This window comes from Rickettsiales bacterium Ac37b, assembly GCA_000746585.2.
Taxonomy (GTDB): domain Bacteria; phylum Pseudomonadota; class Alphaproteobacteria; order Rickettsiales; family Arcanibacteraceae; genus Ac37b.
In genome coordinates this window covers 980,414-1,095,756 of sequence record CP009217.2, presented here as the reverse complement: position 1 = coordinate 1,095,756, position 115,343 = coordinate 980,414, and the positions used below count along the sequence as shown (strand labels likewise).

Sequence of the window (115,343 nt, the reverse complement as noted above, 5' to 3'; positions counted from 1 at the left end):
TTTTTTGCTCATCATGATAACAGGCTATAGCGGCTACAGATTTACCATTTTCAAAAAATTTGCGTACCGTAGAACCAGGAGGCAAATCACCAGATGCAAACACAACTATATTTTGCCCTTCATATTTTAATAATATTTCTTGAAGCGTAGTAATCATAGAAGAGCGTACATCATATATTTTTATTACTTTTTTTTCTCCAGTTAAACTACGAGAATACAAAATACTAATGAATTCTTCTAAATTATCTTTCAATTTATCATAGTTAAATTCAAAAAAAGATAAGCTATTTTGAAAATTTTTATTTAAAAATTTTGATATTATACTGTTTACACGCTCAGTAACCAATCCTCCATCTGGACCATAAACTAAAAATGCCTTGATATGTGAAGGTATATTATTTATAAATTCGATAATATTACTTTGAGAAATTTTCATATTAATAAAAATGTAATAAATTTTTTAATGATTCAATATATATTGAATATATGATTTTGGAGAATGCTATAATAATTTTAATATAAAAACAAGATCTATACTTGACATCCTATAATTTGAACCATAGTATCTCTCATTATTTTATATTCGTTTACTTTCTCACTGAATGAAGTATACGCACCCTTAGCTCAGCTGGATAGAGCATTTGACTACGAATCAAAAGGTCGGGCGTTCGAATCGCTCAGGGTGCACCATAAAATACAGGGGTTATAGGAATTAATACTAATATTGTTATTACATAAAGTGACCAATAAGTGACCATTGACAAATAAATTTTTGAGAGTTATTTCTAGAAAATGATTATCTAAATGAAATGTTTGAATCTATTATTTGTTTTATTTTTTCTTAGGATCATGCACTAAAACAGAAATGATTTCTTTTAACAAAAACAAAAAAATATTATCTCGTAATCCAGAAAATTTATCTGAAACAAGACATATTCCTACTGTCAAAAAACCCTATATTCTTTTGCAATATCCTTTAGATCCAGAGCATGAAACTTATTGTTCTCAAGGAAATGCTAATTTAGAAGGGAGCCATTCGCATGATAATATATTATATGCAATAGATTTCTTAACCCCTCCGAATAAAGAAGCTGGTATAATCCGTTCTGCTCATGAAGGGACAGCTTATGTGTACGATAAATGCGAATTTCGGAAGAATGATTATAATAGTTTATAATCTAGATGGATGTGGTAACGGTTATGGAAATCATGTTAGAATCTTACATCCAGATGGATATTTAACTATATATGCCCATCTTTCATATATAACTATCAAAGATAAATCTTATGTTAAAATAGCAGATAAAATAGGTATTGAAGGTGTTTCAGGAAATGCTGGAAAACGACACCTACATTTTGGTTTACATTTACCTGAAAATATTCAACAAATTGCACAAGAACCTGGTTATACTGGTATATCCATACCTTTTGATATGAGACTAATTATTAATGAGAAAGTTCAAATATTATCTTCTACCGATATAATATGTAGTAATAATTTATCTACTCCTTTATTAAAAGGTGTAAAATAGTCTTAAATCTGATTAGCAATTTTTTCCAAAATAAAGTTAATCATTGTAATTATAAGTTGTGAAGTTGCAAGTCTCATTTTATTGCTATCCTCTTCTTTATATTCCATAATATCTACTCCTCGTATGATATTATTATTTAAAATATAATTTAGCATAATCCAAAATTTGGATAAACTTATCCCTGTAGCAACAGGGAAACCAGTACTAGGCATCAGGGCTGTTTGCAAAACATCCACGTCTATAGATAAATAGATCTTTTTATTTTTCGGTAATTTAGCAAAAATTTCATCTTCAGACAAAACATGTAACTCATAGTCTGTAATTAATTTAGTGGTATTATTCAAATAGGAAATTACTTCTTCTGCTTGATCTGGATGAGAAGCAGTTTGATAGGCATGTACATCAAGATGATATATTTCTAATCGAGGAACATCTTGAATTAACCATGAAACAAAATTTGCATGACTAATTTTACTTAATTTTTTAGGTTTACCTTCTATAAATTCACCATTTAAATGCATATCAAGATGACTATCAAACTGTACGAGACATAATTCTTGATTTTGTTCTTTCTCTTTTATGGCCTTAACTACCGAATACGTAAAAGAATGATCTCCGGCAATTACAACAGGAATTATCAGTTTAAACTTACTTTATTCGTCTTCTACTGTATTATCATCTTTCCAGCCTGCAGCACGATCAGGGGCGGCAATGCTTTCTTCCCAAGTTTTTGGGTCTTTAATATTGATTTCAGTCACTTCACCTTGGGTGGTTACTTTTATTGACATTCCACTGTCGGTTTTTTCTTTGGGGATGAACTCTCCCGTCGAGACTAGATCTTCTTCTTTAAGACTACTTATTCCATAATTATCGTTTATAGGTTCCAAAAAAGAAATTCCATATTTCCATTCTCCAGTATTATAATTTTGGCTCATACCATCTATATAACCTTTCTTACCAATATATTGTGGTTTTCGATGATTCATTATTTCAATAATTTCATTAAAATCAAATTTACTCTTTCTTGATATTATTCTGAGTCTTTCATCTATTTCTTCTTGAGATAAAAATTCTCCTGTTGATTCAAGGTCTTCCTCTAATTTTTCTTGTACAGCATCAAAGCCATCAAATAATATGCTATATTCCCATATTCCATTCCAGTAAAATTGGCGTATATTAGTTATAAAACCTAGACGTCCATCTAAAACATTTACTGGACATTTTTTTACTTTTACAATTTCCCATTTTTTAAACTTATTTGGTTCTTTATTTATTTCTTCCATTTCTATACCTTATCTATGTGTTATTTTTCCATCTAGCGAAACATTTATATGTTTTCCATCTCGTGAGGCCCAGCCAAACATTTGCCTACCTTTATCTGATAATTGAACATCCCATTCAAATTTTTGTCCTTTGGTACGAGATGGCCCTGAAACCCATATATTACCATATTTATCTTTAAATCCTTTACCATTAGGACCTCTATCGGGATCATTAGGATTCCAATCATCACGAGGAATAAACCTTACTTTTCCCTCGCGTGGTAATTGTTCAGCTTTTAACCTACTTGTTTGAGTATATTCATATTTCTCAGTTTTAGATGGCCCTTTCGCTGATTCTTGCGTTGATGGTACCTCTTTTTTCTGGACAAAGCTAGCTCTTTCTTCCTCTCGCAGGGGGTAAGTTTTTTTCTCTGCTTTTTTATACCATCCACCAAACGATGTAGCCGGGGGAGAGCTTCTACCTCCGTTTTCTTCATTATCAGAGCCACTACCGCTGCTATTCCCTCCCCCGGAGCTTCTTCCTTTACTAGAATTAGCGCTACCTCCTGCTTTAGAGCTTCCTGCAGTACCATACCAATTACTACCTCCTCCTCTAGAGCTTCCTCCAAACCTTCCTGAAGCTTCGCTTGATGCTCTATTATTTAATCCACTAAAGCTGTACTTATTCTTGTTTCCATCATGGCCTGCTGATTCTTTCTTAGCTTGCGCATCTCTTTGTGCTTGAACCTGCTCTTCAGCTTTCCTTCTCTCCCAATCTCTTGCTCTATCTGCCGCTTGTTTTCTTTGGAAAAAAGCTGGATTATTCTCTCCGCTAACACTCCCCTCTCTGCTATTTGCTGCTCGAACTCTTGCTAGTTCTACACTACTAGTTGTTTGCGTATTTTTACCAAAGGCATTATTCATCATTTGGCTATATCTTGGATCCGTTTTCTCCACTGCTTTGATTCTTGGCAGTATCAATACTCCTCCATACGCAAGCCTCTCTTCATCATGCCTCACATTCGCTGGAACCTTTAAACATACTCTGCTTAAATCAGGCGCGTATTTCTTCTCTCTTCCATACCCTACCTGAAGAAATTCCTGTTCAAGTTGTGTTAATTCTAAAATCTTTTCTTTAATTTGCTTTTCTATTTTTGTTTGAGCATGTTTTATTTCTTCAATCTGTTCTAAAAATTGCTCTTTGATATTTCGATAATTATTATTTGCAAGTTCTTTTAGCAGTCCTGACATATCACCATAAAGAAAATCTTTGATTAAAGTGAAAACTCCAAAACCTAAGTCAGGTGAATATGCTTCATATAATGCATTAAACCACCCTTTTCTTTTACTTTCTGAGAGCTGAGTTGCTATATCTACCCTAATTTTGGTAGTTATCTCATTCCACTCATTACTTGGAAAGCGCCACCAGAAAATCCAGCCTCGTTCGCTAATAATCTTATTTTTTGTTTCTTTATACCATTCCTGATAATGCTTTTCTACTTCAGGTGAGTCAGTTCTAAAGTACAAAGATCCCATTTTATCCCGTATCTTGTTTAGAGAGTCATATACTTCATCCTGTATACGTTACCTTGGATAATAAATTCTGCCATCTTACAACTTCTTGCTCTTGTTCTTCATTAAGAATTATATCACTTTTCTTTCTCCCATACAGCACATCTTCTAATCTACTGATGAAATTTTGAGTTTGTTTTCTCGAATCAACTAATGCTTCTTTTAATTTAAGTATAGATTCTTTATTTCCTTTTCTTACATTCCCAAGTATGTTTATTGCTGCACATATTTTACTAAATTCTCTTAATTGGCCAAACACCGGCAAATATTCAGCAAATCTATCGTAGTGGAGAGTGAATAATGAAGCAAACATATATTCGGGTGAGAAATGATGATCAATTTTAGCAGCTCTAGCTAAATCAACGGTTATTGCCCATAATATTTGCGCATTATAATCTATAGTCAATTAAGTTGAGAATAGCATAGAGAAGCCATAATCAATAGCATCGCTAAGGTTATTAAAATTAGTAATGATAGGTTTGATTTTAGCTTTTAAATGAGCCCAATATTTTTCAATTGGGTTGAGATCAGGAGAGTAAGGTGGTAAGAATAAAAGTTTACAGCCTATATCTTCTATTAAATTCCTAGTTCTAGCTGACTTATGGAACGTTGCATTATCAAGTATTACAACTTGACCAAATCTTAGTTCGGGCACCAAACACTGACTAACCCACTCGTTAAAAACTTCTGTATTACATGTGCCCTTGAAACACATTGGCGCAATAATTTTCTTCCCAACCTTACCTGCAATAAAGCTTTCTCGATCATGTTTTTTACCTGAGATATCACCATAAACTTTACTTCCTCTGAGACTGTATCCCCAAGAATAGTACAAATAGCTATCAATTCCACTCTCATCAATATAAACTATATCTTCCGCTTTATAGTTTGCGATAGCTGCCAAAAATAATTGCCGTTTTGCTTCATCCCGTTCACGATAGAGTGTGGTCTTTTTTTTCGTGTGATCCCCAAAGTCTTGAATGCCAAACAGATAGCAGCTGTAGACACATTAAAAACCTTTGCAAAATCAGATAATAGCCAATTGCTGTTTTTAGACACCTCGTTTAATAATTTGATTGGATCAAGCTTCTTCCATGGCTTAGCTGCTCGTGTGGCTGCTAAATTCCCGGATTTCGATCTCGATAACCATCTATAAATTGTTCTTTCACCTATGCCAAAAATTCTTGCAGCTTCTTCTCTGGTATAACCTTTATTAACATAGTGAATTACTTTTTTACGTAAATCTAAGGAATATGCCATTGCTTCTACTGTTTTGGGTTTATGAGCTTTTTAATATATCATATATCATGTCTTTATCAACTTAATTTACTATACTTTTACTTTCTGATTTTTATCTAATGGAAATTTGTTGATACCACTCAAGAAATCATCAGTTAATTCTTTACTTAAAGATAATAAATTCATTTCATCATTTTCAAATGAATAAATCTTTCTTTCATTTTGAACATAAATTAAACTAGGTAAATTAAGCTTTAATTTCTTTGCTTCTTCTAAATTGGTTACAACATAATGCTGCCAGCCCTCTTCCTTTTCATCTTGATCAACTAGATTACCTTCTTTATCTAAGACCATCTTATGTTTTTTTACAACCATTCTAACGTGATCAAGCGATATTCTTTGGATATCATCTGATTTATCTTGAGTTCCTATGGCAGTTGGTATTTCTTCTGCTTCAATCCAAAAACGATGAATAGAATTAGAATTCTTAGAATTCTTAGCTTTATTAAAATCATATATGATATTCTTTAATTCCTCAGGCATATGCCCTATTAGTTGCTCGATTGAACGAATCTGGTAGGGATATCTACCTTGTACTTCCTGTCCCATTGTTAAAAATTTGAGGATATAATCCGCCATTAAAGAAGTATGTAAAAATTGGGTTTGATATAATGAATGTGGCTTAAAATACACTTCATTAAAGGGATGATATCGCATATCAGGATCAGCAGGATCCAAACTGAAAGAAATATAGCTTATCTTTCTCTCTAGCATTTCATTTAAATCATGAATAGTAAATAGCTTCTCATATAAAGGATCAGATGTTTTCCATTCCTTAAGTTGAAAATTTATTTCTCCTGTTGTATGGTTGATTTCTACTCCTTCTAAGCTACTATATTTTTTAACTCTTGGATCTTCTATAAGAGGCAGGGATGCATTTGGTTTCATCCATCCTTCAGAATCTTGGTCTACCATTATCCAGGGGCTATCAATATTTTTATCAAGATCTGCAAAAGTCCAATTATCTTTTGCCAGTAATTCTTGCATGAGATCTAAGCGCAGAATTTGCTCTTGTATAGGGTTATGCTCTTCTTCATACCAGCCTTTTAGTGAAGCTTCATATGCTTGATATAGCATAACAATATGAGTATGTCCGCTTAAAGATTCTTTTTTAAAAAATCTTTCTATTTCAGTTCCTGAATCTTTTTTGTCCAATTTCAGAGTTTTTTTATACGACTTAAAAGCTTTTTTATCCATCTGAAGTAGTTTTTCTTTAGCAGTGAGATCTCTATTGGTGTATACTTTATGTGCCATATGGGTTTTTTGCAGTATTTTCAAAGCTGATATTAAGTCATTAATTGTCTCAAGTTCACTTACTTTCTCAGATTTTATATATTCTACTAGCCCTATTAAATTTTTATTTGGTAATAATTTAGGTTTATTAATCCCTATATTGTGAAATTTGCTCAACAAAGATTCTTTTAGTGTAGGTTGTTCTTTAAGGATATCTTGTCTGTTTTTTACTATCTGCTCATACTCTATGAGGTCAGATTTTATATATTCTATCAATTCTGTTAAATTTTTATTTTGTGATATTTTGGGTTGATCAATTCCTATATTGTAAAGGTTGATCAAGAGAAATTCTTTTAATGCAGGATTTGCTTCAAGAAAATCAGGTTTATTTTTTATGATCTCTTCATAATCTTCTATCAATCCTATTAATGCTACTAAATCCGGTCTATAGTTTAATAAATCTTCAAATAATGTTTTTAACTTTAGTAATTTTTCGTTCTCTATATATAATATAAATTTCTCACTATTGAATGACTTTTCTTGAATATCCTTTATTTTATGGTGTAAGAACTTCCTCATCAAAATAAGAGAGTCTGTACCATCTTGAAAGAAAGAAATATTTGACTGTGGTAATTCAAATAAAGGATATATATCGGCAATTTTTAAGCATTTGGCTTGTAGATGAGGTATCATTTCACTTAATGATTCATTTTTGAACTTAAATGAAGCAATTGCTTTAAGTGACTGGATAAGTGTATAAAGTTCAACATTCGGAGTAGTATAGCTGCTAATATAAATAGCTGTTAAATACATCTCAAGTGCCAGTTGTTCATCTGCCATTTGTTCTTCGGGAGGGATATCTTTAGCATTTGCTGCTCTTTGGAAATATATTCCAGCTTGAAGTAATGTATTGACCGTAATCTGTCGGCTCGATCTATCTATGAGTGCCATAGTTAAGTCAGCTAACATATAGGCTGATTCTCTATAGCTAGTTGCAGAACTAGTTGCCTCTTTTTCGTTTAAAGTTTTTTCTGTTTTATATAAAAGATTCATATAGCGAATAAGCCTTCCTAATTCTGTAGGAGCGTTTTTTGATACTTTGGCTTTAAAGTGATTTAACATTCTTTTGGTTTCTTCTTGGCCATCAAATACTTTACGATCTCTTTGGATAGAATTAAATTCTTGCCAGTATAAATTTAGTGAATAGGCAAAAAGATGACGAAAATACTTATTTTCTAGAAGATCAGTCAGAAGAACTATTGCGTGGTCTGAAGTTTTGGTATAATCAGTGATCTTTTTGATGGAAATTAGAAGGCTATCTGAATTTATAGAATTCTTTTCTGCCATATCCATAATATCATATATTCCTTCATATAAAGCTATTTCAGGATAGTATGACTTGTTATCTTGTAGTTTTTTAATTCCTGATTCAAAATATTTTAGAAGTCTTACTAAATTACTTCCGTAATACTCTCCTTGTAAAAAACAAATAAAAATTTTTATTATATCTTGTACGTTTATTTTAGAATTTAAAGGCTTAAACAGTATAACATTTTGACCTAAAATAGTTTCATCATGAATAAAAGCGAAAAGACTTTCTTTACCGTTATATAAGTCTAAGGTAATTTTAGAAAATAATAGAGTGGTATTAATTTTTGTTAATTGATTTTGCTTATATTTTTCAACAAGATTATGGCGTTTTGTTTTAAGTTGTTCTGAATATGGAATCCTATTAGTATCAATACGTTCAGCATTAATTGGTTGATCTTTAACATCTAGATCATTTTCCTACTCTTGAACAAGTTCAGGAGAAAATTTCCAGTCCTCATATGCACGTTGAAATTCTTTAAATTTTTCTAAATCCCCTCCTTTATCAGGGTGCATAAATAATAATTGTTTTTTATATTGTTTGGAAATTTCTTCAGGCGGAGTATCCTTACTTATCCCAAGAATTTTATATATGTTATTTTTCATTTTTTAATTTCTTCTACAAAATATTAAGAATTTTATATATAAATAGAAAATTTTAATTTTTATTATATAAATTTAAATTTAAAAGACAAGTTTAATATTTAATAAGAATTAACATTTGCGAAATAAAAGTTAAAATTTACAGCTGTACTTTCTTCCTAAATAGATTAAATTTTTCCTCTTAAAACCATGGAAATCTGCAGCACATACACTAATAAACTGAACTAGAGGAGATTTTCTTTATCTCCTAAGAAACAATATTTACTTTCAGTTCGTTTTTACTAATTCAAAGCCTAATGCTTTAGCCTTTTTCTCAAGGTTCCATACCACTCTTTCAGCGTAATGTTTCATAATAATCCATTCCTTTTTCAGTATAACTTTGACTATATTTAAATAATTTAAAACATTTGAGTCAGCTAGAAATTTTAACAATTCAATGAGAGAATAACTTTCAAAGTGCTACTCATTCATAACTATTTCCTTTCATTAAATTCTCCCTATCAGTGTTAATTTTTAATTCTATTATTAATAATTGCTCTTTTAAAAATTCATCATGCTTACCTATAATATTTTCGAGCTCTGAAGTGAGTTTTGCTAGTAATAACGAAACATACTTATACTGTCTTTCAGATGCCGTATGATTATACAAAGCTGTAACCCTAAAGAAATTACGTCTTAAAATGTTATAATTTTCTGTCAATTCTAATAGATAGATCTTGATATTGTTATTAATCTGCTCACATCTTACTAACGTATGATCAAGTAACTTAATGAATCCCCCTATTTTAGAATCTTGCTGTTCTATCCAAAATGTATTTTTTTCTAAAAAAAAACAGTTTTCACGTATTTTATTATTAAAATAAAGAAAGACTTGATATAGAGACACCATAAATCTTATTTATGAAACCAATAAATAAGGATATCCGAAGAAGACAGTACCCTTATCTATTATAATTGAACTCTAATATAAGATTTATAAGAATGGAGAATATTGCGGTCTAATTTGTATTTCCACTGGACAACTGCTACCAGGAAAAAGTATAACAAAATTTACTGCTTGGGCTACATCAGCAGGTAATATCATATTTTCCGGATTAAGTTTTAATCTCTCATCTCTATCATATTGAAATGTATTTACATACCCTGGGCAAATTGTTGAAACTTTTATGCCATATGACTTTACCTCATCATATAAGGCATGAGCAAATCCTAATAATCCACTTTTGCTAGCAGTATAAGCTGCGCTCATTGCAACAGGGTTGCGAGCTACTAACGAAGATATATAAATTATGGCATTTTTATTAGCTTTATTAGAACTATTTTGAATAATATAAGGTAAAACTAGTCTCGTAATGGTGATAGGAGAGCGCAAATTAATATCGATCATTTTTTCCATACCATAATCATCATGAGCCAAATCTTTGATAAAGTTACGATAATGTATTCCATGGTTATTTATTAGGGTAGTTATGCTACCATATTCTTTGATAACTTGATCTACCATTATTTCTATATCTGTTTGCTTAGCCAGATCTATTGCAATTACCATATTTTTATTAGAGCTATTAGCTTGAGAGCATAAATTCGCTGTTTCTTCTAATGACTGTTTATCTCTTCCAACCAATGCTAAATTGCAGTAAAATTTAGAGAGTTCTAAAGCAATTTCTCTCCCTATTCCTCTACTAGCACCTGTAAGTATAATTACATTTTTCATTTATTTTTTGTCCCTATTTTTATATTTTATATTTAAAATTATATCTTTTATGATTATATTATTAGTAAAGTAGTTTACAATGATTTATTATTTCTATTCATTTGGAGCAACTATGAGTTTAAATAATAACAAGTTTGTTATTATATCAGGATTAATTGGTAATAGCTTAAAATATTACGATTTTGCTATATTCTCAGTTTTCGTAACTATCTTAATACCCAGTTTTTTTTCCATCTTCAATTGCTGAACATTATACCTTGATTACTTTTAATATTTACATTTTAGGAATAGCCTTTAGGTTTTTTGGAGGACTTTTATTTGGATATATTGGAGATAAGTACGGTAGAAAAACTTCTCTAATTATTTCTTTGTTTGCTACTGGAATTAGTACTGCTTTACTTGGAGTATTGCCCGATAATTCTGTTTGGGGAATATATGCTACCGGAATATTTTGTTTAATTAGGATAATCCAAGGACTATCTATAGGAGGAGAAGTCCCAAATGCTGCTATATTCATTATTGAACATCTGAGTAATCACAAGAAAGGAGTGTGGTATCACAGTTGCAACTGCTGCTTTCGGTACTTTTTTAGCTTTAATTATAGGTTACCATCACAAAAATTATTTCCTAATTCCAGTTTATCATGGAGAATCCCTTTTATTTTAGGAGGATTTGTAGCTGTAGTAGGATTATACTTGCGGCTTAAAGTACAAGAAACTCCTATATTTCTAAGCTTACAAAAGGATAAGCTCATAGAAAAACTACCAATTAAGAATCTTCTTCGGTATAACTATAAAAATGTTATATTAGCAACTTCTGTTAGTACCGTTACTTGTGTTATGTCTTATACAATTACTGGGTATTTTAATATTTTTTTTCAAAAAATATTATTACTTTCTTCTCATTTAGCAATGTCTTATAGCTTATTTTGTTCTTTCTTCTTTATTATGTCATTAATAATAATGGGGTATATTTGTGATAAAATTACTTATAAAGTATTATTTAAAAGAGCTTGTTATTGGATTATTATCCTAGTATTACCTGTTTTTTATTGTATATCTTCTAAATCTATATATCTCACCTTATCAAGTTTAGCTCTATTTAGCATTATGGCAGCTTCAGTATGTTCCTGCATTTATTCTTATATTTTCAATTTATATGCTCCAAGCGAAAGGTGTACAGGAATTTCATTTAGCCTTAATTTAGGAAATTCAATAGTAGCTACTGTTTCTATAATAATCTCAAAATATCTAAATAAAATATCTTTCAATTATGCTCAAGCTTTATATATTATTTCAGTAATTACTTTATATTTAGTAATTTCTTCATACATTAATAATAAAAAAATGGTTAGACGCAAACAACATGAATAAAAATTACAACATTAATTATAAAGAATGTGGAAACCGAATAAAGCAAGCTCGAATTCTAGCAGGTTTTGTCAATAAAAAAGATTTCTGCCTAAGATATAATATTAGTATTAATACCTTACAGTCATGGGAATTGGGAAGAACACCTCTTACTAAAAAAGGAGCTCGAAGGATATGTGAAGCTTTATTATCAGATGGCTTTTATTGCTCAATAGAATGGCTATTATATGGAGTTGGTCATCCTCCAAGCGTTCAAAATATTGTTAGTAATATGATTCATGAGCTTTTTGATGACATTGATTTACAACAAAAAATTAATATAGAAGATGAAATGTCCTTATTCAAAGAAAAGGAATGTTTTAAAAGCCTTCATCCTAAGGCCATTATAATGGTAATCACGGATGATGGTATGGAGCCCTTTTATAAAATCGGAGATTATGTGGCAGGAATTCCTTTAGATGACTCAATGATAAATATTAAACTACATAATAAACATTGTATTATAAGAACCCATGATGATATTTTACTTGTTAGGTCTATTCAATCTACTAATAAAGATGGCATATATAATATTTGTACTTTGAATCCTGCTACTACAGTGTTTCCTGTCTTCATCAACGAAGTAAAATTATCAGAAATAGCTCCTATTATTTGGTATAGAAAAATTTATAAAAATGTTTTTAGTTAACAGTAGTAGTAATTGTTGGATTTATTAACTTAACATCAAATTTTACTGGATTCGAATTAAATGCAGCTTTTCTCAATTTTAATATGCATTTATAAAACGTATCTAAATTTTCTATTACCACTTTAGAAATATCATACTTTCTTTCATCAGAAGCCCATCCTACCAATTCTTTTACTCCTCCTATTTGAGTTGATATGGTAATTCCATTAAATAATTGATGATCTTCTCTCATTAACATTATATCTTTTTCTATTCTATTTGACCCTTTACATAAGTTCCACGGTACTAAATTAGATTTATTACTTTTACAAAGTTTTAGAATAGGGCATTTTTCACCCGTCAAGAGGAATTTTCTATCTTTCTGTATGTTCCATATAATTAACTTGCTCTGATTCAATAGAAATTCTAAAACCAAGCCCCTTTATGATAGACAGTGCTGTATCAAATTTAGGGGTAGTTTTACCAGAAAAAATCTTATATAAATTTGCCTATTTAACTTACTTTGAGTAGCTAACTTACTAATCCCGCCTTGAGCTTCTGCTACCAATCTAAGAGTATGCAAGAAAGCTTTTGTATCTCCATCATTTTCATATTCTTCGATAGCAAGTTCCAAAAATGATTTTGCTTCTTCTGGATCTTTCAGCTTCTCATACATATATGAGTCAAATTTTTGATACTTAATCATTTTTGTTCTCCTTAATTTCTACCACCTTAAATTTTGACTCCGAAACAACTATCTCACAACCTAAAGATATTTGCCTTAAAGTTTGTGTTTTAGGTGTAATAGAAGTGATAAAAGAAGAATAACAATTAAAACATATTATATTAATTAAAGGGCATAAAGGGATTTTAAATTCTTATTGATACCAACGAAGTAAATATATTAAAATTTTTCATTGCAAGTCTTAATTTAATATGTCATTTTATTATTAACAGGTCAATGAATTTGGATAAGAAACATATGTTAGGAAAGTAGAAACCAATATAAGCCGCTACCTCTTCAATTCAAATTTTAAGATTATATCCAGAACTTAAAACTAATAATAATCTATGTTAGATACAATAAAAGAAAATATTCTGCTTCCCATTAGAGCTTTTCAGTTACGTTATTTACCTATAATAATTCTTTATTTCTGTTATGGCTTTTCAAGCTTTACTAGTATCGCCCAAATGTTTTGGGTTAAAGATAAGTTATCTATTTCTGCAATAGAACTTGTAGAGCTATCATTTTGGGTAAGTTCCCCCTGGACTGTAAAAATTTTATTTTCTCAAATTATTGATAATATATCAATAATGGGTAATAGAAGACAATCATACATATATATCGGAGCATTCTGTAATTTGCTGGGCTCTAGCATACTCATTGCTTTAGCCAACGATTATGACCTAACATACTTAGGTTCTGTATATCATCAATTATTATTAAGCGGAATATTAGTTTCCACTGGTTTTATGATACAGGATTTAGTAGCAGATACTTTATGTGCTGAACTAGTTAATCATAATGCTTCTTTTGAAGAGAAAAAATACGAAATAGGTATTATACAAATGTTAGGTAGAATCAGCTTAATGTTTGCTATATTACTAGCTACAATTATTGGAGGCTATATAGCAAGTAATTATAATTACTCCGATATTACATGGCTAACTTTGCTTTTACCTATAATAAGTGTTACCTCATCTTGTTTTTTAAATAAAAATATCATTCAAAGCGAAGGCATATTTAATTTCAAAATTTCTATAATAGGCATTATAATAGTAGTTATAAGCTTATTCTTTGGTATGTTAAAAATACCTTATAATCAGGAAATAGTGTTTTGTTTCAATTTAATACTCATAATATTTTTGTTTAAAATTATTTGCACTCATCAAGATAATCAAACGTTTAGAGAAATTACTTTAATTGGAATAATGTTATTTGCTGCTAGAATTGATCCCCAGACAGGAGTAGGTATTGAATGGTGGATGATTGATGAATTAAAATTTGATCCTATATTTTTTGGAGTTTTACGACAAATTAGTTTTTTATTAGGATTAATAGGAACTTGGCTCCTCTCAGGATATTTACTAAAGAAAGATATTAGCATAATAATAGTAGTTTTAGTCTTAATTAATGCAATTCTATTTTTGCCATATATTGGCATGTCATACGGATTACATAACTGGACTTTAAGACACTTTGGATTTGGCGCTAAAACTATTGCCGTAGTTGATACCTTTATAGATGGCCCCTTCACTGCTATTATTATGGTACCTATTCTTGCATTATCAACACTTTATGCACCAAAATACAATAAACCCACTTGGTTTGCTATAGCAGCTTGCTGGCTAAACTTAGCTTTATCAAGTAGTACACTGATTGGCAAATATTTAAATAAATTTTTTATAATTGAAAGAGGAGAATACAGTCAAGTGAGTAATTTACTTATAGCAAAACTTATAATAGGCGTTACTATACCACTATGTACAGTATGGATTTGTAGTATACTTAGAAGCAAAAATAAAGTTATTCTTAATCCTTTACCTACCTAAACTCAGCCTAATTAATTATAAATTTTACCTTCATTTTTAATCTCTATAATATAATAAATATCTTTACGTTTTTTCTTTACTTCCTTTAAAAAAATTATTATATAACTAATTCGTAATAAATATATTGTTAAAAATATAGTAATAACTTTTTTGAAATTATAAAAAAAATATACAATAAATGAAACTAGGATAATAGATTAAAAAATGCCTATCTCTTCAATCACTAATAAAATCTATAATTATATATCATGGCCTCCTATTACTATAGGTAGGAAAATGTATGATGTTATTAAAAACGTGGATAAATCTGGCACATTTTTAAAGCATCTTGTATTACGAATGATTATATCTTCAGCCTCAAATTATATTTTATATACTATTCAGAAGGATATAATGAAAGGTTTTGGTAAGTTAGATAACTATGTTTTTAATTCGCTAGGCCAAGAAAATGTAAAAGAAGAGGACTTTGAAAATTTTAAAGAGCAAGCTATTGATATTTTATACCCTATCTTAAAATATATAAGCATAAGCTTAATAGTTTCTACATATGAAACAATTTATAATACTAGAATGGCAAAAAAACTTAAACAGCTTTTTAATGAAAAAGTTTTCAATGAAAATCAGGTTGGTATTAAATTAAGTAATTCTGAAGAAACCGCAGAAATAGTCAGAAATTTACCAGAAGATGTAGACATAATAGCAAAAGAAGGGTTAAGTTTAGTTAGAAGTGCTACAAATAGTTTTCAAAAAGCTGCTCTATCATTTATGCCTTTATATAGATTATCAAATAATATTAATATTTTAGGAATAAAATTACCTGATTTATTACTTGTATCTTTTGTTTTTTCGGGAGCTAAACAATTCGTTTCATCATTTATTACAAATTTAACTACATCCTACAGTAATCAATATACTATGGAAAATGCCAAAAAAAATACCACCATATCCCATGACTTTTCTAACGTTAAACCAATTTTTACTGCCAATGCACAAAGCGCTGTTGCAGAAAAACATAAAAATTTATTAGATAAATTGGATACTTTAGAAATGAAATTAAGTATAATAACTTCGGTTAATAACATTTGGTTATCTTCAACTTCTTATGCTAATAGTATATTTAAATATGTAATTATGGGTTATAAGGTATTTACTGGCGCAATTCAAAGTGATGAAATTTATACAGGATATTCTTATTTTAATGATATAGACGAATTATTCTCCTGGCCAGATGACAATCAAGCCCAAATTAGAAATCTAGAACCACGATTAGATAGATTAAAAACATTTTTAAATAAAGAAAAAGAAATTTTAAATTCCCCTCAAAAAATAGAATATAACAGAGGAAAGTACTTAGCTTTAAATAATTTATCATTATCTACAACAGATAGAAATTTTTTTACTATTAATAATATGGTTTTTAAGACCCAAGAAAGATATGTCTTTTCTGGTCCTTCAGGCAGCGGAAAATCATCTTTAATAGCCAAAATTAATGGTATAATTCATGATGGAATTAATGCGAAAGGGATAATTTCTCAACCGAATCAAAAAAGAATTATGCTAACGCAAGATGATTATTTTCCAGCTCATAGCAATATCATTGATGTTTTATGTTTACCTAATAAAGCTCCTACCCATAACGTAAAACGAGAACAATTAAAAACCCAAGCCCAAAAATTATTAACAACCCTAAATTTTGGGCGCGATATTGATTTAGAAGAAACAAAAACTAATTGGGGAGCAGAACTCAGTGGTGGGCAAAAAAAGAAACTTAAGCTAGTTTCTGCTATTTTACAAAAACCAGATTTATTACTGCTTGATGAAGTGTTTGTTGGGCTTGACGAAAATTCTGTTAAAAATATACAAAGAATTATTAATGACGAATTACCCAATACCACTATTATTAGTGTTGATCACCATCCGGATAAAAGTAAGGATTTTTATACCTCACATTACAGTATTAAAAATGGTAAAGTTTATCATGTAGCAGGAGCTAAGATAGATAATACGCTAGAAGAAATAGATAATGAACCAGTAACCCCTAGAGAATACACAGATCTTATACAGCGTAGACCAACATTTTCTTCATACAATAGTGATAACAAGAGTTACGCAAATGTAAGATAATCAAGACTATACATAAAATTCTAAGGTATATATAGGTAAAATTTTTAGTAATATAAGCAAATTAGAGGTACAGAATCTAGAGAACCGTTCTAATATAGCAAAGGCAATTTAAAATAATACGAATCGTAGAAATGCTATTGTAGGCAACGGACACAACAAAGTAATATTTAAATTGCCACAACTATTATCTAGGTTATGTGCATTTAATTTAGTAAAACTTTTATTTTTAAAGAATTTTGAGTAAAAATTATATCTATTTTGCCCTTCCACTAGGTTTGTCTTTAGTATTTTTTTCTTTGCTAAAGTTACGAATATTCTTAGGTTCTTTGCCCATATCTTTATTGAGATCCATAACTTCTTTTATATTTCTTTTTTTGAATTCTTCTTTTAATTCTGCGACTATTAAATTATATTTTTTAGACGTATTATCTGGTGTATCTATATACCAAATACTACCTTCTTTACTTGTTTTTTTAGCTTTTACTGGAGTAAGCAATTTTTTGACCTAATGAAAATAATTCTTCTGAAGATAAATCTTTAATTTGATCATAAGAATTTTTAGCTATAAAAAGAGCAGCATCTCTAGCTAACCGTTCTTCTCCTATTATATTTAAACCATCGGATTTTTTTGAGTAAGACATTTGATAGGCATCTTTACTATTGATTCTGCTGCTTAACATACCAGCATATATATTAGCAAATATTCCTAACGACTGCATATTTAATTCAGAATGAGGGAAATCTGAAAAATATCTCCTGAGAGTAGCAGTATCACTCATACCAAAAGCAATATCTTGTTTATGGTCTTTAGCTCTAACAATTTTAGTTCCAAAAGGCTTTCTATATTGAGATTTTTGAGGAGGATCCATAGTTTTAATTGCATTATTTTCTATGAAAGCTTTAATAACGGCAGAATATATTGGCTGTATTTCTTTCTTTGGCACTACACTAATAGCATCTTTCCATGTTTGAAGATCAAATTTTTTATTATATATAGAAGCCATAAATACCTACCTATTACATTAATAATGTATATAAGGATAAATCAAAATACTAAACAAAAGTTTAATTTTTTAATGACAATAGTAGTTATTTATTAAAAAATTATAATTTTAGCGTAATTTACTATATTTCATAATTAATCTAAAGAATAATGGTACAAAAAACGTTGCTATAAATGTAGATACAAGCATACCACCTATAATACCTGTGCTAATCGAATGCCTACTTGCTGCACCGGCACCTGAACTAAAAAATAATGGTACACATCCCAAAATAAAAGCTAAAGAGGTCATAACGATTGGACGAAATCTTAATTTTGCGGCTATTCGCGCAGCTTCATGTATTGTTTTACCTTTTTGCGTTTCTAATACAGCAAACTCTATAATTAGAATAGCGTTTTTTGCAGCGAGTCCTATTAAGGTTAACAATCCCACCTGAAAATATACATCATTTGCAAGACCTCGGAGTAGCTGAAATATTATAGCACCCAAAACTGCAAAAGGTAGAGATGATATAACAGCAAAAGGTAAGGTCCATCTTTCGTATAAAGCCGCTAAAATTAAAAATATGGCAATAATTCCAAATGCTAAGGCAATATTACCTGTATTACTTGTCATTTCTTCTTGATATGCAGATCCTGACCATCCTATTGCAAAATCTGAAGACAATATTTCTGTAGCTGTTTCATTGATCGCCTTTATAGCTTGTCCTGAACTATATCCAGGAGCAGGATTTCCCATAATTTTTGCAGCTGGGAAAATATTATATCTAGTAATGGTATCGGCTTGTAATTGTAATTCTACCTTCAGCAATGAGCTTAAGGGAACCATATTACCTATATTAGAACGTACAAATACATCTTTTAGATTATCTATAGTTTCCCGATATTTACTTTCTGATTGTAAATAAACGTTATATGCACGACCATATAATAAGAAATCATTAACATAGTAAGTACCAAATGTAGATTGCATAGTTGAAAATACATCCGATACATTAACATCCAAAGCTTTAGCCTTAGTTCTATCTAATATAATATTATAGGCAGGAGTATTTGCAGAAAACATGCTTTGCATCCACAATATTTCTGGCCTTTTTTGAATAGCTTGAGTTAATTTCGTCGCAGCTTGCTGTAATAACAACGCATAATCATTATTATCCCCTTTGTACTGTATATAAAATTCAAATCCTCCAGTAGTACTCATCCCTGTAATAGGAAGAGGGTTAAAAATGGATATAACTGAATCTTTTACTTGTTTACCTATTACTGTAAATTTTTGTGCTAAAGTAAAGGAATCTTCCTTTTCACCTGCACGTTGATCCCAAGTTTTTAGGCGAATAAATGCTGCACTCGCACTAGTTTTTTCCCATACCTCCTAATAAATCTAGCCCCACTAAACCTATAATATCTTGAATTGTTGATTCCTTTTTCAAAAGTTCTAGAAAATCTTGCATAACTTTATCAGAATTTTTTAAAGCAGTACCTGGCATCATATTTTGTGCCACAATCAGATAACCTTGGTCTTCGTCAGGTACAAGACCTGTAGGTAATACTCTGAACGTAATAATTGCTCCTGCAATTGCTAAACCAAATAATATTAGACCAAGTGCCGCTCTGATGAGTAGAAAATCAACAATTTGCGTAAATTTTTGGGTTAGTTTATCAAAAGTAGTATTAAACCATACAAAAAATTTACTAGTTTGCGTTTCATGATCTTTAATAAAATGCGCACATAATGATGGAGTTAAAACTAATGCTACCGTACCAGATAAAACTACAGAAATAATCATAGTAACAGCAAACTGCTGATAAATTAATCCTGAAATCCCACCTATAAATGCTACTGGTAAAAATACAGAAGAAAGAATTAATACGATTGCAATTACAGGTCCGCTTACTTCTTCCATAGCTTTAATTGCAGCTTCTTTAGGACCAAGTTTTTCTTCTCTCATAATACGTTCTACATTCTCAAGTACTATAATAGCATCATCAACTACTATACCAATAGCCAAAATTAACCCAAATAAGGTAAGTAAATTGATTGAAAAACCTAATAAATACATACCCGCAAAAGTACCTATTAGAGATATAGGAACAGCAAGTAGAGGTATAATAGTTGCCCTTACATTCTGCAAAAATAAATATACAACTATTAAAACTAATATAATAGCTTCAACAAATGTTTTAATCACTTCTTTTATAGATACATTTACAAACACAGTAGTATCAAAAGGTATAGAATATGATAAGCCATCAGGAAAACTTTTGGACAATTCTGCCATTGCCTTGCTAATATCCTGTATTACACTAAGAGCATTAGCATTAGTATCCAGATAAATACCAAGCATTACTGCAGGATTTGAATTTAACGTAGATAGAAAATTATAATTTTGTGCACCTAATTCTATTCTTGCTACATCCTTTAACAGTAAATGTCCTCCATCTGGGTTATTTTTAATAATTATGTTTTCAAATTCTTTTTCTGTAGAAAATCTACCCTGAGTTAAAGCAAGATAGGTAAAATTCCTGGGATTTTCCATTGGTTCATCGGCAAACTTACCTAATGCAAATTGTGAATTTTGTTCTGTTATTGCAGATTTTATATCACTTACTGCTAACTTATATTGGGCCATTTTATCTGGTTTTAGCCATACACGCATGGCATAGTTTGATGCCCCAAATAAAGAAGCATTGCCTACTCCCTCAATTCTTTTAAGATTATCTAATACGTTAAGCACAGCATAATTACTAATAAACAATGTATCTAAACTTTTATCAGGTGAAAATAAAGCAATAACACCAAGCAATGTCCCAGAAGCACGATTTACAGTTAAACCATTTTGTCTTACTTCTGCTGGTAATTTTGGTAACACTGCTTGCACGCGGTTATTTACATCTATTTCAGCTTGCGCAGGATCTGTACCTATTGCAAAAGTAATTGTAATACTTAACTGTCCGCTACTAGAACTGGTAGAGATTAAATATAGCATATTTTCTACACCATTAATTTGCTCCTCTAAAGGAGCAGCAACAGTGGTTGCAATTACTTCAGGAGATGCTCCTAAATATGTTGTAGAAACAGTAACTGTAGTAGGTAAGATATTAGGATATTGGGCAATAGGTAACGCATGCATTGAGATTAATCCTGCAAGCACAATCATAATTGAAATCACTGCTGCAAAAACTGGCCTATTAATAAAAAAACGTGAAATCATAATTAGCTCTCTAGAGATTTGGAGATAGTATCAGCGATTTTGACCTCTTGTCCAGGTTTTAACTTTATTATATCTTCAACAACCACCTTATCACCTGCTTTTAAACCATTGAGTACTAATCTACCTTTGTTAATTATCATCCCTAAAGTTACAGGTTTAATAGCAATTTTTGCGTTTTCAACTATATATACACTAGTACCACCTGGCGTATAAATAATAGCTTTTTCAGGTATAACAATAGCATTTTGATAATTTAAGCCTTTAACTTGAACACGCACATATTGATTTGACATTAATTTTTGATCTGGGTTTTTTATTGTTACCCTAGACATCACTGAAGCTGTATTCTCGCTTAAGCTATTATCGGTAAAATCTATTACACCTTCCTCTGCTAATATAGTGTCATCCTCAAGTTTAATCGCTGCTCTAAGTAATTTATCACTTGGTATAGACGCTTTTTTATTTTCTATTAACTGCCGAATGTTATTATATTCATTCTCAGGATAAGAAAAATTTACATATACAACATCATTTTGTACGATTGTTGTTAACAAACTACCATTATCAATGAGATTGCCTTCAGAATATACAGCATCCGATGTAATACCTGTTATGGGAGCCTTAACATTGGTATAATCTAAGTTAATTTTAGCTGTTTTTAACTTTTCTTGAGCACCCTTAACTCGACTTTTTGCTTGTTCATAGTCTGAAATAGATTGATCTCTAGCTCCTGCTGAAATTACACCTTTTTTAAATAAAATACCAGTTCTGTTAAATTCCTTTTCTTCTTGTACTAATACGCTCTTTGCAGAACTTACTTCTGCTTCTGCTGCTTTATAAGCAGCTATAAAAGATTTGGGATCTATGGTAAATAATATATCTTTCTCTTGAACTCTTAACCCTTCTTGATAATTTGTTTTTAGCAATATACCACTAACCTGAGCACGTACTTCAACTTCTTTTATACCCGCTACTCTTCCAGGATATTCGAAACTTAACGGTATATTTTCTGATATAACATTATGTATTTGTACACTAGGTATATTACTCTGTGATTTAGCTTTGCTATTACGACTTAACATTTGCAATAATATTAAGGTTATAATTATTATTACAATTATTATTATCCATTTACTGAATCTACGATTTAGAATCATATTTTTCTCTTTTTATTATTTCTTACAGTTTAATTCAAGAATATAAACATTTAATTAAAACATAATATTTTTCTGTACTAAAATCTTAACCATTTTTAATTAAAATATTATCATAACTATTAGTAAATTAAGTTGATAACAGTACCAAGAACGAGGTACAAAATAAGTACATGATTAAGCAACGCTGGGGCGTATTAGAGCTTAATTTACTACTACTTATGTAGCGTTTAAGGCTATCTTATATATTAAATCAGAAACTTGCCTTAAAAATAATTCCCACTTATTACCTAGATCTACAACTATATAAGTTGCATTATCAGGAATTAATATATTAGTATTATTTACATAGCTTTCACCTGGCTCTAATAATTTATGTTTTATTTTTACTTTTTGATAAGCCACATTATTTTTTTTATCATCAAAAACTGTTACACGCACTAAAGGCATATAAATTTCTATATCATTGGTATTTTTAATTACATAGCTAATACTATATTGTTCTTGTTCTTCTTTTACTACAACATTATCTATGATCAAGCCGTTAGATGGATATAAACCTGCGGCTATATACATAGAAGATGCACTTGGAACATATTCAATAATCTTGTGATTATAAAATAATCCCGACATTAACAATAATAATATCAACAACATCACTGGTACAATTTTTAAGACTGGCGAGACTTTAGGCTGCATTAAAGCAGGAACAGAAGTAATACCTTCTATTGGCTTTTCCACATCTTCAGATGGATCAGACTGAATAATTTCTGTTTCTTTACTACTTAATTCTTTAAGTTGTTCTTCATTTAGAATTGCCATCCATATATGACTGCATTTTAAGCATTTAACCTTTCTGCCATTAATTCCTATAGATTCAACTTCAACTAAATAGCTTGTATTACATTTGTTACAAGTAATAATCATCAAATATCTCTAGTTTTTTTATAATAAAAATTATAATATTCAGCCATAATAATTTATAAGGAAATAACATGACTGACAACAATACATACAATGATTTATTAGAAAGGTCAAAGAAACTCATTGAAGAATTATGGGAAAATAGACAACAAATTTTTAATAGTGATCAAAAAAAAACCATAGATTATATATTATCTCTGCTTAATAACGGTAAAATAAGGGTTGCAGAGAAAAAAGAGAAGTGGTATGTAAATACTTGGGTAAAAAAAGCTATTTTATTATCATTTGCAATTAATAATTCTCAATTAATTAATAGTGGCTCTAAAATATTGAATCAAGAATATAACTGGTTTGATAAAATACCGCTTAAATTTTACAATTGGCAGGAAGAAGATTTTAAAACTGCTAATATAAGAGCGGTTCCAGGATCAATGGTAAGGCATCCTGCCTATATTGCAGAAAATGTAGTATTAATGCCTTGCTTTGTAAACGTAGGCGCATATATAGATAGCGGTACTATGGTAGATACATGGTCGACTATTGGAAGCTGCGCTCAAATAGGAAAGAACTGTCATATTTCCGGAGGAGTTGGCATTGGTGGGGTATTAGAACCATTACAATCTAACCCCGTTATTATAGAAGATAATTGTTTTATAGGGGCTCGCAGTGAAATAGCTGAAGGTGTAATAGTAGAAGAAGGAGCTGTAATTTCAATGGGGGTTTATATAGGAGCGTCTACCAAAATTATTGATAGAACTACTGGTGAAATTTTCCAAGGACGTGTTCCAGCCTATTCGGTAGTAGTGCCAGGAACTTTACCTAATAATAATGCTATGCCAAATGGTTTTCCTTCCCCTGCCTTATATTGCGCAGTAATTGTAAAAAGGGTTGATTCTACTACACGTTCTAAAACTGCAATCAATGAGTTGCTACGCTACTAAGGAGGTAAAAAAATGATTATTGATCCAATAAAATTAAGCTGTGATTTAATAAATTGCCCTAGTATAACACCAATTGATGCTGGTGCTATTGACCTACTTATAGAGATTTTAACAAATCTTGGTTTTAAATGTAATAAATTACCATTTGAAGGTGTAGTAAATTTATATGCACGCCTTGGCACTAACCAACCTAATTTTTGTTTTGCAGGCCATACCGACGTAGTTCCCCCTGGCGATGAATCTTTATGGACATATAATCCTTTTCAAGCTCATATTCAGAATAATTACTTATATGGACGTGGTGCTGTAGATATGAAGCCTGCTATAGCTTGTTTTATAAGCGCAGTAAGCATTCTACTTCAAGAAGTTAAAACAAATTTTTCTGGCTCTATAAGCCTTATGATTACGGGTGATGAAGAAGGAATAGCTATAAATGGTACTAGGAAAATACTACAATGGTTACAAGAACAAAATGAAACTATAGATGCATGTTTAGTAGGTGAACCTACTAATCCAAACTATATAGGCGAAATGATTAAAATTGGCAGAAGAGGTAGTATATCTTTTAGCTTAACGGTGAATGGCATACAAGGCCATGTAGCTTATCCACATTTAGCTGACAATCCCATACATACTTTGGTAAAAATTTTAAATAAATTACATTTAACTACTCTTGATAAGGGCAACGAGTTTTTTGATCCCTCCCATTTAGAAATCACGTCTATTGATGTAGATAATAACGCAAAAAATGTAATACCTGCCAAAGCAGTAAGCCAATTTAATATTAGATTTAATAATTTACACACTGGAAACTCATTGATTTTCTGGGTTAAATCCATTTGTGAAGAATTTACAGATAATTTTCAATTAGATGCCTATGAATCTGCATCTCCTTTTATTTTTACTGAAAATCCTTTAAAGAATATTTTAATTAATGCTATTCAAACCACCACGAATCATCACCCTATATTAAGCACAACTGGCGGCACATCTGATGCCAGATTTATTAAAGATATTTGTCCGGTAATAGAATTTGGCTTAATCAATAAAACGGCACATAAAATTGATGAACATGTTTCAATAGAAGATATAAATACTCTTACTCAAATTTATTATTTAACTTTAAAAAATTATTTTAATATAATTTAAGCACCCTCAAGTAATTTGCATTAAAGCAAATTACAAACTCATTATGGAAATCCATTTATGTTCGCCTAGCACGAGATATCTATTGGATGAGCATAACTATTTCCCTTAAATTTTAATTAAAAAATAAAAATTTTTGAAAAAAATTAGAAAAAGGTACTTCCATGAATATAAATTTTTAAATACTATGATAATTATCAGTAATCGTTTAAAGAATAGGCCAGTACTTAAGGAGTAATGTCCTTAAGGAGAATTTACGAGGGATAATGATTAAAAAAATTAATATTAACTGTAGCCAAAAATGCAGTTATAATTTTTTTACGTTAGTCCTGAGTTTATAGGGCCCTAAAAATCTTTAAATGTAATAAGCTGGCAAAAATATTTAGACGATTATTGATACTTTAAGTTTAAATATAAAAAATAAAAAAAGAAAAATAAAAGAGGATAAAATGATAAAACTAATAATAAGAACCAATATGTGCATATTATGAAATAAAATATATTTTTTGCTGTAAAAAATATAAAATATTATACTATAGCTATTATTTCATATCTTTGGCTAAATTAATATATTTAGCATAATAAGCAGCAATTGAAGCGATCATAGCCCATATGATTAATACAAATGCTACGTGTAATAAATTATGCGTATATTTCCATAGCACTAAACTAATAGCTGGAGTAACTCCTCCTATTTGCCCACCAATAGCATAAGTTAATGAGATAATAAGATAACGGTTTTTAGTATCACATAGGCTTTGAGCCCAGGCATGAAATGGCCCAATAAACCATGCACTTAATATTGCAAATATAATTTTCATTATAATGACATAATATAATTCATTATAACTTAGTAATAATAATAAAGGATAGGTAAGTAAAGCTGTGGCAATTGCTGCAAAACTCATGGATTTTTTATAGGATATCTTATCGCTAATAAAGCCAGAAACAGGTAATAAAGTCATATATAAAAGAGTAGTGCCTACATTTACATTCATAATAGTACTGGTACTGATACTAGTTATTAGCGGTACAAACGCATTCATTAAAATAGAAGGCAAAGTATATAAAGTACCAAAAAAGCCTGATACTACTATCATGGCAAGCAAAGTAGGATAATATTTGGCAATAACTTTAACAACAGAAATAGGTTTATGTTTTATTGCTTTAGATTCTATAAATTCTGGCGTTTCGTGAGCAAATAATCTAATATATACGCCTATTAATCCTGTAATCCATGCCGCAATATAAGGCCACCTCCAATATTCTGGGAAATAAGAAACCACTGCACTAACTATTGCTGCAATTAATATTCCAAGCACCGTATAAGCACAATAAACTCCACTTATCCATCCTCTATGTGCCGAACCAGAATGTTCTAAAACATATATTGCTCCACCATTATATTCACCACCTGAAAAAAAACCTTGTATAAACCTACACATGGTAAATAAAATAGGTGCCCAAATACCAATATCATTATAAGTAGGTAATAAACCAATAATACCTGTAATAATAGCTGTACCTAATAAAGAAAGAATCAGGGCTTTTCTTCTACCATGTTGATCACCATAACGTCCTAAAACTATTGCTCCAATTGGCCTAGAGATAATATTTATTGGATAAAAAGCATAGGAAATAATTAAAGCGTTTAACATATTAATTTCCGGTAAAAAGACTGAGATTAAAATAGGAGCCATAAAGCCATAGAGAGAAGTATCATAATGCTCTAGAGCAGTACCAAACATTGCCACTATATATGGTCTATTTTTCTGTCTAACTTCATTCTTTTTTTGCATATGGTTTTCTTTATTAATAACTATAAAAATTTAAATAATATTCCATTTTTACATTTTGTACATATATTATTTATGGATATATATTTGACTTACGATGAAATTGCCAGTAAATTCTTATTATTAATTATATTTATTTAAATATGGATTAGAATGAATATTTTAGTTAGAGTTATATTATTAATTACCTTGATGTGTAATAGTTTTACAAATGTGCAAGCAAACAACATTGATGAAACTGCTCCAAAAGCTGTAGAGCCTGAATTTTCTTCATTAGAACCTTTGCATCAATTAGCTATTCCAATCTCTACTCAGCCTTTTTATGAGAAAATTTTAAAATTCTCCGAATATTTTATCGGTAAGCCTTATGATTATACTTTGGGAGAAAAATTAATTAGCTGGGATCAGCATCGCAATCAGCTGGCATTACTCAACCTCGACACCTTTGATTGTATTAGTTATGTTGAAATGGTATTAGCCCTTTCTGAAATAGATCCTGTTCCGTATGATAATAAATTATTTATCACTATGCTTACCAATAATTTAATGCAGTTAATGTTTAGTTCAAAAGATACAAATTATTGTACTCGTAATCATTTTATGGATACTGAATGGCTGAAATCTAATGCTAATATTATTGGCATTAATGCCTTTGCCAACCTTGCCTATACAAAACATAAAATTGCTTTAATTGATAAAGCAGGTTTATTAAATACTCAGCTACATAACTATGCTAAAAAATATATTCCTCAAAATCAGCATATAAATTTTTTCAATAAATATCAAAAACCTTTAGAAATTATGGAACCTATAAACTCTGCCATAAGTTACATTACGTTTTCAGATTTTCTAACTCATGAAAAAACTTTAACAAAAAAACTAGGGAATAAAATTTATCTTTTTGTGATGATTATGGATAATCCTAAAATGCTTGAGCTTACAAAATCAGAACACAATATAGCTCATGTAGGTTTTGCTTTTATCCGTGATAATAAAATTTATTTAAGGCATGCAACTTCCATAGGGAATCAAGCCGTTGAAGAACAGCTGCTATCGGCTATAGCTGTATCTAAACAAAAGAGTAACATATTTCCAGGATTTACTTTATTTGAGATAAAAAACTCTAATCAAAACAATTGATCTTTCGAAGTGAGAAAGTCAGATGCATGTGAAATTAGCTATTTTTACTATAAGAGCAAATCTTAATTTACTAGAGTTTTAATCAAGGCTACTTTAGGAATAATGAATAATATTGTTATCAAAGTTCTATAAGGAAATTTCTAACATCTGATTATTATTCTACTTTAAAAATTAATAAATATATAATATCTATTAGTTATATTTATACTTGTTAAGTATATTATAAAGGAAAGTTTAAAGATGCTATATAATTATATATTTATTACATTTATACCAATCAGGACCTCCTCTTCTAGTCCATTTTGGTCTTTTTTTATCTGCATCCCACTTGGCTCCTAAATATTTTCTATAAGCTAAGTGTGTATTTTCTATATTCCTAAAATCTACACCTAGCAACTGTGATTGGGTGCAATTAACGAAAGACGTCGCTTGTCCAATGGGAAGATTTTCAGCATATTTTAATAAATATATAAGCAATGATGAGGTTTTATGTGTTTTATTAAAGCGATATGTATATTCTGCGCATAAAGCTTCTAAATGCTTATATAACCACATCCAATTTGATCTATTTAACGATACCCATATTGTACAAGGATGTTTGATATGGGTTGGTTTATAAAGTTCATTATGTTTTATATTACTGTTAATAAATATGGCCGTAGATAGTAACTGTGCTGATTCTAGAATCATCTTGATAAGCCGTCTATCATCTAAGTTATGCGCGCATAATTTAGGACATAGATCTGTAGCAAAAATATTCATTCCTACTCACTACTTAACAATTTATGTCCTATTTTTTTTTAAATATTATCTCCATCTTCTAATAATCTACATCTATATTTTACTAAAATTCCGCCGGAGATAATAAAGCCTCAGACCTTTTAACAGCTACAATTAACATAGATAAATCGATATGATCTTGACTAATTAAATCATTAATAAAGTTATCATATAATTCTATTTGTACTTCATTTTTCTGGGACCATTGTTTAATAGGGTCTGATTTATTATTGGTCATAAATTCTATCACCAAACTTGTTAACCTTCTTTGTCTATCGTATAAATCATCTTTAAGAGATTTCAGAGACAACCTACCCCAATAGCTTTCGGTATCAATTTTATCTATGCATGCTCTTAACCAATCAAAGTTTACTCTAGCACCAATTTCAAAATAAATCTTTCCTACTTCTGTTACAGTAAGCGCATTCTTAGCAGCAACACTAACAATATCATAAGCCGAAGACAGCACACTAATACATGCAATTTTATGAGCAAGCTCTTGAGTAATATTCATATTTTTAAATTGTGATAATTTGCTACTAAAGCGTTTCTTTACTTTACCCGCTAAAGATACCTCAAGATGCAACATCAAATCCTTAATCATAGGCTTTAAATACGCTACTAATTCTGCAATATTTAAAGCATGCATGAAATTACGTAATAACCAAAATACACATCTTGAAATCATTTTATTAATTTCTGTAAATAGTATTGTTCTATCAGCAATCTTAATATTATTATCTAATGTACTTAACTCTTCCCATATAGCGCGTAAGTCAAACGCATCTACTGTAATAACATATGCGCGTGCTATATCGCTTCCTTTTGCCGCCGTATCATCTGCTACAAAATGGTAAAATGAAGCACCCATTCTATTTACCAAGCTATTAGCTATCATCGTTGCTATAATTTCTTGACGCAATCTATGATTTGCTATCTCTTCTTTATATTGCTGACTCATTGTTTTAGGAAAATAGGCTAAAAGAAAATCAGCAAAATATTGATCTTCTGCAATATCCGTAAAGATTAGTTCATTATATATAGTAAATTTACTATATGATACTAAGACTGATATTTCAGGTCTAGTTAAACCTTGTTTTGCATTATCACGTCTTGTTAATTCTTGCTTTGAAGGTAAAAATTCGACTGAACGATTTAATACTTTCTTTGCCTCTAATGCAGTAATTAACCTTATATGATTAGATAAAAGAGCATGACCATGCTGTTCAATCATACTAATAATCTGTGTTTGCAATATATTATCACGTAATACTAAATGCGCAATTTCATCTGTCATTTGAGCAAGCATTTTGTCACGTTTTTCTTTTGTAAGCTTACCTTTGATTAATGATTCTTGTAAGGCAATTTTAATATTCACTTCATGGTCAGAGCAATCAACCCCAGCCGAATTATCAATATAATCTGTATTAATTTTTCCACCATTTAAGGCATATTCTATACGTCCACGTTGAGTACAACCTAAATTTCCTCCTTCAGCTACTGCCCTACAATGCAATTCTTTGCCATCCACACGTACACTATCATTCGTTTTATCACCCACCTGCTCATTTACTTCTTCTGATGATTTAACATAGGTCCCTATCCCACCATTCCATAATAAATCTACCTTTGCTGTAAGTAATATTCTTATCAGTTGATCAGGGGTAACTTCATCCTTATTAATATTAAAATAATCTTTGATTTCCTTTGTCAATTTAATAGTCTTAGCCTTACGATCAAAAATCCCTCCTCCTTGAGAAATAAGCTTCGTATCATAATCATTCCAGTTTGAACCAGCTAAATCAAATAGCCTCTTACGTTCCTTAAAACTAATCTTACTATCAGGTTTAGGATCTATAAACATATAAGCATGATTAAAAGCAGCAACTAACAAAATATTATCTGATAAAAGCATACCATTACCAAATACGTCTCCTGACATATCCCCTATACCAACTACTGTAAATTCTTGCTTATTTACATCTATACCAATTTCCTGAAAATGCCTAATTACAGAAATCCAAGTACCTCGTGCTGTAATAGCCATTTTTTTATGATCATAGCCTGCAGAACCACCAGAAGCAAAGGCATCTCCTAACCAAAAATTATATTCAGCTGCAACAGAATTAGCTATATCCGAAAAAGTTGCTGTACCTTTATCAGCAGCCACCACTAGATATGGATCGTCTCCATCATACCTAATTACATTCATCGGAGTTTGTATAACACCTTGCACTATATTATCAGTTACATCCAATAATCCACGTAAAAATATTTTATAACATTCTTGACCTTCTTTCAAATACTCGGTGCGCCCGAGCAAAGCTATGGATTTCTTGACTACAAACCCACCTTTTGCGCCTACTGGTACAATAATGGCGTTTTTAGTCATTTGGGCTTTCATAAGGCCTAAAACTTCGGTACGGAAATCCTCGCTACGATCAGACCAGCGTATTCCTCCTCTTGAAACTTTTCCACCTCTTAAATGTATAGCTTCTACTTTATTAGAACAATACACAAAAATTTCTGCATAAGGTACAGGTAAAGGCAATCCAGGAATTTCTGAAGAATTCAATTTAAATGAAACATATTCCTTATATTGACCATCTTCTTGCTTTTGGAAATAATTTGTTCTCAGAATAGCTTTAATTATATCTAACACTTTCCTTAGTACAAAATCTTCTATATTACTAACAATTGTACTAAGTTTATCATCTATCTCTTGTAAGGATTGCTTAATTTGTTTTTCTCTTGAACCTTTAAGCCTTGGATCAAATCTACTATAAAATAGTTTTACCATCAATTTACATAACTGAGGATTACGCGTTAGTATATCATTAACATATTCTTCGCTATAACTAAATCCAGTTTGCCTTATATACTTACATATAGCTCTCACTAACATAACTTGTCTGTATGATAAATTTGCTCTTAAGATAAGCTTATTTAGAGAATCATTTTGTACTTTGTTTAACCATATAGCAGATAAAGCTTCTTCTATATATTGCTTAGCCTGAGCAGGTTCTTCTAATACATATTCTTTAATTTCTGAGATAACTTGAGTTTCGTATCCTGCAATTGTAAGGCGGAAATTATGTATCCACATTGGATTTTCTAATCTATTATATGTACTAATTGCAAATAAATCTTCGTCAATAGTCCTAAATCCCATGTTCTCAAGAATAGGTATAATTTCCGATAACGGAACTTTATTATGACTAGAAAAAATTTTTAAATTTATAATATTATTCTCTGCTTCTTTCTCAGGTAGTAAAAAATTAAAGGTTATTTCATTGCCTTTTTGAACTGCTTCTAAAAATTCTATGTCATTAATAACAACACTATTACTAAAGCGCTCTTGATAATCTATAGGGAAAGCATGCTTATAACTTGAAAACAAAGCCTCACCTTTACTTTCACCATAATATTTAACTAACGATACATGTAATTTATCATCCCATAAACTTACTAACGACTTTAATTTATTCTCTATAACTTCCAGCTGATCATATACTTTATCAGAATTTACTTTTAACTGTACATAAAGGCAAGAAATAGGCAAATTGGCAATTGGCATGTAGCTACTTGATACAAGCTCCCCTATATCTAATTCCAAAATTTTGATAATTTTTTCTCCCACATCGTAACTAAATCTTTCACGCGGTATAAAAATCATACAGGTTGTAAAAGCAACACTATTATTTTGGCATATAAATAATTTCAATTTTGGCCGCACTAAAAGATGATATATACCCATTACTAATTCAAATAAATTTTCTTGTTTGACCTGTAATAACTCTTCACGTGGTAATGCTTCAAGTATTGAAACTATTTCTTTACCGCTATAGCTAGCTGAAGCGAATCCTGAAGTATTTTTAATAAACTCTATTTTTTTACGCATCAGTGGTATAATGTTAACACTTTGATAAAATAAAACTGAGGTAAATAATCCAACGAAATTTCTAATAAACAGAGTATCTTTTTGACGATAATAAATACACACTAAATCCATATTAGCATGACGATGTACTGGAGATATAGTGTTTATTTTGCTTATATAAACACCACAATTTTCTGCCTTTTTAGGAATAGCAGACACCTCTTGCATAATAGATTTCTTAAGTTTTGCATGATTTTTAACAATACCTAAAGTATTTTCTTCATTGTCTGCAGATAATTTATTTACAACTTTATACTCATTATATCCAAGAAAAGTAAAATTATTATTTTTTAGCCAGTTTAAAAACGCTATTTCTTCTTGATTATAATCTGATGTACCAAAATCCTGTAATGACTTTAAAGATAAATCTAGATTTTGCACCATATTCTGCCAATCTAGGACTGCTAGCCTTACACTATCTAATACAGATTTTAAATCTGCTTCAATCTGTTCTGCTAATTTCTTACTACTTATATAGGTACAATGTATGTAAATTACTGACTCTAAATATGTATCTTTTACTTTTTCATTGCGCCCAAAAAGATCTGTAATTATACCTTTTTTATCACGTTTTACCCTTATAACTGGATGAGTAATTTCATATATTTTAAAACCTTTTCTTGCTAACTCTTCCTTTACCGAATCTACCAAAAATGGCATATCATCATTTACAATTTTTATAGAACTATATTTAAGCTTTTTGTTATTATTATTTTTACTATTAATAGCTGCATCAATACTTAATTTAATTTCGCCAGGATGACGCTTTTGAATAAATTCAAATACCTGTTCTGCAATTTCTGCAAATTGCTTATAATTAACATCGTGGCTATCGCCATTTTCTAAGGGAAAATGCAGATACAAATTCTCTATAAATGTCTTTAATAATTCTGACTGATCTGCCTGTTTTACTTCTTTAAGTATATTTTCAATAAATAGTTTTTCTTGAAATACTCTATATGACCCTGGTTTCCCCATCAACAGACTCCCTTTCTATTTTTTTATTTACATTATATTATAATGACAAAAAGTAAACTACTAGTTAAATTATTATCAATTCGATTATTGATTTATTTATTAATTTAATTTTATTATAATATAAACTATTATTACACTACAAAACAAATTATTACAACTATACTTATTATTCTTTACTAATAACAATACAACAGATAAAAATACCTATATGGCAAGGCATAATAAGAACTTTATTAAAATACACAACTAAAATTTTATTAATATTTATGAATACTATTTTTGCTCTTTCTACAGCTCCTGGTAAATCAGGTATTGCTATTATTAGAATCTCAGGCAGAGAGGCACTCTCTGCTGTGCATTACTTTGGATATGAAAAAAAACTTACACCACGTTATGCCACCTTAACAAAATTATATAACCCATATACTAAAGCAGTCATTGACGAAGCTTTGATTACATATTTTCCTGGACCTAATAGTTTTACCGGTGAAGATATCATAGAGCTAAATATACATGGCAGTAGAGCAGTCATTAAATCTATTATGGAATTATTATCCACTTTACCAAATATGACTTTAGCTGGTCCTGGAGAATTTTCTTTACGTAGCTTCTTAAATGGTAAGATGGATTTAACGCAAATAGATGGTCTTCGAGATTTAATAGATGCAGAAACTAGTTTGCAGCAAAAACAAGCTTTACAGCAAATGAATGGTGTTTTAGAAAAATTATATAATAAATGGCGTACCTTGATTATAGAAGCATTAAGCCTGATTGAATCATATATAGATTTTCCTGATGAAGAGCTACCAACACATATAATGAATGATTTAAATAATCTAATTATAAATCTCATACAAGATATTTCAGCACATTTAAATGATAATCATCGAGGAGAAAAATTACGTGCTGGATTAAATATCGCTATTATAGGCGCGCCCAATGTTGGTAAATCTAGTTTACTTAATCTTCTTGCTAAACGAGAAGTCGCAATCGTATCGCATATAGCAGGAACAACTAGGGATGTTATTGAAGTCCAATTAGATATAGCTGGTTATCCCATGACTATAGCTGATACTGCCGGACTTAGAGATAGTAATGATATCATCGAAAATGAGGGTATTAATCGTGCTAGATCTTGTGCTGAAGCAGCCGATATTAAAATCGCTCTTTTTGATGTAAATACACTACCCTATCTAGATCCTTTTACTCTTAATTTAATAGACGATAATACCATTTGCATATTCAATAAAATTGATTTATGTAATAATAATTTTGGTAATCTACCTTCTATTTTTTCAGCAGAAACCTTACCCTTATCAGTATCACAAAACATTGGAATTAATGAATTATTAAAAATATTAGAAACAAAAGCGTTTAATATATTAACACCTTCGGCTGATGCTGTAATAACCCATACTAGATATAGAGATGCCCTTCATAAATGCTTATATTATCTAAGAGCTTTTAATTTGGATAAACCTATCGAGCTAGCAGCAGAAGATTTAAGAATAGCAGCTACTGAACTTGGAAAAATCACTGGTAAAATCAGTGTTGATGAAATTTTGGATCAAGTTTTTAGTAAGTTTTGTATAGGGAAATAGATATATAGTGAATTAATTTGAATTAGGCGCAGGAGTGAGGAGTCAAAGCCTACTAATAGCTAGGTGAGAGACGAATAACGCCCCACCTAATTCAAATTAAAAAACTATAGGACAAAAAAATTGTAATATAGACATATATAAGAATATATAATATTTATTTATGCACATCAATGCCATAATTTTTAAAATTGCATTCCCAAATTGAAGAGTGCTTCATGAGCCTGGAAGGATTTACTAAATTCACCACTATATCTTCCTCCAACAGAAACACCATTTTTCTTATTGAGTTCTATCTCAACTGATGGAGAGATTTGATGCTCAGCTTTGCTATAATTGTTACTACTATAGCTAGCAGTTTGTTCTTTAAAGCCTGATTTAATTTTGTTATGTTTTTTAGAGCGAGTTTTATTTATATAACTAAGTTTGCCTTTAATATTTAATTCTTCTTCTGAACTTAGTTTTATAGCTTTACGTAACTTGATACCCAGTTCATTTGTGAATAGATGATTTTGCCCAGACTTAACTCGCATATCAAGCGCGTTTGCTCCTTTTTCGGTATAGCCATTTTCAAAAATTATACTATATTCAGTCGCTGCAAAAGGCGTGATTTGGTAATTACAATCTGTTTTAATATTATATCCTAGCTCTACTCTTGGGCTAACCTCATAAGATCTATGTTTACTTGTTGCATAAGCAGTGGCTAATGTTGGTATATTAATCTGCCTATTTAAATGATGATTATTATACGCTGTTAGTAAAGATCCATTAAGATAACTATTATTTATAGTTTTACTACCATAAATAGTTGCAAAAGTGCCTTTAATTTTATTATCATTACCTCCATGACTATTATGATCAAACATAGCCTGATAATAACCAAGAGATATACCTCCTATCACTGAACTGGAAAGTTTTTGATCATAACCAATAATCATTCCACCAATTTTTGCTTTATATCCCCTACCCTTTTTAGAAGTATCTTGCCTAATAAACTGCGCAAATGGTGAGGCCCATACAGCATGTTTTTCAGAGTTTAACCAGTTATTATTGAGATTAGAAGAAATATTATTGATCAAACTAGCCTTAGTGGATGATAAAAGATCCTTTTTATTATGATCAGTAGCCATAAGGTTTGAGTGAGCGTTAAAATTAGTATCATGAGAACTAATGATATCTAAACGAGCGCTAGTAATGCCCTGAATAAGTTGGTTCATATCTTGATTAACATAATTAGCAGTTAAATTGCGATTAGGAGACATACTTTTAACAGCATTATCTCGTTCATCGATAGGTAATTTATCTAAAACATCAAGTATTTTAATAAAATCAGGACTCATATTGGTTAAAGAATTGATATAGTCAACTAAACTATTAGCATGTTTAATAGTAAGGGAAGGAGGAATATCAGGGATATGAGGGATATCTTTTTTGACAATAGTTAATAACACCTGGTTAGGCGTGTAAGTTATAGGAGCTTCATAAGGTCCTGTAATGTTTAAGGTATAATTAGCAAACTCTCCATTAATGCCATTATCAGCTGTTAAAAGTTGATATTCAGCACCATTAGTGTACGATCCAATTGCAGCATTCACCACAAGGTTGTTAGCTGTAATGTCAGCTGTGCCATTGACTAAGAGCTGAGAATAATCAATACCAGCAACGGGACTTGCGCTTGGAGCAATATAGCTTTCAAGAGAAGCGCCGGGAGCTGTAGTATAATTGCCAGTTACGGTGATGATGCCAGGAGAAGCACCAGGTGCTACAATACCATTATTAATAAGGTTGCTTAAAATAGCTCCTGTGCCCTTTAGTTTTGCACTATTTCCAACGGTGACAGGGGCATTAATATTACTGTTATTTAGAACTATAGTGCCTTGCTGGATATCCAGAGCAGGAGTGGTAATAGCGCTATTATTAAATAATACTTCACCTAAGCCTGTGGTGACAATATTACCTACGCTAGAAATATTGCCGGTAATGCTATTATTACCTTGTATAGTTAAAGGTACGTTGTTACCTAAAGTAATATTAGCATTAACTGTTGCATTATTTAATTTAAAAGAACCTTGCTGTATGTTAACTGTATTAGCAGTCACACTATTAGAATCAAAAGCTAATTCACCTGGATTAGTTTTTGATATTTGACCAGTTCCTGTGACATCAGTATTTAAGGTATTAGCCCCTAGAAACCCTAGAGTAGTACCTGTTGCCATAGTAACGGGTGAATTTAAAGTAGCGCTATTAGATAGATTTACTCTACCTTGCTGAATATTTAAGTTTGCAGCATTTACAGTAATACCAATAAAATTTAAAGACTCAATACCTTCTTTAATTATAGTACCAGTACCTAAAATATTATTATTAATGGCACGTGGTCCTAGAATTCGGAGCGTACCGTTAGATGTAATATTTCCTGCAATAGTAAAAGTAGCACTTGATCTTAAGTAAAAAGTTGAGGTATTATCAATTTCCATTGAACTGGCAGTGATACTGCTTCCATTATTTGCAGTTAAAGTTGCTCCATCTATTACAGAAAGTTTGCCATCTGAGGTGAGAGGTGTGCCAGAAGTGATATCATTTATTGGCTGTATTTGTAAATGATAGCCACTAAGTAATGTTAAATTTTGGTTAAGGGGTAATGTACCAAGTACTGCAGTACCTGGAGCTGTCCAGCTATTTGGATCAAATAGTACAACGATGCGGCGATTAGCAGAATCCGCTACATATATTGTTCCATGATTAGTTAGACGCATAGCTTGGGGAGCAGAAAATTGATTTTTTCCAGCGCCTGACTGGCCAAACTGATTAAGAAAGGTCATGCTAGAAGAATCAAAGGTGCGAAGAGAGTCATCATACTCTAATACATATCATGAGCATTATCTACAGCTAGATCTCTAGGTCGTGAAAGATACACAGAAGGAATGCTTGAAACATCAAATTTATTTAAAAAGTTCGCATTTTCATCAAAAGTTTGTATATTATTAAGAAAATAGTCTGCTACATATAATTGGCTATTTCCAAAGGTAAGAGACATAGGGCTATAAAACTCCCCGTTAGCAGTACCGAAGCCACCAAACTGCGAAAAATATGTACCATCATCATTAAAAATTTGCACACGTGGATTATTGTTATTTCCTACATCAGATACGAAAAATTTATTATTAACGGTATCCATCGTAATACCATAATGATCCATAAACTGTCCATCCCCATCTCCAAAAGAACCAAATTGCGCGGAATAAGTTCCATCAGGATTGAAAATTTGTACACGATGGTTAAAGTTATCGCTTATATACAATAAACCAGTAGAAGGCGATCTAAAAATACTAATGGGTAAATTAAATTCTCCGTTACCATTACCTGGAGAACCAAATTTACTTGAAAATGTAGTATCTGGATTAAAAATTTGTACATCATTCCTATTTCCATCAACTACGTAAATTTCTCCTGTAGGAAGAGTAGTGATTCCTGTTGGATTATCAAACTGTCCATCCCCTGTGCCTTGAGAACCAAAACTAGTAGTCCATATAGGAGCCGCAAAAGTTGGTTGTGTAATAAATAATGCTAAAATTGGATAAAATAGCCATTTAAGATATGTCATTACTGCTATCATATAAGAGTTATAATTATAATTCTAACTATTAAAATGTAATAACGTAAAAAAATAGTAAATGTATAATTAAATAAGTAATAATTTTTTCTAAATTTCAAGATTCAAAACTAGATTAAATTTCTGATCATAAATAGCAACTACAAAATTGAATTTCCAATATCAATTCCGATAAAATTTTGATAAGATGCCATATAAATACCTCAGGGTTATATATTTAGATTATAAGCGGTTATACCCTTGCACATACTACATTTTTATAAAACTTGCTTTCCTGATACCATAGGGGGAGCACAGAAAGTTATTGATGAGCTTGCAACTAATACTACAGCTACGGGTTTACAGAATACGGTACTTGCATTAAGTACCAAATCTGAAGTTACATCTCATATTATAAACGGTTATCAAGTATGCCTTATACCGCAATGTTTTGAAATTGCGTCTACTCCCTTTTCTTGGCAAGTACTCAAATATTTTAAAGAATTTGTACAAAAAGCAGATATCATACATTACCATTTTCCTTGGCCATTTGCTGATATGGTACATTTATTGGCTAATACTAAAAAACCTACTGTCTTAACCTATCATTCTGATATTGTTAAACAACAATATCTATACAAATTGTATCAACCTTTAATGTACTACTTTCTTAAAAAAGTTGATAAAATAGTAGCAACCTCACCAAATTATGTGCAATCTAGTAAAGTGCTATCTTCATTTATAGATAAAACAACCGTAATACCTCTTGGACTTGATAAGAAACACTATCCTATTCCAACTAAAGAAACTATTGAATATTGGAAAGGTAGATTTCCAAATAGATTTTTTCTATTTACGGGAGTATTAAGATATTATAAAGGACTCAATTTCTTAATTGAAGCAGCTAAATATGTTAAGGCACCCATATTAATAGTAGGCTCTGGTAAAATAGAAAACGATCTAAAATCTTTATCTAATACTTTAGGAATAAGTAATGTATATTTCTTAGGTCAATTATCAGAAGAAGATAAAACTGCTTTACTCACACTCTGTTATGCCTTCATCTTTCCTTCACACCTACGATCAGAAGCTTTTGGATTATCACTTTTAGAAGCAGCTATGTTTGGCAAACCTATGATTTCATGCGAAATTGGAACGGGTACTAGTTACATTAATCATATAAATCATACAGGATATGTTATAGCTCCTGCCGATTCTTTAGCACTTGCCCATGCAATGCAATTTTTTCTAGATCATCCAGATCAAGTAGAACTTATGGGAAAAAATGCTTTTAACAGGTATAATACCCTCTTTACAGCAGAAAAAATGTCTATGGAATATATAAAACTTTATAAAAAATTACTTTCTATAACCTAAGCAATTTTAATTTTACCACCTTAATTCTAAGAAGCACGTTTAATCATCATATTGATAATCCCTACACAACCATAAAACAAGGGAGTACTACATATTGTAAAAAATAATTTCCAGCTATAGCTATTGAATATAAGTAGAAACATCTGTTCTCTAGGTAAAATTCCAAAAATAGTCATAAATATTATAACAATACAAGTATCTATCAAAAGCGAAATTGCTGTACTAAGATTGTTTCTTAACCATAAATATTTATTTCTAGTTTTATTACGTACCCATAAATATATAATTACATCTACAGTTTGAGAAACATAACACGCAATTATAGAGCCAACAAATGCAATAGCATAAAATCCAAACATATTATGAAATGCTTGATCATTAATTTTAGACCAATTCGTTGCTGGTAATAAATCCATAACCATTATGATTAATGCTACTAATACATTTATTACAAGACCTATTCTTACACAAAAATTAGCTTTTTCCTTTCCAAAAAATTCTGCTATCAAATCTGTAATTAAAAAAGTAAGCGGATATAAGATTGCTCCAACAGATAATTGAAAATTATAAAAAGGCAGATTAAGTACCACAAACTTCTGGTATGTGAGATTTCCGACTACAATTAACACACTAAAAAGACTACATAAGCCTACATAAATTTTTTCCGTAATAGTCATATTTTATCCAAAAATTTTACTTATTTTAATTTAAAAAACTAACGTTTTGTATTTGACTTAGTATTACATTGTGCTAGTCTGATATATACTACTTATACAACTTATAATTTATATTATATAGTTTTTTCAATTTATCTACAGAAGTAATATACCAACCTCAAAATAATGGAGATAGATCATGACTAATAATAAAAAAAATTATAACTTATCTGAAGCTGCTGCTAAATTACGGGACAAAAACAGTTCCTCTCAAGAGCGACATGATGCTGCTGTAGCAATGGGGAAAGAAGGTGGACACCATAGCCATGGTGGTGGACGCAAACCTAAAGACGATGCCCAAGATTAATTTAAATGGAGGATAGTATACTCATTTCTATCCTCCTTTTATTACTATTTCTATTTATATTCTAATTATACGTATACCAAAAATTTCTTATATTTTCAGCGCGTGAATGTGTTTTTAGATTGTTGTATTGACAACTATTGTATAATCAACTATATTAGTAATATGAAAAAAGCATTACACCCAAGCAACTTAGAAGGTCATTTAGGATATTGGTTAAGATGTCTTTCAAATTTTGTTTCTGAAAGCTTTGCCAAAAAACTTTCTATGCATAATATTTCTGTAGCACAATGGGTATTACTTAGAATACTATACGATAATAGTGGGATTACTTTAAATAATATATCACAGCTAATTGGTATAGATAAAAGCTCTGCTTCACGTATGGTAGAACGTCTTGTGCAACGAAAATTAATACATCGTACTGCGGGTGAAGATCGCCGTTCTATAGGATTAACTCTAACTAATACGGCAGAAAAATTAATACCACAGCTCGCAAAACTTGCTGATGATAATGATAAAGTTTTTTTCAAAAATTTGACTTCTAAGCAACGTAAAGATTTTCTCTTAATAATCAAACAATTACTTAAAGATAATGGCTGGACATCAACAACTCATGGTAATACACGTATTAAATAAAGGAAGATAATATGGATATTTCAATTATTAATGACTGCAAATCACTTTCTCTTATGGGAAAAATTTCTTTCCCTGAAACAATTATAAAATTAACCAACAGCGGTGTAGAACGCTATATTATAGATTTAGTAGGTTTGAATGCCCTTTATTATGGTATTAATGGTGAAACTTACTTAAGCACAATTGAATATGCTACACAAACAGTATCTACAGATTTTAATACGCCCATCATTAAAAATACTATAGCTGATATTCAACAACACAAAATTAACTATATCACCTTTCTTAATTGTATCATTAAAGCTGGGTGTTGCCATTATGAAGTGTTTCTTAAGGGAAAGAAAGTAATTTATTTTGGACGCGATGGTAGTCACCATATCGAGCCTTTTATATCTTAGGTATTATTTTCAATAGAAATAGAAGCGCCTAGACAGTGGCTGGCGGAGAGAGAGGGATTCGAACCCTCGGTACGATTTTATTCGTACTACGGTTTAGCAAACCGCTGCCTTAGACCTCTCGGCCACCTCTCCAAAATACCAGACTACTGATATAGCAGCATATCGAAAACATGCCAAGCTTTTTTATTAAATTAATATAATTTTTATTGCAAAACGTATTTTACTGTAGATCAAGTAACAAAAATAATATATTATTGTTTGATATAATGATTTAATAATAAAATGTTAATTTTTTGTAAATTTTCCATATTTATTAAATATTATTAAGTTATAATTTAGTAAAAACACCTTCTACATAGCTTAAAAAAAGCTTGCATACAAAGTTATTGCTATAATAGAATGGTTAGTCTAAATTACACTGTCATTCTTAATTTGTATAATAAATTACTCTAGGTGTGAATGTGTTCAAAAGAGGCAATCGATCTATTTTAGCAAGGATTGTAATAATCTTTAGCTTACTCTCTATAATATTTGTCACCGCTGTCATAATATATCAGGAAAATGAACACTATTCTGCAAAAGTACATGCAACTAAAGATAATGCTGAAATTTTGGCGAATGTAATAACCAATTACGTTGAAGCAAGCTTACTTTTTGTTGATGCTTATCTCAAAAAATTCGCTGATTACCATGCTCAAAATAATAGTGATACTATACAAGATTTAGAATTACAAAAATTTTATTCACAGCGCCTTGATGGAGAAATTCCCTATTGCTCTGCCATAATTATTACTGATGGACAAGGTATTATCAAAGATATTTATGGTAAATCTCAAGAATTAAATAATTTTTTTAATATAGGAGAACCGTTAAAATTCTCTCATGATATTTCATATTTTCTAGAAAATACTGATACTAAACCTGCAGTAAGTACCTTTTGCAGTGATGATGGAGAAACTCAATTTATTTTATTAAGTAGAAAAATATATAATAACGGCGTATTTAGTGGCATTGTTACAGCAATTATTGACAGTAACTATCTTAATACGTTTTTTACTGCCATAGATTCTACTAATTCAACTGAAATGATTTTATTATCAACAAGTAATAATAATGTTCTTTTTAAAAGTCGTGATATAAAGAAAGACCTGAATATTATTAAGTTTTCACAACATCCTGAAAGGCTAAGTAAAATCAATTCCCTTACTTCACATCAGGTATTTACTGATGAATTATCAATGAATGATTCTTTATATGTGTTTTCATTTAAACATTTTCATTTTTTACCTATAAGTGTAGCCCTAATTACTCTTGAAGATAATATGTTCCAACATTGGATGGCCAATATAAGTAGCATATTTTTTCTATTACTCGCTATTATTATAGCTAGTATTGCTTATTTTGTTGCTCTAACTGTTATTAGAAAAATAGAGCTTACAGAAAGAATGGAACGCTTAGGTATAATGTCACGCTGGAACAAAGTTATATTTATTGCTAAAACTGTGCATCAAATAAAATCTCCAATTAATGCCATACAAGGTTTTATTGATATATTACAAGCAGAATATTTTGGCCCTCTTACTCCTGGTCAATATAAAAGAGTTGAAGATATTAAAATATGTAATAATCATATTGCAAATACGATTGACCACTTAACTCGTCTATTTAATCAAGAAGAAGACTTCAATGTGCTAGTCGAAACAGAAGAAAAACTATACCACATTATTGAAAATGTAATAAATATTTCTGAAAGAATAGCCGCGTTTAAAGATATAGAAATTACATATAATTTTTCTAGTAGCTCTACTGTTATTAAAGTGGACAAATTTAAAATGGAACAAATTATTTTCAATTTAATTAAAATATCTATAGATTATGCAACTACTTCTAGCAAACTCATTATCCAAGAAAGTTTCAATGATGACTCAGATTTAGGCCTTGCTATTTATAGCAAAGGTTCTCCATTTGAAGATGATAATACTTCTCAAATATTATCTTTCTCCGAAAATCTTAACCATATAGACAATCTTGAAGAAAATGATGTTATACTATTACTTGCACACTCATTCACTGAATTACATGGTGGAAAATTAAATTTGCATAGTCACGATAACGTCAATATAATTGAATTAATTTTACCAGCATATAGAGTAATGACATAATGTCTAAAAATATCGAGCCTATTATTATTAAAAAATACTCTAATAGACGTTTATATAACACCCAAATCAGTGACTATATTACTCTTGATGATCTACATCAACTTATTAAAAACAAGCAAGAATTCATAGTTCAAGACGCTAAAACAGGCGAAGATTTAACTCATTTTACTTTAACCCAATTAATTTTGGATCGTGAATTAAAAGGTAATACTAACATACTTCCCATAAGCTTTTTAAAGCAAATTTTAGCCCTTTATGACGATAATTTACATAAAATATTACCATATTATTTAGAAAGTAGCATGCAATTATTCGTACAAAATCAGGATCATTTTCGTCAATATATGAATAAATACCTTACCAATACCATGGAGAGTTTTTTTCCACTATCATTACTGGAAACCATGACTAAAAATAATTTACAAATTTTTACAGATGGTTTTCAAAGACTTTTTTCTGATAAAAAGGGTAAAGAGCATGACACTAAATAATATCGAAGCACATAAATCCGCAGCAACTGCCTGGTTTAAGCAACTACGTGATTTAATATGCCAAGAACTTGAAGCTATAGAACAAGAATTATCAGGCCAAGGCAGCGAATTACTTGCAGGAAAATTCTTAAGAGAAACATGGAATAGACCTGGGGGGGGTGGGGGCGAAAAATCATTATTACACGGTAGAGTCTTTGAAAAAGCAGGTGTAAATATATCTACTGTTCATGGAGAATTTTCGGAAAAATTTCGTCATGAAATACCTGGTGCTGAAGAAAATCCAAATTTCTGGGCAAGTGGTATTTCATTAGTTATACACCCTTATTCACCGCTTGTACCTGCAATTCATTTAAATACCAGATTTATTGTTACAACTAAACATTGGTTTGGCGGTGGCGTAGATCTTACACCTGCCATAGAAAATAGCAATGATACTGCCCGGTTTCATCAAGATGTGAAGGATATGTGCGATAAGCATAACTTAAATTACTACCCCCAATTTAAAAAACAGTGTGATGAATATTTTTTCTTACCTCATAGAAAAGAAGCAAGAGGTATAGGTGGTATATTTTATGATTACCTTAATACTAACAATTGGAATAATGATTTTGCTTTTACCCAAGATGTAGGCAAAGCTTTTCTTGAGATATATCCTAAATTAGTTAGAGAGCACATGAATCAATCTTGGACTTTAGAGCAAAGGGAACGTTTATTGGTAAAACGTGGACGTTATGTAGAATTTAACTTATTGTATGATCGTGGAACAAAATTTGGACTTATGACTGATGGCAATACAGAAGCTATTTTGATGTCATTACCCCCAATAGTAAAATGGCCTTAATTAATGATAAAGCTATCTTAATATACTAGATGACTTACCTTACTCAATACTTCTTTTAAATTTAGATAGTTTTTCCCATCTCCTAAGGAGATGGGAATGGTAGATATAATTATTTATAGTAAATTAAGTTGTATTTGGGACAAGAAGCGATAGAATGAAACCTATAATTCGTCTAGTAGACGGTGATCTTCTCCAACTACTTCTGGCTTGGATGATACAATTGTATATTCTGTATCTTCTGAAGACGAAGCATCTACTACATTATCAGATATTGAATGATTTACTTCTGTAGGCGCAAAATAATCATTTAATATTTCTTCTATATCTTCGTATCCGTATTTAATAGCAAAAGCTTTTGCTTCATCTATATATTTTAGCGGCATTTCATCTTTATATTCTTCCAAGAGCATTTTCGTTATATCAGGGTATTTACTTTTTACAGAGGAAATTAATGATTTTCCTTTAGCTGCGATCGATATATCATCACCTATTTTTTCCATCAGATATTTTGTTATTAGCTCTTGACCATTGCGTACAGCTCCATCTAAAGCCGCTCCTTTATATGTGGATACTGTTTTTTCGTCTTTCTCACTTAATGGTAACTCTTTTAGTTTCTCTAATAATAGATCTATTACAGACTGTTTTCCACTAATTGCAGCAAAATTAAATGCCTTCCCCCAATCACTTGCTGGGATCTGAAATTTAGTAAATATTAAATTGACAATAGGATCATAACCGTTTGAAGCAGCTGCACGTAATGCTACTTCTACATCACTAGATGATAGCTCGCGCTCCATTTTAGTTAACCAGCTTTCTACTATCTTCTTGTTTCCTGTTTGTGCAGTTAATTTAGATAATTCTCTTCTATCTTCTACAGAAAAATCCTCGGTTGTTATTTGACCTAAGAAAAATTCTACTATATCTGAATGTTTACTTTCTACAGCGAATTTTAATATTATAACCTTATCTTTTGATGATATATTATCACCTATTTCATACCATAAAGATTCTACTGTTTTTAAATCTCCCGACTCTGGTGCTAATTTTAATTCCTCAATTTTATCTTCCAGAGATAAATCATTCATAACTGTTTCAGATTTTAATGTAGTTTTTTGCGCTTGCATATTATTCTCCTAGTATTTATCAATTATTACAATCTCTAGTAAATTAAATTATATTTGCGACTATGGCAGATAGAGCGAAACCTACAATTAGTAGGAGAGCTTTGAGCTAACTGCGTAACAAGTTCAAATGTTTTTGCTATAGTTAAATTATTAGCAATACTACTAATATTCTATTAATTTTTTATTAATTAGTTTACGCTTATAAAAGGTGAAAATCGTTATCAAACGTAAATATTTATAAGATAATTATATTAAATTTTATTCTAAGGCTTCTAACGCAGTATCTGTTACATCATTTTCTGTATTATCGTCTTCTATTAATATTGCGTCATTAGCATGATGAGGAATAATTTGATATCTTTCCAAATTTACATATGAATTTTTCGTAGTATTTAGGCCCAATTTATATAACTTCCTAACTCTGCTTAATAAATTATTATTAAATGAACCTGCAAATTTATCATAATGACTCATACTAGTAGATATAGTTTTACCTAATTTATGAGCATGCTCATACATAATCGAAATAGTTTGTAATAGTTTTTGTATTTCTTCTATAATAACCTGATAATTATTTAATTGTTGATTTTCATTAATTAAAAATCGTGCATGAGAAAGCATATTTACTATGCCTATAGGACCAGATGGAAAAATACTTAAATCCCAAGCTTTTTGCATAAAGTTTTTATTGGCAGATTGTAACTTTTCTAAAGCAAGTTCACTAGGTAAGAACATTACCATAGTAATATGGTTAACTTTGTATAGTGGCTTTATTTTTTTTAGTTGGCTGCGCACTGCTTCTTTATAATCTTTATTAGTCAAATCTTTTAAATGCTGATACATGGAATCAAGCAATTTTGTATCCAATATTGCACCTTCTGACATATCTATTTCTAGAAAAAATTTAGATGCTTTACTATCAATCACCATAATATTATTATTGGGTAAAAATACTACAGCATCTGGCCTCATTCTACTACCATATTCATTATAAATATTGTATTGCATAATAAAATCTTGCTGTTCTCTAAGCCCTGATGCTTTTAGAATATTTTCTAACGCGATTTCTGCAAGATTACCAGCACCAGTTGGTGATAACAATGCTCTCTTGACCAAATCTACTGTAGTTTTTGATTCTTGTACCTGATTATTAAGTATGCTAAGTACACTAGTTATATGTTGGAATTGCTCATATAGTTTTGCTGTCGTATTATGCATATTATCTGCTGTTTCTTTACGAACTTGTTCAGCTTCACGTTTATGATCTTCAATTAAATGACTAGAAAGTTTTTGACCTACTTCAAATATTGCAGCCTTAGCGTAGCTCATCGTTTCTAATTTAGCTTGTTCAAAATCTTTACTACGCTTATCAGCTTCTTGTGCTAATTGTAATTGCAATTCTAACTGTTTCTCTGCAGAAATTTTGGCAATCAATACTTCTTCATATTTAGCAATATAAGCTTGTAACTTATAAGTTAGGACAACTATAGTTAAAAAAAGAAAAAATATTACACCTAAACAAATATATAAAATCATTGATTCCTATGAATAAAATTAGAATATTAAAACTATATATAAATAATGAGAGTGTAGCAAACTCAAATATTTTATTATACCGTAAATTAATATAATGATTATCCCCCCAGCCTATATAGTAAAAACAGTTGAAGTTTGATACAAGGAATGAGGAGCAAAGCCTACTAATTGCTAGGTGAGCAACGAATGACGCCGTATGCAAATTCAAATGTTTTTACTATAGTAATTTAATTTAAATTAAAAAACTATATATAGACTTTTAAATGTAAAAGAATTATATCTGTAATAATAAAATTGTAATATTATATTATCAATATTCTACATTAATCATTGAGGCAAGTTTTTAAGAGGAAACAAATGGGCTATATTTTTAGAAAGTTTATATTCTTATTTGTTTTGTTAGTACTTGGTTATGCTTATTATTACAAAAATGCAATATTATACATACCATTAAATAACCATAATAAAATACAAGTGCCCAAACATATAGTATGGTCACGTAATTGTAATCAATATATGGAATGGCTACATAACCAAGCAATACCTATATCATCTAATACTCTATGTCCTTGGTCTAAATTAACTCAAAACTCAATTGTAGAATTTGCTTTCAATGACCTGAATCTTTACATTCCAGGAGAATATATTTGGCAAAATAATTTTGACACTCCTGGCAATGATTCTATACATTTAATATTTAAATATCCGGATATGATTGCTACTACTAACAAAGATGGTAATTCTAACATTAATGTTATTTTGTATACTTCATCTTTAACTACAACCTGCATAGATAACCAATGTGATGCCTCACAAGCTGAATATAAAAACATTACAAACATAGCCTATAATGATACTCAAGAGATTCCCAATACTGTTGAGAAACTATATAAACTCCCAGAATCAAAACTAATAGCTTATAAAATTAATAACCAAGAAGAATTCTTAATTAGAGGGAATCCTCTTAACCCTGATTATTGGCTACATTGTGATGGAGTTAAATACAATAAGAATCCCAGCCACAAATGCAAAACATATGTGAATTATAACAATAAAATTAACATATATTATGATTTTGATTATATTAATTTATTACAATATCACGATGATATAAGAAATAAAATTTCAGAAAAAATACATCAGTTTCAATATAAACCATTTTTAGAAAAGAATAATTTATAGTTGTATATATTATAATAAAAGTCTATTAATTTCTTTTATAGTGAATTATATACTAATATAATGGGTGGTTATGAAAGTATCAGTAGTAATTTTGGCAGCTGGGCATAGTAGGCGTATGCACTCTAATACTCCTAAAATATTACACAAGCTTGCTAGTAGAGAGTTAATCTCATATGTAGTTGACGTAGCTACAACTTTATTGCCAGAACAAATTATAACTATTATTAACCCTAACCATACTATTGTAAAAGATTTTTTACACAAATTTTATCCAAATATTATCTTATGTAATCAACCAAATCCAGTAGGTACAGGCCATGCAGTATTGTGCTCTTTACCTATAATTTCTGAAGACGTAGAATATATTATAATATTGTTTGGTGATACTCCCTTTATTACCCATAATACATTAAATAACTTACTCACAATTTTGCAAAAAAACCAAAATCATGTTCTAGGTTTACTTGGTTTTAGAGCTAATAACCCAGCAGGATATGGTAGACTAGTAATTCAAGATAATCACCTTACCGAGGTAATAGAGTCAAAAGACATTGAATCAGATCAATTTTTATATAATTTATGCAATTCTGGAGTAATGATTATAAAACGTGATAAATTAGAAGAGCTACTCTCTTCTCTAGATAATAAAAATAATCAAAATGAATTTTATTTAACTGACCTAGTAAAAATTGCAACTAACAAAGGTTATAGCTGTACTTACCTAGAGACAGAAGAGGAAGAAGTTTTAGGCATTAATGATAAAGCACAGCTGGCACACGCTGAACAAATTCAACAAAATAGATTACGTACCTATTTTCTAAAAGAAGGCGTTACTTTATTAAATCCAGATAGTATAACTTTTTCTTATGATACTGTCATAGATCAAGATGTCACTATACATCCACACGTAGTTTTTGGTACAAAAGTAAAAATCGAAAATAACGTGGAAATAAAAAGTTTTTGTCATATCGAAGGAGCAACCCTAAAATCACATACAATAATTGGACCTTTTGCTAGAATTAGGCCAACTACCATCATAGAAGAACATTCTAAAATTGGTAATTTTGTTGAAATTAAAAATAGCCACATAGCTAATAATTCTAAAATCAACCATCTCTCTTATATAGGAGATACTACAGTAGGTTATAATACTAATATAGGTGCAGGCACTATAACATGTAATTATGATGGTATTAATAAATATAAAACTACTATTGGTAATAATGTTTTTATTGGGTCTAACAGTAGTTTGATAGCACCTATCACGATTTCTGATAACTCTCTAATTGGAGCAGGAAGTACTATCAATATTAATATTCCTGAAAATGCACTTGCAATCTCGCGTACATCCCCTAGAATTATTGATAATGGTTCAATTAAATTCAAAATTAAAGTTAATACTAAATATAAAAAAATATCAGATGCTTAAAGAAATATTTTTTCTAACAAAATCAGATATATTATTTTATATCAAAAATCCTGGAATATTATTTAATACTTTCGTATTCATCCTTACTGGAAATTGTTTATTTGTATTTGCCTTAGGAACAGACCCTATTTTACTTACAAAACTAGGGCCTTATATTATTTTAGTAATATTTTTCTTATCTTCCGTTTTATTAGGACAAGATATTATAATACGAGATTATTTAAATGGTACACTAGAATTATTATTAGTTTTAAAACCCAGCTCTCACATTATTAGTTCAAAAATCTTAACACTTGCTGCTTTAACATTTCTTCCTATTATTACAGCTCTTCCTATAGTATCAATAATATTTTCTTTAGAAACTATGACAATTATGATACTAATACTCGCAATTATATGCTCTACCCTTGCTCTCAGCAGTATGAATATTTTAAGTAGTCTTTTAACTATACATACTCAGCATAATTATTTAACTAATTTACTTATTACCACCCCATTTATGATAATTTTAGTAATTTTTGCAAGTAGTACTATTGAATTATTTAACTATAATAGCGCAACTATATCACTTTTTACACCGTTTAGCTGTTTATTCGCTTTATTCTTCATATTATTCCCTATTACTAACTTTTTGGGCTATCTTGTACTTAAAGAGATTTAATTACCAATCTTATTAATAAAAAAACTATTTTGGTATGCGTAAAGATGTTGTATTATAAACGCAAAACCACATAACTGATAAATATGAACCAATTATCTATATTATTAAAAGACTTAGGTACTACCAAACTAGCAGCAATTATTGGAGGCGCAGTATTAGTACTAGCTACCATATTATTAATGACGTTTAAATATTCATCACATAATTTTGTTCCCTTATATGGTAATCTTGATTTAAAGGATAGTAACGAAATTGTAAAGGAATTAGAATTACAAAACATTCCCTTTAAATTTCGTGCAAATGGCAGTGAAATTTTAGTCCCAGATGATCAAGTATTAAAAATGCGTATGAAACTTGCAAGTAGCGGTATACCTTCCAACGGTTCACTAATTGGATATGAAATTTTTGATAAAACTGATACGTTGGGGTCTTCAAATTTTGTACAAAATATTAATTTAGTGAGAGCCTTAGAAGGAGAGTTATCCAGAACTATCTCTTCTTTATCTAAAATTGAAAGCGCCAGAGTTCATTTGGTGCTACCGAAAAGAGAATTATTTATACGTGATAAACAGCAACCTTCTGCATCTATTATAATTAGCACCCGTGGTAACGTTCCTTTAAATAAAGCTGAAATTGAAGCAATAGGGCATTTAGTGGCTACTGCTATTCCTGGCTTAGAAACAAATAAAATTACTATTGTTGATACAGCTGGTAGACCCCTTAAGTTAGGTAATAGTGATGTTGAGACGTTAAATTCCAGTAAAGCAGAGGAATTTAAAGCTGAATATGAAAAAAGACTTAAAACAGTTTTAGAAGATTTACTTGCACAATCAGTGGGTTTTGGACATGTAAAAGTTGAAGTATCAGCTGACATAAATTTTGACCGTATAATTACTAATTCTGAAACCTATGATCCTGATGGGCAAGTAGTAAGATCTGTACAAGAGGTGGATGAACAAGAATCTTCTAATAATAATGACTTTAATCAAAATGTATCTGTAGCTAATAATTTACCTAATACCCCTCAACAATCTCCATCTGCTACGAGCAATTCTAATAATCAACGTACTGATACTACAACCAATTATGAAATATCGAAAACAGTGCGTAATCAAATTACTGAAGCTGGTACGATTAAGCGTCTATCTATAGCAGTTTTAATAGATGGTACTTATAATTTAGACCCAGAAACTAAAAAAACTGTATATACTCCTAGAAGCTCTACTGAATTATCACAATTTGAAACTTTAGTAAAATCAGCCGCAGGATTTGATCAAAAGAGAGGAGATAGCGTTGAAATAGTCAATATGCAATTTGCAGGCGATTTAAGTGCTGAACATGATCCTTTAGCATGGGTTAAGAATGAATTATCTGGTATCATCAAAACAGCCGTAATAGGAATTATTATAATTTTAATATTATTGCTTGTAGTTAAACCTACTGTAAGCAATATCTTGGATATGACCAAATCGGCGCAAACCTCTGCTTCACTATCTGCAAGCACTGTTACTACAAATATAGACGATAATACTACTTGGCCTTCACAAGAAGCGCCGGTAGATATTTCAAAAATTGAAGCAAGATTTCAGTCAAATGCAACTTATAAATCTGTAAATGAGATATTTAATAAGTATCCACAAGAAACCCTTAGTACAATAAGAAAATGGCTGAGTAAGGACTAACTATGGCAGAAGAAAGTACATATCACAAACAACTTACGGGCCCAGAGAAAGCTGCTATATTACTTTTATCTGTGGATGATGAAAATGCAGCTAAAATCTTTGCTATGATGACTGAAGAAGAAATCAAAGAAATTTCTACCGCTATGTCTTCTTTAGGTGTAGTAAGTCCTGCTGTTATAGATCAGCTCATTAATGAATTTACTAGCGAGATTTCAAATACTACCTCATTTATCGGTAATATTGAAACTACAGAAAGAATTCTAGGTAAAATTCTTGATAAAGAGCATGTTAAAAATATTATAGAAGAAATTAAAGGACCTGCAGGTAAAAATACTTGGGATAAACTCGGCAATGTAAATGAAGATATTTTAGCTACTTATTTAAAAAATGAATATCCACAAACTGTAGCATTAATTATATCTAAACTTTCTGCAGCACAATCAGCAAAAATTCTGAGTATTTTGCCAGAAAATTTTGCTTTTGAAGTAATCATGCGTATGTTAAATATGGAGCCCGTCAAAAAAGAAGTACTGGATCGTGTTGAAAAAACTCTTCGCTCAGAATTTATCACTTCTCTATCAAAAACCCAAAAATATGATACTAAAGAAGCTGTGGCTGAGATATTTAATAATTTTGATCGTGCTCATGAATCTAAGTTTATGTCTTTACTTGAAACAAATTCACCAGAAAATGCTGATACCATCAAAGATTTAATGTTCACCTTTAACGATCTTACACATATTAGTGGCTCGGGAATACAAGCTCTATTACGAAGTATTGATAAAAGCAAATTATCATTGGCACTCAAAGGTGCTCCTGAACAGGTACGTAATTTATTTTTATCTAATATATCACAACGCGCCGCTAAAATATTACTTGAAGATATTGAGTCTCTGGGGCCCGTACGCGTTAAGGATGTAGATGAGGCACAAAGTGCTATAGTTTCGCTAGCACGAGATATGGCTAACAAAGGAGAAATTGCTATATCTGGTAATACCGAAGAAGACGAACTTATTTATTAGTGATATGTCAAAATTAATACAACAATTCATTTTACAAGATTGGTCGGAAGAAAAAGAAACAATTTCTGAAAATACTGATACGCCTATAGATAACTCATGCTTATCTGAAGAAATTCATCATATTCAAACCATAACAGCAACTCAGGAAAATACAGAACCTTTAAAGGATAATACTATAACCCATACAGCAGAAGAAATAGAAACTATTAAATTAAAAGCATATGAAGAAGGATATAATAAAGCTATCGATGAATTAACTAATAAACAAAACTCTACTATCGATACCACTTTAACTAAAATCAGTGAGCAATTAGAGAGTATTTTAAATCAAAACTTTGAATATACTCAAACCCATTTAAATATTATCAATAAAATAGCTCTAGAAATAGCTAAAAAAGCTAATAATAATTGCCTTAGCGAAAAATCAACTGTACAAAAAATTGCCAAATATACAGACCAAATTATTAAACTTTTGCCAAATCATACTCACCTTACCATAAAGATAAATCCTAAAATAGCAGAACAATTTAAAGATTATTTAAAAGAGCTCAGTACAATAAACACACAACTTCTAACAATAGAAACAGACCATACTATCCTTAAAGAAGATTATAGAATTGAATGGAAACAAGGATATATTGAATATAATCAAGATCAATTATTTAAAGAAATAGAAAAAACGATATTAAAAATAAAATAAAATATTATTTATTTATGGAGACGCCAAATGAACGATATAGCAGATATAGATATTAACTTAGAAGCTGTATATGATATACCTGTACAAATATCAGTTGTGCTTGGTAAAGCTACTATGACTATTAATCAATTATTAAAACTTGGTCGAGGAGCAGTTGTAGAGCTGGACAAAAACGTAGGAGAAGCAATTGATATATATGTTAATGATCGATTAGTAGCAAAAGGAGAAGTAGTAATAGTTGATAATCGTATTGGTATAACTTTAACTGAAATAGTAAAAACAGATAAAGATATATCTAAACGCTAATTATGGGACTGTTAACAATAGTTGATAACATTAGGAAGGGGTTAAACCCTAAGAGAGCTATGAACCTCTCCTAATCCAAATTAAAACTACAGCTCAGCAAAGCTAGTTTCCATAACATCAATTGCTTTGTTGATTTCAGCTTCCTTAACAATAAGTGGAGGATAAACTTTGATTACATTATCCCCAGCTGGGGCTGTAAGTAATTTATTCTTTCTTAATTTCTCTATAACTTTAGTATTAGGTATATGTGTTTTTATGCCAATCATTAACCCCTTACCCCGAACTGATTCTATAATATTTGGAAATTTTTCCCGTAATTTTTTTAACTGATTCTGCATTAAAACGCCCATATCAGCTACATTTTTTAATAATTCTGACTCACGTAAAATTGATACTACCGCATACCCAACCGCCATCGCTAAAGGATTACCCCCAAAAGTCGAACCATGGGCACCTACTGTCATACAACTTGCTACTTCTTCAGTTGCAAGGCAAGCTCCTACTGGGAATCCGTTACCCATAGCTTTAGATATTGTCATAATATCAGGCTTAATGTTTGCATGCTCATAGGCAAATAATTTACCAGTTCGCCCTAATCCACATTGTATCTCATCAAAAATCAAAATTAACTTATATTTGTTAGCTAAAACACGTAACCCCTTCAAGAATTCATTTGTGGCAACCCTAATACCACCCTCTCCTTGAATAGGTTCTATCATAATAGCAGCTGTTTCTTCCGTAATAGCCTCTTCTACAGCCTGTAAATCATTAAATTCTACCTTACAAAATCCTGATACAAATGGGGCAAACCCTTCCATTACGCTAGGACGATCACTACCTGATAATGCAGCAAGTGTTCTACCATGATATCCACCCTTAAATGTAATAATATGATTACGTTTATAATTACCTAAATTATAGTTATATTTTCTAACTATTTTAATAGCACATTCTACAGCTTCTGTACCAGAATTAGTAAAAAAAACTGTGTCAGCAAAACTATTATCCACAAGTAATTCCGCTAACTTATACATTTCTGGTATTTCATATAAATTTGAAATATGCCATAGCTTACTCGCTTGTTCATTTAAAGCTTTCACTATTTGAGGATGACAATGCCCCAGGGCATTTACTGCAATACCAGAAGCAAAGTCTAAATAATGATCACCCTCAAGAGTCACAAGGTAAGCCCCATAACCATGACTAAATTGTATTTTAGTTCTATCATAAACAGGTAATATTTTAGGAATCATAATTGTTATTTTCTATTATTAATTGGATACTTCAAGCTACTAATAAATAGCCTTATCAAAAGCGCAGCAAGAATATCTATAAAATAGCTACAATTATCATAATAATCAAAGAAAATAAAATTCAGGGAGTTTTTATTTATTTTTAAGTATGAGTAAAATGTTGGAAATATTCTCAAATAATCTTTTACCCGAGAAAAAAATAAATTTTTATATTGAATTAAGAGTATATTTAAGTAATATTACTTAATGTAATAATTATATTTTAAATTAATTTTACTGTTAAATACTTTGGTAAGAATTGAATTTTAGTTTTGCCTTAAAAGCAACGCTAGAGTTTAAATTACTGTTGCTGCAATTTATGATAATTATACATATAAGTTGTATATCTAATACTAAATAAGAAGTTATGATATGATCCAATTACTTGGCACTAACGATTCCTCTGATTATCTAGAAGTAATAACTTACAATAATAGTACTTCTAAATCATATGATAGTATATATCGTTTATATTTAGAAGATCATTTTATGCTAGAAGAGCCCGACTATTTAGAAGAAAATATTATTTCAAATGCCGGTCAATATACTCAAGTAAATCAAGAAATAAATTTGCCTTTAGCTATAGCTACATCTACTGTTCTTAAATATAAATATGGTTTAGTGGGATTAATAGCTATTCCAGGAACATGGGGAGTTTATAAATTAGCTCAAGGGATAAAAAACTTCTTATCGAATGAGGAGCCCCATAAAGTTGAAAATATTGCTGCTGCTGAATTATTACAAAGTAAGCCAAATATATATAATAACCTTTGGGATCATGACCATGATACTAAGCATTTTGGAGGAAAAAAATTTAGCAGAGATCTCTCTATAAAGTCAGAACTAGAAAGTAATATAACACTAGATACGTATAAATTACATTTGTGTAATATAGCTAATAACGAATATAACATTATTATTTTTTTTAAAATAGATCCTTATGTTATTAAGAAAATTGGTGGCAAAGATACTAATATGACTTGTACTGAATATACAGTAGAAGAGATTATGAAGCAAAATGTATTTGATGGGAATAAGATAGTTAATATTGTAGGATATAATGATGATATCTCTAATGATGTAGAGAAATCCTTCAGAGATAAAATTATAGATGTTATAGAGCATTTGGATTCTAAACAAAAGCTACTTATTCGGTATATATGTGCATCTTGGTTATTTTATGATATTCATGAGTATTTTTGTAAGGTTAATGAATATCAAGCATTTTTTATGCTTGTTTCTTCTCAATGTGTATTTAAAGATTATAATTATCTAAATCAATATATATTATTTGAAGAAATTGGAGCAAAAATTCTTGATGATAATATTGTAGATCGTTTTATATTTCAGATTTCTAGCACTATTAATATGGGTATTATATATGCTCATATATATAATAAAAATTATCATGATGTATTTAATAATGAGCATGTAACAACTAAAGGAATAACATATAACAGGGCATTAGAATTATATTGGGAAATAGTGAATTCTGATAAGAGTCTAGTGCAAATTACCTCACAACATATTAAGGATAGATATCATAAAATTTCTGTAGCTCCACTTTTGCAAGCTGGGTATGATAATTATATTTACGTTGATAATTATTATGCCCAACAAAATATACTGAGTATTTTAGTTTCATTAGCTAAGAATCCAAAGTCTTATTCTGAAACTCAGAAACCTCAAATAACGAGTTTATTAAAAAACTATCAGAAAAAGGTTTGGATTTCTCACAAAATTTTTCTGAGCAATATTCTACTCATCCCATTATTGCAGCTATATATGCTGAGAATTATTTTATGGTTCAGGAGTTAAGCAAATATATTTCCTCTAAAGATGCTGATAAACATCTCATACCATTTATCATACAACAAAACTATTGGTCATTTATTCCCTCATTAAATCTTAACATTAATTTGTCATACATATATAATAATATTACATTATGTAACATATTAGATGATTACATAAGTAAAGGACCTTCTTACAGACTATCCAAAGAGAATCTACTGCTGCAAGGAACTGAAATATTATTAGATAATATGGTTGATCCTAATACAATATGTTATGATGGTTATACTTCTTTACATTTTGTGGTATATCATAAAGATATTAACCTAGTGCAAGCTATTATAAGAGGCGGTGGTGATGTTAATATATGCACCGAAAAAGGGGAAACTCCAATTGGCATTTCCTTAACTCATAATGCTACCAATATTACGGCATTAATTGCAAATAATAAATATTATGTGCCCCCTAAACTTTCAGGATTAGATAATTTAATAACAAGGGAGGTACATAGTACATATTTCACAAATTTTCTAAATATACTAAAAACATACGTTGATGAAAATAATTTAACTATCTCATCAAATACAATTACATACTTTCCATATCAAACTAAATATGCAAAATAATGGCATATTCCTTAGATTTACGTAAAAAAGTAATTCACTATGTTAATAAAGGTTATACCAGAGAAGAAGCTGCAAGAATTTTTGGCATAGGTGAAAGAACAATTTATAGATGGTTATCGAGATCGAAATCCGGGAATTTAGCAGCCACACGAGCAGCTAAGCCATGGAAGAAGCTTGATCCAATCAAATTATTAAACGAGGTGTCTAAAAACAGCAATTGGCTATTATCTGATTTTGCAAAGGTTTTTAATGTGTCTACAGCTGCTATCTGTTTGGCATTCAAGACTTTGGGGATCACACGAAAAAAAAGACCACACTCTATCGTGAACGGGATGAAGCAAAACGGCAATTATTTTTGGCAGCTATCGCAAACTATAAAGCGGAAGATATAGTTTATATTGATGAGAGTGGAATTGATAGCTATTTGTACTATTCTTGGGGATACAGTCTCAGAGGAAGTAAAGTTTATGGTGATATCTCAGGTAAAAAACATGATTGAGAAAGCTTTATTGCAGGTAAGGTTGGGAAGAAAATTATTGCGCCAATGTGTTTCAAGGGCACATGTAATACAGAAGTTTTTAACGAGTGGGTTAGTCAGTGTTTGGTGCCCGAACTAAGATTTGGTCAAGTTGTAATACTTGATAATGCAACGTTCCATAAGTCAGCTAGAACTAGGAATTTAATAGAAGATATAGGCTGTAAACTTTTATTCTTACCACCTTACTCTCCTGATCTCAACCCAATTGAAAAATATTGGGCTCATTTAAAAGCTAAAATCAAACCTATCATTACTAATTTTAATAACCTTAGCGATGCTATTGATTATGGCTTCTCTATGCCATTCTCAACTTAATTGACTATATTAATGGATACAAAAACCAATCAGGGGCTAATAAATAGAAAGGATTCACGATTGCTTTTGGATTATGCATTAATAAGGCAGCTTGCCCCAAATAATTCAACACTAGTAAAGGAAAAACTATAAAATACCATGCTATCTTTATAGGCATTTTACCAAAATGACCTATATCTGCATATAATGCTTCTGCCCCTGTAACAACGAGTACGGTGGTACCTAAAGTCAATATACCTACATATTTGTTTAATAATAGAAACTTCATAGCATAATATGGATTTATTGATAATAAAATACTGGGTACTTTAATAATTTGAATTAAGCCTAGATATCCTATAATCAAAAACCATAATAACATTACTGCACCAAATACCATACCAATTTTAGCACTTCCCCTTTTTTGATTAAGAAAAAGCAAGCTTATAATTATTAAAGATATGGGAATTATATAAACTTCACTTTCCTTTGAAATTATACTTAAACCTTCCAGCGCTCCTAAAACTGAGATAGCAGGCGTAATGATGGCATCGCCAAAAAATAGGGAAGTACCAATCATACCTAAAGTAAGTATATATGTACTAAATTTATTTTTGATCTTAGAACAAAGATAAGTGAGAGTTAATATCCCTCCTTCTTCTTGATTATCTAGCTTTAATATTAGAAAAACATATTTAAAAGAAACAACAATCACTAGTGACCAAAAAATTAAGGAACTTACCCCTAATATATTTATCTCGGTTAAGGCTACCTTATGTGCAGTAAAACAATTTTTAATAGCATATAGTGGACTAGTACCAATATCACCATATACGATACCTATTGCACCTACCATTAAACTTAGGAAAAGCTTTTTCTGTTCATTCATTTACTATAATATTATATAAATTCTTCGAAATTCATTTATGTAGTAAAGAATAAAAGAAAAATATTAATAATTTGTATAAACGTCCCTATCACTACATAATAGACGTAAACATTTAATTTTTTACAAGAAAACTCAATATCGAAGTATATAGATAGTATATAGTAAGCTTTATTAATATAGCACAAGCATCTTTCGCGTTCTTAGGCGCTGCCACAGGCAGATATTATGGATTTACAGCAGCAAAACTTCTAGCTAAAATAGCCTGCCTTTGAAGACAAAGCCGATATAGCAAAAATACAAGTTTATTTTAAGGGCAAGGTAAAATCAAAAATTATTTCTCTTACTTTTTAACTAAAAAATAAAAATTTTTGAAAAAATTAAAAAAAGGTACTTCCATAGATGAAAAATTGTATCTACTATCAAGAGTACCAGTAGTCGTTTAAAGAATGGGCCAGGATTAAAGAGAAATTAAGGACCGATAAGTTAAAAGATGAATTATGACTGTAGCCAAAAATGCATTAATAATTTAATGTTTTAATTCTATCCAGATAATTTCTCATAAGCTATAGCAAAGGAATTGCTGCAGCTATATAGGATTCTGAGAATTCTTTAAATGCGTGCTTGATGTACCTAATTAGGTGCTAAAAAGCCTTAAAACCTGGAAAAAATATTTAGACGATTATTGGTACTTTGAGTTTAAATGTAAAAAACGAAAAAATAAAAAGAGAGAATACAATGATAATATAATCAAATAGAAGCTTTGGATGCTATAGCAAAATAATAGAATATATACAAGCTAAGGTTTTTTTAAAAGGTGCGATATTTATTTAGCTGATTTAATATAATATCCTGTCTATATAAGGGTATGTATTGCGTTATATTTAATTCAGGATATAAGGCATCTAAGGTATACACTTTTTTAGAAGAAATCACTTCATAATGATTACTAAAATCTGAATGTAATATATATAAGCTAATATTAGAAGGTAATTTACCAACATTTGGGCGTCTTGTAATTAGAGTAAATAGACCTAAATTATTTGTAATAGCCGTCGCCGTACCTATAGACTCTCTGGCTAACCTTAAATTTTTATTTTCATCTTCAGTAAGCTTACGATAATCAACTCTACTTTCCATCAAAGACGGCTGCATGATACGTATAGTAGCATCTGATATTGGTACACAGTTAGCATCTAAAAGTCTACCTTGAATAATCAAAACTTGCATATCAACGTTTTCAGGATTATTAGCATTATGTATTAAATTATTGGTAACTCCCCATAATTCTATATCCTGACTTTTGCCTATATCATCTCCTCTTTTACACTTACTTAGAAATAAATCATAAGGTAAATATTTGCCATAATTTCCATATATATTAACGCTCTCACTGTTTGTAGGCATCGATGAACTATCCGGCAAAATATTCTTAATCGAGGTACCATATTCACACTTTAATACAAAACTTTCCTTAGGAGGCATTGCATAAGTAATTTCAGCTAAACATGTTATAAATATAATAATTGCAACTATTAACTGCATAAGTTATGTCCTAATAAAGTCCTCTAGGAATAATTCTATTAATATCAACTGCTAGATAACCCTTAAATATCTGCTTTGCATTAAGTATATAATAATAATTGGAAAAAGTTAATATTATCTTATCAGCTATTAGTCTACCGTTAATTTACAAACGCTAAATAAACTTCCACATAAATCAGGATATTCTAAACCTAGCTTATATAAAGCATCTATATGCTGGTCTGATAAAAACCCATTAGTAAATAATTCATTTAGTTGAAAATCTGCTAATATTTTTAGCAATAATCCCCCTTGCATAATTTGACTAAATCCTGCTTGCGTTAGTTCTTCATTTAAGGTACATCTATCGTATACACGACGGTGTCCAAAACGTATATCATTTGCTGTTAACTGTTTTAAATCTTCGATTATTCCCATATGTCTAGAAATTTGCCTAGATAATGCACGAGCATTTGGAACAGTAACAAAGAATATACCGCCAGGTTTTAATACCCTTTTGACCATATCTAATACCATTTGTACATCAAAGACATGCTCCAGTACAAATAAAGCAAAGATATAATCATATTTTTGCTCAGAATTAAATTCTTCAAATAATGTATGTATAAACTTTACATTAGGCTTTGCCTCTTTTTCTGCTTGCACAATTAACTCCTGCGCTCCTTCCAGAACATGTACTGCTTGTATTTTATCTGCAATTAAATTAGCCATAAAACCATCTGAACAGCCGAGTTCTAAAGCTATAGCCTGTTTATCAGATATAAATGGAAAAAACGTCCTAGCGGCTAAAGAACGTATAACTGCATTAATTTTTTCTTGATCATTTCCTTTACTATAAACTTCTACTAAACTACTTAGATACGTTTTTTCATGTATTAACATATTATCATTTTTAAGTTTTAGTGATGACATAATTTTCCTTTTACATTTATTGCCTATTTAATAAATACGCAATGGTTTTCAAATACCAAATAAATCAAAACGGTATATATTATAATTATTCAATATAGACCTTATTAAAACTATATAGTTTTAATAATCAGATAAATATCTTAAGAAAATACTAATATTTGTAATACTTTTTGATAATATTTTCTACAATCAAAAAAGTGCTAAAACCTATTAATCCCCCTAATAATACATTTACAATACGTATAGTAGCTCCTGACAGACCTCCTCCGCTGAGTATAATTATAAAAGCTACTCCTGCGCAGCGCATTCCAAATCCTACTATATATTGTTTGAAAGCTACTAACGTAATAATAACAAACAACGCAGCTAAATTTAAAAGAAACTCACTGTGCGTCGTACACATAGCTAGTATTACACCAACAGGAACACCTAATAAACACCCTATAAATCGCTCTTGAAACTTACGTTTTGCTAATATAATTTCGCCCGCAATTACACTAGAAGCAGACCAAATTAACCATTGTCCTTGAGGTATATGCTTTTCTTCTACAAATAATGCCGTAAAAGTACTAGCTATGATCATCGCTATTAGCGGCTCCACATGATATTTTCCTTGAAGTAATAATTTTTCTATTTTAACATGTAATCTACTCATATATTTTATAAATGAAATTTTATGCAGGACAGAAAATTTATAATACTTATATATACCTAAAATTAATACTGGTAATAAAGCAGACATTATATAGGGTATAAACATTAAAGCGCTTTGTAATCTAGATAGACCTGAAATTTCTGTATAACCGCATGCTGTATATAAAGCAGGCAAAAATATAAAATTACCTAAAGTACGTAATTTAATATTCCATTCTTCTAAAAAAATGCATAAAGCAGCCATCATCCCACATATTATGACAAATAACCATGGTATTGGTTTAGATAAAAAGAATAGCATAAATCCTATAGCAATCACTAAACCATGGAGTATTATTAATAAGGGCGGTACATTTAAACGATCTTGCACTATAAATACAGAAATTGTAACTATTACAACCTTTTGCCAATTTATATTATTAAACCACCATGCTAATATAAACATCGGCACAGTCACTATTATAGCTCTGCATAATATTCCCACTTCTAAATTTTGATCAACCCATTTGCCAATATAATTGAATAGTAAGTATTTATAATATTTTATGTATAACATTATATACTCTAATAAAACTTTTAATATTTAAGCTTTTGTATCGTTTAGAGAATGTGTGTCTTGAATATCAGCAGAAAATTTCTTAATTATCTTACCAAGACTTTCTGCATTTCTATACATTACTTCTGATGCAGTAAATAATGCGCTAGCTGCATCACCAGCATTATTACTCGCTTCCATAACATATTTTACATTTTGGCTTGCCATACGCGCATTATCTACCGCATTAATAATATTGTTAAATATATCTTGCATAGTTTCAGTTTCTTCTTTGACTGAATTTGAAACTTCTATTGATATTTCATTAATTACACTAATAGTTTTATCAGTATTTTTCATAGCATCAACTGCATCACTAGCAGAATTTTGTATATTAGCTATTTGATTTTTTATTTCTTCAGTAGCCTTAGCAGTCTGGTTTGCTAAAGTTTTTACTTCAGAAGCCACCACTGCAAATCCCTTACCCGCTTCTCCAGCACGCGCTGCTTCTATTGTGGCATTTAATGCTAAAAGGTTAGTTTGTTCGGCAATAGTACTAATGATAGATATTATATCACCTATTCTACCTGCAGCTGATGATAATTCTTGTACTACTAAATTGGTTTTATTAATACTAGATACAGCATCTTTGGTGGTATTACTTGCATTTAAAGCTTGTTCTCCAATTTCATTAATAGATGAGACCAATACTTCCGCTGCTTTTGCTACTATCTGGACATTACTTGAAGCATTATCTGATGCTTCTGTAGCTTGCACACTCATATTTTTTAATTCTTCAGCAATATTAACCATTTTTTCAATAATATTATGTACTTTTACTGAAGAATTAGATACTGTGTTAATCTCATTTTCCACTTCTTTATTAAATACTTTAATAGTTTGTTCCATAATATGACGACGCTGATCTCTTTCTTCTTGCTCCCTTTGCGTTAATAAAGCTAGTTCTTGAGATTTTTTAATATGTTCTTTAAATACCACAACAGCTTTTGCTACCTTACCCATCTCATTATCTTGCTCCGTAAAAGGAATAACAGTATCATATTTACCTTGAGATAATTGCTTTATTGCTGCTGTTAATATTTCAGTAGGTCTACCTATATTTAACGCAACCATTCGCCCTACTCCTATTGAGATCACTAAAACAATTGCAACAAAAATAAGTTGATAGCTCAAATCTATATAAAATGACTCTTTAAATCTCTGACTATTAACACTTTCTACTATAAATCCAATAATATGACCATCTGAAGCTTTAAGAGCCATAGCACATGCGTATAACTGTTTTCGCTCCATAAAAATTTCTTTTATCTGGCAATTTAAAGGTACTTTATCTAAATCTAAATAGTTCACCATATTAGTTGCAGTAAAATTAACTGTAGCAGCAATTTCTACAGGCATACCTTTATTAAAGACGTATAATGCTATGTCTAAATCAGTTCCCTTTTTATATTCATCCAAAAAATCATCTATCATTTGAATAAAATTATTATCAATGTTTTTAATATTTTCTTCGGTAAGAGAAGATTGCAAACGATATGAGATATTATAATAATGGCTCGTTAATAAGCTTTCCAACATATAATTTAACATATATTTTTTGGATAAAAGTAATTGCGGAAAAGAGATGCTATAAAAAAAGGCACTAATAAGCACTATAGCTAAAGTAATTTTTGCAGAAATACTATCAGGAATTTTTATTATCACTATTATGCCTTGTTACAAAAACTTTTATACAGTAAGCTAAGGATAAAATTAAATTGTTTATAAAAGATTAATTGATGTATTTATAATAGTATTAGTCCCTATAATTTTTAAAGACTGTAATCATGCTACTTCAAAAATGGTAAGTGCTTTATTGGTTAGCCTTTGAAATAAAATTCATTTTGCGATTCCCAACATTATCCCAGTCTTTTTTATAATCCAATAATAGAAATCCTATACTACCTATTCCTAGTGCTATAGGTATTATAGATATAGAATAAATATACGAGTCTGGAGTATAAATTTTAATATTATGTTGCATGCTACCCACCCAACTCATGTCCATAATTATTCCTATAATAAAGTGGAAGGCAAATCCTGCAGACATAATTAACATATTAGTTAGAGACATAGTAATACTGTTAGTCGATAAATCACTTAATTTAGCCGTAATCGAAAAAACTATAATTTGATAGCCAGAACAAATGCCTATTATAAACATTAAGCTTAATAATTGCCAGTACTGCAGCTTAACAGTACATAATAGCATTATAAAAATCATCATCATTATAACACCACACCCAGAACATAATCTATAATGACAATTATATTTTTCTGCAATATACGCTATAATTGGCCCCCCAACACATAATCCTAAATAAATACTTGAGCTTAATAAAGCTGCATCAGGCTTAGCAATACCATACATTTTTATAAAATAACCTACTCCCCATATATCAGCAAATGCTTCTAAAGGTCCTACCTGCAATGCTCCACATAAACATACTAAGAGCACTCTTTTATTCTTTATTAATAACTTTAAAGCGCTATAGATAGAACCTTCATATCTTTCCGTTTCATCATATTTTATATCTAGGCTAAGAATAAATAATGCTATTAATAATCCTATAAAAGCTAAAGCTATTAATACATACTCCCAACCAAACTTATCTATAAGCAGAGCTACAGGCTTACCTCCATAAATAGCACCCATATAGCCAACAGTGAATGTTAAACTCACCATATAAGAAAAATATTTAGATAAAAAAGACATACTAATGACTTTAGTAGCTCCTAAAAAACCAGCTACTGAACCTAGACCTATACAAAACCTACCAATTAACGCAATAATCCAGTTATCAGAAAATAAAAAGGTTAAACTACCCATAACACATATAAGTATACATAATGATATAAACTTAGGACCATATCTATCCAAAAATACTCCTATAGGAATTTGCATACCCGCATATCCTATATAATAAAAAGCTGCAAGCATACCAAATAATGTAGAACTTATATGAAATTTGTGCATTATATCCTGCATTACAAGTCCAGGATAAACTCTCAGCATAAACTGGTATGCAAAAAACAACTCCGCCATTAACAATAATATACAATATGCTACATCATTACGCTTCATTATGCTTGTTATCCTTTACCATTTTTGTCAATTTACTATTATTATGATAATATATTGAAAATTTTTATCTATATAAATTTTTATTTAGACAATTGCTCTTTTAATTCTTGATTGACTAATTCAGGATTGGCTTTACCATTAGATAATTTCATAACTTGTCCTACAAAAAAGCCAAAAAGTTTATCTTTACCAGATTGATATTCTTGTACTTTTTCTACATTAGCTGCTAATACTTCTTCTACTATTTTACTAATAGTATTTTGATCCGTAACTTGCTGCAATCCATGTTTTTTAACAATTGAGATAGGATTTTCATTGGTTTCAAACATTAAATCAAATACCTGCTTAGCCAATTTACCAGAAATTACCTCATTACTTAGCAAATCCAATAATTCTGCTAATCTATGCGGAGTTATGTTAGTGTCATTAATAGATTGGTCATATTTTTTAAGACGCCCAAATAATTCAGCAGTAATCCAGTTAGATGCAAGCTTTGGATCTTGAGTTTTTATTACTTCTTCAAAATAATCCGCCACTTCTTGATTTTCTACAAGAATTTCAGCATCATATGACGATAAACCTAAATCATTTATATAACGCAATTTCTTTTGATCTGGTAATTCAGGTAATCTTCGAGCAATATTATTTACGAATTCTTCCGTAAGCTCTAAAGGTAATAAATCTGGATCAGGAAAATATCTATAATCTTGAGCATCTTCTTTTGAACGCATAAGCCTTGTAATCCCTTGATCAGCATCAAATAACCTAGTTTCCTGATCAATTTTACCACCATTTTCAAGAATTTCTATTTGTCTACTAGCTTCATAATCAATTGCATTCTCAATATTACGTATAGAATTAAGATTCTTAATTTCACATCTTATGCCTAACTTTTCTCCAGGCTTACGCACCGATACATTCGCATCACACCTTAAAGAACCTTTCTCCATATCGCCATCACAAGTGCCCAAATATCTTAATAAGATGCGTAGCTTTCTCATAAACTCACCAGCTTCTGCAGATGATCTTAAATCAGGTTCAGTAACTATTTCCATCAATGCAATTCCAGCTCGATTCAAATCTATAAAACTATAATCTGGATGCTGATCATGTAAGCTTTTACCTGCATCCTGCTCTAAATGTATTCTCTCAATATTAATATCCCTTGGACCATCAGACATATCTAAAGATACTTTACCATGTCCTACAATTGGATAAGAAAACTGAGAAATTTGATAGCCCGAAGGCAAATCAGGATAAAAATAATTTTTACGATCAAAAGCTGATTTTAAATTAATTTTTGCTTGTAATCCTAGGCCAGTTTTTACAGCTTGTTCTACGCAAAACGCATTAATCACCGGTAACATCCCAGGGAAAGCTGCATCTATCAAAGATACTTGAGTATTAGGCGCAGCACCAAATTTTGTAGATGCTTCAGAAAATAATTTAGATTCAGATGCAACTTGTGCATGTATTTCTAACCCTATTATTAACTCCCACTTGCCAGTTTTTCCTTGTATTAAATTCATGTATTATCCCTTATATCCCTTAAAATCAGCAGCATTTTCTAAAGCTTTTGCTACCTTCAACACAGTAAGCTCATCATAGTTATTACCTATTAATTGCAAACCTAAAGGTAATCTGTTCTTACTTAAACCTGCTGGCACTGAAATACATGGTAACCCTGCCAAACTTGCTGGTATAGTAAATACATCATTAAGATACATAGTCACAGGATTGGTAATTTTAATATCTAAAGGAAAGGCAGTACTGGGGGCTGTAGGCGCAAGAATAACATCCACCTTAGAAAAACTATTCCAAAAATCATGCGCTACTAAAGAACGCACTTTTTGTGCTTTTCTATAATACGCATCATAAAAACCTGCTGATAATACGTATGTACCTATCATAATACGTCTTTTTACTTCTTTTCCAAACCCATTTTTACGGGTTAACTCATACATTTCATCTAAAGTTTTGCCAGTTTCTCTTAAACCAAACCTTACGCCATCATAGCGTGATAAATTAGAAGACGCTTCAGCAGGAGCAAGGATATAATATACTGGTAAAGCATATTTAGTATGAGATAAACTAATATCAATAATTTCTGCTCCTTGCTCTTTTAACCATTCTGCACCTTTGTTCCATAATGCTGATATCTCATTATCAAGTCCTTCAACATTATATTCTTTAGGAATACCTACTTTTATACCTTTTAAATCCCTAACATTTAAATTAGTAATATCAGGTAATGCTATATTTACAGAAGTAGAATCTTTAGCATCATGACCCATAATATGAGTTAATAATAAGGCACAATCGTCTACAGTTCTAGCGTATACCCCAGCCTGATCTAAAGAACTTGCAAATGAAATCATACCATACCTAGAACATCTACCATAAGAAGGTTTCATACCTACAACACCACAATAAGAGGCTGGCTGCCTAATAGATCCACCAGTATCAGTACCTAATGCTCCCATTGATAAATATGCTGCCACAGCTGCAGCAGAGCCACTGGAAGAGCCACCTGGCACCAAATCCTTATCGCTCCCAAGCGCTTTCCAAGGATTTTTTGTTGGACCATAATGACTAGTCAAGCCAGATGAACCCATAGCAAATTCATCCATATTGGTTTTACCTGTAAGAATTGCTCCTTCTGCCCATAATTTACTGGTAACAGTTGATTCATAGGTAGGAACAAAATTATACAACATTTTAGAAGCTGCCGTGGTTAATATATCTTTAGTACAAAAATTATCTTTAATTGCTAAAGGAATACCTTCCAAAACACGAGCAGAACCGTCCTTGATTCGATTATCGGCTACTTTAGCAGCGTCTATAGATGCCTCATAGTTATTTGTAATAAAAGCATTTAGATTTTTTGACTGTTCCATCGCCTGTATATGGCTTTCCATCAACTCTAGAGCAGTAAAATCTTTCTTTTTTAAATGTTCTATAGTTTCTTTTATATTTAAGGTGTATAATTTAATCATTATTCTATTACCTTAGGCACAACAAAACAATTCAACTCTTTCACTGGAGCATTTGCAAGTACATCTTCTAGAGTATTTATACTATAAGCAATATCTTCACGCATCGAAAGTGTTGCCCTAGACACATTAATTAAAGGTTCAATATGATCCGTTTGAACTTCTTTTAATGTTTCAATCATATCGAGAATCTTAGATAATTCTTCTTTGAGTAATCCTAAATCCTGCTCACCACACCCAATGCGACTTAATTTTGCAACTTTTTTTACTTCTTCTATAGCAAGCGTCATTTCTTTCTCTTAAAAATATTATTTATATAGCAACTTAAAAGCTTACATTTATTTCACAAGACATATAGATAAGCATAGTAATGTCTATAAATTACATTATAATTATCAACTTAACTTACTTCTAACCTAATTAAACTCTTCTATTTAAGCGCATCTAAGTTTTAACTCTTTTACTTTTATAGATCAAGTATTTTATTAGGTACGTATCATCAAATTAATTGCTTTAAAAAATCTCTTGCCTTATTTATACCTTCTAAATTTATCATATGCCCTAATCCTTCACATTTATAAGTAGTAATTGGTATAGACATCTTATGTAAAACTCTACTAGCGTATAACATTAAAGGAAAAGGTACTACACTATCTTCTTCGCCATGCACTAATAACACAGGAGGGCGTGAATTTAATTCTCTTTCTAAAGCTTGCTCTCCTATTAAAGCACCTGAAAAACCTATTACAGCCGCCAGAGGATTTTTTCTCCTAAACGACAAATGCAAAGACATCATTGTGCCCTGAGAAAATCCTATAAGAATTAATTTATCCTCTGAAAGATTGAAGCGTTCTAGCTGTTGATCAATAAATGCATTAAGTATAGGCATAGCTATTTCCATACCACCTAAGAGAGCCTTTTCACTTCTATCATTCAATGAAAACCATTGATATCCTATAGGAGCATTTTCATAGGGAAATGGCGCATTAGGTGCAATAAAATGTGCATCTGGTAACATATCTTGAAAATTATTAGCTAGATCTATTAAATTTTCTCCATCAGCCCCAACTCCATGCAGCATTACCACTAATTGCTTTGCTTGCTTTCCTGATAATGGCAAAACTTCAGGCCCTATTATTTTATGCATATAATACCTTTCTAGCTATTTTACTACTATAGTAAATTGATTTGAGTTTGCGTACGACGTCATTCATCGTTCACCTAGCAATTAGTAGGCCTTACTTCTCATGCTTTGTATCAAACTTAAACTGTTTTTACTACTACATAATTTCTAAAATATACAAAAACTGCAAGATAAGTGCTTGAGTGCTTATTTTATTATGCAATAAATTTAAAATATATAATTCAACCTTTATTATTCGTCACCATGATGAACAGCATAATTAGGCGCTTCACGAGTAATTACTACATCATGTGCATGACTTTCTTTTAAACCTGCACCAGTAATACACACAAACTTACAATTCTTTTGCATTAAATCTATAGAAGAATTACCCGTATATCCCATAGATGCACGCAATCCACCCATAAGTTGATATATAACATTAGCTACAGCTCCCTTAAATGGCACCATACCTTCAACACCTTCTGGAACGAGTTTTAACCCTTTAGTAGATTTACGCTGAAAATAACGATCAGCAGAGCCAGCAGCCATTGCAGCAAGTGATCCCATACCTCTATAAGATTTATAAGATCTTCCATGATATAAAATTATTTCTCCAGGACTTTCTTCAGTTCCAGCAAATAAGCTACCTACCATTACAATATCTGCCCCAGCTGCTATAGCTTTTGCTATATCACCCGAATATTTGATACCACCATCAGCAATTAACTTAACTCCTGCTTGTTTACACACTTCAGATACATCTAAAATTGCACTTAATTGAGGTACACCAACACCTGCCACTATCCTAGTAGTACAAATTGAGCCGGGACCTATTCCCACCTTCACTGCATCACATCCTACATCAATTAAAGCTTTTGCTCCTTCTGCAGTAGCAATATTACCACCTATAATCTGTATATTACTATCGTAGGCCTTAATCCTAGAAATAGCTTTTAATACTTTTTCTGAATGTCCATGGGCAGTGTCAACAACTATTACATCTACTTCCGCATCAATCAATGCCTTAGCTCTCTCAAAACCTTCTTCATCGATACCTACTGCACCAGATACTCTTAACCTTCCTTGACTATCCTTGGATGCATAAGGAAAAGCTTGCGCTTTTTCAATATCTTTAACTGTAATTAGTCCTATACAGCTATTATGTTCGTCCACTACTATTAATTTTTCTATACGATGCTGATGCAATAACCTTTTGGCTTCTTCTTCACTCACTCCCTTACGTACTGTGATTAAGTTATCTTGAGTCATTAATTCAGATATTACTTGATTATGATTATCAGCAAAACGTACGTCTCGGTTTGTTAAGATGCCAACTAATACATTACCTTTTACTTCTACTACAGGTATTCCTGAAATATTATGCTTTTTCATCAAAGCAAGAGCTTCATATAGCTTAGCCTCTGGATTAATTGTAATAGGATTAATTACCATACCAGATTCAAACTTTTTTACCTTACGAATTTTAGATGCCTGTTGTTCAATAGTAAGGTTTTTATGTATACAACCTATACCACCATTTTGAGCCATAGCAATAGCCATAGAACTACCTGTAACTGTATCCATAGATGCAGACATTAAAGGTATAGATAACTTAATTTTAGAAGTGAGGAAGGTTGAAAGATCAACATCAGATGGTAAAGTGGAAGAAAATGCCGGCTTCAGTAATACATCATCAAAAGTAAAAGCTTTTTCAAATTTCATGAAAGTAATATATTGCTAGTTAACAAATTATGTGTTTTCTACCAAGTTCTAAATGAATTGAGACTAAAAACTGTTATTAACAAGATTTAATAATATTAGAATAGAAATTCTATAAACAATATTATAAATAACACTATATAATTATTCTATTTCGTTTTATTATTAATTCCAAGTAAATTTCCAATTCTGAACTTTGATATTACTTAATATAATATTAACCATTAGTCAAATAATAAATGCATCCATAAGTTTTCGTTTTGTAGAGTAAATTTATAATTAGTTAATCTTCCTTTTCTGGCAAAAAACCTCCAGCCTGCATATTCCATAAAGTAGCATAATGACTATGAGGTTGTTTTAATAATGTCTTATGATCGCCATCTTCCACAATATGACCATGCTCAAAAACTAGTATTCTATCCATATTCAAGAGTGTTGATAATCTATGAGCAATTACTATTACTGTTTTACCTTGCATTAAATTTGCTAAACTATTTTGTACATTGCTTTCTGTAATAGAGTCTAAACTACTTGTTGCTTCATCAAGAATTAAGATAGGAGCATTTTTAAGAATCGCTCTAGCCATTGCAATACGTTGTCTTTGGCCACCTGAAAGCTTTGTACCTCTTTCTCCAACTAAAGTATTATATTTTTCAGGCAATTCCATAATAAAATCATGTATATAAGCTGATTTTGCTGCCTCAATAACTTCTTCTTCCGTAGCATCTAGCTTGCCATAACGTATATTTTCTAACAATGTTCTATGAAATAATGAGGGATCCTGAGGAATGATAGATATAGAATTACGTAATGAATCTTGAGTAACTTCAGATATATTTTGACCATCAATAAGAATTGACCCAGATACTACATCAAAATAACGTAAAATTAAATTTACAAATGTAGTTTTACCTGATCCAGAAAAACCTACTAAACCTACTTTTTGCTTAGGCATAATAGCTATTGATTTATTATGAAAAACATTTTGATTACGAATATAAGTAAACGTAACATCCTTGAATTCTATACGACCATCTACAACCTGTAAAACCTTAGCATCAGGCTCATCCAAAATATTATAATCTTCGATTACAACTGATAAGGCATCATTACATGCACCTATTAACTCATAAAATATTACAAACTCCATACACATAAACCATGTGAGACCTATTAAATTATAATAAGATAATATCAGCGCTACATCTCCAACTGAGAGTTTATTTTGACTATAAAAATATAAGGCACCCCCTACCATAGTCATAACAAATGTGAGAGAGGACAAACCTAAACAAAGTTTCATCAAAGCATTATAGAATAAGCTTTTATCAAAAGCTTGCATTTCTTCTTGCTGGTATTGATCTAAATATTTTTTTTCATATTTATGACGAGCAAATAAACGAACATTCATAATATTAGATACATTATCTACAATCTTACCATTTAATGCTGTAAGCTTATTAAATCTGTGCATCGATGAAGATTGACACTTATGAGAAAAAGCTAAAGTAATAGCTATTTGGGAAATAAACCAGACAATAACTACATATGCAAAAAAAGGTTTTTCAAGAAACAATAATATGCAACTAATAATAATAGTAATAGTAACAGGCCAAAATACTGTAATAAATTCATCTATTATTTTCTGAGAGGCTTCGGGTAACCTCGCAATCTTACTAGCAATGGTACCAGCAAAGTTATTAACAAAAAAACTATGAGAGTGATGTTGAACATAGTCAAAAATAGTAGCCCTCATATTAGACATAAATCTAGGATACACTTTACACATCAAAAAATCATTTGTACGGAAGTTTATCTCTATAAATAGTAAGAATAATAAAGCTATAATAAGTTTACCAGATAAGTAAGAAAAAATTAAAGACTTATCTCCATCATAAACAGAAACTGCATCTACAATTACCTTAATAAAATAAGGAAAGAATGACTCTTGTACAGACCAACTAGTCATTGTAAATAATAACAAGATAAAGCCAATTTTTTGCTGCTTCAAAAAATATACAAAAAATTGTCCAAGTTTTTTAGGTAACGTAGATGACTGCATAGATTTTATCCAAAATTACATAAAAGTTTTAAATTATAACGTAGATTAGATAATAATCAATATTTATTTAGTTACGTTTATAAAAAAGATTTATAATAATTAATATAAGCTATATTATAGCTTATATTAAGATATTAATAATATGAAAATATTTTTTAATATTACCAAGTAACAAATGATTAATATTTACATTATTAATAATGTCTATACTACACAATAAACTCTCATTGCTAAATCAAATATAATAATATATTTATATTTGGATGGCGTCAAATTTTACCATAAATTATTAATACACTTTATATTTAATTCACTAATAAATTAATTTAAAAGGTTAGTATATATGTCTTTAAACTATCAGTCACCTATCTCATTTTGTGAATACCATAATCTGAATGAAGAAACTGTTAAAACAATAGTAACTGATGCCTTATTAAATAGCGATGATGGAGAATTATTTCTTGAATATACTCAAAAAGAACTATTTTCTTTCGATGATGGTAAATTACATAATTCTACATATACTATTAGCAGCGGGTTTGGATTAAGATCAACTATAGGTGATTCTACAAGTTATGCTTATGCTAATAAAGTTAATCTTAATTCTCTTACTCAGGCTGCTAAAATAGTTCATAGCAATAGTAACCTACATACCAACATAGATAATACTATAACTCTTAAACAAAATTCTATTTTATATCCTCAGCTAAATCCTATTGAAACTAAAGATTTTAATAGTAAAATTAAATTACTACAGTATATAGATAGTTATCTCAGACAAAATCCTTATGTAAAACAAGTTTCAATATCCTTACTCGGAGAATGGCAAAATATAGAAATTATTAAATTAGGTGGTTTTAAAGTTCTAGATATACGCCCTTTAGTTAGGCTGAATATTTCCGTAATTGTAGAAAAAAATGGCAAGATGGAAAGAGGATTTTATGGTGCAGGCGGCCGCGTAGAGTATCACGATTTATTTGTAAAAGAGCAATGGCAATATTATGCAAATGAAGCTTTAAGACAAGCTTTAGTGAATCTAGAAGCAGTGCCTTCACCTGCAGGAGAAATGCAAATTATACTTGGCGCAGGATGGCCTGGTATTTTATTACATGAAGCAATAGGACATGGTTTAGAAGGCGATTTTAACAGAAAAAAAGTTTCAAGCTTTTCAGAATTACAAGGTAAGCAAATTGCAGCACAAAATGTTACAGTAGTTGATGATGGTACTATCCTAAACAGAAGAGGTTCTCTAAATATTGATGATGAAGGCACTCCCACCCAAAAAACAACTTTAATTTCCAATGGTATACTAGAATCTTATATGTTAGATCGCATGAATGCACGATTAATGAATAAAACCTCGACTGGTAACGGGCGTAGAGCAAGTTTTGTTCATCAACCTTTTCCACGCATGACTAATACCTATATGCTACCTGGTAATGTTTCTAAAGAAAATATTATTAGTTCAGTTAAAAAAGGCCTATATGCTGTGAATTTTAGTGGAGGACAGGTTGATATTACGTCAGGAAAATTTGTTTTTTCTGCTTCAGAAGCATATTTAGTTGAAAACGGTAAAATTACTACACCAGTTAAAGGTGCTACATTAATAGGTAATGGACCAGATGTCCTAACTAAAATTATAGCAGTGGGTAATGATCTACAACTCGATCCAGGCATTGGTACCTGCGTTAAAAATGGACAAATGGTTCCTGTTGGAGTAGGACAACCTACATTGCTTCTAGATAAGCTTACTGTAGGTGGCACTTATAAGACCTAAAGTTTAACATAGCTTTTTAGTTTAAAATATATTTGGCTCTAAAGTATTAATAAAAATACAATATATCTCAACAATTTTTAACGTTGTAATACACCTACTTTTCATGTTATATAGATATTAATGATTTATAATACCATTACTAAATGAGAGTATAATATGGAACAAGATTGTATAAATATTGTAAATACTAAGTATGCTAGTCATCTAGAATTAGATTTTGATCACAATATAGTTCAAGCAACTGAAAAACGCCTAAGAGCAAGTCATAATTTAGCTCTGCCTCTTGAGGAAGAAATCTCTTTATTACAAGAGATAATAGGTTTTGAATTAGGTAGATTTTTACTACAAAACAAAGGCTTAAATGGTTATTGGACACAATATGTAATCCTAGGAGACCACAGTAACCTTAACCAAAATTCACTTGAATATTGGGTATTCAATAAGGCTCCTGCTGTTTTAGCAACTCAAGAAAGATTCTCTATTTTTAAGCAAAAAACAAATGAAATACTAAAATCAAACATGACTCTTGCTTCTATACCATGTGGCCTAATGGATGACTTACTATCTTTAGATTATACAGGTAAAGAAAATATCAAATTAGTAGGGATTGATCTTGATCCTCTTTCTCTGAAGCAAGCTGAGGAAAATTCTTTGACATACAATAAAAATGTCAATGTAAGTTTTAAACTAGAAAATGCCTGGAATTTATCCTCTTCTGAAGAATATGATTTAATTACTAGTAATGGATTAAATATTTATGAACCAAATGATACAAAAGTAATAGAATTATATAAAAAGCTCTATAATGCACTATCTAAAGATGGTTATTTAATAACTAGCTTTCTAACCCTACCTCCTACTTTAACTCCTGACTCACCTTGGAAAAATTTTTCCATGCACGATGTTATTAAGCAAAAAGCTATTTTTGTAGATATATTACAAGCAAAGTGGCAAACATTTCGTACAGAAGAACAAATACGCTATCAATTAGAGCAAGTTGGATTTCGTATTTTAGAGATTATTTATGATAAGCAATCGATGTTTCCCACTGTAATTGCCCAAAAATAATAAAATCTATATATTAAATCTATATATTAGAGTAGTGCATCAAAAGCAGTGTATAATAGCGCGTAAATATAACTTTTTAATTAATTGTAAATTTTATTTTTTCAATTTAATCTTATGGGACTAGGAGCGATAAGTAAAACCTACAATTAATAGGAGAACTTTGATACAACAATATCCCGAATTCAAATCAATTTACTATACACTATTTTTTTATATACCAATCTCATATCAAAACTCTGGATTTCTAGCAAAAACACGTGAAGACTTATCTAAAATATACTATATCATAAATGGATCACGTACTAATATAGTGTCTTCACGTTCCGGACTTGTAGATAATATGGACATGGGTACCTCTATTAATTCTTCTATACGCCTAATATATTTTATTGCATTAGCTGGTAAATCTTTAAAACTACGAGCTCCTTGAGTATTAGAATCCCAGCCTGGCAATTCTTCATATATAGGTTGTACTTGTGCCTGTATAGCTCTTGATGCAGGTAAATAGTCATAAAGCTGGCCATTATATTTATAGCCTATAGCTATCTTAACTTTATCCATACCATCTAACACATCTAGTTTTGTCAGAGCAATACCATCTATACCAGAAATTTTAGCAGCTTGTTTTACTAACGTTGCATCAAACCATCCGCATCTACGTTTTCTACCGGTGACAGTACCAAACTCTTTCCCTATAGTACCAAGTAATGTTCCAATTTCATTGTTTTGTTCTGTGGGCAAAGGCCCACTACCCACGCGTGTAGTATATGCTTTAGTAATACCCAGTACATAAGTAGCCTTATTAAACCCTATACCAGAGCCAATAAAGGCCTGTCCTGCTACAGTTGACGAAGACGTCACATAAGGATAAGTTCCATGATCTACGTCTAGCATAACTCCTTGCGCACCTTCAAATAAAATAGCTTTTCTGCTATTTTGCGCTGCATTAAGTATTTTCCATACTGGCTGAATAAATGGAATTAATTGATCACGTATCTCTTTTAATTCCTGCATGATAGAAACTTTATCAATAGTATCAGTACTAAATCCTCGTCGCAATGCATTATGAAATATAAGTAAGTGATCCACATATTCACTTAAAGAATGCAGATCAAATAAGTCACATATTCTTATAGCTCGCCTACCTATTTTATCTTCATATGCAGGACCAATACCACGCCCTGTGGTACCAATTTTATTCATACCACGTTCTTGCTCAATAACTTGATCAGCATTTTTATGTAAATTGAGTATGATAGGAGCATTTTCAGCAACAATTAAATTTTTTGGAGAAATCTCTATGCCTTGGCTTTTAAGCAGTGTTATTTCAGAAAGTAATGCACTAGGATCTATTACCACACCGTTACCTATGATAGACAATTTATTAGGTCTAATAATACCAGAAGGTAATAAGCTTAATTTAAATACCTTATTATCAACAACTAATGTATGACCAGCATTATGTCCACCTTGAAATCTTACAACAATATCAGCACGTTCAGAAAGCCAATCAACAATTTTACCTTTACCTTCGTCACCCCACTGGGATCCTATCACTATTACATTTGACACGTATATTCTCCTTTTTAAATCTTGATTCCCATTATAGTAAATTAAGTTGTATTTGGGACTATGAGCAATAAGCGAAGCCCACAAATAATAGGAGAGCTTTAAGCTAATTGCATCCCGAATTCAAATCAATTACTATATAGCAGATTATTCACAATTATTATAGCTTAACTTCTAGCTGTATTAAATTTTAATTAAAAAATAAATAAATAGTATATAAAATCATTAATATCATCTAATGCCATATATATATTTTTTTTATAGATAATGCTTTATATGTAAGCGCTAATCTGATTGACAGCTAAATTAAGACATGTTAAGAGGGTAAGAAATATTATTAATAATTACTATAAAGTGGAGTGTAATAATATGACTGAAGATATAAAGACAAAGAAGCTAAGCCAAACAAATTTAAATAATTTAGAAGCAAACAGTAATTCTAAAAGAACAGATGTTGCAAATTCTGGAATCGAGTCTGTCTTTACTACAATTCTAGATACTATAGGATTAGGATCAAAAGATTCTACCGGATCTAAGAATACAAATGATGATGAAATATCTACAAGAGCGGATCTGGTAGATGCTACTAAAACCCCTGCCCCAACTAAAGCCACAGATAATTTAGATAGAAAAGAACCTATTGCTCTAAACAAAGAACCCCTAAATATCAAAAAAAATAATCACAAAACAGCAGACAGCTTAGTGGATGAAGATAGAGAAGATGATGAAATATTTACAAGAGCGGATCTAGCAGATGCTAGTAAAACACCTGCCACAAATAATATAAAATCAAAAATGGATAGTGATACTCCATTTACTAGTCAAGAAGAAGACGATGATAAAATATACCAAAAAATAGATACTGCAGATTATAGTAAAACACCTTCTCCATCTAGGGCACCAGATGATTTATATACGCATCAGTTTCTTGCTACTAATAATAAAAACACTTTAAATGCTAAAGAAAAAATTCAAAAAATAGAAGAACGTTTAATTGATGAAGATGATGAAATATCTTACAAACATACTACAGATAATAGCAAAACCCCACCTTCAACTAAAGCTCCAGACGATTTATATACAAGCCAACCTCCCTCTATAAATGATAAAGAATCATTAAATACTGCAAAAGGTAACGAGGCCCAGAAAATTAATTCAGTTGGCAAAGTTAATCCACTCCTGGTAGATGAATTAATTGGTGAAGATAATATAGATTCTAATATACCAAAAAGTGATCATAATTATAGCCAAACTCAAGATAATGCTACATTTGTTGTATCTTTATTTGGCTACGACTTGACTCTTAATAAAGAAAATTATTATGACCCACAAGAGGTTAAAGACCATATATACACTAGTATTGGCTTATCTATATCAATACCAACAGCTGTTATGATGATACCATACGCACCTACAGTTCTAGGCGCTTTATCTGTAATGGTACCTTTAGTAAGCGTAGCATGGGAATTACATCAAAATCATCCACATGATCAAATATATTCAAATTTCATAGACTCTTATAGCATACCAATGCACAGTAATACGATATGTATAGACTTGATTTAGATATAGCCCATAACTTAACGATGAGTCTCATAGAATATGTAGGAAATCATACCGGTTATTATACTACTTAAACATTTTAAAGCTAAGTTGTGCTCTATATTATAAATTTTAGCATTCAAAAAAGCAGTTAATAGGTTTTGCTTTTTAAATCTATATTTATTAATTCTGAACCCAACTTAGTTTTACACTCCAAAACATATTCGTCTATTTCCTATTACATAGGAAACAACCTACCATATGGTCATTTACAAGCCCAACTGCTTGCATGTATGCGTATATTATGGTCGTACCTACAAAACTCATACCACGTTTTTTTAAGTCTTTAGAAATTAGATCCGATTCTAAACTACGTGTAGGTATATTCTTTAGCGAAGAGGGATAATTGATCAGAGGTTTACCTTGAACAAACTGCCAAATATAATCATTGTAAGAGCCAAATTCCTTTTGAATATCTAAAAATACCTGAGCATTTTTACGAGCAGAGAATACTTTAAGTCTATTACGAATTATACCAGGATTACATAACAGAAATTCTAATTCCTGATCCATCATGCTTGCTACCTCTTCAGGTATAAACTGCTTGAAGGCTTGATAATAATTTTCTCTTTTGTTTAAAACAGTTTCCCAACTTAAACCTGCTTGAGCCCCTTCAAGTATAAGCATTTCAAAGTGCTTATTATCATTATACACTGGTACTCCCCATTCTTGATCATGGTAATCAATATATTGAGGATTATTAATAGGAACCCAGATACACCGTTTTTTATTCTCGCTATTCATAATTTTTTGTACACATGTTAAAAAAGAGTTTTTATAATTTAAATTAAAAACTATATATAATTTACTTTAATTTATATTTATATACGATAAAAGCGAACAGCAAAAGTAATAGTTATGAAGACAAGATTTACAAAACTATTATAATATTATTTACTTTTATTAAATAATATATAACAAAAGCAATTTAAAATAGCATTATCAAGAGTTGATTTATATGTTTCTTGAAATATTTGTGATCGCGATACTCATAATACTCAATGGCTGTTTTGCTATGTCTGAGCTCGCAATAGTTTCTGCACGTAAACCCATATTAAAGAAAAAAGCTGAGGAAGGTAATCAAAATGCTAAAATAGCCTTAATACTAGCAGAAGATACAGGTAAATTTTTGCCTATAGTACAGATAGGTATTACTCTTATTGGGATTTTAGCAGGAGCTTTTAGTGGCGCTACCTTATCAGAAAAATTGGCTAATATATTCATGAACTATGGTATCACAAAATACTAGCACAACTATTGCTATGTCTACAGTAGTTATTATCATTACTTATTTTTCATTAATTATAGGCGAATTAGTGCCTAAGAGACTTGCTTTACGTTATCCTGAAGTTATTTCCATAATTTGTGCTCCAATACTTAATTATATAGCGCATTTTGCATCACCAATTGTATGGTTTTTAGAAATCTCATCTAGCATATTACTAAAATGCCTTGGAATAGCTACGCACCATACACCAGAGGTTACTGAAGAAGAGGTACAAGCATTAATTACTGCAAGCTCAGAGGCAGGCATACTCAAACCCAAGGAAAAAGATATGATAGAAGGAGTAATGCGTTTTGCAGATAAATCGGTAAAGTCATTTATGACTCCTAGAATCAAAATTGAATGGATAGATGTGAATGATTCGGAAAATAGTATACGTAAGAAAATATTACAAAGCAATTATTCGCGCTTTATTATATGTGATGGTAATCTTGACCAGGTTCTGGGTATTGCACAAGCTAAGGATATAGCTAATCAACTCATGATACAAAATAAACTAGACCTAAAAGCACTCATAATTAACACAATATTTTTTGCTGAAAATTCTCCAGCTTTAAAAATTATTGATTTTTTAAGAGAATCTACACTTCATATAGCTATTATTGTTGATGAATATGGAACTGTTAGCGGTATTATAACTGCTACAAATATTTTAGAAGCAATCGTAGGAGATCTTGCAGATGCTGAAGATATAGAAGAAGCTACCATTACAATAAGAGAAGATGGGACATGGCTGATTGATGGTGAAGTAGAATTTGATAAGGTTATGAAATGTATTGGAATGCAAGATCTACATATTAGTAAGAATTTTCATACTATTGCTGGTTTTATATTAGCTCAAGTCTCCCAAATTCCCCGCGCTGGAGATCATTTTATATTTCACGGCTATAGATTTGAAGTGATCGATATGGATAAAAACAGAATTGATAAAGTGCTGATAGAAAAGGTTGAACAATAAAAGAAATATTATAACTATTGATAAAAATTCATTCATTATATATTTTTAATATTTTATATTAATTAAACATACAATATGAAAATTCTCAATATAATGTTTCAAAAATATCTAGGTGGTATTGAACAAGCTTTTCTTGATTATAATATAGCCCTAAAACATCAAGACTTTGAAGTGCTACCGGTAATTCATCCTAAGGCGCTCGTTAAACCTTATTTAGATATTCCTTATAAGAGTATCTATAATTGGAGTAAATACGATTTTAAAGCTATATTAGCATTACGTAATTTGATAAATAAATATAAGCCTGATGCAATAATTACACATGGAGGTAGGGCCGCTAATCTAGTTAAAAGAATAACAACACGTCCTCATTGGTTTGCTGTAAGCCATAATTATAATTTTAAACCTTTGTTAAGAGCAGATTCTATCATCGTATTAACACAGGATATGCATAATAAATTATATGCTACTTTAGATGCACCATCAAAAGCTATATACATCTTACCTAATATGATTGAGATTGGATCTACTAAATTTACAAAACCAAAATTTAGAACACCACCCATTATAGGATTAATGAGTAGATTATCGGATGAAAAAAGTATAGATATTTTTTTACAAGCCTTACATTCAATAAAATTGAAAAATATACCCTTTAAAGCAAAAATTGCAGGAGAGGGCAAAAGTAAAAATTTGCTCCAAAAAATTATCATAAATTTAGGGCTTGAGAATTATGTAACATTAATTGGATGGGTTGATAATAAAGAAGAATTTTATAAATCTATAGATATATTTTGTCTAACATCTTCGGAAGAAAGTTTTGGTATAGTAATCCTAGAAGCATTTAAATATAGTAAACCATCAGTGCTTACCATGACGCCCGGCGCTCTGGATATAGCTACACATAATATAGATGCTTTGTTAGCACCAATCGGTGATTACAACCAAATAGCAGAATTCTTAATACAATTAATAGCTAAGCGTGAGCAGGCCGAACATTTAGCTCAATCCGCCTTTACAAGAGTGCAAGATTATTCACTTCCAAATATATCTCTTCAATTAAAGTTAATTATAAAAAATCATAAGCAACATATATATTAATTTAAATCAAAAAACTATAATAAATTAATAAATACCTCCAGTTCCCTCCATAATAGAAGGACTATAAGTTGTTCCTTGATTGTTTAAAGAATCATTTGGTTCTGTGCCAACCTTATATGCTTCATATATTTCAGTATTCGTAGAATCACTACTCTCGTTATGTATTTTGACTAATTTTATTCCTTCTGGTATAATAAAAGGCTTATTTTCCTGATCCTTTAAGGCATTTTCCATAAAATTTACAAAAATTGGTAAGGCACTAGTTGCCCCCGTTTCTCTACTACCCAAACTCTTAGGCTGATCATATCCCAAATAAGTACCTACCACTAAACCAGGTGAAAAACCTATAAACCAAACATCCTTACTATCATTAGTAGTACCTGTTTTACCGGCAACAATTTTACCTAATTTCTTTGCCCCTCTCCCCGTGCCATTTTGTATTACACCTTCAAGTAGTGAAATCATTTGATAAGCAGTACGCGGATCTGTTACAAATTCATGCTCTTCTTTAACTTCTGGAGGAATAATGTTAAATGCATTACTATCTTCTATATAACACATTTCACATGTACTATCATCATGCCTATATATGGTTTTACCTAATTTATCTTGAATATATTCAATCATATAAGGTTTTATACGTTTACCCCCGTTAGCTATCATTGCATAAGCATTTGTAATATTTAACAATGTAGTTTCACCTGCTCCAAGTACTAATGAAAAATTAGAAGTAGGATTCTCCTCTATACCAAATCTCTTAGTTATTTCTACTAATTTCTTTATACCTAAGATTTGAGCAAGACGTACAGTCATAGTATTTCTAGATTTTTCTAACCCTACTCTCAGCGTAGTAGGACCAAGAAAATCTCCAGTATAATTTTTAGGACGCCACATAGGCAATCCTGGTCCCTGCGACAACTCTATAGGACCGTCTAGTATAATACTATCTGGTGTAAATCCACTTTCAAGCGCTGCTAAATATGCAAATGGTTTAAATGCTGATCCAGATTGTCTTTTTGCCTGCGTTACACGATTAAATTTACTTTGATCATAATTAAAACCACCTACCATAGCTAATATTCTACCTGTGACCGGCTCCAATACAACTATTCCACCATTCACTTCAGGTATTTGACGCAATGTAGCCGTATTATGATTGCTATACTTTTCTACCACTATAATATCACCGATTTTTAATAAGTCTGAAGGTTTGACAATTCCAGCTTTTGCCCACATCATCTCTTTTAGAGGTAACATCGTGGTATTTGTACCATCACTCATTCCTAAAATAGCGTAACCAGCTTTAAAACCTAATACAACTGCAACTGTCCACGGGTACAAGTTTTTTTCTAACTCTACCTCCTTTAATTTTACTAGCCAATTATCAATAGTATCTAGATGTTTTAAAGGCCCACGGTATCCATGACGCTGATCATAATTAATTATACCAATTTTAAACGCTTGCTCAGCAAAAACTTGCAATTGAGGATGTAATGTAGTTTTTACTGTTAGCCCTCCTTCGTATAAAATTTTTGTGCCATACAAGCTAGTAAGTGTTTTACGTATTTCTTCAGCAAAAAAATCAGCCTGTACTATCTGTCTTTTATCTCTTGCATTAAGAACAATAGGCTTCGCAATAGATTTGCGAGCTTCTTCTTCTGATAAATATCCATCTTCTAGCATCCTATCAATTACCCAATCACGCCTAATTTTAGCTCTCTCATAATTTTTACGAGGATCATAATTACTAGGCGCCTTAGGCATAGCAGCAATAAAAGCTACCTCTTCTATTGTTAATTCAGATAAAGTTTTATTAAAATAATTTAATGCGGCAGAAGCTACCCCATACGACCCATTTCCCAAATAAATTTGATTTAGGTATAACTCTAGTACCCTTTTCTTAGAATACACTTTACTAATTCTAAAAGATAAAATTGCTTCTTTAATTTTTCTAGTTAAAGATTTTTCATTTGTTAATAAAAAATTTTTAATCACTTGTTGCGTAATAGTAGAACCTCCTACGAGTCCTTTATTTTGATTTACATTAGCAAGATTTTGGATAAAAGCTCTTGCAATACTTGTAATATCCACCCCAGGATGATCATAAAAATTTTTATCTTCAGCCGCAATAAAAGCATTAATTACATAATCTGGTATTTCATCAATAGGAGTAAAAATTCTATGCTCTATGGCATATTCTGCAAGTAATTTATTATTATAAGAATATAAACGTGTTACAAGAGAAGGGTTATACTCAGATAATTGTTGATAATCGGGTAATTCCCTACCAAAATACATTAAGCCACTCGATACTCCTATAATACCAGAAAACACTAGTATTATAAACAATAAAATAATACGCTTAAATATATGACTTAAATAATTTAACATATAACTATATATTACTCTAAGTTATTTTTGTCATAATCATGAGTTAGTTTTTTATCAGAATTATCTTCCCCTTTTATACCATCTCTAAAATTTTTAATTCCTCTTCCAAGATCTCCCATAACTTTAGGCAATTTTCCAGCACCAAATACTATTAAAATTACCAATAATAACACCACCAAATGAGAAAAACTAAAACCCATAATACTATACCTTAATTAATAAATTTTACTCGAAAGTACTTAATTTTACATTAAAAATCAATATAATTACTTGTCTAAAATTAATCTACCTATTACCGCAATTATGAGTAATATTCAAAGAACTATATTAATAATTTCTATATTGAGTTTACCAAAATTATGGTTTTAAAGCCTTATCAATATATGATTTGGTCAATTTCTTATCTTGTGCAAGACGTTCATATATCTTAACATTATTATTTAACTGCTCTTCACTTAAGAAAGGTCTCGATATCTCTTCTGCCTTAGATATTTGTCCAGATAATCCATATACTAAAGCTAAGTTAAGTGTGATACTTTTTTTAACCAAATTATTATGTTCACTATATTCTAGTGCCTTCCTAAAACTATTAATTGATTCAGAAAATTGGTGGTTTAAGGCGTGAGTAAGTCCCAAATTATTTAGTATAATATAGTTAGGTTCTATAGACAAAGCTAAATTATAATATTCTATTGCTTCATTATCATGCCCTGTTAAAGCAAATATTACCCCTATCGCATTAATAACCCTCCACCGAGTTGCATCTTCACTTATAACACGCTTAAAGGAATCGAGCGCCAAATCAAACGAACCTTCTTGCATATAACAAAGGCCTTTACCTTCTTCTACAGTTAAAAAATCTTTATTTTTATTATCTATCTTTGCTAAAATAATATCATAAGTAATTAAGGCCTCCTTGCATCGTTTATCAAAGCGTAAATTATTTGCTTTTCCTAGCAAATATTTATTATTGCTTGAATACAATGTAATTAGTTTATTATATAAATCAACCGATCTTTTATAATCTCCATACTGCTCACTTATTAGTGCCTCTTTTAGTAAAGAGTCCTCTTGTGACATTTTAGTATTACTAAATAATGACTTACTTTTTCCTAATAAAGAATCTATAGATTCAATATCACTACATGAAACTATAAATACAAATGATAATATTAACCAATATTTCACTGATTATTCGCCCCTAAAAAATATGCTAATATTTCAGGCATAGTAATATTACCTACTTGTAACATACCACCTGATTTACGTTCTATACTAAATGATAAATTATCACCATTAACAGTTGCTATTTTTTCTGTTAACAAATTGGCAAACTTTTCTTGATTTTCTATATTTAGTATTATATATAACTGTTCAAGTAAATTATTATAATTACTAATATCGATATTTAACTTACCTAAAGGTGTAAATTCTTCTTTAGAAGACTGAAACTCCCCAGAAGCTTTCACTGTAAAATTTTCTGCAATAAGATTATAGTTTTTTAAACTAAGTTTAATGAGATCATACGGAGCTATATCTTCCTTATTTTCGTTATGTATAATTTCTACTCCCATACCTGTATCAAAATCAAATTTTATTACTTTACCCTTAGTTAAGCATACAAAATCTTTAAATATAATATTACCATCCACAGTATTAGATGTAGGAGATATATTATGTTTAACCTTAAAACCAGTATGTGAACTTGCATATACAGGTTGGTTAGCGCGATCAAATATTTTGTATCCCTTATCACTGTAATCAATAGCATTAACATTGTTCCACCATTTATACTCTTCTCCTGCTTTTAATTTACTAAATAAAGGAGAATGATTAAATTCTACTTTAATTGTTGGGGGAGCATTATAATTCAAACTATATATCTTCTTATTGACGCTAAATTGAATATCATTACTCTCTAATATCTCATATTGTTTACCTAATAAATCAGACGCAATCGTCAATGTCGGCATATTCATAGACAACAACTCTACAGCACTTTTATATAAAGTAATCACAGGTTTTTTGAAGGTAACTTTTATATGATAAGGGAACCCGCCTAAACTAACAGATTCATACGCAATATCAAATTTGCGCTCCTCTTTAAAGTGTTTTAAACTTGCTAAAATATTGTTTTTTATGGCAGTAGCTGAAAAGAACCATACAGAACTATAAGCTATACTAGCAATAATTAATAATACTAATATACTGATTCGCATTTTACGCATAAGTTATATCCTAATTAAGTTTTTGGCATCATATTTCTTGTTGCAGCAGGCAATGTAACAGTTAAACCATCCAATTCGTCAGTTATTATTATTTGACAACCAAGTCTTGAAGTACGTGTTAATCCAAAAGCCAAGTCAAGCATATCGTCTTCTGCCTCCGAAGGCTCTGCAAGCATGTTATAATATTTAGAATCTACTATAACATGACATGTGGAACATGCAAGCGATCCTTCGCATGCACCCTCTAATTCTATATTATTTTTATGTGCAATTTCAAGTACTGATAGCCCTAAAGGCGCATCTACCTCTTTTCGCGCGCCATCCTTACAAATAAATATAATTTTAGGCATATATTTTATTCCTTTATCCTAATTTGTAGTATCATGTGTATCCTGTTTTTTCAGAGCCTGTTTTAAATATTGATTTGTAATCTTTGAAATCAAAGGGTTAACCATAGATTCAAAAATAAGAATATTATTATCTATCAACCCTCGATCATCACTATTTAAAGCTTGATCTAGTTTTGCGATAATATCACGCAAATCTTCTTTTTCTACAAGACTTAACAAATTATTATTTATTAAATCTGCTCTTTTTACGTCTTCTAAAAGTTTGTTAGCTTTTATCCTTAAGTCTACTAATAATTTTACCTCTATATCTTGAGCTGCATGCTTTGCTGCATCATATAAAGCCTTAGTTACGTCTTCATGATGCAATCCATATGTTGGTTTTATAATAATTTTTTGTTTTATGCCAGTAGTTTTTTCAACTGCATGTACTGTTAGTATTCCATCAGCATCTATATTAAATGTTACCTTAATACGAGCTACACCTGCACGTAGCGGTGGTATATTATTCAGTTCAAAATGTGCTAGAGATCTGCAATTCTCTGCCATTTCTCGTTCCCCTTGTACAATATGAAATTTCATCCCTGTCTGACCATCTTGATAGGTAGTAAATTCTTGTGAATAACTAACTGGTATAGGAGTATTGCGTGGAATAATTTTTTCTACCACTCCTCCCATCATTTCAACACCAAGCGACAAAGGCGTGACATCAAGCAACAAATGATCTGAGCCTATAGATAAATTCTTTGCTTGCAAAGCCGCCCCTAAAGCAACTACCTTATCTGGATCTAAATCACATAACGGTTCTTGATTAAAAAATGTTGTAAGTTTAGCTTTAATTAGAGGAATACGCGTAGCACCACCTACTAATATCACACCTAAAATATCATTTATGCCTAATTTTGCATCTTTTAATACCTGCTCTAAAATATAGATAGTTTTATTAACATGATTGCTAATCATATTATCAAATTCTGATCTAGTTATTTTAAAATCTATCATACTGTTATCTACTTTAAATTGCTTGATAACTGATAGCTCCGTTGATAAGAGTTCTTTAATAGATTTAGCTTCTAACTTAAGAGCAGCAATATCTAATTCTGCATTACTACCTAAATTACGTAATAGTGCCTGTAAAATCAAATTATCAAAATCATCTCCTCCAAGCAGGGTGTCTCCACCAGTTGCAATCACTTGAAACACTCCTTGAGTCATACGTAATATGGATACATCAAATGTGCCTCCACCTAAATCATACACTATATATATACCTTCTAATTTATTATCTAAACCATATGCAAGGGCTGCAGCTGTTGGCTCATTTAATAATCGCAGAACTTCTAAATTAGCTAATCTTGCTGCTTCCTTAGTAGCATTTCTTGCAGCATCATCAAAATAGGCTGGTACAGTTATCACAGCCTTTGTTACAGGTCTTTGTAAGGCTTTCTCTGCAATATTTTTTAAATGGCCTAAAATTTCTGCTGAAATCTGAGTTGGAGTTTGTACTATATTATGAATATTTAATCCTATCACACCCCTTTCTTCATTAACTATTAATTTTTGTACATCAGAATTAATTAAATTCATAGAAATAATTTCTTCTGCATTTTTTCCCATAAATCTTTTAATAGAACGTACAGTAATAGTGGACAATTTATCCTCAGGTTCCTTTCCTACAGTGATAACTCCTCTTGCTTGATAGTTTACAATAGATGGTATAATATTACCAATAACCGTAGGTATACCTTGACTAGTGACAGCCACTAAAGAATTAGTAGTGCCTAAATCAATGCCTATAGCCAGCTCAGTTTCATTACGTTTATTTTTAACCGCTGGTTCATTTATTGTGAGTAGTTGCATCATTTATAAATCTTCTTTTATGGCTAATTTCTTCTAATAATCTTGTTATATATTTTAATTGTATATAAATCTCCGTAGCTTCTATCATAAATTTCTTTTTATAACATTCTGAAAATTCTTTAAGAGCAATAGTCTGTCTTGACAATATCTCTGCTTCAAATTTTTCCAAAATAGGTAATGTTTCTACTTCTTGCAATAACTCTCTATCTTCCATAGATTTTTCAAGAAATACTGAATCACCAATAGTATATGTATTTTCGTTTATTTCTATTCCTTGTAAAACCAATAAATATGCCGCCCTAGATAGTGGGTCCTTAATAGTAGTATATGCTTCATTAATTTTAGCGCTATATTCTAACTCTTGTATTTTTCCCTGAGCATCTATCTTAACATGCTGATCAGGATGAAACTGCTTTTGCAATTGAAAATAATTTCTATTTAATTTATTTAAATCAATATCAAATTCTATATCTATATTTAAAAGTGTAAAAAAATCTTGAGACATATTATTTAGAAAATAAACTGATTCCATACAAATTTAAAAAATCTATTACAAAACATTGAAGAACTATACATGAAAAGATTCTCCACATCCACACCGTCCCTTCTCATTGGGATTAATAAACACAAATCCTGATTTTAATTTTTCTTCTATGTAATCCATAGTAGTGCCTAACAAATAAATAACTGCCTTAGGGTCAACATATACAACCACACCTTTGTCCTCTATTCTCTCTTCAAAAGACCCTACATCATCAGCATATTCAATATCATAAGATAGACCTGAACAGCCTCCTTCCTTAACTTTTACTCTAATACCTAAAGATGGCTTATTCCGTTTAGCTAATAAAAACTGAATTTGTGCAGCTGCATTATCAGTTATATTAATAATTGCCCCTTTTTTAGACATAAATTATTCCTCTTGGTTATCAGACTGCTGCAAATTTTTCTTTGTATAATCATTTATTGCAGCTCTCACTGCTTCTTCTGCCAGTACTGAACAATGTATTTTTACCGGAGGTAACGATAAATGTTCAGCAATTTGTGAGTTTTTTATCCCACCTGCTTCTTCAATTGTTTTACCCTTAATCCACTCCGTAATTAATGAGCTTGATGCAATAGCAGATCCACATCCAAAAGTTTTAAATTTAGCTTCTTCTATAACACCTTCCCTATTCACTTTTATCTGAAGCTTCATTACATCACCACATGCAGGAGCACCTACTAAACCCGTCCCTACAGCTATATCATTTTTATCTAGAGAACCTACATTTTTAGGATTCTCATAATGCTCTATTACTTTTTCATTATATGCCATATAATATTCCTTGTAATTAAATTAATGTGTTGCCCATTGTACGGTCGATAGATCTACACCTTCTTGTACCATTTCCCATAATGGACTCATATCACGTAGTTTCTGTACATTATTACGTATTACTTTTACAGCATAATCTATTTCTTCTTCAGTGGTAAACCTACCTATACCAAAACGTATCGATGTATGCGCAAGTTCATCTCCAACGCCTAGAGCTTTTAATACATAAGAAGGCTCAAGAGATGCAGAAGTACAAGCAGATCCAGAAGAGACCGCTAAATCTTTGACAGCCATAATAAAAGACTCTCCTTCAACATAAGAAAAACTTAAGTTTAAATTTCCAGGATAACGCTTTATCCTATCACCATTTAAAAATACGAATTCTATATTATTTATTATTTCTTGATAAAATTTATCGCTTAATTTCTGAATACGCTCAAATTCTATAGTCATTTCTTCTGAAGCAAGAAAAGCCGCATAACCAAGGCCTACAATTAAAGGTGTAGGTAACGTTCCTGAACGCATACCACGTTCTTGCCCTCCTCCATTAATCATAGGCTCTATACGTATACGAGGTTTTCTCCTCACAAATAGCGCCCCTATTCCCTTAGGTCCATAAATTTTATGACCTGATATACTCATCAAATCTATATTCATATCATTCACGTCTAAAGGTATTTTACCAAATGCTTGAGCTGCATCTGTATGAAAAAATACACCATGCTTACGGCATATTGCTCCAATTTCTTTTAATGGTTGTATTACGCCAATTTCATTATTTACTGCCATTACTGACACCATTAAGGTTTGTTCTGTAATCTTATCTTCAAGTATATTTAAATCAATAATACCATTTGGCTTTACAGGTAGATAAGTGACTTTAAAACCTTCTTGCTCTAAGTGACGACACGCATCAAGTACACATTTATGTTCAGTGGCAACGGTAATAATATGATTACGTTTATCTCCATAAAAATTTGCAACACCTTTAAGCGCAAGATTATTAGATTCAGTAGCACCAGAAGTAAAAATAATTTCTTTTGTATTTGCGCCAATTAAAGAACTGATTTGTGATCTGGCAGTCTCCACCGCTTCCTCTGCAATCCAACCATAGCTATGGCTACGTGAATGAGGATTACCAAACTTTTCAGTAAAGTATGGTATCATATGGTCAACTACTCTTTTATCAGTAGGAGTAGTTGCCTGATAATCCATATATATGGGTAATGTTATAGACATAAAAACCTTGCTTAAATTAATTTATATTACTTGTTTTAGAACGATCATATAAAGTTTTCCACTCTTGAATAAAAATTTCTATTTCTTCTAATGTATTATGCGTTCCTAAGCTAACCCTTATTGCACAACCAGCTTCTTTATTATCAAAGCCTAGAGCGCTTAATACATGTGATTTCGTAGTTCTACCAGATGTACACGCCGAACCATTTCCTATAGCAATACCAGCTAAATCAAAATGAATTAATTGGGTATCACTTGACATATTGGGCATTATTATACAACTAGTATTGGATAGCCTTGGAGCCTTCTGACTCGCTATATAAGCATCAGAAGCATAAGCTACTATACGCTCTTCCATATAATCTCTTAGTTCTTTCAGATAGGACATCTTTATTACATTTTCATTAATATTCTCTGCAACTTTACCAAAACCTGCAATAGCACCAATATTTTCAGTACCAGCGCGCATATTATATTCTTGTGCCCCACCTACGAGTATAGGCTGTAGACCAATTTCTGTTTTTGCTATTAAACAAGCTGCACCAATGGGTCCTCCACATTTATGCGCTGAAATAGTCATCATGTCTACATCTAAATCATTAATATCAATTTTTTCCTTACTAAATCCCTGTACTGCATCACAATGAATTAACCCCTGATATTTATGTACCAGTTTTGCTATAGATTTTATGTTTTGTATTACACCGGTTTCATTATTAGCAAACATAATAGAAACTAGTTTTTTCTCAACTGTTTCTGCTAATTTTTCTTCTAAAACATTAAGTTTAATTAGTCCTTGCTTATCCACCTCTACAAATTGTAAATTATGACTAGATTCTACTGCCTTTAAAATAGATGAATGCTCTATAGCTGATACTAAGATAGCATAATTACTTTGATAATTTTGTATTACTAAATTATTAGCTTCAGTACCAGAACTGGTAAAAATTATTCTATATTTATTTTGTTTTTCATCTCCAATAGCTTGTTGAATTTTGGCACGTGAATCTTCTATCAAATTTCGTGCTTGCCTCCCATATACATGAGTTGAAGAAGCATTATATGGATATTTATAAATACTATACATAAATTCATTTATTTCTGGTCTTACAAACGTTGTAGCATTATTATCTAAATATATCACCATTCCTATAGACTCTTAGCGTTATTAGAAAGATCTTGTAGAGATATAGAATTAAGATATATAAATATTTGATTACTTAATCCATCCCATAAATCATGAGTAACACATCTTTTTCCATTTGGCATACAACCCATACCTGGCTGATTATCACATCGCACCATCTTTATTGGCTCCTCTACAGCTTCTACAATACTTGCTATAGAAATTTCAGCACTATTTTTATTCAAGATATAGCCTCCTCCTGGTCCCTTAGAAGATCGTACCAACCCATTTTTACGTAATTTCATAAAAATCTGCTCTAAATAATTAAGTTTTATATTTTGCCTAATAGCGATTTTATCCAAACTCATGGGTAAACCTAAATTATCTTGCATAGCTATCTCAACCATAGCCATTACAGCGTATCTACCTTTACTACCTAATATCATATTAATTACTTATTTTATAAAGGCTTTATTTGCCTATTTTAAAAGTATATTCTTGAATAATACCATTAATCTTGCTAGTATTAGCTCTTTAATCTGAATTATTAAAAGAAAAATAAAATTTTTATACTAATCTATAATATAAATACTTGAGTAAATTAGTCAACTAATCATTAAAGAATTTTTGCGATTTTATTTACTAACTTATTAAATAGGCTTATCGGAGGAATTAAAATATGGCCGAAGTAATTATTAACGGTTCAGAAGGACGCTTGGAAGGACGATATACACCTAGTAAAAATGAAAACGCACCAGCAGCTTTAGTATTACATCCCCATACTTTACATGGTGGTACTATGAATAATAAAGTTGTATATAACGTTTTTCAATGTTTTGCAAATAACGATTTTTCTGTCCTAAGAATCAATTTTCGTGGTGTAGGTAATTCAGAAGGTAGTTTTGATAATGGTATTGGAGAACTAAGTGATGCTGCTATGGCTTTAGACTGGCTGCAATTGCAAAATCCTAATACTACTAATTTTTGTATTAGTGGCTTTTCATTCGGTGCATGGATTGCAATGCAAATCCTAATGCGCAGGCCCGAAGTGCAAGGATTTGTAGCTATTTCTCCTCCTGTAAATAAATATGATTTTTCATTCTTATCTCATTGTCCAGCGCCAGGCATTATAGTACAAGGAGATAGAGATAGTATTGTTCCAGAAGAATCTGTTTCATCATTTGTAGAAAAACTTTCAAAACAACGTAATTCTGATATTGATTATCGTATTATTAGTGGAGCTGACCATTTTTTTAGAGAAAAAATTGATGAATTAAATAGCAATGTGAGTGAATATATTGCACATAAAATGACTTACGTCAGACCAAAAAAAATTAAACCAGATAGAAGACGTCGTCAAGCAGCACCTGTAGAATAGTGACTTAATTTAGGGAACCTATATTTAGTTCCCTAAGCTTTCTTTAAAATTTTTCAAAGAAATTATTTATATCATGGAATTCTAACTCTCCTTTAAGAATCGCTTCAAACCACGCATAGCTAGGCCACTCTAGGATTAAATCTTCAGCTGATTCTTCTATATATTCATAAGTATCCTTATTATACTCTACTAAACAAGAAGAACAATTAACTTTAGCTACAGGTAAATCGTAACTTAGTATCCTACAACCATTAGTATAATCAGCTATTATTTGCCACAGAGACATTTCTACAGAAATAAGTTCCCCAGGCGCATAACCATTACTTATATAGTTCATAGTACTTGGATGATCTAATTGGGTTATTCCTGTAAGCATACCATAGACACCGTTATTATCTCTATCCATTACATGACCTAAGTATAGAAGAATTTGCGAACTCTTACTACCATTACTCCAAGCAATTTCTATTTTCTTATCAGGATCACTTAAAGTGCCATACTCATTAAACATTAATATACCATAATCTATTTGCCCAAATTTATTTGATGGATCAGCCAATTCTTTGGGATATAATGAATATATTTCAGTTTGCCATACATTAGTCTCTGTTTTTAAGAAACTTATTCTTATATTATGATCGATACCAAACTCATCATAAACCAATACATCTTCAGAAAAATGAGGAGCAATTTTTCCACTCGCCATATTACATTCAGGATTAGTAGCATTATATAAAGATGTTCCTTGATCCGAAGTTGCCCTATTTAAATTTGTTTCTATACTTATAAAACTTGTAGCCTTAGATATATGTTTAGGTATTGACACAACTTCTAACTGATCAATTTCCCTTGGTACAAAAATTTTGCGTGAGTCATGTCCTAGTAACTCTAATCCATTTTGATTAATATATACACCGGATGAGTCTCGCGAAAATAAATTATCTGTAGTTAATAAAATCTTTTCTGGATTATTTTTATCCCTTACTAAAAAAAATCCCTCTCTTCTTATAATTAAGTATAAATTCCAATTTGTAATCTGTATATATTGGTTATTATCAACAAATTGTTCTTTATTACTTTCTAATATATAAGCTGGTATATAAGCCATAAATCTCCTTAAATAATATCATTATTTCAACTTTCTAAAAAATAAGCAATTTTTAGACTAATTTTTATTTATTAATATAATTGTAATAAATTTTTATTAAGAGAAGATCGAGTTTTTTGTATTTTTTAATAATATTGACAATAATTAATTTTATATATTGAATATTTATGCATTTTTCAGTACAATAAAATTTAAAGCGTTTTTTTAACAAAGGCAAAATGTATAAAAATTATTTTAATCTTCAAAACATATCTACCACAGCTACCGCAACAACCGGCCTAAGCCGGTAACCATACTTTATTTCCTTTTATATTTTATTTTTTATTTACAAATTTACTTCTGAAAAGGAGCAATCAGATATGTTTCATAAAATGCCTTTTATTCTATTAATACTAATTGTATTGATTGTAATATTAAACCCCATCATTCCTCTACAGTATAAGCAATTCTTATATTCTATAAGCCTTAGCATTAAGTCTATTATTACATTTTTATTACCTTTTATAATTTTTGGTCTATTATTTAAAACTTCTATAGCACTTGCTACTAACACAACCAAAATTATAGTAAGTATTATAGCTTTAGTATGTGTTTCTAACTTTTGCTCTACTATGATTAGCCATTATGTAGGTGCATGGGTGTATAAATTTGATTTTTCTATAATATTGCCTCAAAATGGCCTTGATTTACAAGCTTTATGGTCTTTTAATTTACCTAAAATACTTGATAATGATCATGCAATGTTTGCAAGTATTATAGCAGGAATACTATGCTCTAAGTCAAAATCACCCTTCTTAACAAAATTTTTAGAATATCTTGAAAAATACATAGCCTCTATATTAAAAGCTATTATTTATATAATTCCTATGTTCATAGTAGGTTTTATAGTTAAATTGCAATATGACGGAAAAGCTTTACTAATTCTAAAAGAATATAGCCTTATCTTTTTAATTATAGCACTTGCGCAGTTTACTTACATTTTTATATTATATTATTTATTAAATCACTTATCTTTTACAGCTTTTTTAAATAATATTAAAAATATGCTACCTGCTGCAATTAGCGCTTTTAGCAGTATGTCTAGTGCAGCAAGTATGCCTCTTACTATTATAGGTGCAGAAAATAATGCTAAAAATAAACATATAATACGTTCTGTAATTCCTATAACAGTTAATATACATTTAATTGGTGATTGCTTTGCTATACCGATACTCGCTTATGCTATTATTAAAAGTTTTGGCTTAGCTGAGCCTAGTCTAATGCAATATGTAATTTTTGCGCTGTATTTTGTCATAGCAAAATTCTCCGTAGCAGCCATACCCGGAGGTGGTATTATTGTGATGTTACCTATATTAAATCAACATCTTGGCTTTAATACCGATATGATGCCTATAATTACTACCCTATATATTTTATTTGATCCAATTATTACCTGTGCAAATGTGCTTGGTAATGGGGCTTTTGCTCAATTTATTGATAAACTAACCACTTATAAAAATAAGGAGATTGAAGCCCTGAGTAAAGGTTAACCAAAAAGTAGCAAAATAGTTTGTTTTAGAAGAAAATGTATAGGAGTATAAAAAATCTTTACTTTTCTTCAAAACAAACTAGTAAAACCTATTGAGTAATAATAATTTTTATTAGTATTTTAGCTTATTTGAACATTATAAATAAAATATCTCTTGAGATATTGGACAAATATAATAAAATTAATGGTATATAAATTAATAAGAGTTAGGATCAATACCATGAGTAATTTGCTTTATAATATATTAAAGGATAGAGCTACCTTTAGCATTCATGGTGAAGATACAAAAACTTTTCTACAAAATCTAATTTCAAATGATATCAATAAAGTAAATGCTAATAACTCAATTTATACATGTTTACTTACCCCTCAAGGTAAATATTTTTGTGATTTCTTTGTCATGCTATTTAACGATACTATTATACTAGACTGTTCATATGCACGCCGGGAAGAAATTATTAGCAAACTTAATATATATAAATTAAGATCCTCAGTTCAAATTCAAGATTTAACCGATCAATATACAGTTTTTAGTCTACACGGCGATGATTTATTATCAGAATTAGCTCTTTCAGACATACCAGGATATAGCAAAAGCTTTATGAATGGCTATGTATATGTTGATCCCAGAACTACATTAATGGGGGCCCGTACTGTGCTACCTACTAATACTGCTATACAATTTTTTAAAGATTGGGGTTTTAAGCCCTCATCTGATCCATATGATCACTTGCGTATTCAAAATAATATACCGGAAGGTGACAAAGACTTGATTCCCGGCAAATCCTTTCCTTTAGAATATGGATTTGATTTACTTAATGCTATAGACTTTAATAAAGGCTGCTATATAGGACAAGAACTAACCTCACGTACTAAACACCGTGGGTCCATAAGAAAAAAAATTATACGAGTGAAATCTGATACTAGTATACCAGAATTAGGTAATGATATATACATAGGAGAAAATAAAGTTGGAATAATATGCTCAAGTTATAGTAATATAGGTTTAGCTTTAATACGCACCGAGGATTATGAACAAAATGCTAGTTCCGGCAATAAGATGATTATCAGAGATCAGGACAATATTGCCGTATTAACAGTAATAGGTACCTAATGTCAAATATATACACTATACATGTAAAAAATAATGATTTTAATAATGCCGTGTTGATTAAAGAAGGAAATTTTTGCCTTACAGCGCTAATCTTTGGTATTTTCTGGGCATTATATCATCGTATGTGGTTGATAGCGCTAATATTGTTAGGCATTAATATACTAATAGGTAATACAATGCACTCCCAAATCATTACAGAAATAGGAGGCGCAGTATTACAACTTTGTATAAATATAATATTTAGCCTATTCGCCTATGATTTACGTAGGATTACATTATCACTTAAAGGTTATAAAATAATTGATATAATGCGTGGTACTAGCAGTTCAGACGCGCAATATAGATGGTTAGATTATCAAGAATTGTCAAACAAATACAGCTAAAAACTTAAATATTGATATATTTTTAGCCTAGTACGTCTTCCATAGAATATAATCCTGGCGCCTGATTAACTGACCATAGTGCAGCTCTAATGGCACCTTTAGCGAATATAGATCTATCTGTAGCCTTATGGACAATTTCAATCTGCTCTCCAATACCAGCAAATAGTACGGTATGTTCCCCTATTATATCTCCTCCTCTAACTACAGAAAAGCCTATTTCTCCGTTCTTGCGCTTAATATCCCCTAATCTATTTAATACTACTTTCTCTGATAAATTTACACCTTGAGTTTCTGCTATAACACTACCAAGCAATAATGCCGTCCCAGATGGAGCATCCTTTTTATTACGATGGTGTTTTTCAATAATTTCAATATCAAAATCGTTAACTGGTAACGATTTTACAGCCTGCCTTATTAATTTACTGAGTAAATTAATACCAATACTCATATTAGCAGATATTACTAATACATTATTACGAGCATATTCTAAAAGTAATTTCTTCTGCTCTACAATAAAACCTGTTGTTCCTATGATATGGCTTTTTTTATAATAGGAATTAATATTACTTAAATGTAAACTTGCTTCAGGAGTCGTAAAATCTATAATAACATCAGAATTTTGACAAAGTGCTTCATAATCATTATCAATTTTAATACCGATAGGATTAGTAGATACCAGCATTCCTACATCTTCACCTATATAAGGATTATTAGCACGAGTAGTAGCCCCAGCTAAGGAAAGCTTATCATTATCAAGTACTGCCTTCATTACATATATTCCCATACGACCTGTACATCCAGCTACACCTACTTTAATCATATTTCTACTCCCTATTAATTATCCTCTTAATTCATTTTCTATATCATCCACTAATTGTTTAATTAATGTTTCATTTTCTCCTTCGGCCATTATTCTAATTAAAGGCTCAGTACCAGATTTTCTAATTATCAATCTACCTTTACCACTAAGCTTATTATTACTTTCTTTAATAAGCTTCTGTAGTTTTAGGCTACTTAAATCAATTAATTTATTATAGGACACATTACGTAGTATTTGAGGCAATGGCTCAAAGGCAGGACAAATTTCACTAGCACATTTATCATCTTCTACCATTATAGCTAATAATTGCAGTGCAGCTATTAACCCATCACCTGTAGTATTATAATTCCCTAATATAATGTGACCAGATTGCTCACCCCCTACATTACTCTTATATTTTTGCATAGCCTCAGCAACATATCTATCACCAACTTTTGTACGTACTAGGGATAATTTAAGTTTTCTTAAATAATATTCAAGACCAAGATTTGACATAATGGTAGCTACAACTTTATTGCAAGTTAACATTTCATTAGCATGAAAATAACCAGCTATAGCTGCTAAAATTTGGTCTCCATCTATAACATTGCCACATTCATCCACTACAAGTAATCTATCAGCGTCTCCATCAAGGGCAATACCAAGATTAGCATTATGCTTTTTAACATTTTCTATTAAAAGGGTAGGAAATGAAGAACCACATTCATTATTAATATTAAATCCATCTGGAGTAACAGCTATGGGTATTAATTCAGCGCCTAGCTCCTGTAATATAGTTGGTCCTAGACTATAAGCTGCACCATTAGCACAATCTATAACAATCTTCAATCCATCTAAAGTTTTTCCTTTAGGGAAGGTGTTTTTAACAAATTCTATATATCTACCTGGAGCATCATCAAGACGTTTCGCCTTACCTAAATTACGTGGCTTTGCTAAAAAGCTTTCTAAATGTCTATGATGCATTAATTTTTCAATGCGTAATTCAACTTTATCTGATAATTTAAATCCATCCGGACCAAATAACTTAATGCCATTATCATAGTAAGGATTATGAGATGCAGAAATCACTACTCCTAAATCTGCACGCAAAGATCTAGTTAGCATTGCAACAGCAGGAGTAGGCATAGGCCCTACCATTACTACATCCATCCCTACTGAAATAAAACCTGCAGTTAATGCTGACTCTATCAAATAACCCGATAACCTAGTATCTTTTCCTATAATCACTCTATGCCTATGCCCACCATTAGTAAAAATGCCACCTGCTGCCATCCCTAATTGCAAGGCAACTTCAGCAGTCATCACGCCCTGGTTTGCAGTATCTCTAATCCCATCGGTACCAAAAAATTTCTTAGCCATAATATTTTATAATCCTTTACTTAAGCTTGCTGTGGATTAGCATCATTCATATCTGTACCAGTTTTAGTTTTCGGAATAGAAGATTGCTTAATATTATTATTTTCTAGGTTCTCTACACGTTTAATTGGCTTACCTTCTGTAACATCTTTAATTTCATCACCAGTTAATGTCTCATATTCTAATAAAGCATTAGCTAATTTATGCAATTTATCAATATGCTTATTTAATATATCTTTGGCTAAATTATATCCTTCTTCAACTATTATTTTAATTTCACTATCAATAATACTAGTAATAGATTCTGATTTGTGTTTTTGAGTTCCAGCACTGCCAAGGTACATATCTTGCCCCTCCTTACCATAAAACAAGGGGCCTATTTTATCGCTCATACCCCATTCAGTTACCATAGCTGATGCCATTTTTGTAGCTTGCTGTATATCAGATGAAGCACCGCTTGTTACTTTTTCATATCCAAATATCAATTCTTCGGCAACACGTCCACCCATAGCAACTGCTATATCTGCTTTTAATTTTTCCCTTGTTACTGAAAATCTATCACTTTCCGGTAATCTCATAACTAAGCCTAGCGCCCTACCACGCGGAATAATTGTAGCTTTATGAATAGGATCAGAGGCAGGACAAAAAATAGCTACAATAGCATGTCCCCCCTCATGATAAGCTGTTAATTTTTTTTCTTCTTCACTCATCACCATAGACTTACGTTCTGCCCCCATCATTACCTTATCTTTGGCTGATTCTAATTCATGCATGGTCACGACTTTCTTATTATTACGAGCCGCAAGTAGAGCTGCTTCATTTACCAGATTTGCAAGGTCAGCACCTGAGAATCCTGGAGTACCTCGAGCAATAGTACGTGCTTCAACATCTGGACCTAAAATTACTTTTTTCAAATGCACTTTTAAAATTTGCTCACGCCCAACTATATCAGGTGGCGGTACTGTAATTTGTCTATCAAATCTACCAGGACGCAGCAATGCGGGATCTAACACATCTGGACGATTAGTTGCCGCTATCACTATTACGCCTTCATTAGCTTCAAATCCATCCATTTCGACTAATAGCTGATTCAAAGTTTGTTCACGTTCATCATTACCACCGCCAAGTCCTATCCCTCTATGACGCCCAACTGCATCTATTTCATCAATAAATACTATACAAGGCGCTCCTTTTTTAGCTTGTTCAAACATATCACGAACACGACTTGCACCAACCCCTACAAACATTTCAACAAAATCAGACCCAGAAATTGTAAAAAATGGCACATTTGCTTCACCAGCAATAGCACGCGCAAGTAGAGTTTTACCAGTACCTGGAGGGCCTATTAATAAACAACCTTTCGGTATTTTGCCACCTACAGACTGGAATTTACTTGGATCTTTTAAAAAATCGACTATTTCTAATAACTCTTCCTTAGCCTCATCAATACCCGCAACATCATTAAATGTAACTTTTACACTTTTCTCAGTTAGTAACCTAGCCCTAGATTTTCCAAATCCCATCGCTCTACCACCTCCACCTTGCATTTGCTTCATGAAGAAGATCCATACTCCGATCAGTAATAAAATAGGAAACCATGATAATAATACACCAAGTAAAGAGTTCATTTTACTCTCACGTGGTGCTGCTTCAATTCTTATATTATGATTTTTGAGTTTCTCTACTAATGCAGGATATTCAGGAGCATAAGTAGTAAAACGTGTTCCATCTTGGAATTTACCTTCAATATCACGTCCTTGAATTAAGACGCTATTTACTTGCCCTTCATCAACTTTATTCAAAAAATCAGAAAAAGCCATATTTCCATAGCTTTCATGAGTAATATTGTCATGAAATAGATCATATACAACTATTAATAGCCCTAATAATACTATCCAAAAAATTAAATTCTTGCCTGCATTTTTCATAATAAAACAAACCTACCTTTCTTATATCATACGTGTAAGTGGCGTAACTGGATTAAAATCTATCTTTATATTATTCTTTAACCATTCATATTCATAATAATCTATATGGGGAATGGCAACTACTTTATCAAGTATCCTAAGAGCTGGCAAAGTTGCCATAACGCTTTTTGGCATATTTTTATTATATAATAAACTATTTTGATTTTTCATATATATAGACAGTCCTTCACAGAGTAAATAATTTATTGTTATATCGTGATCAGAATGCCCATTTATTTCATTAGTAACAACCAAAAACCTATTATCCCACATCATAGAATTATTATCTATTAAAATAGTATTTATATTATGTTTTACCGCTTCACGATACACTAATATTTCATTTTTGTCTCTAGTTAATGATATTTTACAATTACCTAAAGTAAGTGTATTAAAAATTTTATTATTTATGATTACAGATCTTAATAAATTAATACTTTTAAATCGTGGCCTTTTTTCATTCCCAGAAATTGTTGTTATTAACCGTGATAATAAACATAAAGATTCTTCTGGATCTATCTTAAGAAATTTTTCAACTAATATTCTAGCATAACCTTCTGTATAAATACGTATGGCATTTATTGCTTCTCTGCTTACACTATTTTCTATACTATTACGCACTCTCTGCATATTGTCAATTGTAGAGTTTAAACGTTTAGTTAATAACGATTCATCACCTCCATAAGCGAGTAAAATTTTTCTTAATCTATTGCGTTGATATTTATCACTTTTATTAGATGGATCTTCATACCATACATAGTTATTTACTTCTAAATAATGCTTTAAGCTCGCTTTAGAAATATTCAAAAAAGGTCTAATAATTCTAATGTTATTAAAATAACTAATTTTATACATAGCAGATAACCCATCAATACCACTACCTCGATCAATATTATTTAAAAATGTCTCAATTTGGTCCTCTTGATTATGCGCAATACATAAATGTAAAATATTATTTTCTTGGCACCAGTTAGTAAGTAACTCATAACGCACCTTTCTAGCGTGAGCTTGTATATTACTCGTTGGCTTAATGGGGTTATCCCAGCGTAAGATAATATGTTCTATACCATATCTTAATAATTGAGCACCTACTAATTGCGCTTCACTCGCAGATTCCGCACGCAATCCATGATCAACTGTAATAGCTATTATTTTCCCTTTTTTATTATACACCCATTCTGTAAGCAAATAAGTTAGCGCCATAGAATCTATCCCTCCAGATAATGCAACCGCTATTATAGGCTGATCCTCAAAAGGCTCAAATTCCTTCATTCTTTGAGTGATAACTTGTAATGTAATAGGTAAAATATCCCCGACCATTAAGATAGACATATATAGAAAATCAGTTGGAATGTCTTCTTAAACTATCATTGCATTATGAAATTTACAACTTAAAACTTCATTTATAGCTTTCTTAATAATAATACCGCTAGATTCACTCTTCGATAAAAAATAATCAGCACCATTTTCCATCACTCTATTAATCATACGCTCATCAGAATGATCACTGATTACAATAATAGGCATAGATGGAAATAAAGCTTTTAATTCTACCAGAGCCTTAATATCTTTTGCATCAGGTAAAGATAGATCTAACAATATTATGTCTATTTTTTCTGAATTAAGAATATTAATACTATCTTTTAATCTGTGAGCTGTCACTATATTAAAATAATTACGACTTTCTTGATACGCAAGTGCTTTAGTAATAGCCTTAGCATCCCCAATTAAATCTTCTATTAGCAACAATGATATATTACTTGCAATATATGACATATAATTCTCCATTTATGTTAACTTATTTTCTTGAGCCAATAGCTAAGATTTTCTAAAATTCAGATAAAATTTACTTCCTTTTCCTACCTCTGATTCCAGATTTATTGTACCGCCACATACTTCTATAATTCTTTTACACATCCCTAGGCCAATGCCATATCCTATAACCTCTTCTTTTGTATGCAATCTTTGAAAAAGCGTAAATATTATTTCAAAAAACTCTTCTTCAATTCCTATACTATTATCCTCAACAATATATTGAATTTTATCTTTATACTCAATACAGCTAATAGTAATAACAGTATCTACATCTTTTTTTCTAAATTTTATTGCATTTTCTATTAATTCTCTAAAGACATAAATCAAATATTTTTCTGAACCAACTATAGTATGAAGTTCGTTTGCATAATTAACAGTAACATTACTAGCTATAATTTGCTCTGATAAATTACTGATTGCCTTCAAAATAATATTGTCACAATTTACCACTGTTAACATAACAGGATGATTACGCAAATTCATATATTCAAGCAAAGCATTTATCAAAATCTTCATATCCTGAATAGCTGCTTCTATCTCGTGCAAATATATATTACCTAAAAAAATATGTTTATTTTTAAGTAATGTTACCAACTCAGCGTATTCTGTATCTAATACACGTAGCGGCTTTTTTAAATCATGCGACAACACATATGTTATTAGCTCATAATCACTATCTACAGCATTATTTCTAATTTCATTTTGTTTTGACATATATCAATATTACAACTCTATACAATACAGCAAAAGCAATTCTACATGACTAACGGGCAATAAAGTAATTTTTAAACTGCTTAAACTATATTTATAATATTATATGTTTATTATTACAACACAACCTATTATATTTAAAAAAATAAATATAATAAGAGAAGTTGTAGGTATAGGGAAAAATACTACAATTAGTAGGCTAACTTTTATGTGCTAATGTCTACATCAAAGCTTCTTTTAGTATAATATTTTCTCAATTTTTAACATAATTTAAAAGCATGGTTATAAACATACCTTATAGAAACTATATTACTTTTATAAAGCATTATAAAATGCTTATAATAACTTTTTTTATAGGCGTCTCCATTTCACTCTTTGCTTTTATATTTGCCCTACAAAATCTTCATAAAAAAAATAAAGAGCATTTCTATGCTAACACACGTACAACGCGCGTTTTGCTCCGTAATGAATTAAATAGCCATATACGCGAATTAGAGCTACTAGCAAAACTATATGCAAAAGAATTAGATGTAGATAACAATAAATTACAATTTTTAATTCAGTATATTTTTAACAAAAAACAATTTACTACTTTAGCCTGGTTTTCTCCAAAATACGACTCTAATTTTGAGCATGAAATTACGTGGCTTCATAAACCACAAAATCGCTATTTCCCAACTGAACAAGGAAAGCAAAATTTAATATCCAATATTATACAGACATTTGAAGCAAATTATCCCATTATACAACCTATAGCAACAGCGCCTTTTTCATATTACAAAAATTATAACAATGAAATTGCTATAATTATACCTGTATCTACTCAATTAACTAATACATATGGCGATATATCACCAAAGTTTTTAATTGGGGTACTAGACTTAGGGGAGTTTTTTGAGACTATATTAAAATGGAATAATCATATGGAAAATGAATTTGTAATCCACATATATGATGAAACTAGCAAAAACAGTGCTCAGCATATATATTATACAGATAAGCATTTTTCTAAATTTTCTGGTTCTAAAAAATTATCACTTAACTATAATTTTACCAATAATTCACTTACTTTTGCACATATTGAATATCTTAAATTATTATCTAGATCTTGGAAATTAGTATTTATACCAACAAAACATTATTTTAATACCGTTCATAATAATTGGCCTCCTTGGATCATTTTGCTATACGGGATGTTTATTACTACTTTAATTGAGATGCTGTTATATTATCTAATTAATCGCAATACGCAAATTCAAACATTGGTAAGCGAGCGTACAACAGAATTAGAAAAGGCAAAAGAAACTCTTGAAGAAAATCAATATAGATTAAGTACTATATTATATACGATGGTAGATGGTATTATTATATTTAATGCACAAGGTATGATTCAATCCATTAATCCAGCCATTGAACGTATTTTTGGGTATACATCTGAAGAATTAATTAATCAACATATCAAAATATTAATACCCAAACCATACTTAAAGAAATACTTAGGATACATACGTTTTCTCTTTACGCCTTCCCAACATAAAACTACCCAAATCGATGATATAGAGGCTATACGTAAAAATGACTCTACCCTTTTTATAGACATTGGGATCAATACAATAAAAATTAATCAAGAAATTATGATTGTAGCTAGTGTGCATGACATTACAGAACGTAAACACACAGCACAACGGCTAGCATTATATACACATGAGCTCGAACAAGAGCGTAAAAAAGCAGATAATGCTAATAAAGCTAAAAGCGAATTCTTGGCTAATATGAGTCATGAAATTCGAACACCCATGAATAGTGTTATAGGCATGGTAGAATTGTTATTAAATACAGAACTCACTCGAGAGCAGCGAAAATATGCTCAAGCTATACATAATTCTAGTGATTTATTGATTGAAATTATTAATGATATTTTAGATTTGTCAAAAATTGAATCAGGCGAATTAACTATTAACATCTCACCCATTGATCTAAGGGTATTACTTACTGAAGTTATACAACTGCTTACACCTAGGGCAACTGAAAACAATTTAGACATTTTAGTATCTTATCCTATAGATTTACCTACATTAATTACAGACACCATTAAATTACGACAAATTATTATTAACTTACTTAGCAATGCAATTAAATTTTCTAATGATAGCTATATATTAATTAATATTATTAAAGTAGCACAAAATGATCATTCAATAGATTTATTAATTGAAATTAAAGATAACGGCATTGGTATATTAAATAACAAGTTAGATAAAATTTTTGAGAATTTTACACAAGCAGATGAATCTACTACCAGACAATATGGAGGTACAGGTCTAGGACTTGCTATATGTAAAAAACTAGTAGGATTATTCGGAGGCACTATCGGAGTAAAAAGCGAACTATCTAAGGGATCTACATTCTATTTTTCTATAAACACCGCTATATTGGCTACCCCAGCTCCTAAGCAAGATCTAATGCACCCCTTAATAAATAAAAAAATACTATTTATAGATCCATATATTGAGAATCATAATATAATAAAGGAATATGTAAAAATTTTTAGTATGGAAATTGATTTTGCTATTTCTGCTTACCAAGCTCTAGATATCTTGACAAACTCTAATAAGATATACAACTTTGTTATTATTAATAATATAATCAAGGATCTATCGTTACTAGAGTTTGGTTCCTATATGTATACACACTCTGGGCGTAATAATATAAAGTTAATAGCTATTATTAGTATTGATCAATTAAATAGCTTTTCCTTAACCACTCAACATTATTTCGATGCATTTATAGTAAAGCCTATCTATGCTAGTAATTTATTAGCTACCTTAAATAATACATTGGGTAATTCTTCTATCCAAGAGTACACTCAGATAACTACACCTCTTACCTCTTCTAATACCAATCTAGATCTTAATATTTTAGTAGTAGAAGATTATCCTCCCAATCAACGTTTAACACAAAAAATTCTAGAAAAATTTGGGTGTAAAGTAAATATTGCAAGTAGTGGACAGGAAGCTATTCAAATGATAGAACAATATTGCTACGATTTAATATTTATGGATTGCCAAATGCCGCATATGGATGGATATGAGACTACTACTATTTTACGGAATAAATATCCCAAAAATCATCTGATTATTATAGCCATGACCGCTAATGCTTTAATAGGTGACCGTGAAAAATGTTTAGCTTATGGCATGGATGATTATATAGCAAAACCTATAAAACAAAAAGATATAAAGCAAATATTAAATAAATGGTGTAATAATCAACATAATAACTGTAATTATTTAGAACACATAGGGTAATATGACAATAAATATAGCGATCCAAATGGATCCTCTAGCTAACATAAACTTTCTAACTGATACAACCATATTACTTGCTTACGAGGCTTATCTTAGAGGATATAAGATCCATTATTATAACCCTACAAACTTAGCCCTTAACCAAAGTAAAGTTATGGCTTACGTACAGCAATTAACTTTTGGTCAGGAGCACAAAGCCTATAAATTAAGCCCTCCAGAATTGCTTGATTTAAGCACTATGCAGGTAATTCTAATAAGACAAGATCCTCCTTTTGACATGACTTATCTCACTACTACATATATTCTTGAACATTTATCTTCTAAAGTACTAGTGATTAATAATCCTACTGAAATCAGAAATTGCCCTGAGAAAATTTTTGTTCATAATTTCCAGCAATTTATGCCTCCTACCTTAATTACAAATAATATACAATTAATTAAAGAATTTAAAAATAAACATAATGAAGTTGTTCTAAAGCCCTTATATTGCTATGGTGGGCAGGATATTATACATTTAACCCATAATGATGATAATCTGGACAGCCTTATAAATATGTATATGAAGCTATATTCCACTCCATTAATAATACAACAATATCTACCAGAGGTAAAATATGGCGATAAACGTGCTATTTTAATTGATGGGGAATTAGTAGGAGCATTTTCTAGAATACCTGAGTCAGGGAAAATTGTTTCTAATTTAGCAGCAGGAGGCATAGCATGTGCTGCTGAGCTCACTTCTCATGAAAAATATATTTGCAATATTGTAGGATTAGAACTGAAAAAAAGAGGCTTATTTCTAGCAGGGCTTGACTTTATAAATGAGTATATAACTGAAATTAATATTACGTCTCCTACAGGCTTTGTAAGTGTAAATAAATTCTACAACATAAAATTAGAAGAAATTTTTTGGCAGAAAGTATCAATGCTTATAGTAAAAACAGTTGAAGGTTGATACTAAGGAGTAAAGTCTACTAATTGCTCATACTACCGGACAAAAAATTGTAAGATAGGCTATATATAAGATATACTCTTTTTTGTCATACTCACGCATGCGGTAATCTAGTAATATGGACCAAACTTCACTATAGCGAATTAATTGGTAATAGGGGTAGAAACAAGGTGCGAAGTATACTTGTAGCTACATAAGCTAACCGAATGACGGTGTCCCTATTACAAATTAAAAAACTATAAATACCCGTTTTCACGGGTATGACCAAGAGGAATTGCTTTTTTTTATTACTCCATCATTTCTTTACATTTTTTGTCCGGTAGTATAACTAATTGCTAGGTTTTGGTTTATCTGCCTTATGTCAATTATCAACTATTTTAATATTATTTAAATGCATATATATGAGCAAAACTTATAGGGTTTTCTCCTCGTTCATAGTAATCAAACTGTAGCTGTTTTGATTATATTATTTTTGTTATGCACCTCATTTGGGTTTTTTGTTATTATATAATTAATTATAACAACTATCCAAAGCGTGCTAAGCCACCATGTTTGCCATATTCCAAAACTTAACATCGCAAACACAAAAAAAGCACTGATAGACCCCATATAAATACTAATTTGTTTAGCATTCGTTATCGTGGAGAGTTTTAAATAAAGCTGATATAATATTATAGAGATAATACTCACGCCTAACAATCCTGTTTCAAGCCAAATCTGAATAAAAGCGTTATGTGGGTGTAATTGTATAATATTTTGACTTTGATTCACTAGTTTATTTAAAGCATCTGAAGCATTAATTCCCCATCCTAAGAAAGGACGATCTTGTATTAAAATAAGAGCATTATTCCACATATTTACTCTTTCAAGGCAATTGAAAGGGAGGTTCGGTATAATATAATCCTTAACATATTCACATTGTAATATTATAATAAAAATCACAGGAGTATAAATAAATAATAAAATTATACTAAACATAATAATTTTGACAGCTACACGCTTTATTACTATACCCATACCCATTGCAATTAATGCAATACAAACTGATAATAATGCAGCAAGCATATTATGCGTACAATAATTAAGCACTGTAATTAATATTAAAAATAGATAACTCCACGATTTTTCATATAGATATGTATATAATACTGGTAACAGTATTGTAAATAATGCTGTTGCTTTTTCGCCTGGTTCACGCAATTTATCAACTTTAAAGGAAAAAATATTACGCAAAAAGACATTCAAGGAATGTCCTGATAAACATTCAGCCATTAAAAGAGTATTCACTATAATTAAAGCCCATATTAGATAATTCTTTCTCAACTTCATAGGTTGAAGGGCACTAGAACTTAATAAGCGAAATACATACATTCCGGTACCAAATAAAAGAAAGATTTTTATAATAGTGCTTAAACTACGCATTTTATTAGCAGACCAATAACTTGTAATTAACGCATAAAGCAAAAATATTAAAAACATTAATACTATATTATCGGCACGAAGTAATTTTAACACCTCTTTAGAAGATCCTTTTAAATTATATATTATAATTAAAGCCATAACAATAAATATGGACGCAATTAAACCCCCTGACAATGCTAATATAGGCCCACTAAAGACTATTAAATATATAAGTAAAGATGGATTAAATTTTTGATTCATGCACCCTCAAAATCAAATTATTAAAATATACTATAGCCAACTAACTTTTTGATGGCACAATATAATTTTTGCTAAAATGCTTCACTATCTCTTGCTTAATATATATAGTATATACTTTTAAATGTAAACAACGAGGGTTTTAAGTTACATCCATTTTTATCCTACTTTCTGTAGATAGTAATTTTCTCTATAGTCGGGGACTTTTATAACTTACATCACTTGCGTCATCTGCACTATGATATTTTCTTTTACTCGATATTCTGGAGACAAATGTTGACTTATCCTCTCTATACTCTGACAATTGTTCTTCTAAAATATTACATTTCTGGTGCCGTTCTGATAATAATTCTAAAACTTCTGGATCAATTGACCTAAATCTACGAGTCACATCCTTTAATTGACACATATCTTCATTGGTATATATAATACGATCCAAATTTGGAGAAAATTGGTTATTTAATATAGATAACATTTGCTCTGTTTGCTCAGGCCTTGATGATAACAATAACAAAACTTGCTTAAAATTCTTTGGATTAATGATATAGCCAAAACAATTCTTAGTTTTATACTCTGGATACTTCTCATAACTATCTCTATCAGAAGCTTCTTTTTTCATTGTAGCAATTGTGATCCCAGTTAGGAGTGAATATGGCACCATAGAAGTAAATTCTATAGGGTTATTCTCGTGTAATAAAGTTGCAAACATAGGTTCAATTTTTTTACCTATTTCTTCTTTATCAGTAACTCTAAAACTATTAGCTATAGTTTTTAACTCTCGAGCAATCTGTAAGTCATTAATTTTTTCTATATGAGCTATTAAGTTTACAGGGTAACCCTCATTCTCGATACGATATTTAAATATTGCCTTCACGATTCTTAAATCTTCTATAGTAATAAAGTTGCATATTATATCTTCTTCTAGTGTATGGGCAAAAATAGAATTTATTTCCTTAACAAACACCTCTATTTGTAAATCAATGTTTTCTTGCTCTTCATCAGATATTTCCTCACTTTCAGAAAAATCTTTATAATAACCATCTCCCTTTTCTACTTCATTTAAATCGATGTTACTACATGCAAGTAAATACTTAAGATAGCTTTGATTCTCTTTTGAATAGGCAATTTTTATAGCATTGTGCGTTATATTAGCTCCATTCTCTACTAAATAAGACATTAT

At 30.6% G+C, this 115,343-nt stretch carries 99 protein-coding genes, 2 tRNA genes and 2 pseudogenes (2 of these 103 running past the window's edge); 40 read left to right on the top strand and 63 right to left on the bottom strand.

Translation table 11 applies throughout. The features are described 5' to 3' along the window. On the bottom strand, nucleotides 1–436 hold the start of the coding sequence (locus tag NOVO_05525; GenBank protein ID AIL65473.1) for a DNA polymerase III subunit delta. Its footprint begins 581 nt before the window's first position; the window shows 436 of its 1,017 coding nt (coding positions 1–436); the start codon lies at nucleotides 434–436; its stop codon lies beyond the left edge, outside the window. Between the two features lie 177 nt (nucleotides 437–613). Here NOVO_05525 and NOVO_05520 point away from each other — a divergent pair. From NOVO_05520 to NOVO_05510, 3 genes are all read left to right on the top strand, one after another. Continuing rightward, nucleotides 614–690: transfer RNA gene (locus NOVO_05520), tRNA-Arg, on the top strand. Between the two features lie 175 nt (nucleotides 691–865). Continuing rightward, nucleotides 866–1,177, top strand: coding sequence for a hypothetical protein (locus NOVO_05515; protein ID AIL65472.1), 312 nt, complete (start codon nucleotides 866–868; stop codon nucleotides 1,175–1,177). Next, nucleotides 1,128–1,532: a Peptidase family M23 gene (locus NOVO_05510; protein ID AIL65471.1), complete on the top strand. Its 405-nt coding sequence runs from the start codon at nucleotides 1,128–1,130 to the stop codon at nucleotides 1,530–1,532. The genes NOVO_05515 and NOVO_05510 overlap by 50 nt, the downstream gene beginning before the upstream one ends. Nucleotides 1,533–1,534: 2 nt before the next feature. On the opposite strand, the gene NOVO_05505 is transcribed toward NOVO_05510, so the two are convergent. The 10 genes from NOVO_05505 to NOVO_05460 form a co-directional block, all read right to left on the bottom strand. Then, nucleotides 1,535–2,053, bottom strand: coding sequence for a formimidoylglutamase (locus tag NOVO_05505; protein ID AIL65470.1), 519 nt, complete (start codon nucleotides 2,051–2,053; stop codon nucleotides 1,535–1,537). A gap of 132 nt (nucleotides 2,054–2,185) precedes the next feature. Then, nucleotides 2,186–2,815, bottom strand: coding sequence for a hypothetical protein (locus NOVO_05500; GenBank protein ID AIL65469.1), 630 nt, complete (start codon nucleotides 2,813–2,815; stop codon nucleotides 2,186–2,188). Between the two features lie 9 nt (nucleotides 2,816–2,824). After that, the gene (locus tag NOVO_05495) at nucleotides 2,825–4,330 is read right to left on the bottom strand and encodes a hypothetical protein (protein AIL65468.1); all 1,506 of its coding nucleotides are present in this window, start codon (nucleotides 4,328–4,330) and stop codon (nucleotides 2,825–2,827) included. 34 nt (nucleotides 4,331–4,364) lie between these two features. Then, nucleotides 4,365–4,772: a hypothetical protein gene (locus tag NOVO_05490; protein ID AIL65467.1), complete on the bottom strand. Its 408-nt coding sequence runs from the start codon at nucleotides 4,770–4,772 to the stop codon at nucleotides 4,365–4,367. Further along, nucleotides 4,773–5,081 carry a hypothetical protein gene (locus NOVO_05485; protein AIL65466.1) on the bottom strand — a complete coding sequence of 103 codons (309 nt, stop codon included), beginning with the start codon at nucleotides 5,079–5,081 and terminating at the stop codon, nucleotides 4,773–4,775. Between the two features lie 152 nt (nucleotides 5,082–5,233). After that, on the bottom strand, nucleotides 5,234–5,626 hold the full coding sequence (locus tag NOVO_05480) for a Transposase (GenBank protein ID AIL65465.1): 393 nt from the start codon (nucleotides 5,624–5,626) through the stop codon (nucleotides 5,234–5,236). 69 nt (nucleotides 5,627–5,695) lie between these two features. Then, the gene (locus NOVO_05475; GenBank protein AIL65464.1) at nucleotides 5,696–8,251 is read right to left on the bottom strand and encodes a hypothetical protein; all 2,556 of its coding nucleotides are present in this window, start codon (nucleotides 8,249–8,251) and stop codon (nucleotides 5,696–5,698) included. Between the two features lie 435 nt (nucleotides 8,252–8,686). Beyond that, complete coding sequence (locus NOVO_05470) at nucleotides 8,687–8,872, bottom strand: DnaJ domain protein (GenBank protein ID AIL65463.1); 186 nt, start codon at nucleotides 8,870–8,872, stop codon at nucleotides 8,687–8,689. A 460-nt stretch (nucleotides 8,873–9,332) separates the two neighbouring features. Continuing rightward, the gene (locus NOVO_05465; GenBank protein ID AIL65462.1) at nucleotides 9,333–9,758 is read right to left on the bottom strand and encodes a hypothetical protein; all 426 of its coding nucleotides are present in this window, start codon (nucleotides 9,756–9,758) and stop codon (nucleotides 9,333–9,335) included. 84 nt (nucleotides 9,759–9,842) lie between these two features. Next, nucleotides 9,843–10,583: a putative oxidoreductase gene (locus NOVO_05460; protein AIL65461.1), complete on the bottom strand. Its 741-nt coding sequence runs from the start codon at nucleotides 10,581–10,583 to the stop codon at nucleotides 9,843–9,845. Between the two features lie 257 nt (nucleotides 10,584–10,840). Here NOVO_05460 and proP_3 point away from each other — a divergent pair, with 257 nt between their 5' ends. After that, nucleotides 10,841–11,956, top strand: a complete 1,116-nt coding sequence (proP_3, locus tag NOVO_05455; protein ID AIL65460.1) for a Proline/betaine transporter — start codon at nucleotides 10,841–10,843, stop codon at nucleotides 11,954–11,956. Beyond that, nucleotides 11,949–12,641: a hypothetical protein gene (locus NOVO_05450; GenBank protein AIL65459.1), complete on the top strand. Its 693-nt coding sequence runs from the start codon at nucleotides 11,949–11,951 to the stop codon at nucleotides 12,639–12,641. The genes proP_3 and NOVO_05450 overlap by 8 nt, the downstream gene beginning before the upstream one ends. Here the strand turns inward: NOVO_05450 and NOVO_05445 are convergent. Both NOVO_05445 and NOVO_05440 read right to left on the bottom strand, forming a co-directional pair. After that, nucleotides 12,634–12,984 carry a hypothetical protein gene (locus NOVO_05445; protein ID AIL65458.1) on the bottom strand — a complete coding sequence of 117 codons (351 nt, stop codon included), beginning with the start codon at nucleotides 12,982–12,984 and terminating at the stop codon, nucleotides 12,634–12,636. The two genes, NOVO_05450 and NOVO_05445, sit on opposite strands and share 8 nt — an antisense overlap. Nucleotides 12,985–13,062: 78 nt before the next feature. Continuing rightward, complete coding sequence (locus tag NOVO_05440; GenBank protein ID AIL65457.1) at nucleotides 13,063–13,326, bottom strand: putative transcriptional regulator; 264 nt, start codon at nucleotides 13,324–13,326, stop codon at nucleotides 13,063–13,065. Between the two features lie 365 nt (nucleotides 13,327–13,691). Between NOVO_05440 and NOVO_05435 the strand changes: the two genes are divergently transcribed. Continuing rightward, a complete protein-coding gene (locus NOVO_05435) occupies nucleotides 13,692–15,173 on the top strand; it encodes a hypothetical protein (GenBank protein AIL65456.1) in 1,482 nt (493 codons plus the stop codon). Between the two features lie 204 nt (nucleotides 15,174–15,377). Next, nucleotides 15,378–17,297, top strand: a complete 1,920-nt coding sequence (gene ssuB / locus NOVO_05430) for an ABC-type transport system, permease and ATPase components (GenBank protein ID AIL65455.1) — start codon at nucleotides 15,378–15,380, stop codon at nucleotides 17,295–17,297. 253 nt (nucleotides 17,298–17,550) lie between these two features. Here ssuB and NOVO_05425 read toward each other — a convergent pair whose 3' ends face one another. The 5 genes and pseudogenes from NOVO_05425 to NOVO_05400 form a co-directional block, all read right to left on the bottom strand. After that, nucleotides 17,551–17,793 carry a hypothetical protein gene (locus tag NOVO_05425; GenBank protein ID AIL65454.1) on the bottom strand — a complete coding sequence of 81 codons (243 nt, stop codon included), beginning with the start codon at nucleotides 17,791–17,793 and terminating at the stop codon, nucleotides 17,551–17,553. Further along, a complete protein-coding gene (locus NOVO_05420; protein AIL65453.1) occupies nucleotides 17,771–18,301 on the bottom strand; it encodes a hypothetical protein in 531 nt (176 codons plus the stop codon). The genes NOVO_05425 and NOVO_05420 overlap by 23 nt, the downstream gene beginning before the upstream one ends. A gap of 111 nt (nucleotides 18,302–18,412) precedes the next feature. After that, nucleotides 18,413–21,515, bottom strand: a pseudogene (locus NOVO_05410) (efflux pump membrane transporter BepE; disrupted). 2 nt (nucleotides 21,516–21,517) lie between these two features. Then, nucleotides 21,518–22,672 carry an Efflux pump periplasmic linker BepD precursor gene (bepD, locus tag NOVO_05405; protein AIL65452.1) on the bottom strand — a complete coding sequence of 385 codons (1,155 nt, stop codon included), beginning with the start codon at nucleotides 22,670–22,672 and terminating at the stop codon, nucleotides 21,518–21,520. A gap of 216 nt (nucleotides 22,673–22,888) precedes the next feature. After that, the gene (locus NOVO_05400) at nucleotides 22,889–23,596 is read right to left on the bottom strand and encodes a zinc finger-like domain protein (GenBank protein AIL65451.1); all 708 of its coding nucleotides are present in this window, start codon (nucleotides 23,594–23,596) and stop codon (nucleotides 22,889–22,891) included. 68 nt (nucleotides 23,597–23,664) lie between these two features. Here NOVO_05400 and dapD point away from each other — a divergent pair, with 68 nt between their 5' ends. After that, the gene (gene dapD, locus NOVO_05395; protein ID AIL65450.1) at nucleotides 23,665–24,534 is read left to right on the top strand and encodes a 2,3,4,5-tetrahydropyridine-2,6-dicarboxylate N-succinyltransferase; all 870 of its coding nucleotides are present in this window, start codon (nucleotides 23,665–23,667) and stop codon (nucleotides 24,532–24,534) included. 12 nt (nucleotides 24,535–24,546) lie between these two features. Further along, nucleotides 24,547–25,683 (top strand): Succinyl-diaminopimelate desuccinylase, encoded by a 1,137-nt coding sequence (gene dapE / locus NOVO_05390; GenBank protein ID AIL65449.1) that lies wholly within the window; start codon nucleotides 24,547–24,549, stop codon nucleotides 25,681–25,683. A 539-nt stretch (nucleotides 25,684–26,222) separates the two neighbouring features. Here the strand turns inward: dapE and proP_2 are convergent. Next, on the bottom strand, nucleotides 26,223–27,479 hold the full coding sequence (proP_2, locus tag NOVO_05385; protein ID AIL65448.1) for a Proline/betaine transporter: 1,257 nt from the start codon (nucleotides 27,477–27,479) through the stop codon (nucleotides 26,223–26,225). A 150-nt stretch (nucleotides 27,480–27,629) separates the two neighbouring features. Between proP_2 and NOVO_05380 the strand changes: the two genes are divergently transcribed. Next, entirely contained in the window at nucleotides 27,630–28,616 is a 987-nt protein-coding gene (locus NOVO_05380) for a hypothetical protein (protein ID AIL65447.1), read from the top strand. 243 nt (nucleotides 28,617–28,859) lie between these two features. Here the strand turns inward: NOVO_05380 and NOVO_05375 are convergent, their stop codons facing one another. Continuing rightward, a complete protein-coding gene (locus NOVO_05375) occupies nucleotides 28,860–29,378 on the bottom strand; it encodes a hypothetical protein (protein AIL65446.1) in 519 nt (172 codons plus the stop codon). A gap of 82 nt (nucleotides 29,379–29,460) precedes the next feature. Beyond that, the gene (gene gdhB, locus NOVO_05370) at nucleotides 29,461–34,314 is read right to left on the bottom strand and encodes an NAD-specific glutamate dehydrogenase (GenBank protein AIL65445.1); all 4,854 of its coding nucleotides are present in this window, start codon (nucleotides 34,312–34,314) and stop codon (nucleotides 29,461–29,463) included. A 266-nt stretch (nucleotides 34,315–34,580) separates the two neighbouring features. On the opposite strand from gdhB, the gene mnmE reads away from it, so the two are divergent. Beyond that, nucleotides 34,581–35,915: a tRNA modification GTPase MnmE gene (mnmE, locus tag NOVO_05365; GenBank protein AIL65444.1), complete on the top strand. Its 1,335-nt coding sequence runs from the start codon at nucleotides 34,581–34,583 to the stop codon at nucleotides 35,913–35,915. A gap of 182 nt (nucleotides 35,916–36,097) precedes the next feature. Here the strand turns inward: mnmE and NOVO_05360 are convergent, their stop codons facing one another. Beyond that, complete coding sequence (locus tag NOVO_05360) at nucleotides 36,098–38,734, bottom strand: outer membrane autotransporter barrel protein (GenBank protein AIL65443.1); 2,637 nt, start codon at nucleotides 38,732–38,734, stop codon at nucleotides 36,098–36,100. A 38-nt stretch (nucleotides 38,735–38,772) separates the two neighbouring features. Further along, on the bottom strand, nucleotides 38,773–39,528 hold the full coding sequence (locus tag NOVO_05355) for an NHL repeat protein (protein ID AIL65442.1): 756 nt from the start codon (nucleotides 39,526–39,528) through the stop codon (nucleotides 38,773–38,775). Between the two features lie 237 nt (nucleotides 39,529–39,765). Here NOVO_05355 and NOVO_05350 point away from each other — a divergent pair, with 237 nt between their 5' ends. Further along, nucleotides 39,766–40,881 carry a Glycogen synthase gene (locus tag NOVO_05350; GenBank protein AIL65441.1) on the top strand — a complete coding sequence of 372 codons (1,116 nt, stop codon included), beginning with the start codon at nucleotides 39,766–39,768 and terminating at the stop codon, nucleotides 40,879–40,881. A gap of 26 nt (nucleotides 40,882–40,907) precedes the next feature. Here the strand turns inward: NOVO_05350 and NOVO_05345 are convergent, their stop codons facing one another. Next, complete coding sequence (locus NOVO_05345; protein ID AIL65440.1) at nucleotides 40,908–41,558, bottom strand: hypothetical protein; 651 nt, start codon at nucleotides 41,556–41,558, stop codon at nucleotides 40,908–40,910. Nucleotides 41,559–41,736: 178 nt separating this feature from the next. On the opposite strand from NOVO_05345, the gene NOVO_05340 reads away from it, so the two are divergent. The 3 genes from NOVO_05340 (at nucleotide 41,737) to NOVO_05330 (ending at nucleotide 42,938) form a co-directional block, all read left to right on the top strand. Continuing rightward, nucleotides 41,737–41,904, top strand: coding sequence for a hypothetical protein (locus NOVO_05340; GenBank protein ID AIL65439.1), 168 nt, complete (start codon nucleotides 41,737–41,739; stop codon nucleotides 41,902–41,904). Nucleotides 41,905–42,066: 162 nt separating this feature from the next. Continuing rightward, nucleotides 42,067–42,540 (top strand): HTH-type transcriptional regulator, encoded by a 474-nt coding sequence (locus tag NOVO_05335; protein ID AIL65438.1) that lies wholly within the window; start codon nucleotides 42,067–42,069, stop codon nucleotides 42,538–42,540. Nucleotides 42,541–42,551: 11 nt separating this feature from the next. Further along, nucleotides 42,552–42,938 carry a hypothetical protein gene (locus tag NOVO_05330; GenBank protein ID AIL65437.1) on the top strand — a complete coding sequence of 129 codons (387 nt, stop codon included), beginning with the start codon at nucleotides 42,552–42,554 and terminating at the stop codon, nucleotides 42,936–42,938. A 40-nt stretch (nucleotides 42,939–42,978) separates the two neighbouring features. On the opposite strand, the gene NOVO_05325 is transcribed toward NOVO_05330, so the two are convergent. Further along, nucleotides 42,979–43,070, bottom strand: a tRNA-Ser gene (locus tag NOVO_05325). A 329-nt stretch (nucleotides 43,071–43,399) separates the two neighbouring features. On the opposite strand from NOVO_05325, the gene NOVO_05320 reads away from it, so the two are divergent. The 3 genes from NOVO_05320 to hemF are packed head-to-tail and all read left to right on the top strand — an operon-like array spanning nucleotide 43,400 to nucleotide 46,432. Further along, nucleotides 43,400–45,100, top strand: a complete 1,701-nt coding sequence (locus NOVO_05320; protein ID AIL65436.1) for a sensory histidine kinase CreC — start codon at nucleotides 43,400–43,402, stop codon at nucleotides 45,098–45,100. Then, nucleotides 45,100–45,591, top strand: a complete 492-nt coding sequence (locus NOVO_05315; protein AIL65435.1) for a hypothetical protein — start codon at nucleotides 45,100–45,102, stop codon at nucleotides 45,589–45,591. The genes NOVO_05320 and NOVO_05315 overlap by 1 nt, the downstream gene beginning before the upstream one ends. After that, nucleotides 45,578–46,432: a Coproporphyrinogen-III oxidase, aerobic gene (gene hemF, locus NOVO_05310; GenBank protein ID AIL65434.1), complete on the top strand. Its 855-nt coding sequence runs from the start codon at nucleotides 45,578–45,580 to the stop codon at nucleotides 46,430–46,432. Before NOVO_05315 ends, hemF begins: the two co-directional genes overlap by 14 nt. Nucleotides 46,433–46,593: 161 nt before the next feature. On the opposite strand, the gene NOVO_05305 is transcribed toward hemF, so the two are convergent. Both NOVO_05305 and rmuC read right to left on the bottom strand, forming a co-directional pair. Continuing rightward, a complete protein-coding gene (locus NOVO_05305; protein ID AIL65433.1) occupies nucleotides 46,594–47,556 on the bottom strand; it encodes an Ankyrin repeat protein in 963 nt (320 codons plus the stop codon). Between the two features lie 258 nt (nucleotides 47,557–47,814). After that, nucleotides 47,815–49,092, bottom strand: a complete 1,278-nt coding sequence (gene rmuC / locus NOVO_05300; GenBank protein AIL65432.1) for a DNA recombination protein rmuC — start codon at nucleotides 49,090–49,092, stop codon at nucleotides 47,815–47,817. A 357-nt stretch (nucleotides 49,093–49,449) separates the two neighbouring features. Here rmuC and NOVO_05295 point away from each other — a divergent pair, with 357 nt between their 5' ends. The 7 genes from NOVO_05295 to fliN all read left to right on the top strand — a co-directional run bounded on the left by NOVO_05295 (nucleotide 49,450) and on the right by fliN (nucleotide 56,074). Then, nucleotides 49,450–50,274 carry a hypothetical protein gene (locus NOVO_05295; protein AIL65431.1) on the top strand — a complete coding sequence of 275 codons (825 nt, stop codon included), beginning with the start codon at nucleotides 49,450–49,452 and terminating at the stop codon, nucleotides 50,272–50,274. Nucleotides 50,275–50,344: 70 nt separating this feature from the next. After that, nucleotides 50,345–51,703, top strand: coding sequence for a Bifunctional protein GlmU (gene glmU, locus NOVO_05290; GenBank protein AIL65430.1), 1,359 nt, complete (start codon nucleotides 50,345–50,347; stop codon nucleotides 51,701–51,703). After that, nucleotides 51,696–52,364 carry a heme exporter protein CcmB gene (locus NOVO_05285; protein AIL65429.1) on the top strand — a complete coding sequence of 223 codons (669 nt, stop codon included), beginning with the start codon at nucleotides 51,696–51,698 and terminating at the stop codon, nucleotides 52,362–52,364. Before glmU ends, NOVO_05285 begins: the two co-directional genes overlap by 8 nt. Nucleotides 52,365–52,447: 83 nt before the next feature. Next, on the top strand, nucleotides 52,448–54,046 hold the full coding sequence (fliF, locus tag NOVO_05280) for a Flagellar M-ring protein (GenBank protein AIL65428.1): 1,599 nt from the start codon (nucleotides 52,448–52,450) through the stop codon (nucleotides 54,044–54,046). A gap of 2 nt (nucleotides 54,047–54,048) precedes the next feature. Further along, entirely contained in the window at nucleotides 54,049–55,068 is a 1,020-nt protein-coding gene (gene fliG / locus NOVO_05275) for a Flagellar motor switch protein FliG (GenBank protein ID AIL65427.1), read from the top strand. Between the two features lie 4 nt (nucleotides 55,069–55,072). Then, nucleotides 55,073–55,768 (top strand): flagellar assembly protein H, encoded by a 696-nt coding sequence (locus tag NOVO_05270; protein ID AIL65426.1) that lies wholly within the window; start codon nucleotides 55,073–55,075, stop codon nucleotides 55,766–55,768. Nucleotides 55,769–55,795: 27 nt separating this feature from the next. Next, nucleotides 55,796–56,074 (top strand): Flagellar motor switch protein FliN, encoded by a 279-nt coding sequence (gene fliN / locus NOVO_05265; GenBank protein AIL65425.1) that lies wholly within the window; start codon nucleotides 55,796–55,798, stop codon nucleotides 56,072–56,074. Nucleotides 56,075–56,160: 86 nt separating this feature from the next. Here the strand turns inward: fliN and astC are convergent, their stop codons facing one another. After that, nucleotides 56,161–57,327 carry a Succinylornithine transaminase gene (gene astC / locus NOVO_05260; GenBank protein ID AIL65424.1) on the bottom strand — a complete coding sequence of 389 codons (1,167 nt, stop codon included), beginning with the start codon at nucleotides 57,325–57,327 and terminating at the stop codon, nucleotides 56,161–56,163. A gap of 411 nt (nucleotides 57,328–57,738) precedes the next feature. Here astC and NOVO_05255 point away from each other — a divergent pair, with 411 nt between their 5' ends. The 4 genes from NOVO_05255 to NOVO_05240 all read left to right on the top strand — a co-directional run bounded on the left by NOVO_05255 (nucleotide 57,739) and on the right by NOVO_05240 (nucleotide 60,639). Then, on the top strand, nucleotides 57,739–59,184 hold the full coding sequence (locus NOVO_05255; GenBank protein AIL65423.1) for a hypothetical protein: 1,446 nt from the start codon (nucleotides 57,739–57,741) through the stop codon (nucleotides 59,182–59,184). Beyond that, nucleotides 59,169–59,786: a hypothetical protein gene (locus tag NOVO_05250; protein ID AIL65422.1), complete on the top strand. Its 618-nt coding sequence runs from the start codon at nucleotides 59,169–59,171 to the stop codon at nucleotides 59,784–59,786. Before NOVO_05255 ends, NOVO_05250 begins: the two co-directional genes overlap by 16 nt. After that, entirely contained in the window at nucleotides 59,786–60,178 is a 393-nt protein-coding gene (locus tag NOVO_05245; GenBank protein AIL65421.1) for a Transposase, read from the top strand. Before NOVO_05250 ends, NOVO_05245 begins: the two co-directional genes overlap by 1 nt. A 152-nt stretch (nucleotides 60,179–60,330) precedes the next feature. Next, nucleotides 60,331–60,639, top strand: coding sequence for a hypothetical protein (locus tag NOVO_05240; protein AIL65420.1), 309 nt, complete (start codon nucleotides 60,331–60,333; stop codon nucleotides 60,637–60,639). A gap of 4 nt (nucleotides 60,640–60,643) precedes the next feature. On the opposite strand, the gene NOVO_05235 is transcribed toward NOVO_05240, so the two are convergent. From NOVO_05235 to NOVO_05180, 12 genes are all read right to left on the bottom strand, one after another. After that, complete coding sequence (locus NOVO_05235) at nucleotides 60,644–61,507, bottom strand: potassium transport protein Kup (protein ID AIL65419.1); 864 nt, start codon at nucleotides 61,505–61,507, stop codon at nucleotides 60,644–60,646. Between the two features lie 807 nt (nucleotides 61,508–62,314). Further along, on the bottom strand, nucleotides 62,315–63,049 hold the full coding sequence (locus tag NOVO_05230; protein AIL65418.1) for a hypothetical protein: 735 nt from the start codon (nucleotides 63,047–63,049) through the stop codon (nucleotides 62,315–62,317). A gap of 129 nt (nucleotides 63,050–63,178) precedes the next feature. Next, entirely contained in the window at nucleotides 63,179–63,961 is a 783-nt protein-coding gene (locus NOVO_05225) for an S-adenosylmethionine-dependent methyltransferase (GenBank protein AIL65417.1), read from the bottom strand. 151 nt (nucleotides 63,962–64,112) lie between these two features. Continuing rightward, the gene (locus tag NOVO_05220; GenBank protein ID AIL65416.1) at nucleotides 64,113–65,171 is read right to left on the bottom strand and encodes a hypothetical protein; all 1,059 of its coding nucleotides are present in this window, start codon (nucleotides 65,169–65,171) and stop codon (nucleotides 64,113–64,115) included. 27 nt (nucleotides 65,172–65,198) lie between these two features. Continuing rightward, nucleotides 65,199–66,875, bottom strand: a complete 1,677-nt coding sequence (gene bdlA, locus NOVO_05215; protein ID AIL65415.1) for a Methyl-accepting chemotaxis protein CtpH — start codon at nucleotides 66,873–66,875, stop codon at nucleotides 65,199–65,201. A gap of 148 nt (nucleotides 66,876–67,023) precedes the next feature. Then, the gene (locus NOVO_05210; protein ID AIL65414.1) at nucleotides 67,024–68,295 is read right to left on the bottom strand and encodes a Major Facilitator Superfamily protein; all 1,272 of its coding nucleotides are present in this window, start codon (nucleotides 68,293–68,295) and stop codon (nucleotides 67,024–67,026) included. Nucleotides 68,296–68,375: 80 nt separating this feature from the next. After that, a complete protein-coding gene (gene gatB / locus NOVO_05205) occupies nucleotides 68,376–69,824 on the bottom strand; it encodes an Aspartyl/glutamyl-tRNA(Asn/Gln) amidotransferase subunit B (GenBank protein ID AIL65413.1) in 1,449 nt (482 codons plus the stop codon). Between the two features lie 3 nt (nucleotides 69,825–69,827). After that, nucleotides 69,828–71,291 carry a Glutamyl-tRNA(Gln) amidotransferase subunit A gene (gene gatA, locus NOVO_05200; protein ID AIL65412.1) on the bottom strand — a complete coding sequence of 488 codons (1,464 nt, stop codon included), beginning with the start codon at nucleotides 71,289–71,291 and terminating at the stop codon, nucleotides 69,828–69,830. Then, nucleotides 71,291–71,578, bottom strand: coding sequence for a Glutamyl-tRNA(Gln) amidotransferase subunit C (gene gatC / locus NOVO_05195; GenBank protein ID AIL65411.1), 288 nt, complete (start codon nucleotides 71,576–71,578; stop codon nucleotides 71,291–71,293). The genes gatA and gatC overlap by 1 nt, the downstream gene beginning before the upstream one ends. A 209-nt stretch (nucleotides 71,579–71,787) precedes the next feature. Continuing rightward, nucleotides 71,788–72,435: a Carboxylesterase 2 gene (estB, locus tag NOVO_05190; GenBank protein ID AIL65410.1), complete on the bottom strand. Its 648-nt coding sequence runs from the start codon at nucleotides 72,433–72,435 to the stop codon at nucleotides 71,788–71,790. A 228-nt stretch (nucleotides 72,436–72,663) separates the two neighbouring features. Further along, entirely contained in the window at nucleotides 72,664–74,136 is a 1,473-nt protein-coding gene (gene guaB, locus NOVO_05185) for an Inosine-5'-monophosphate dehydrogenase (protein ID AIL65409.1), read from the bottom strand. 280 nt (nucleotides 74,137–74,416) lie between these two features. After that, the gene (locus NOVO_05180; GenBank protein ID AIL65408.1) at nucleotides 74,417–76,195 is read right to left on the bottom strand and encodes a Putative multidrug export ATP-binding/permease protein; all 1,779 of its coding nucleotides are present in this window, start codon (nucleotides 76,193–76,195) and stop codon (nucleotides 74,417–74,419) included. A gap of 343 nt (nucleotides 76,196–76,538) precedes the next feature. Here NOVO_05180 and tldD point away from each other — a divergent pair, with 343 nt between their 5' ends. Beyond that, nucleotides 76,539–77,972 carry a protease TldD gene (gene tldD, locus NOVO_05175; protein ID AIL65407.1) on the top strand — a complete coding sequence of 478 codons (1,434 nt, stop codon included), beginning with the start codon at nucleotides 76,539–76,541 and terminating at the stop codon, nucleotides 77,970–77,972. A gap of 156 nt (nucleotides 77,973–78,128) precedes the next feature. Continuing rightward, nucleotides 78,129–79,040 carry a hypothetical protein gene (locus NOVO_05170; protein ID AIL65406.1) on the top strand — a complete coding sequence of 304 codons (912 nt, stop codon included), beginning with the start codon at nucleotides 78,129–78,131 and terminating at the stop codon, nucleotides 79,038–79,040. Between the two features lie 279 nt (nucleotides 79,041–79,319). Here the strand turns inward: NOVO_05170 and purA are convergent, their stop codons facing one another. Further along, on the bottom strand, nucleotides 79,320–80,612 hold the full coding sequence (gene purA / locus NOVO_05165) for an Adenylosuccinate synthetase (protein ID AIL65405.1): 1,293 nt from the start codon (nucleotides 80,610–80,612) through the stop codon (nucleotides 79,320–79,322). A gap of 366 nt (nucleotides 80,613–80,978) precedes the next feature. Here purA and NOVO_05160 point away from each other — a divergent pair, with 366 nt between their 5' ends. After that, the gene (locus tag NOVO_05160; GenBank protein ID AIL65404.1) at nucleotides 80,979–82,175 is read left to right on the top strand and encodes a hypothetical protein; all 1,197 of its coding nucleotides are present in this window, start codon (nucleotides 80,979–80,981) and stop codon (nucleotides 82,173–82,175) included. Between the two features lie 204 nt (nucleotides 82,176–82,379). Here NOVO_05160 and tag read toward each other — a convergent pair whose 3' ends face one another. Next, nucleotides 82,380–82,955, bottom strand: a complete 576-nt coding sequence (gene tag / locus NOVO_05155) for a DNA-3-methyladenine glycosylase 1 (protein ID AIL65403.1) — start codon at nucleotides 82,953–82,955, stop codon at nucleotides 82,380–82,382. Between the two features lie 214 nt (nucleotides 82,956–83,169). Here tag and NOVO_05145 point away from each other — a divergent pair. Both NOVO_05145 and NOVO_05140 read left to right on the top strand, forming a co-directional pair. Then, nucleotides 83,170–84,454: pseudogene (locus NOVO_05145) on the top strand (transporter; disrupted). 75 nt (nucleotides 84,455–84,529) lie between these two features. Next, nucleotides 84,530–85,555 (top strand): colanic acid biosynthesis glycosyltransferase WcaL, encoded by a 1,026-nt coding sequence (locus NOVO_05140; GenBank protein AIL65402.1) that lies wholly within the window; start codon nucleotides 84,530–84,532, stop codon nucleotides 85,553–85,555. A 24-nt stretch (nucleotides 85,556–85,579) separates the two neighbouring features. On the opposite strand, the gene mrcA is transcribed toward NOVO_05140, so the two are convergent. The 12 genes from mrcA to iscR form a co-directional block, all read right to left on the bottom strand. Next, nucleotides 85,580–87,946, bottom strand: a complete 2,367-nt coding sequence (mrcA, locus tag NOVO_05135) for a Penicillin-binding protein 1A (protein AIL65401.1) — start codon at nucleotides 87,944–87,946, stop codon at nucleotides 85,580–85,582. An 11-nt stretch (nucleotides 87,947–87,957) separates the two neighbouring features. Beyond that, on the bottom strand, nucleotides 87,958–88,146 hold the full coding sequence (locus NOVO_05130; protein ID AIL65400.1) for a twin arginine translocase protein A: 189 nt from the start codon (nucleotides 88,144–88,146) through the stop codon (nucleotides 87,958–87,960). A gap of 157 nt (nucleotides 88,147–88,303) precedes the next feature. Beyond that, nucleotides 88,304–89,134: a Flp pilus assembly protein TadD, contains TPR repeat gene (locus NOVO_05125; GenBank protein AIL65399.1), complete on the bottom strand. Its 831-nt coding sequence runs from the start codon at nucleotides 89,132–89,134 to the stop codon at nucleotides 88,304–88,306. Next, nucleotides 89,131–90,174 carry a hypothetical protein gene (locus NOVO_05120; protein AIL65398.1) on the bottom strand — a complete coding sequence of 348 codons (1,044 nt, stop codon included), beginning with the start codon at nucleotides 90,172–90,174 and terminating at the stop codon, nucleotides 89,131–89,133. The genes NOVO_05125 and NOVO_05120 overlap by 4 nt, the downstream gene beginning before the upstream one ends. Nucleotides 90,175–90,188: 14 nt before the next feature. Further along, on the bottom strand, nucleotides 90,189–90,524 hold the full coding sequence (gene fdx, locus NOVO_05115) for a 2Fe-2S ferredoxin (GenBank protein ID AIL65397.1): 336 nt from the start codon (nucleotides 90,522–90,524) through the stop codon (nucleotides 90,189–90,191). Between the two features lie 18 nt (nucleotides 90,525–90,542). Next, the gene (hscA, locus tag NOVO_05110; protein ID AIL65396.1) at nucleotides 90,543–92,384 is read right to left on the bottom strand and encodes a Chaperone protein HscA; all 1,842 of its coding nucleotides are present in this window, start codon (nucleotides 92,382–92,384) and stop codon (nucleotides 90,543–90,545) included. After that, nucleotides 92,359–92,913, bottom strand: a complete 555-nt coding sequence (hscB, locus tag NOVO_05105) for a Co-chaperone protein hscB (protein ID AIL65395.1) — start codon at nucleotides 92,911–92,913, stop codon at nucleotides 92,359–92,361. Before hscB ends, hscA begins: the two co-directional genes overlap by 26 nt. Nucleotides 92,914–92,949: 36 nt before the next feature. Next, on the bottom strand, nucleotides 92,950–93,291 hold the full coding sequence (iscA, locus tag NOVO_05100) for an Iron-sulfur cluster assembly protein (GenBank protein ID AIL65394.1): 342 nt from the start codon (nucleotides 93,289–93,291) through the stop codon (nucleotides 92,950–92,952). 3 nt (nucleotides 93,292–93,294) lie between these two features. Beyond that, nucleotides 93,295–93,699: a NifU-like protein gene (nifU, locus tag NOVO_05095; protein AIL65393.1), complete on the bottom strand. Its 405-nt coding sequence runs from the start codon at nucleotides 93,697–93,699 to the stop codon at nucleotides 93,295–93,297. 21 nt (nucleotides 93,700–93,720) lie between these two features. Beyond that, nucleotides 93,721–94,938 carry a Cysteine desulfurase gene (iscS, locus tag NOVO_05090; protein ID AIL65392.1) on the bottom strand — a complete coding sequence of 406 codons (1,218 nt, stop codon included), beginning with the start codon at nucleotides 94,936–94,938 and terminating at the stop codon, nucleotides 93,721–93,723. A gap of 16 nt (nucleotides 94,939–94,954) precedes the next feature. Beyond that, nucleotides 94,955–96,085: a Cysteine desulfurase gene (gene nifS, locus NOVO_05085; GenBank protein AIL65391.1), complete on the bottom strand. Its 1,131-nt coding sequence runs from the start codon at nucleotides 96,083–96,085 to the stop codon at nucleotides 94,955–94,957. 2 nt (nucleotides 96,086–96,087) lie between these two features. After that, nucleotides 96,088–96,510 carry an HTH-type transcriptional regulator iscR gene (iscR, locus tag NOVO_05080; GenBank protein ID AIL65390.1) on the bottom strand — a complete coding sequence of 141 codons (423 nt, stop codon included), beginning with the start codon at nucleotides 96,508–96,510 and terminating at the stop codon, nucleotides 96,088–96,090. 233 nt (nucleotides 96,511–96,743) lie between these two features. Here iscR and NOVO_05075 point away from each other — a divergent pair, with 233 nt between their 5' ends. Beyond that, nucleotides 96,744–97,442 carry an Alpha/beta hydrolase family protein gene (locus tag NOVO_05075; protein AIL65389.1) on the top strand — a complete coding sequence of 233 codons (699 nt, stop codon included), beginning with the start codon at nucleotides 96,744–96,746 and terminating at the stop codon, nucleotides 97,440–97,442. 43 nt (nucleotides 97,443–97,485) lie between these two features. Here the strand turns inward: NOVO_05075 and NOVO_05070 are convergent, their stop codons facing one another. Next, entirely contained in the window at nucleotides 97,486–98,550 is a 1,065-nt protein-coding gene (locus NOVO_05070; GenBank protein ID AIL65388.1) for a Flagellar hook protein FlgE, read from the bottom strand. Between the two features lie 359 nt (nucleotides 98,551–98,909). Here NOVO_05070 and NOVO_05065 point away from each other — a divergent pair, with 359 nt between their 5' ends. The 3 genes from NOVO_05065 to NOVO_05055 all read left to right on the top strand — a co-directional run bounded on the left by NOVO_05065 (nucleotide 98,910) and on the right by NOVO_05055 (nucleotide 101,575). Next, nucleotides 98,910–100,079 (top strand): Sodium:dicarboxylate symporter family protein, encoded by a 1,170-nt coding sequence (locus NOVO_05065; protein ID AIL65387.1) that lies wholly within the window; start codon nucleotides 98,910–98,912, stop codon nucleotides 100,077–100,079. Nucleotides 100,080–100,298: 219 nt separating this feature from the next. Continuing rightward, the gene (locus NOVO_05060) at nucleotides 100,299–101,192 is read left to right on the top strand and encodes an Aminomethyltransferase related to GcvT (GenBank protein ID AIL65386.1); all 894 of its coding nucleotides are present in this window, start codon (nucleotides 100,299–100,301) and stop codon (nucleotides 101,190–101,192) included. Further along, on the top strand, nucleotides 101,192–101,575 hold the full coding sequence (locus NOVO_05055) for a hypothetical protein (GenBank protein ID AIL65385.1): 384 nt from the start codon (nucleotides 101,192–101,194) through the stop codon (nucleotides 101,573–101,575). The genes NOVO_05060 and NOVO_05055 overlap by 1 nt, the downstream gene beginning before the upstream one ends. A gap of 22 nt (nucleotides 101,576–101,597) precedes the next feature. Here NOVO_05055 and dapB read toward each other — a convergent pair whose 3' ends face one another. Genes dapB through cph1 form a run of 6 tightly spaced genes read right to left on the bottom strand, consistent with a single transcriptional unit; the run spans nucleotide 101,598 to nucleotide 108,247 of the window. Beyond that, nucleotides 101,598–102,395: a Dihydrodipicolinate reductase gene (dapB, locus tag NOVO_05050; GenBank protein ID AIL65384.1), complete on the bottom strand. Its 798-nt coding sequence runs from the start codon at nucleotides 102,393–102,395 to the stop codon at nucleotides 101,598–101,600. Nucleotides 102,396–102,413: 18 nt separating this feature from the next. Next, nucleotides 102,414–103,754: a Phosphoglucosamine mutase gene (glmM, locus tag NOVO_05045; GenBank protein ID AIL65383.1), complete on the bottom strand. Its 1,341-nt coding sequence runs from the start codon at nucleotides 103,752–103,754 to the stop codon at nucleotides 102,414–102,416. 20 nt (nucleotides 103,755–103,774) lie between these two features. Next, entirely contained in the window at nucleotides 103,775–105,679 is a 1,905-nt protein-coding gene (gene ftsH, locus NOVO_05040) for an ATP-dependent zinc metalloprotease FtsH (protein ID AIL65382.1), read from the bottom strand. Nucleotides 105,680–105,700: 21 nt separating this feature from the next. Further along, nucleotides 105,701–107,050, bottom strand: a complete 1,350-nt coding sequence (tilS, locus tag NOVO_05035) for a tRNA(Ile)-lysidine synthase (GenBank protein ID AIL65381.1) — start codon at nucleotides 107,048–107,050, stop codon at nucleotides 105,701–105,703. 27 nt (nucleotides 107,051–107,077) lie between these two features. After that, on the bottom strand, nucleotides 107,078–107,494 hold the full coding sequence (rssB, locus tag NOVO_05030; GenBank protein ID AIL65380.1) for a Swarming motility regulation protein rssB: 417 nt from the start codon (nucleotides 107,492–107,494) through the stop codon (nucleotides 107,078–107,080). Nucleotides 107,495–107,536: 42 nt separating this feature from the next. Beyond that, a complete protein-coding gene (gene cph1 / locus NOVO_05025) occupies nucleotides 107,537–108,247 on the bottom strand; it encodes a Histidine kinase-like ATPase (protein AIL65379.1) in 711 nt (236 codons plus the stop codon). A gap of 275 nt (nucleotides 108,248–108,522) precedes the next feature. On the opposite strand from cph1, the gene barA reads away from it, so the two are divergent. Continuing rightward, complete coding sequence (gene barA / locus NOVO_05020; GenBank protein ID AIL65378.1) at nucleotides 108,523–111,552, top strand: Signal transduction histidine-protein kinase BarA; 3,030 nt, start codon at nucleotides 108,523–108,525, stop codon at nucleotides 111,550–111,552. Between the two features lies 1 nt (nucleotide 111,553). Continuing rightward, nucleotides 111,554–112,507: a Glutathione synthetase gene (gene gshB, locus NOVO_05015; GenBank protein AIL65377.1), complete on the top strand. Its 954-nt coding sequence runs from the start codon at nucleotides 111,554–111,556 to the stop codon at nucleotides 112,505–112,507. Nucleotides 112,508–112,945: 438 nt separating this feature from the next. Here gshB and NOVO_05010 read toward each other — a convergent pair whose 3' ends face one another. Next, on the bottom strand, nucleotides 112,946–114,166 hold the full coding sequence (locus NOVO_05010) for a Lipid A core - O-antigen ligase (protein AIL65376.1): 1,221 nt from the start codon (nucleotides 114,164–114,166) through the stop codon (nucleotides 112,946–112,948). A gap of 187 nt (nucleotides 114,167–114,353) precedes the next feature. Next, nucleotides 114,354–115,343, bottom strand: partial view of an Ankyrin repeat protein gene (locus NOVO_05005; protein ID AIL65375.1) — the 3' portion only. The gene runs 741 nt beyond the window's last position; the window shows 990 of its 1,731 coding nt (coding positions 742–1,731); its start codon lies beyond the right edge, outside the window; its stop codon occupies nucleotides 114,354–114,356.

What these genes read in the sequence shown, in the direction of transcription:
- NOVO_05070 (AIL65388.1), bottom strand. Translation starts at nt 98,550, where the DNA reads ATGGCTTATATACCAGCTTATATATTAGAAAGTAATAAAGAACAATTT.
- NOVO_05075 (AIL65389.1), top strand. Translation starts at nt 96,744, where the DNA reads ATGGCCGAAGTAATTATTAACGGTTCAGAAGGACGCTTGGAAGGACGA.
- fliG (AIL65427.1), top strand. Translation starts at nt 54,049, where the DNA reads ATGGCAGAAGAAAGTACATATCACAAACAACTTACGGGCCCAGAGAAA.
- ssuB (AIL65455.1), top strand. Translation starts at nt 15,378, where the DNA reads ATGCCTATCTCTTCAATCACTAATAAAATCTATAATTATATATCATGG.
- NOVO_05270 (AIL65426.1), top strand. Translation starts at nt 55,073, where the DNA reads ATGTCAAAATTAATACAACAATTCATTTTACAAGATTGGTCGGAAGAA.
- NOVO_05480 (AIL65465.1), bottom strand. Translation starts at nt 5,626, where the DNA reads ATGGCATATTCCTTAGATTTACGTAAAAAAGTAATTCACTATGTTAAT.
- tilS (AIL65381.1), bottom strand. Translation starts at nt 107,050, where the DNA reads ATGTCTATCTTAATGGTCGGGGATATTTTACCTATTACATTACAAGTT.
- dapD (AIL65450.1), top strand. Translation starts at nt 23,665, where the DNA reads ATGACTGACAACAATACATACAATGATTTATTAGAAAGGTCAAAGAAA.
- NOVO_05285 (AIL65429.1), top strand. Translation starts at nt 51,696, where the DNA reads ATGCTTAAAGAAATATTTTTTCTAACAAAATCAGATATATTATTTTAT.
- rssB (AIL65380.1), bottom strand. Translation starts at nt 107,494, where the DNA reads ATGTCATATATTGCAAGTAATATATCATTGTTGCTAATAGAAGATTTA.
- proP_2 (AIL65448.1), bottom strand. Translation starts at nt 27,479, where the DNA reads ATGCAAAAAAAGAATGAAGTTAGACAGAAAAATAGACCATATATAGTG.
- guaB (AIL65409.1), bottom strand. Translation starts at nt 74,136, where the DNA reads ATGAAATTTGAAAAAGCTTTTACTTTTGATGATGTATTACTGAAGCCG.
- cph1 (AIL65379.1), bottom strand. Translation starts at nt 108,247, where the DNA reads ATGTCAAAACAAAATGAAATTAGAAATAATGCTGTAGATAGTGATTAT.
- NOVO_05060 (AIL65386.1), top strand. Translation starts at nt 100,299, where the DNA reads ATGAGTAATTTGCTTTATAATATATTAAAGGATAGAGCTACCTTTAGC.
- NOVO_05245 (AIL65421.1), top strand. Translation starts at nt 59,786, where the DNA reads ATGGCATATTCCTTAGATTTACGTAAAAAAGTAATTCACTATGTTAAT.
- fliN (AIL65425.1), top strand. Translation starts at nt 55,796, where the DNA reads ATGAACGATATAGCAGATATAGATATTAACTTAGAAGCTGTATATGAT.
- gatA (AIL65412.1), bottom strand. Translation starts at nt 71,291, where the DNA reads ATGATTAAATTATACACCTTAAATATAAAAGAAACTATAGAACATTTA.
- NOVO_05160 (AIL65404.1), top strand. Translation starts at nt 80,979, where the DNA reads ATGACTGAAGATATAAAGACAAAGAAGCTAAGCCAAACAAATTTAAAT.
- NOVO_05120 (AIL65398.1), bottom strand. Translation starts at nt 90,174, where the DNA reads ATGCGTAAAATGCGAATCAGTATATTAGTATTATTAATTATTGCTAGT.
- NOVO_05225 (AIL65417.1), bottom strand. Translation starts at nt 63,961, where the DNA reads ATGTCATCACTAAAACTTAAAAATGATAATATGTTAATACATGAAAAA.
- NOVO_05360 (AIL65443.1), bottom strand. Translation starts at nt 38,734, where the DNA reads ATGACCTTTCTTAATCAGTTTGGCCAGTCAGGCGCTGGAAAAAATCAA.
- dapB (AIL65384.1), bottom strand. Translation starts at nt 102,395, where the DNA reads ATGATTAAAGTAGGTGTAGCTGGATGTACAGGTCGTATGGGAATATAT.
- tldD (AIL65407.1), top strand. Translation starts at nt 76,539, where the DNA reads ATGTCTTTAAACTATCAGTCACCTATCTCATTTTGTGAATACCATAAT.
- mnmE (AIL65444.1), top strand. Translation starts at nt 34,581, where the DNA reads ATGAATACTATTTTTGCTCTTTCTACAGCTCCTGGTAAATCAGGTATT.
- NOVO_05475 (AIL65464.1), bottom strand. Translation starts at nt 8,251, where the DNA reads ATGGATATGGCAGAAAAGAATTCTATAAATTCAGATAGCCTTCTAATT.
- NOVO_05510 (AIL65471.1), top strand. Translation starts at nt 1,128, where the DNA reads ATGTGTACGATAAATGCGAATTTCGGAAGAATGATTATAATAGTTTAT.
- NOVO_05170 (AIL65406.1), top strand. Translation starts at nt 78,129, where the DNA reads ATGGAACAAGATTGTATAAATATTGTAAATACTAAGTATGCTAGTCAT.
- NOVO_05450 (AIL65459.1), top strand. Translation starts at nt 11,949, where the DNA reads ATGAATAAAAATTACAACATTAATTATAAAGAATGTGGAAACCGAATA.
- NOVO_05315 (AIL65435.1), top strand. Translation starts at nt 45,100, where the DNA reads ATGTCTAAAAATATCGAGCCTATTATTATTAAAAAATACTCTAATAGA.
- iscS (AIL65392.1), bottom strand. Translation starts at nt 94,938, where the DNA reads ATGTCTATAACATTACCCATATATATGGATTATCAGGCAACTACTCCT.
- dapE (AIL65449.1), top strand. Translation starts at nt 24,547, where the DNA reads ATGATTATTGATCCAATAAAATTAAGCTGTGATTTAATAAATTGCCCT.
- NOVO_05295 (AIL65431.1), top strand. Translation starts at nt 49,450, where the DNA reads ATGGGCTATATTTTTAGAAAGTTTATATTCTTATTTGTTTTGTTAGTA.
- NOVO_05470 (AIL65463.1), bottom strand. Translation starts at nt 8,872, where the DNA reads ATGAAAAATAACATATATAAAATTCTTGGGATAAGTAAGGATACTCCG.
- nifU (AIL65393.1), bottom strand. Translation starts at nt 93,699, where the DNA reads ATGGCATATAATGAAAAAGTAATAGAGCATTATGAGAATCCTAAAAAT.
- gdhB (AIL65445.1), bottom strand. Translation starts at nt 34,314, where the DNA reads ATGGGGAAACCAGGGTCATATAGAGTATTTCAAGAAAAACTATTTATT.
- NOVO_05180 (AIL65408.1), bottom strand. Translation starts at nt 76,195, where the DNA reads ATGCAGTCATCTACGTTACCTAAAAAACTTGGACAATTTTTTGTATAT.
- NOVO_05505 (AIL65470.1), bottom strand. Translation starts at nt 2,053, where the DNA reads ATGCATTTAAATGGTGAATTTATAGAAGGTAAACCTAAAAAATTAAGT.
- barA (AIL65378.1), top strand. Translation starts at nt 108,523, where the DNA reads ATGGTTATAAACATACCTTATAGAAACTATATTACTTTTATAAAGCAT.
- NOVO_05340 (AIL65439.1), top strand. Translation starts at nt 41,737, where the DNA reads ATGACTAATAATAAAAAAAATTATAACTTATCTGAAGCTGCTGCTAAA.
- NOVO_05055 (AIL65385.1), top strand. Translation starts at nt 101,192, where the DNA reads ATGTCAAATATATACACTATACATGTAAAAAATAATGATTTTAATAAT.
- nifS (AIL65391.1), bottom strand. Translation starts at nt 96,085, where the DNA reads ATGGTGATATATTTAGATAATAATGCTACAACGTTTGTAAGACCAGAA.
- NOVO_05375 (AIL65446.1), bottom strand. Translation starts at nt 29,378, where the DNA reads ATGAATATTTTTGCTACAGATCTATGTCCTAAATTATGCGCGCATAAC.
- NOVO_05515 (AIL65472.1), top strand. Translation starts at nt 866, where the DNA reads ATGATTTCTTTTAACAAAAACAAAAAAATATTATCTCGTAATCCAGAA.
- NOVO_05460 (AIL65461.1), bottom strand. Translation starts at nt 10,583, where the DNA reads ATGAAAAATGTAATTATACTTACAGGTGCTAGTAGAGGAATAGGGAGA.
- NOVO_05500 (AIL65469.1), bottom strand. Translation starts at nt 2,815, where the DNA reads ATGGAAGAAATAAATAAAGAACCAAATAAGTTTAAAAAATGGGAAATT.
- NOVO_05130 (AIL65400.1), bottom strand. Translation starts at nt 88,146, where the DNA reads ATGGGTTTTAGTTTTTCTCATTTGGTGGTGTTATTATTGGTAATTTTA.
- estB (AIL65410.1), bottom strand. Translation starts at nt 72,435, where the DNA reads ATGCATAAAATAATAGGGCCTGAAGTTTTGCCATTATCAGGAAAGCAA.
- NOVO_05220 (AIL65416.1), bottom strand. Translation starts at nt 65,171, where the DNA reads ATGTTATACATAAAATATTATAAATACTTACTATTCAATTATATTGGC.
- fdx (AIL65397.1), bottom strand. Translation starts at nt 90,524, where the DNA reads ATGCCTAAAATTATATTTATTTGTAAGGATGGCGCGCGAAAAGAGGTA.
- NOVO_05435 (AIL65456.1), top strand. Translation starts at nt 13,692, where the DNA reads ATGTTAGATACAATAAAAGAAAATATTCTGCTTCCCATTAGAGCTTTT.
- glmU (AIL65430.1), top strand. Translation starts at nt 50,345, where the DNA reads ATGAAAGTATCAGTAGTAATTTTGGCAGCTGGGCATAGTAGGCGTATG.
- bepD (AIL65452.1), bottom strand. Translation starts at nt 22,672, where the DNA reads ATGATTCTAAATCGTAGATTCAGTAAATGGATAATAATAATTGTAATA.
- NOVO_05230 (AIL65418.1), bottom strand. Translation starts at nt 63,049, where the DNA reads ATGCAGTTAATAGTTGCAATTATTATATTTATAACATGTTTAGCTGAA.
- NOVO_05305 (AIL65433.1), bottom strand. Translation starts at nt 47,556, where the DNA reads ATGCAAGCGCAAAAAACTACATTAAAATCTGAAACAGTTATGAATGAT.
- NOVO_05235 (AIL65419.1), bottom strand. Translation starts at nt 61,507, where the DNA reads ATGAATGAACAGAAAAAGCTTTTCCTAAGTTTAATGGTAGGTGCAATA.
- gatB (AIL65413.1), bottom strand. Translation starts at nt 69,824, where the DNA reads ATGAATTTAATACAAGGAAAAACTGGCAAGTGGGAGTTAATAATAGGG.
- NOVO_05420 (AIL65453.1), bottom strand. Translation starts at nt 18,301, where the DNA reads ATGGCTTCTATATATAATAAAAAATTTGATCTTCAAACATGGAAAGAT.
- NOVO_05400 (AIL65451.1), bottom strand. Translation starts at nt 23,596, where the DNA reads ATGATTATTACTTGTAACAAATGTAATACAAGCTATTTAGTTGAAGTT.
- NOVO_05240 (AIL65420.1), top strand. Translation starts at nt 60,331, where the DNA reads ATGTGTTTCAAGGGCACATGTAATACAGAAGTTTTTAACGAGTGGGTT.
- gshB (AIL65377.1), top strand. Translation starts at nt 111,554, where the DNA reads ATGACAATAAATATAGCGATCCAAATGGATCCTCTAGCTAACATAAAC.
- NOVO_05495 (AIL65468.1), bottom strand. Translation starts at nt 4,330, where the DNA reads ATGGGATCTTTGTACTTTAGAACTGACTCACCTGAAGTAGAAAAGCAT.
- hscB (AIL65395.1), bottom strand. Translation starts at nt 92,913, where the DNA reads ATGGAATCAGTTTATTTTCTAAATAATATGTCTCAAGATTTTTTTACA.
- NOVO_05440 (AIL65457.1), bottom strand. Translation starts at nt 13,326, where the DNA reads ATGATTAAGTATCAAAAATTTGACTCATATATGTATGAGAAGCTGAAA.
- fliF (AIL65428.1), top strand. Translation starts at nt 52,448, where the DNA reads ATGAACCAATTATCTATATTATTAAAAGACTTAGGTACTACCAAACTA.
- NOVO_05345 (AIL65440.1), bottom strand. Translation starts at nt 41,558, where the DNA reads ATGACTATTACGGAAAAAATTTATGTAGGCTTATGTAGTCTTTTTAGT.
- NOVO_05250 (AIL65422.1), top strand. Translation starts at nt 59,169, where the DNA reads ATGGTTCAGGAGTTAAGCAAATATATTTCCTCTAAAGATGCTGATAAA.
- astC (AIL65424.1), bottom strand. Translation starts at nt 57,327, where the DNA reads ATGATTCCTAAAATATTACCTGTTTATGATAGAACTAAAATACAATTT.
- NOVO_05380 (AIL65447.1), top strand. Translation starts at nt 27,630, where the DNA reads ATGAATATTTTAGTTAGAGTTATATTATTAATTACCTTGATGTGTAAT.
- NOVO_05065 (AIL65387.1), top strand. Translation starts at nt 98,910, where the DNA reads ATGTTTCATAAAATGCCTTTTATTCTATTAATACTAATTGTATTGATT.
- tag (AIL65403.1), bottom strand. Translation starts at nt 82,955, where the DNA reads ATGAATAGCGAGAATAAAAAACGGTGTATCTGGGTTCCTATTAATAAT.
- NOVO_05330 (AIL65437.1), top strand. Translation starts at nt 42,552, where the DNA reads ATGGATATTTCAATTATTAATGACTGCAAATCACTTTCTCTTATGGGA.
- hscA (AIL65396.1), bottom strand. Translation starts at nt 92,384, where the DNA reads ATGATGCAACTACTCACAATAAATGAACCAGCGGTTAAAAATAAACGT.
- ftsH (AIL65382.1), bottom strand. Translation starts at nt 105,679, where the DNA reads ATGAAAAATGCAGGCAAGAATTTAATTTTTTGGATAGTATTATTAGGG.
- NOVO_05485 (AIL65466.1), bottom strand. Translation starts at nt 5,081, where the DNA reads ATGTGTTTCAAGGGCACATGTAATACAGAAGTTTTTAACGAGTGGGTT.
- NOVO_05355 (AIL65442.1), bottom strand. Translation starts at nt 39,528, where the DNA reads ATGATAGCAGTAATGACATATCTTAAATGGCTATTTTATCCAATTTTA.
- glmM (AIL65383.1), bottom strand. Translation starts at nt 103,754, where the DNA reads ATGGCTAAGAAATTTTTTGGTACCGATGGGATTAGAGATACTGCAAAC.
- NOVO_05140 (AIL65402.1), top strand. Translation starts at nt 84,530, where the DNA reads ATGAAAATTCTCAATATAATGTTTCAAAAATATCTAGGTGGTATTGAA.
- mrcA (AIL65401.1), bottom strand. Translation starts at nt 87,946, where the DNA reads ATGTTAAATTATTTAAGTCATATATTTAAGCGTATTATTTTATTGTTT.
- NOVO_05255 (AIL65423.1), top strand. Translation starts at nt 57,739, where the DNA reads ATGATCCAATTACTTGGCACTAACGATTCCTCTGATTATCTAGAAGTA.
- NOVO_05010 (AIL65376.1), bottom strand. Translation starts at nt 114,166, where the DNA reads ATGAATCAAAAATTTAATCCATCTTTACTTATATATTTAATAGTCTTT.
- NOVO_05465 (AIL65462.1), bottom strand. Translation starts at nt 9,758, where the DNA reads ATGGTGTCTCTATATCAAGTCTTTCTTTATTTTAATAATAAAATACGT.
- iscA (AIL65394.1), bottom strand. Translation starts at nt 93,291, where the DNA reads ATGTCTAAAAAAGGGGCAATTATTAATATAACTGATAATGCAGCTGCA.
- gatC (AIL65411.1), bottom strand. Translation starts at nt 71,578, where the DNA reads ATGACGCTTGCTATAGAAGAAGTAAAAAAAGTTGCAAAATTAAGTCGC.
- NOVO_05335 (AIL65438.1), top strand. Translation starts at nt 42,067, where the DNA reads ATGAAAAAAGCATTACACCCAAGCAACTTAGAAGGTCATTTAGGATAT.
- hemF (AIL65434.1), top strand. Translation starts at nt 45,578, where the DNA reads ATGACACTAAATAATATCGAAGCACATAAATCCGCAGCAACTGCCTGG.
- rmuC (AIL65432.1), bottom strand. Translation starts at nt 49,092, where the DNA reads ATGATTTTATATATTTGTTTAGGTGTAATATTTTTTCTTTTTTTAACT.
- NOVO_05210 (AIL65414.1), bottom strand. Translation starts at nt 68,295, where the DNA reads ATGAAGCGTAATGATGTAGCATATTGTATATTATTGTTAATGGCGGAG.
- iscR (AIL65390.1), bottom strand. Translation starts at nt 96,510, where the DNA reads ATGATATTAGGTAGTAAAGGTAGATACGCTGTAATGGCTATGGTTGAG.